This window comes from Brachybacterium squillarum M-6-3 (assembly GCF_000225825.1).
Taxonomy (GTDB): domain Bacteria; phylum Actinomycetota; class Actinomycetes; order Actinomycetales; family Dermabacteraceae; genus Brachybacterium; species Brachybacterium squillarum.
This window is the reverse complement of record NZ_AGBX01000007.1, coordinates 114,288-226,942: the sequence shown is the minus strand read 5'-3', so window position 1 is coordinate 226,942 and position 112,655 is coordinate 114,288. Positions and strand designations below refer to the sequence as shown.

106 protein-coding genes, 1 tRNA gene and 4 pseudogenes (1 of these 111 only partly in view) are annotated in these 112,655 nt (G+C 70.0%); 59 read left to right on the top strand and 52 right to left on the bottom strand.

Annotated elements, in window-relative coordinates; all coding sequences use genetic code 11:
* Nucleotides 1–16 precede the first annotated feature (16 nt).
* Entirely contained in the window at nucleotides 17–1,213 is a 1,197-nt protein-coding gene (glgA, locus tag OM98_RS10615; protein ID WP_010534603.1) for a glycogen synthase, read from the top strand.
* Between the two features lie 66 nt (nucleotides 1,214–1,279).
* Here the strand turns inward: glgA and OM98_RS10610 are convergent, their stop codons facing one another.
* Entirely contained in the window at nucleotides 1,280–2,068 is a 789-nt protein-coding gene (locus OM98_RS10610; protein ID WP_010534602.1) for a hypothetical protein, read from the bottom strand.
* Nucleotides 2,065–3,552: an RNB domain-containing ribonuclease gene (locus tag OM98_RS10605; RefSeq protein ID WP_010534601.1), complete on the bottom strand. Its 1,488-nt coding sequence runs from the start codon at nucleotides 3,550–3,552 to the stop codon at nucleotides 2,065–2,067. Before OM98_RS10605 ends, OM98_RS10610 begins: the two co-directional genes overlap by 4 nt.
* A gap of 100 nt (nucleotides 3,553–3,652) precedes the next feature.
* On the opposite strand from OM98_RS10605, the gene OM98_RS10600 reads away from it, so the two are divergent.
* Together OM98_RS10600 and OM98_RS10595 are read left to right on the top strand one after the other, a co-directional pair.
* Nucleotides 3,653–4,447, top strand: a complete 795-nt coding sequence (locus OM98_RS10600; RefSeq protein ID WP_010534600.1) for an ABC transporter ATP-binding protein — start codon at nucleotides 3,653–3,655, stop codon at nucleotides 4,445–4,447.
* Between the two features lie 10 nt (nucleotides 4,448–4,457).
* Entirely contained in the window at nucleotides 4,458–5,261 is an 804-nt protein-coding gene (locus OM98_RS10595; RefSeq protein WP_010534599.1) for a TrmH family RNA methyltransferase, read from the top strand.
* A gap of 28 nt (nucleotides 5,262–5,289) precedes the next feature.
* Here OM98_RS10595 and OM98_RS10590 read toward each other — a convergent pair whose 3' ends face one another.
* Together OM98_RS10590 and OM98_RS10585 are read right to left on the bottom strand one after the other, a co-directional pair.
* A complete protein-coding gene (locus tag OM98_RS10590; protein WP_010534598.1) occupies nucleotides 5,290–6,279 on the bottom strand; it encodes an aldo/keto reductase in 990 nt (329 codons plus the stop codon).
* A gap of 143 nt (nucleotides 6,280–6,422) precedes the next feature.
* A complete protein-coding gene (locus tag OM98_RS10585) occupies nucleotides 6,423–6,977 on the bottom strand; it encodes a flavodoxin (protein ID WP_217491419.1) in 555 nt (184 codons plus the stop codon).
* 1,034 nt (nucleotides 6,978–8,011) lie between these two features.
* Between OM98_RS10585 and OM98_RS10580 the strand changes: the two genes are divergently transcribed.
* A complete protein-coding gene (locus tag OM98_RS10580) occupies nucleotides 8,012–8,230 on the top strand; it encodes a hypothetical protein (RefSeq protein WP_010534596.1) in 219 nt (72 codons plus the stop codon).
* A gap of 76 nt (nucleotides 8,231–8,306) precedes the next feature.
* Here the strand turns inward: OM98_RS10580 and OM98_RS10575 are convergent, their stop codons facing one another.
* Genes OM98_RS10575 through OM98_RS10565 form a run of 3 tightly spaced genes read right to left on the bottom strand, consistent with a single transcriptional unit; the run spans nucleotide 8,307 to nucleotide 10,492 of the window.
* Nucleotides 8,307–8,957 (bottom strand): HAD family hydrolase, encoded by a 651-nt coding sequence (locus OM98_RS10575; protein ID WP_010534595.1) that lies wholly within the window; start codon nucleotides 8,955–8,957, stop codon nucleotides 8,307–8,309.
* Nucleotides 8,958–8,966: 9 nt separating this feature from the next.
* Entirely contained in the window at nucleotides 8,967–9,419 is a 453-nt protein-coding gene (locus OM98_RS10570) for a GNAT family N-acetyltransferase (protein ID WP_010534594.1), read from the bottom strand.
* Between the two features lie 41 nt (nucleotides 9,420–9,460).
* Nucleotides 9,461–10,492 (bottom strand): NAD(P)-dependent alcohol dehydrogenase, encoded by a 1,032-nt coding sequence (locus OM98_RS10565; protein ID WP_010534593.1) that lies wholly within the window; start codon nucleotides 10,490–10,492, stop codon nucleotides 9,461–9,463.
* A gap of 113 nt (nucleotides 10,493–10,605) precedes the next feature.
* Between OM98_RS10565 and OM98_RS10560 the strand changes: the two genes are divergently transcribed.
* The 6 genes from OM98_RS10560 to OM98_RS10535 all read left to right on the top strand — a co-directional run bounded on the left by OM98_RS10560 (nucleotide 10,606) and on the right by OM98_RS10535 (nucleotide 18,449).
* On the top strand, nucleotides 10,606–11,004 hold the full coding sequence (locus OM98_RS10560) for a nuclear transport factor 2 family protein (RefSeq protein ID WP_010534592.1): 399 nt from the start codon (nucleotides 10,606–10,608) through the stop codon (nucleotides 11,002–11,004).
* Nucleotides 11,005–11,202: 198 nt separating this feature from the next.
* A complete protein-coding gene (locus tag OM98_RS10555) occupies nucleotides 11,203–12,045 on the top strand; it encodes a hypothetical protein (RefSeq protein WP_010534591.1) in 843 nt (280 codons plus the stop codon).
* A complete protein-coding gene (locus OM98_RS10550) occupies nucleotides 12,045–13,808 on the top strand; it encodes a DNA polymerase Y family protein (RefSeq protein WP_010534590.1) in 1,764 nt (587 codons plus the stop codon). Before OM98_RS10555 ends, OM98_RS10550 begins: the two co-directional genes overlap by 1 nt.
* A gap of 106 nt (nucleotides 13,809–13,914) precedes the next feature.
* Entirely contained in the window at nucleotides 13,915–14,496 is a 582-nt protein-coding gene (locus OM98_RS10545) for an ArsR family transcriptional regulator (RefSeq protein ID WP_010534589.1), read from the top strand.
* Nucleotides 14,490–14,942: a hypothetical protein gene (locus OM98_RS10540; protein WP_010534588.1), complete on the top strand. Its 453-nt coding sequence runs from the start codon at nucleotides 14,490–14,492 to the stop codon at nucleotides 14,940–14,942. The genes OM98_RS10545 and OM98_RS10540 overlap by 7 nt, the downstream gene beginning before the upstream one ends.
* 60 nt (nucleotides 14,943–15,002) lie before the next feature.
* The gene (locus tag OM98_RS10535) at nucleotides 15,003–18,449 is read left to right on the top strand and encodes an error-prone DNA polymerase (protein ID WP_010534587.1); all 3,447 of its coding nucleotides are present in this window, start codon (nucleotides 15,003–15,005) and stop codon (nucleotides 18,447–18,449) included.
* Nucleotides 18,450–18,541: 92 nt separating this feature from the next.
* Here the strand turns inward: OM98_RS10535 and OM98_RS10530 are convergent, their stop codons facing one another.
* Complete coding sequence (locus OM98_RS10530) at nucleotides 18,542–21,367, bottom strand: YhgE/Pip domain-containing protein (RefSeq protein WP_010534586.1); 2,826 nt, start codon at nucleotides 21,365–21,367, stop codon at nucleotides 18,542–18,544.
* The gene (locus tag OM98_RS10525; protein WP_010534585.1) at nucleotides 21,364–24,135 is read right to left on the bottom strand and encodes an MMPL family transporter; all 2,772 of its coding nucleotides are present in this window, start codon (nucleotides 24,133–24,135) and stop codon (nucleotides 21,364–21,366) included. Before OM98_RS10525 ends, OM98_RS10530 begins: the two co-directional genes overlap by 4 nt.
* Nucleotides 24,136–24,321: 186 nt before the next feature.
* Here OM98_RS10525 and OM98_RS10520 point away from each other — a divergent pair, with 186 nt between their 5' ends.
* The 3 genes from OM98_RS10520 to OM98_RS10510 all read left to right on the top strand — a co-directional run bounded on the left by OM98_RS10520 (nucleotide 24,322) and on the right by OM98_RS10510 (nucleotide 26,871).
* Entirely contained in the window at nucleotides 24,322–24,990 is a 669-nt protein-coding gene (locus tag OM98_RS10520; RefSeq protein ID WP_010534584.1) for a TetR/AcrR family transcriptional regulator, read from the top strand.
* Nucleotides 24,991–25,039: 49 nt separating this feature from the next.
* Nucleotides 25,040–25,834, top strand: a complete 795-nt coding sequence (locus OM98_RS10515) for a queuosine precursor transporter (protein WP_010534583.1) — start codon at nucleotides 25,040–25,042, stop codon at nucleotides 25,832–25,834.
* A 68-nt stretch (nucleotides 25,835–25,902) separates the two neighbouring features.
* The gene (locus tag OM98_RS10510) at nucleotides 25,903–26,871 is read left to right on the top strand and encodes a CPBP family intramembrane glutamic endopeptidase (protein WP_139017693.1); all 969 of its coding nucleotides are present in this window, start codon (nucleotides 25,903–25,905) and stop codon (nucleotides 26,869–26,871) included.
* Nucleotides 26,872–27,004: 133 nt separating this feature from the next.
* Here OM98_RS10510 and OM98_RS10505 read toward each other — a convergent pair.
* From OM98_RS10505 to OM98_RS10465, 10 genes and pseudogenes are all read right to left on the bottom strand, one after another.
* Nucleotides 27,005–27,325, bottom strand: a pseudogene (locus OM98_RS10505) (transposase); the annotation flags it as partial.
* A 1-nt stretch (nucleotide 27,326) separates the two neighbouring features.
* The gene (locus OM98_RS10500) at nucleotides 27,327–28,676 is read right to left on the bottom strand and encodes an IS30 family transposase (protein ID WP_425358399.1); all 1,350 of its coding nucleotides are present in this window, start codon (nucleotides 28,674–28,676) and stop codon (nucleotides 27,327–27,329) included.
* A 134-nt stretch (nucleotides 28,677–28,810) separates the two neighbouring features.
* A pseudogene (locus OM98_RS10495) lies at nucleotides 28,811–29,506 on the bottom strand (DDE-type integrase/transposase/recombinase); the annotation flags it as partial.
* Between the two features lie 28 nt (nucleotides 29,507–29,534).
* Entirely contained in the window at nucleotides 29,535–30,635 is a 1,101-nt protein-coding gene (locus OM98_RS10490) for an IS110 family RNA-guided transposase (protein ID WP_010534158.1), read from the bottom strand.
* 217 nt (nucleotides 30,636–30,852) lie between these two features.
* Nucleotides 30,853–31,131, bottom strand: a pseudogene (locus tag OM98_RS10485) (transposase); the annotation flags it as partial.
* 377 nt (nucleotides 31,132–31,508) lie between these two features.
* Nucleotides 31,509–32,951 (bottom strand): SAVED domain-containing protein, encoded by a 1,443-nt coding sequence (locus OM98_RS10480; protein ID WP_010534579.1) that lies wholly within the window; start codon nucleotides 32,949–32,951, stop codon nucleotides 31,509–31,511.
* 16 nt (nucleotides 32,952–32,967) lie between these two features.
* Nucleotides 32,968–33,477, bottom strand: a complete 510-nt coding sequence (locus tag OM98_RS16510; protein ID WP_083837767.1) for a Mov34/MPN/PAD-1 family protein — start codon at nucleotides 33,475–33,477, stop codon at nucleotides 32,968–32,970.
* On the bottom strand, nucleotides 33,474–35,042 hold the full coding sequence (locus tag OM98_RS10475) for a HesA/MoeB/ThiF family protein (RefSeq protein ID WP_010534578.1): 1,569 nt from the start codon (nucleotides 35,040–35,042) through the stop codon (nucleotides 33,474–33,476). The genes OM98_RS16510 and OM98_RS10475 overlap by 4 nt, the downstream gene beginning before the upstream one ends.
* Before the next feature lie 7 nt (nucleotides 35,043–35,049).
* Nucleotides 35,050–36,129, bottom strand: coding sequence for a nucleotidyltransferase domain-containing protein (locus OM98_RS10470; RefSeq protein ID WP_010534577.1), 1,080 nt, complete (start codon nucleotides 36,127–36,129; stop codon nucleotides 35,050–35,052).
* Between the two features lie 1,299 nt (nucleotides 36,130–37,428).
* Entirely contained in the window at nucleotides 37,429–38,046 is a 618-nt protein-coding gene (locus OM98_RS10465; protein WP_010534576.1) for an HAD-IA family hydrolase, read from the bottom strand.
* A 128-nt stretch (nucleotides 38,047–38,174) separates the two neighbouring features.
* Between OM98_RS10465 and OM98_RS10460 the strand changes: the two genes are divergently transcribed.
* From OM98_RS10460 to OM98_RS10450, 3 genes are all read left to right on the top strand, one after another.
* Nucleotides 38,175–38,981 carry a sulfite exporter TauE/SafE family protein gene (locus OM98_RS10460; RefSeq protein WP_010534575.1) on the top strand — a complete coding sequence of 269 codons (807 nt, stop codon included), beginning with the start codon at nucleotides 38,175–38,177 and terminating at the stop codon, nucleotides 38,979–38,981.
* A gap of 264 nt (nucleotides 38,982–39,245) precedes the next feature.
* Nucleotides 39,246–39,923 (top strand): hypothetical protein, encoded by a 678-nt coding sequence (locus OM98_RS10455; RefSeq protein WP_010534574.1) that lies wholly within the window; start codon nucleotides 39,246–39,248, stop codon nucleotides 39,921–39,923.
* 200 nt (nucleotides 39,924–40,123) lie between these two features.
* Nucleotides 40,124–41,032, top strand: coding sequence for a PAC2 family protein (locus tag OM98_RS10450; RefSeq protein ID WP_010534573.1), 909 nt, complete (start codon nucleotides 40,124–40,126; stop codon nucleotides 41,030–41,032).
* Nucleotides 41,033–41,128: 96 nt separating this feature from the next.
* On the opposite strand, the gene OM98_RS10445 is transcribed toward OM98_RS10450, so the two are convergent.
* The gene (locus OM98_RS10445; protein WP_010534572.1) at nucleotides 41,129–41,902 is read right to left on the bottom strand and encodes a transglutaminase-like domain-containing protein; all 774 of its coding nucleotides are present in this window, start codon (nucleotides 41,900–41,902) and stop codon (nucleotides 41,129–41,131) included.
* Nucleotides 41,903–42,093: 191 nt separating this feature from the next.
* Between OM98_RS10445 and OM98_RS10440 the strand changes: the two genes are divergently transcribed.
* The 4 genes from OM98_RS10440 (at nucleotide 42,094) to OM98_RS10425 (ending at nucleotide 46,027) form a co-directional block, all read left to right on the top strand.
* Nucleotides 42,094–43,236, top strand: a complete 1,143-nt coding sequence (locus OM98_RS10440) for a Gfo/Idh/MocA family protein (protein ID WP_010534571.1) — start codon at nucleotides 42,094–42,096, stop codon at nucleotides 43,234–43,236.
* A gap of 37 nt (nucleotides 43,237–43,273) precedes the next feature.
* Complete coding sequence (locus OM98_RS10435) at nucleotides 43,274–44,275, top strand: sugar phosphate isomerase/epimerase family protein (protein ID WP_010534570.1); 1,002 nt, start codon at nucleotides 43,274–43,276, stop codon at nucleotides 44,273–44,275.
* 24 nt (nucleotides 44,276–44,299) lie between these two features.
* Complete coding sequence (locus OM98_RS10430; protein ID WP_139017692.1) at nucleotides 44,300–45,316, top strand: Gfo/Idh/MocA family protein; 1,017 nt, start codon at nucleotides 44,300–44,302, stop codon at nucleotides 45,314–45,316.
* A 66-nt stretch (nucleotides 45,317–45,382) separates the two neighbouring features.
* Nucleotides 45,383–46,027: a TIGR03085 family metal-binding protein gene (locus OM98_RS10425; RefSeq protein WP_010534568.1), complete on the top strand. Its 645-nt coding sequence runs from the start codon at nucleotides 45,383–45,385 to the stop codon at nucleotides 46,025–46,027.
* Between the two features lie 20 nt (nucleotides 46,028–46,047).
* Here the strand turns inward: OM98_RS10425 and OM98_RS10420 are convergent, their stop codons facing one another.
* Entirely contained in the window at nucleotides 46,048–47,067 is a 1,020-nt protein-coding gene (locus OM98_RS10420) for a methyltransferase domain-containing protein (protein ID WP_010534567.1), read from the bottom strand.
* A gap of 73 nt (nucleotides 47,068–47,140) precedes the next feature.
* Here OM98_RS10420 and OM98_RS10415 point away from each other — a divergent pair, with 73 nt between their 5' ends.
* Nucleotides 47,141–47,932: a ParA family protein gene (locus OM98_RS10415; RefSeq protein ID WP_010534566.1), complete on the top strand. Its 792-nt coding sequence runs from the start codon at nucleotides 47,141–47,143 to the stop codon at nucleotides 47,930–47,932.
* A gap of 145 nt (nucleotides 47,933–48,077) precedes the next feature.
* Here the strand turns inward: OM98_RS10415 and OM98_RS10410 are convergent, their stop codons facing one another.
* The 8 genes from OM98_RS10410 to OM98_RS10375 form a co-directional block, all read right to left on the bottom strand.
* Nucleotides 48,078–48,662 (bottom strand): MerR family transcriptional regulator, encoded by a 585-nt coding sequence (locus OM98_RS10410; protein ID WP_010534565.1) that lies wholly within the window; start codon nucleotides 48,660–48,662, stop codon nucleotides 48,078–48,080.
* A 242-nt stretch (nucleotides 48,663–48,904) separates the two neighbouring features.
* Complete coding sequence (gene ftsR / locus OM98_RS10405; protein ID WP_010534564.1) at nucleotides 48,905–49,597, bottom strand: transcriptional regulator FtsR; 693 nt, start codon at nucleotides 49,595–49,597, stop codon at nucleotides 48,905–48,907.
* A 4-nt stretch (nucleotides 49,598–49,601) separates the two neighbouring features.
* Nucleotides 49,602–50,042: an FHA domain-containing protein gene (locus OM98_RS10400; RefSeq protein WP_010534563.1), complete on the bottom strand. Its 441-nt coding sequence runs from the start codon at nucleotides 50,040–50,042 to the stop codon at nucleotides 49,602–49,604.
* Between the two features lie 128 nt (nucleotides 50,043–50,170).
* The gene (locus OM98_RS10395) at nucleotides 50,171–50,926 is read right to left on the bottom strand and encodes a DUF881 domain-containing protein (RefSeq protein WP_010534562.1); all 756 of its coding nucleotides are present in this window, start codon (nucleotides 50,924–50,926) and stop codon (nucleotides 50,171–50,173) included.
* The gene (locus OM98_RS10390) at nucleotides 50,923–51,255 is read right to left on the bottom strand and encodes a small basic family protein (protein WP_010534561.1); all 333 of its coding nucleotides are present in this window, start codon (nucleotides 51,253–51,255) and stop codon (nucleotides 50,923–50,925) included. The genes OM98_RS10395 and OM98_RS10390 overlap by 4 nt, the downstream gene beginning before the upstream one ends.
* The gene (locus OM98_RS16385) at nucleotides 51,252–52,166 is read right to left on the bottom strand and encodes a DUF881 domain-containing protein (RefSeq protein WP_033195164.1); all 915 of its coding nucleotides are present in this window, start codon (nucleotides 52,164–52,166) and stop codon (nucleotides 51,252–51,254) included. Before OM98_RS16385 ends, OM98_RS10390 begins: the two co-directional genes overlap by 4 nt.
* Nucleotides 52,167–52,280: 114 nt before the next feature.
* Nucleotides 52,281–53,126 carry a class I SAM-dependent methyltransferase gene (locus OM98_RS10380; RefSeq protein ID WP_010534559.1) on the bottom strand — a complete coding sequence of 282 codons (846 nt, stop codon included), beginning with the start codon at nucleotides 53,124–53,126 and terminating at the stop codon, nucleotides 52,281–52,283.
* 98 nt (nucleotides 53,127–53,224) lie between these two features.
* Nucleotides 53,225–54,334 (bottom strand): intradiol ring-cleavage dioxygenase, encoded by a 1,110-nt coding sequence (locus tag OM98_RS10375; RefSeq protein WP_010534558.1) that lies wholly within the window; start codon nucleotides 54,332–54,334, stop codon nucleotides 53,225–53,227.
* A 191-nt stretch (nucleotides 54,335–54,525) separates the two neighbouring features.
* Here OM98_RS10375 and OM98_RS10370 point away from each other — a divergent pair.
* Nucleotides 54,526–54,599, top strand: a tRNA-Pro gene (locus OM98_RS10370).
* Nucleotides 54,600–55,139: 540 nt separating this feature from the next.
* A protein-coding gene (locus tag OM98_RS10360; RefSeq protein ID WP_245528768.1) for an IS3 family transposase occupies nucleotides 55,140–56,305 on the top strand; the annotation gives its coding sequence in 2 pieces (ribosomal slippage) (nucleotides 55,140–55,424 and nucleotides 55,427–56,305; 1,164 coding nt in all).
* Between the two features lie 910 nt (nucleotides 56,306–57,215).
* Here OM98_RS10360 and OM98_RS15635 read toward each other — a convergent pair.
* From OM98_RS15635 to OM98_RS10350, 4 genes are all read right to left on the bottom strand, one after another.
* On the bottom strand, nucleotides 57,216–57,584 hold the full coding sequence (locus OM98_RS15635) for a hypothetical protein (RefSeq protein WP_139017691.1): 369 nt from the start codon (nucleotides 57,582–57,584) through the stop codon (nucleotides 57,216–57,218).
* A 298-nt stretch (nucleotides 57,585–57,882) separates the two neighbouring features.
* The gene (locus tag OM98_RS15910; protein WP_010534555.1) at nucleotides 57,883–58,215 is read right to left on the bottom strand and encodes a hypothetical protein; all 333 of its coding nucleotides are present in this window, start codon (nucleotides 58,213–58,215) and stop codon (nucleotides 57,883–57,885) included.
* 124 nt (nucleotides 58,216–58,339) lie between these two features.
* Nucleotides 58,340–59,536, bottom strand: a complete 1,197-nt coding sequence (locus OM98_RS15905; protein ID WP_083837763.1) for a hypothetical protein — start codon at nucleotides 59,534–59,536, stop codon at nucleotides 58,340–58,342.
* A gap of 74 nt (nucleotides 59,537–59,610) precedes the next feature.
* Nucleotides 59,611–60,330 carry a hypothetical protein gene (locus OM98_RS10350; RefSeq protein ID WP_010534554.1) on the bottom strand — a complete coding sequence of 240 codons (720 nt, stop codon included), beginning with the start codon at nucleotides 60,328–60,330 and terminating at the stop codon, nucleotides 59,611–59,613.
* Nucleotides 60,331–60,407: 77 nt separating this feature from the next.
* On the opposite strand from OM98_RS10350, the gene OM98_RS10345 reads away from it, so the two are divergent.
* The 9 genes from OM98_RS10345 to OM98_RS10305 all read left to right on the top strand — a co-directional run bounded on the left by OM98_RS10345 (nucleotide 60,408) and on the right by OM98_RS10305 (nucleotide 67,308).
* Nucleotides 60,408–62,216, top strand: coding sequence for a nucleotide-binding protein (locus OM98_RS10345; RefSeq protein WP_139017690.1), 1,809 nt, complete (start codon nucleotides 60,408–60,410; stop codon nucleotides 62,214–62,216).
* Nucleotides 62,213–62,647, top strand: a complete 435-nt coding sequence (locus tag OM98_RS10340; RefSeq protein ID WP_139017689.1) for a hypothetical protein — start codon at nucleotides 62,213–62,215, stop codon at nucleotides 62,645–62,647. The genes OM98_RS10345 and OM98_RS10340 overlap by 4 nt, the downstream gene beginning before the upstream one ends.
* A gap of 3 nt (nucleotides 62,648–62,650) precedes the next feature.
* Nucleotides 62,651–63,148: a hypothetical protein gene (locus tag OM98_RS10335; protein ID WP_010534551.1), complete on the top strand. Its 498-nt coding sequence runs from the start codon at nucleotides 62,651–62,653 to the stop codon at nucleotides 63,146–63,148.
* Nucleotides 63,141–63,593 carry a hypothetical protein gene (locus tag OM98_RS10330; protein ID WP_010534550.1) on the top strand — a complete coding sequence of 151 codons (453 nt, stop codon included), beginning with the start codon at nucleotides 63,141–63,143 and terminating at the stop codon, nucleotides 63,591–63,593. Before OM98_RS10335 ends, OM98_RS10330 begins: the two co-directional genes overlap by 8 nt.
* A complete protein-coding gene (locus OM98_RS10325) occupies nucleotides 63,590–63,997 on the top strand; it encodes a hypothetical protein (RefSeq protein WP_010534549.1) in 408 nt (135 codons plus the stop codon). The genes OM98_RS10330 and OM98_RS10325 overlap by 4 nt, the downstream gene beginning before the upstream one ends.
* A gap of 51 nt (nucleotides 63,998–64,048) precedes the next feature.
* Entirely contained in the window at nucleotides 64,049–65,083 is a 1,035-nt protein-coding gene (locus OM98_RS10320) for an IS30 family transposase (RefSeq protein WP_010534548.1), read from the top strand.
* A gap of 86 nt (nucleotides 65,084–65,169) precedes the next feature.
* On the top strand, nucleotides 65,170–65,691 hold the full coding sequence (locus tag OM98_RS10315; protein WP_010534547.1) for a hypothetical protein: 522 nt from the start codon (nucleotides 65,170–65,172) through the stop codon (nucleotides 65,689–65,691).
* Between the two features lie 76 nt (nucleotides 65,692–65,767).
* Entirely contained in the window at nucleotides 65,768–66,085 is a 318-nt protein-coding gene (locus OM98_RS10310; RefSeq protein WP_010534546.1) for a histone-like nucleoid-structuring protein Lsr2, read from the top strand.
* Nucleotides 66,086–66,477: 392 nt separating this feature from the next.
* Nucleotides 66,478–67,308, top strand: a complete 831-nt coding sequence (locus tag OM98_RS10305) for a C40 family peptidase (RefSeq protein WP_010534545.1) — start codon at nucleotides 66,478–66,480, stop codon at nucleotides 67,306–67,308.
* A gap of 76 nt (nucleotides 67,309–67,384) precedes the next feature.
* Here the strand turns inward: OM98_RS10305 and OM98_RS10300 are convergent, their stop codons facing one another.
* Nucleotides 67,385–67,795, bottom strand: coding sequence for a four-helix bundle copper-binding protein (locus OM98_RS10300; RefSeq protein WP_010534544.1), 411 nt, complete (start codon nucleotides 67,793–67,795; stop codon nucleotides 67,385–67,387).
* Nucleotides 67,796–68,016: 221 nt separating this feature from the next.
* Here OM98_RS10300 and OM98_RS10295 point away from each other — a divergent pair, with 221 nt between their 5' ends.
* From OM98_RS10295 to OM98_RS10280, 4 genes are read left to right on the top strand one after another with little or no spacing between them, the layout of a single operon-like run.
* Nucleotides 68,017–68,601, top strand: coding sequence for a YdhK family protein (locus OM98_RS10295; RefSeq protein ID WP_010534543.1), 585 nt, complete (start codon nucleotides 68,017–68,019; stop codon nucleotides 68,599–68,601).
* Entirely contained in the window at nucleotides 68,601–69,254 is a 654-nt protein-coding gene (locus OM98_RS10290) for a CueP family metal-binding protein (RefSeq protein WP_245528767.1), read from the top strand. Before OM98_RS10295 ends, OM98_RS10290 begins: the two co-directional genes overlap by 1 nt.
* A gap of 35 nt (nucleotides 69,255–69,289) precedes the next feature.
* Nucleotides 69,290–69,913, top strand: coding sequence for a TlpA family protein disulfide reductase (locus tag OM98_RS10285; RefSeq protein ID WP_010534541.1), 624 nt, complete (start codon nucleotides 69,290–69,292; stop codon nucleotides 69,911–69,913).
* Nucleotides 69,913–70,680 carry a cytochrome c biogenesis CcdA family protein gene (locus tag OM98_RS10280; RefSeq protein ID WP_010534540.1) on the top strand — a complete coding sequence of 256 codons (768 nt, stop codon included), beginning with the start codon at nucleotides 69,913–69,915 and terminating at the stop codon, nucleotides 70,678–70,680. The genes OM98_RS10285 and OM98_RS10280 overlap by 1 nt, the downstream gene beginning before the upstream one ends.
* Nucleotides 70,681–70,714: 34 nt before the next feature.
* On the opposite strand, the gene OM98_RS10275 is transcribed toward OM98_RS10280, so the two are convergent.
* Both OM98_RS10275 and OM98_RS10270 read right to left on the bottom strand, forming a co-directional pair.
* Complete coding sequence (locus OM98_RS10275; RefSeq protein ID WP_050812675.1) at nucleotides 70,715–71,785, bottom strand: sensor histidine kinase; 1,071 nt, start codon at nucleotides 71,783–71,785, stop codon at nucleotides 70,715–70,717.
* Between the two features lie 67 nt (nucleotides 71,786–71,852).
* Nucleotides 71,853–72,566: a response regulator transcription factor gene (locus OM98_RS10270; protein WP_029362809.1), complete on the bottom strand. Its 714-nt coding sequence runs from the start codon at nucleotides 72,564–72,566 to the stop codon at nucleotides 71,853–71,855.
* Between the two features lie 161 nt (nucleotides 72,567–72,727).
* Here OM98_RS10270 and OM98_RS10265 point away from each other — a divergent pair, with 161 nt between their 5' ends.
* The 18 genes from OM98_RS10265 to OM98_RS10170 all read left to right on the top strand — a co-directional run bounded on the left by OM98_RS10265 (nucleotide 72,728) and on the right by OM98_RS10170 (nucleotide 91,151).
* Nucleotides 72,728–72,964: an SHOCT domain-containing protein gene (locus tag OM98_RS10265; protein ID WP_010534537.1), complete on the top strand. Its 237-nt coding sequence runs from the start codon at nucleotides 72,728–72,730 to the stop codon at nucleotides 72,962–72,964.
* Nucleotides 72,965–72,995: 31 nt separating this feature from the next.
* Complete coding sequence (locus OM98_RS10260) at nucleotides 72,996–74,510, top strand: multicopper oxidase family protein (protein ID WP_010534536.1); 1,515 nt, start codon at nucleotides 72,996–72,998, stop codon at nucleotides 74,508–74,510.
* A 417-nt stretch (nucleotides 74,511–74,927) separates the two neighbouring features.
* The gene (locus OM98_RS10255) at nucleotides 74,928–75,272 is read left to right on the top strand and encodes an NADH-quinone oxidoreductase subunit A (RefSeq protein WP_010534535.1); all 345 of its coding nucleotides are present in this window, start codon (nucleotides 74,928–74,930) and stop codon (nucleotides 75,270–75,272) included.
* The gene (locus OM98_RS16000; RefSeq protein WP_217491418.1) at nucleotides 75,263–76,519 is read left to right on the top strand and encodes a hypothetical protein; all 1,257 of its coding nucleotides are present in this window, start codon (nucleotides 75,263–75,265) and stop codon (nucleotides 76,517–76,519) included. Before OM98_RS10255 ends, OM98_RS16000 begins: the two co-directional genes overlap by 10 nt.
* Nucleotides 76,512–77,447, top strand: a complete 936-nt coding sequence (locus OM98_RS10240; RefSeq protein WP_010534532.1) for a complex I subunit 1 family protein — start codon at nucleotides 76,512–76,514, stop codon at nucleotides 77,445–77,447. Before OM98_RS16000 ends, OM98_RS10240 begins: the two co-directional genes overlap by 8 nt.
* A 3-nt stretch (nucleotides 77,448–77,450) precedes the next feature.
* Nucleotides 77,451–78,014, top strand: a complete 564-nt coding sequence (locus tag OM98_RS10235) for an NADH-quinone oxidoreductase subunit J (RefSeq protein WP_010534531.1) — start codon at nucleotides 77,451–77,453, stop codon at nucleotides 78,012–78,014.
* Entirely contained in the window at nucleotides 78,011–78,313 is a 303-nt protein-coding gene (locus OM98_RS10230) for an NADH-quinone oxidoreductase subunit NuoK (protein ID WP_010534530.1), read from the top strand. Before OM98_RS10235 ends, OM98_RS10230 begins: the two co-directional genes overlap by 4 nt.
* Nucleotides 78,310–80,223, top strand: a complete 1,914-nt coding sequence (locus OM98_RS10225; RefSeq protein ID WP_010534529.1) for an NADH-quinone oxidoreductase subunit 5 family protein — start codon at nucleotides 78,310–78,312, stop codon at nucleotides 80,221–80,223. Before OM98_RS10230 ends, OM98_RS10225 begins: the two co-directional genes overlap by 4 nt.
* Nucleotides 80,220–81,716: a complex I subunit 4 family protein gene (locus OM98_RS10220; protein WP_245528766.1), complete on the top strand. Its 1,497-nt coding sequence runs from the start codon at nucleotides 80,220–80,222 to the stop codon at nucleotides 81,714–81,716. Before OM98_RS10225 ends, OM98_RS10220 begins: the two co-directional genes overlap by 4 nt.
* A 15-nt stretch (nucleotides 81,717–81,731) precedes the next feature.
* Nucleotides 81,732–83,153 (top strand): NADH-quinone oxidoreductase subunit N, encoded by a 1,422-nt coding sequence (locus OM98_RS10215; protein WP_175285978.1) that lies wholly within the window; start codon nucleotides 81,732–81,734, stop codon nucleotides 83,151–83,153.
* Between the two features lie 13 nt (nucleotides 83,154–83,166).
* The gene (locus OM98_RS10210; RefSeq protein ID WP_010534526.1) at nucleotides 83,167–83,412 is read left to right on the top strand and encodes a hypothetical protein; all 246 of its coding nucleotides are present in this window, start codon (nucleotides 83,167–83,169) and stop codon (nucleotides 83,410–83,412) included.
* 124 nt (nucleotides 83,413–83,536) lie between these two features.
* Nucleotides 83,537–83,752 carry a heavy-metal-associated domain-containing protein gene (locus OM98_RS10205; RefSeq protein ID WP_010534525.1) on the top strand — a complete coding sequence of 72 codons (216 nt, stop codon included), beginning with the start codon at nucleotides 83,537–83,539 and terminating at the stop codon, nucleotides 83,750–83,752.
* 200 nt (nucleotides 83,753–83,952) lie between these two features.
* Nucleotides 83,953–84,699 carry an Ig-like domain-containing protein gene (locus tag OM98_RS10200; protein WP_245528765.1) on the top strand — a complete coding sequence of 249 codons (747 nt, stop codon included), beginning with the start codon at nucleotides 83,953–83,955 and terminating at the stop codon, nucleotides 84,697–84,699.
* Between the two features lie 105 nt (nucleotides 84,700–84,804).
* Nucleotides 84,805–87,021 carry a heavy metal translocating P-type ATPase gene (locus tag OM98_RS10195; RefSeq protein WP_139017729.1) on the top strand — a complete coding sequence of 739 codons (2,217 nt, stop codon included), beginning with the start codon at nucleotides 84,805–84,807 and terminating at the stop codon, nucleotides 87,019–87,021.
* A gap of 144 nt (nucleotides 87,022–87,165) precedes the next feature.
* Entirely contained in the window at nucleotides 87,166–87,324 is a 159-nt protein-coding gene (locus OM98_RS10190; protein ID WP_342626430.1) for a hypothetical protein, read from the top strand.
* Complete coding sequence (locus OM98_RS15280) at nucleotides 87,278–88,591, top strand: FAD-dependent oxidoreductase (RefSeq protein WP_083837762.1); 1,314 nt, start codon at nucleotides 87,278–87,280, stop codon at nucleotides 88,589–88,591. Before OM98_RS10190 ends, OM98_RS15280 begins: the two co-directional genes overlap by 47 nt.
* A gap of 17 nt (nucleotides 88,592–88,608) precedes the next feature.
* The gene (locus OM98_RS10175) at nucleotides 88,609–90,795 is read left to right on the top strand and encodes a heavy metal translocating P-type ATPase (protein ID WP_029362806.1); all 2,187 of its coding nucleotides are present in this window, start codon (nucleotides 88,609–88,611) and stop codon (nucleotides 90,793–90,795) included.
* Nucleotides 90,796–90,821: 26 nt separating this feature from the next.
* Complete coding sequence (locus tag OM98_RS10170; protein WP_010534518.1) at nucleotides 90,822–91,151, top strand: metal-sensitive transcriptional regulator; 330 nt, start codon at nucleotides 90,822–90,824, stop codon at nucleotides 91,149–91,151.
* A 556-nt stretch (nucleotides 91,152–91,707) separates the two neighbouring features.
* Here OM98_RS10170 and OM98_RS14550 read toward each other — a convergent pair.
* From OM98_RS14550 to OM98_RS10155, 3 genes and pseudogenes are all read right to left on the bottom strand, one after another.
* Nucleotides 91,708–92,709 (bottom strand): annotated as a pseudogene (locus tag OM98_RS14550) (IS481 family transposase).
* A 149-nt stretch (nucleotides 92,710–92,858) separates the two neighbouring features.
* On the bottom strand, nucleotides 92,859–93,176 hold the full coding sequence (locus OM98_RS10160) for a hypothetical protein (protein ID WP_010534516.1): 318 nt from the start codon (nucleotides 93,174–93,176) through the stop codon (nucleotides 92,859–92,861).
* A 129-nt stretch (nucleotides 93,177–93,305) separates the two neighbouring features.
* Nucleotides 93,306–93,587, bottom strand: a complete 282-nt coding sequence (locus tag OM98_RS10155; RefSeq protein ID WP_010534515.1) for a DUF2277 domain-containing protein — start codon at nucleotides 93,585–93,587, stop codon at nucleotides 93,306–93,308.
* Nucleotides 93,588–93,765: 178 nt separating this feature from the next.
* Between OM98_RS10155 and OM98_RS10150 the strand changes: the two genes are divergently transcribed.
* A complete protein-coding gene (locus OM98_RS10150; protein ID WP_010534514.1) occupies nucleotides 93,766–94,812 on the top strand; it encodes a homocysteine S-methyltransferase family protein in 1,047 nt (348 codons plus the stop codon).
* A gap of 260 nt (nucleotides 94,813–95,072) precedes the next feature.
* Here the strand turns inward: OM98_RS10150 and OM98_RS10145 are convergent, their stop codons facing one another.
* Both OM98_RS10145 and OM98_RS10140 read right to left on the bottom strand, forming a co-directional pair.
* Nucleotides 95,073–96,197 (bottom strand): SDR family oxidoreductase, encoded by a 1,125-nt coding sequence (locus OM98_RS10145; protein ID WP_010534513.1) that lies wholly within the window; start codon nucleotides 96,195–96,197, stop codon nucleotides 95,073–95,075.
* Between the two features lie 32 nt (nucleotides 96,198–96,229).
* Entirely contained in the window at nucleotides 96,230–96,862 is a 633-nt protein-coding gene (locus OM98_RS10140; protein WP_245528764.1) for a MarR family winged helix-turn-helix transcriptional regulator, read from the bottom strand.
* Between the two features lie 126 nt (nucleotides 96,863–96,988).
* Between OM98_RS10140 and OM98_RS10135 the strand changes: the two genes are divergently transcribed.
* The 4 genes from OM98_RS10135 to OM98_RS10120 all read left to right on the top strand — a co-directional run bounded on the left by OM98_RS10135 (nucleotide 96,989) and on the right by OM98_RS10120 (nucleotide 101,292).
* Nucleotides 96,989–99,268 carry an MMPL family transporter gene (locus tag OM98_RS10135; protein ID WP_010534511.1) on the top strand — a complete coding sequence of 760 codons (2,280 nt, stop codon included), beginning with the start codon at nucleotides 96,989–96,991 and terminating at the stop codon, nucleotides 99,266–99,268.
* Between the two features lie 96 nt (nucleotides 99,269–99,364).
* Nucleotides 99,365–99,754, top strand: a complete 390-nt coding sequence (locus OM98_RS15625; RefSeq protein WP_010534510.1) for a DUF8051 family protein — start codon at nucleotides 99,365–99,367, stop codon at nucleotides 99,752–99,754.
* Nucleotides 99,751–100,317 (top strand): TetR/AcrR family transcriptional regulator, encoded by a 567-nt coding sequence (locus OM98_RS15620; protein WP_010534509.1) that lies wholly within the window; start codon nucleotides 99,751–99,753, stop codon nucleotides 100,315–100,317. Before OM98_RS15625 ends, OM98_RS15620 begins: the two co-directional genes overlap by 4 nt.
* A 108-nt stretch (nucleotides 100,318–100,425) precedes the next feature.
* The gene (locus tag OM98_RS10120) at nucleotides 100,426–101,292 is read left to right on the top strand and encodes a formyltetrahydrofolate deformylase (protein ID WP_010534508.1); all 867 of its coding nucleotides are present in this window, start codon (nucleotides 100,426–100,428) and stop codon (nucleotides 101,290–101,292) included.
* Between the two features lie 30 nt (nucleotides 101,293–101,322).
* Here OM98_RS10120 and OM98_RS10115 read toward each other — a convergent pair whose 3' ends face one another.
* The 11 genes from OM98_RS10115 to OM98_RS10065 form a co-directional block, all read right to left on the bottom strand.
* Nucleotides 101,323–102,264 carry an SDR family oxidoreductase gene (locus tag OM98_RS10115; RefSeq protein WP_010534507.1) on the bottom strand — a complete coding sequence of 314 codons (942 nt, stop codon included), beginning with the start codon at nucleotides 102,262–102,264 and terminating at the stop codon, nucleotides 101,323–101,325.
* Nucleotides 102,265–102,406: 142 nt separating this feature from the next.
* On the bottom strand, nucleotides 102,407–103,303 hold the full coding sequence (locus tag OM98_RS10110; protein ID WP_010534506.1) for a carbohydrate ABC transporter permease: 897 nt from the start codon (nucleotides 103,301–103,303) through the stop codon (nucleotides 102,407–102,409).
* Nucleotides 103,300–104,235 (bottom strand): carbohydrate ABC transporter permease, encoded by a 936-nt coding sequence (locus OM98_RS10105; protein ID WP_010534505.1) that lies wholly within the window; start codon nucleotides 104,233–104,235, stop codon nucleotides 103,300–103,302. Before OM98_RS10105 ends, OM98_RS10110 begins: the two co-directional genes overlap by 4 nt.
* A complete protein-coding gene (locus OM98_RS10100) occupies nucleotides 104,235–105,617 on the bottom strand; it encodes an extracellular solute-binding protein (RefSeq protein ID WP_010534504.1) in 1,383 nt (460 codons plus the stop codon). The genes OM98_RS10105 and OM98_RS10100 overlap by 1 nt, the downstream gene beginning before the upstream one ends.
* Nucleotides 105,618–105,823: 206 nt before the next feature.
* Nucleotides 105,824–106,489, bottom strand: a complete 666-nt coding sequence (locus tag OM98_RS10095; protein WP_010534503.1) for a hypothetical protein — start codon at nucleotides 106,487–106,489, stop codon at nucleotides 105,824–105,826.
* The gene (locus tag OM98_RS10090; protein WP_010534502.1) at nucleotides 106,486–106,959 is read right to left on the bottom strand and encodes an NUDIX hydrolase; all 474 of its coding nucleotides are present in this window, start codon (nucleotides 106,957–106,959) and stop codon (nucleotides 106,486–106,488) included. Before OM98_RS10090 ends, OM98_RS10095 begins: the two co-directional genes overlap by 4 nt.
* A 53-nt stretch (nucleotides 106,960–107,012) precedes the next feature.
* Nucleotides 107,013–109,268, bottom strand: a complete 2,256-nt coding sequence (gene der, locus OM98_RS10085; RefSeq protein WP_010534501.1) for a bifunctional cytidylate kinase/GTPase Der — start codon at nucleotides 109,266–109,268, stop codon at nucleotides 107,013–107,015.
* Nucleotides 109,269–109,286: 18 nt separating this feature from the next.
* A complete protein-coding gene (locus tag OM98_RS10080; RefSeq protein ID WP_010534500.1) occupies nucleotides 109,287–110,447 on the bottom strand; it encodes a prephenate dehydrogenase in 1,161 nt (386 codons plus the stop codon).
* Nucleotides 110,444–111,349: a pseudouridine synthase gene (locus tag OM98_RS10075; protein ID WP_010534499.1), complete on the bottom strand. Its 906-nt coding sequence runs from the start codon at nucleotides 111,347–111,349 to the stop codon at nucleotides 110,444–110,446. The genes OM98_RS10080 and OM98_RS10075 overlap by 4 nt, the downstream gene beginning before the upstream one ends.
* Nucleotides 111,349–112,221, bottom strand: a complete 873-nt coding sequence (locus OM98_RS10070; RefSeq protein ID WP_010534498.1) for a ParA family protein — start codon at nucleotides 112,219–112,221, stop codon at nucleotides 111,349–111,351. Before OM98_RS10070 ends, OM98_RS10075 begins: the two co-directional genes overlap by 1 nt.
* Nucleotides 112,222–112,295: 74 nt before the next feature.
* Nucleotides 112,296–112,655 carry the 3' portion of a site-specific tyrosine recombinase XerD gene (locus OM98_RS10065; protein WP_010534497.1) on the bottom strand. It continues 630 nt past the right edge of the window, so 360 of the gene's 990 nt are visible here — the last part of the coding sequence; the start codon falls outside the window, past its right edge — the gene reads right to left on this strand; the stop codon is at nucleotides 112,296–112,298.

The following is a 112,655-nucleotide window of genomic DNA, read 5'->3' as shown; positions in this document are numbered from 1 at the left end:
GGGAAGGAGGCACGCGATGCGCGTGGATCTGTTGACCAAGGAATACCCCCCGGAGGTGTACGGCGGCGCCGGCGTGCACGTCGCCGAGCTGACGCAGGTGCTGCGTCCCCATCTGGAGGTGCAGGTGCGGGCCTTCGGCGCCGACCGCGACGCCCCCGACACCACCTCCTACCGCACCCCCGTGGAGCTGGAGGGCGCCAACGCGGCGCTGGCCACCCTCGGCACCGACCTGGACATCGCCCGGGACTGCGAGGGCGCCGACCTGGTGCACTCCCACACCTGGTACGCGAACTTCGCCGGGCACGTCGCCTCCCTGCTGTACGGGATGCCGCACGTGCTCTCCGCGCACTCCCTGGAGCCGCTGCGCCCCTGGAAGGCCGAGCAGCTCGGCGGCGGCTACCGCCTCAGCTCCTACGCCGAGCGCACCGCCTACGAGGGCGCCGCCGGGATCATCGCCGTCTCCGACGGGATGCGCCGGGACATCCTGAAGTCCTACCCGCAGATCGACCCGGAGAAGGTCTACGTCGTCCACAACGGCATCGACATCGACGCCTGGTCCCCGAACCAGGACACCACGGTGCTCACCGAACGCGGCATCGATCCCGACGCCCCGACCGTGGTCTTCGTCGGCCGCATCACCCGCCAGAAGGGCCTGCCGCTGTTCCTGCGGGCCGTGCGGGACCTGCCGCCGGAGGTGCAGGTGGTGCTGTGCGCCGGCGCCCCCGACACCAAGGAGATCGCCGCCGAGGTGGACACCCTGGTCGCGGAGCTGCGCCAGGACCGTGAGAACCTCCACCTGATCACCGAGATGCTGCCGCGGGACCAGCTCACGCAGATCCTCACCCACGCGACGACCTTCGTCTGCCCGAGCATCTACGAGCCGCTGGGCATCGTGAACCTCGAGGCGATGGCCTGCGGCATCCCCGTGGTCGCCTCCGCCACCGGCGGCATCCCCGAGGTCGTGGTCGACGGGGAGACCGGCTACCTGGTGCCGATCGAGCAGGTGGACGACGGCACCGGCACCCCGGTGGACCCGGACCGCTATGTCGCCGACCTCGCCGCGGCGCTGACCCGCATGGTCTCCGACCCCGAGCGGGCGAAGGCGATGGGCGAGGCCTCCCGGCGCCGCGCCGCCGAGCACTTCTCCTGGGTCTCGATCGCCGAGCGCACCATCGAGGTCTACGAGCAGGTGCTCGCGAAGCACCGCGCCTGATCCCGCCCGTGCAGGAGCCCTCGCGACCACGCCGGTCGCGGGGGCTCCTCGCTGCGTCGGGCGGGCTCAGCCGGCCTCGTGGTGGATGACGCGCTCGACGGCCTCCACCAGCGCCTGCCGAGCCGCGTCCTGCAGCTCGGCCAGCAGCGCGCGCCGCCGCTGGGCCTCGGCGAGCTGCACGGTCTGCTGGGAGCCCTCGGCCAGCTCGCTGCGGGTCAGCAGCAGGGTGCGGGCGGCCAGCACCAGCAGGTGCGCCTCCCGTCCGGCCAGGTGGCGGGGCAGGCCGGTGACCGTCCAGTCGGCGGGCACCCGGGCCAGCTCCACCGGCTCGTCCGGCACCAGGTCCAGGTCGATGCTGGAGTCCGCGGCGCGACGCAGCGCGGTGAGCAGCTCGGTGCGGGCGGTGCCGGAGGACGCCGGCGGCGCCAGGGAGGCGCCGAGCGGGGCGGCGTAGCGCTCCCAGCGCACCCGGGCGCCGCGGCCGTGGGGGTCGTCCTCGGGGATCAGGGTGGGCACCAGGGTGTGGTCGGCGAGGCCGGCGGCGGTGACCACGACGGCCTGCTCGGCCTGCAGCGCGGCGGCGATGGCCGGGGGCGGACCGACCAGCCCGGCGATCCGGCCGGGCTGGGGCAGCACCAGACGGGGCGCGGCCAGCGGCAGGCGCCGCAGGGAAGTCATCCAGTCGAAGAGGTCCTCCCCGCCCGGTGCGGGGCGGCTGCGGTCGGCGCCGTAGGCCAGCTCGGCGGCGTCGTCGGGGCCCAGGTCGCCGCGCAGGTAGGCGGCGCTCCACAGCAGCAGCACCGCCGTGCGGGGCAGCGCGACCAGGTCCCGGTCGGCCGTGGGGGACTGGCTCATGCGTCCCCCTCGTGCAGCACGAAGGTGGCCGAGGGGGCGTCCAGGTCCACGGACTCCAGTCGGATCCGCACGGCTGTGCCGGGCACGGCGTCGCCCGGCACCCAGGCGGTCACGGGCGGCTCGGCGAGCTGCACCTCGACGCGGGTGGGGGCCTGCTCGCGGCCGTCCTCGTCGACGGAGGCCTCCCGACGCTCGATGACGGTGCCGGTGAAGGTCTCGCCGACCTGCGACTCCAGGGCGGCGACCTCCACCAGGTCCAGGGCGCGTCGCTCAAGATCTCCGGCGCGGGCGGCCGTGGCCTGCATGGCCTCCGGGATGAGCGGCAGAGCGGCGAGCAGCGCCGGATCGGGGGCCTCGCCGCGGGCATGGGCCAGGCAGACCAGCAGCACGAAGCGGTCCACCAGGCGCCGCAGCGGGGCGGTGGTGTGCGCGTAGGGCGCGGCGATCGCGGCCTGCGCCGGCTCGTCCGGCACCTCCTCGGGGGTGGTGAAGGCGGCGTAGGAGGCGCCACGGAACAGGGCCCCGGCCTGATTCAGCAGCGCCAGGTGCGCCGGGTCTTCCGCGGTGAGGCCGCGCAGCAGCTCCCCGTAGGGCATGTCGGCGGGCCAGTCGATGCCGAGGGCCTCGGCCTGGTGGCGGAATCGTTCCCGGGCGCGCGCGTCGGCCGGGGGCAAGGTGCGCAGGATGCCCGAGCCGCCGCGCAGCATCAGGTCGGCGGCGACCATACCGGTGAGCAGGGAGATCTGGGCGTTGGCGTCCTCGATGGGGTGGGGGCGGCGCCACCTCAGGCGGATCCGCTCCTCCTCGGCGATGACCTCCTGCTCGGGGATCTCCAGGCTCGCCCCGCCGCGCTCGGCCTCCCGCGCGGTGCGCAGTGCCCCGATCTCGGCCAGCAGCTCCATCATCGGGTGTCCGCGCCCGGCGTCGAGGTCCGCCTGCACGGCGTCGTAGGCGAGCTTATCGCGGGAGCGCACCACGGCCCGCTCCAGCGCGACGTCCGTGACCTCCCCGCGGGCATCGAGGTCCAGGGTCCACACGACCGCGGGGGTGTCCTGCGTGGGCAGCAACGAGGCGGCGGCCTCGCTGAGCACCGGCGGGTGCAGGGGGATGCGCCGGTCGGGCAGGTACACGGTGGCGCCGCGGCGGCGGGCCTCGGCGTCGATCGGCCCGTCGAGGTCCACCACGAAGGGCACGTCGGCGATGGCGTAGCGCACCCGGTAGCCCTCGCCCTGCCGGTCCAGGTGCATGGCCTGGTCCAGGTCGGTGGAGGAGGCCGGGTCGAGGGTGACGAAGGGGATCTCCCGCAGGTCCGTGTGCTCGTGGGGCTCGCGGGCGGCGGCCTGCTCGGCGGCGGCGAGCACCTCGGTCGGGAACTCCTGCGGCACCTCCTCGGCGTCGGCGAGCAGGGCGTCGATGCGCTCGGCGATCACCGCGGCGGCCACGGTGCCCGCGGGGGCGTGCAGGGAGACGGGACGATGCGGCACGGCGACCTCCTGGGGAGCCGGAGAGGGGGCGGCCCGTCGCACGGCGCACCGGTCGGCGGGCCCGGCCAGTGTAGGGGCCGCAGGGCGATAGGCTCGGAGCATGCCGATCGCTGCTGCCTCCCTGTCCGATGTCGTCGTGCGACGCTCCGGCCGGGACCTCCTGCATGAGGTCTCCCTCGAGATCGCGGAGGGGGAGCGCTGGGCCGTGCTCGGCCCCAACGGCGCCGGGAAGTCCACCCTGGTGCGGCTGCTGTCCACCCGCCTGCACCCCACCTCCGGCACCGTCGAGGTGCTCGGCGAGCGCCTCGGCCGGGTTGACGTCTTCGAGCTGCGGCCATTGCTGGGCCTGGCCTCCCAGGAGCTGGCCGACACCATCCCGGCCGACGAGACCGCCCTCGACGTGGTCGTCACCGCCGGGTACAGCGTCGTCGGGCGCTGGAACGAGGCCTACGACGCGATGGACCTGGACCGCGCCCGCACCCTGCTGGCCGCCTTCGGCGTCGGCGACCTCGAGCAGCGCATGTTCGGCACCCTCTCCACCGGCGAGCGCAAGCGGGTGCTGGCCGCCCGCGCCCTGATGACCGACCCGGAGCTGCTGCTGCTGGACGAGCCCGCCGCCGGCCTGGACCTCGGCGGGCGCGAGGCCCTGGTGCGCACCCTGGGGCGGCTCGCCAAGGACCCCGCCACCCCGGTGACCGTGCTGGTCACCCACCACGTGGAGGAGATCCCGCCCGGGTACACCCACGTGGCGCTGCTGCGCGAGGGCGAGCTCGTGGCCGCCGGCCCCATCGCCGAGACCCTGACCTCGCAGAACCTCACCCGCACCTTCGGGCTGCCGTTGGTGGTCGAGGCCCGCGGCGAGCGCTTCACCGCGCGCTCCCTGCAGCTGTCCTGAGCCCGCACCCGTGATCGAACGGATCACGTCCACCGAGGATCCCCGGCTGGACGACTACCTGCGCATGACCGATGTGCGCCTGCGCTCCCGGATCGAGCCCGAGCGCGGGCTGTTCATGGCCGAGAGCTACGAGGTGATCTCCCGGGCGCTGGATGCCGGGATGCGGCCGCGCTCTTTCCTGATGTCCGAGAAGTGGCTGCCGCGCTTCTCCCCGCTGTTCGAGCGATTCCCGGAGCTGCCCGTGTTCGTGGGGGAGGAGGCGCTGCTGGAGACCCTGACCGGCTTCCACCTGCACCGCGGGGCGCTCGCGGCCATGCAGAGGCCCGCACTGCCGAGCCTTCAGGGGCTGCTGGGGGAGCGGGAGCGCTCCCGGGTGGCGATCCTCGAGGACATCGTCGACCACACCAACGTCGGCGCGATCTTCCGCTCCGCGGCCGCCCTCGGGGTGGACGCCGTGCTGGTCACCCCGCGCTGCGCCGACCCGCTGTACCGCCGCGCGATCCGGGTGTCGATGGGCACCGTCTTCCAAGTGCCCTGGACCCGCATCGACCCCTGGCCGGACGGCATCGGCACGCTCCAGGAGCAGGGCTTCACCGTGGCCGGGATGACCCTCGGCGAGGGCGCCATCACCCTGGACGCGCTGGTCGCCGAGGACCACCCGCGCCTCGCCCTGGTGTTCGGCACCGAAGGCCACGGCATGACCCCCGGCGCCGACGCCCGGCTGGACCGCCGCGTCACCATCCCGATGATGCACGGGGTGGACTCGCTGAACGTGGCGGCGTCCTCGGCGGTGGCGTTCTACGCGAGTCGCTGACCCGGCTCCCTGCAGCCCGCGGATCCGGTCAACGGTCGATCCAGCTCTGCATCTTCTCCGGGTAGCGGTCCACCGCGGTGTCGATCCGGGCGGAGACCTCCGAGAGTCGGTCCAGGCTCTCCGCGTCCAGGTCGATGGCCGCCGCTCCGAGGTTCTCCTCGAGCCGGTGGACCTTGGTGGTGCCGGGGATCGGCACGATCTGCTCGCCCTGGGCCAGCAGCCAGGCCAGGGCCACCTGCGCGGGCGTGGCCTCGCGGCGTCGCGCGATCTCCCCGAGCAGCGCCACCAGCTCCTCGGCGGGCTCCAGCCCCTGCTGGGTGTAGCGCGGCAGGCTCGCCCGCACATCGCCCTCCCCGAAGCCGGCGGTGGTGTCCACGGTGCCGGTCAGCATGCCCTTGCCGAGCGGGCTGAAGGGCACCAGGGCGATGCCCAGCTCCCGCAGCGTCGGCAGGATCTCCTGCTCCGGCTCCCGCCACCACAGCGAGTACTCGCTCTGCAGGGCGGCGACCGGCTGCACCGCGTGGGCGCGCCGGATCGTGGAGACCCCGGCCTCGGACAGGCCGAAGGCGCCGACCTTGCCCTCTGCGATCAGCTCGGCGACGGTGCCGGCGACATCCTCGATGGGGACCGTCGGGTCGACCCGGTGCTGGTAGAGCAGGTCGATGCGTTCCACGCCGAGACGACCCAGGGAGCCGTCGACGTTGCGGCGGATGGTCTCCGGGCGGGAGTCCAGCCCGTTGGCGTCCCGGGCCTGCTCCAGGTCGAAGCCGAACTTGGTGGCGATGGCGACCTGCTCGCGGACCGGGGCGAGGGCCCGGCCGACCAGCTCCTCGTTCGTGTAGGGACCGTAGACCTGGGCCGTGTCGAAGAAGGTGACGCCGAGGTCGACGGCGCGACGGATCACGTCGATGCCGTGGGCGTCGTCCACGGCGGCGCCGTAGCCGTGGCTGAGGCCCATGCAGCCGAAGCCGATCTCCGAGACGGCCGGGCCGTCGGTGCCGAGGGTGCGGGTGTCCATAAGAGCTCTCCTGCTGCTCGTGCGGATGGGGTCGATATCGAGGCTAGGGAGGGGCGAACCAGCGTGGAAGGCACTGTCATTGCCTCCCAGTCCCGCAGCCTTCGGCGACGGCGGATGCGTTGCGCCGTCGCAGTGAGTCCCGGTCAGAGCAGGTTGTTGTCCCGCAGCCAGGCCTCGACCTCGGCCGCGGTGCCCTCCGCCTCGACGTCCTCCCCGCGGATGGCGAGGCCGTCGGCGACCTCGGCGTCCGGCAGCACCTCCCGGTAGTCGCGGTCGATGCCTGCCATCCCGGAGACGGCGTAGGTGACGAAGGGCAGGACCCGCATCCCGGTGAGGTCCAGGCTCTCGACGAGGGCGGACAGGATCATCGGGGCCCGCACGTTCCAGACCGGGCTGCCGATGAGCAACGTGTCGAAGTCCTGGGCATCGGGCAGCTCACCGGCGATGGCAGGCCGTGCGTCGGCGTTCTGCTCACGGACGTTGCGCTCCACGGTCGGGTCGTAGGCCTCGGGGTAAGGATCGGCGGGGACGACCTCGTACTCCTGGACCTCGATGCGCTCGGTGATCAGTCGGGCGAGGCGCTCCGTGTTGCCGACCGCGAGGTCCCTCCGTCCGCCCTCCCAGTAGTTCTCGCCATCGCGGGAGAACCAGATCAGCAGGGTTCGGGACGACGCGGCCTGCTCGGTGCTGGATTCCATGGTGGGTTCTCCGTTCTCGGGGGTGCTCGAGGCCGGCACGTCGTCGGCTCCCGGACGGGCGCACGCCGCCAGGGCGAGTAGACCGGTGGTCGCGAGCAGGCTTCGACGGGTGGGTGCGGACATGGTGCCAGCCAACACCTCCGGCGGGTGCGCGGGGAGGGAGCGGTGTTCAGTGCCCTGGCAGGGCAGGGATCTAACGGAACTGTCTTTGCCACTTCCCAGGGACCCGACTCGTCCGATTGACTCCCACCGACGACGAGTGGATTATGAAGCCGACCGTTAGCCTGGCGACCTAACCCAGCTGGCACCTCATAGGCATCAATCCCGAAAGCGCTAGCTTAATGCTATCGCACTACTTAAACGAAAGGTGGTGCCGTTGAGTAATCGTACGCGGATCTACTCTTCCGCAAATGCCACATTCCTCGTAACTGCTCCGATTTGGGCCACGGTCGCCTATGGCCGACTCCCATGGCTTTCAGGCATCATTATCCTGCTCTTGGTATACCTCACCGCATGGTCGGGTCGCTCCCAACACACGATCCATAGCCCTTCCTGGATGGCGGGAGTTGTGGCAGGAAGTAGCGCCTTCGCAGGGATTGTCTCAGTAGAAGGGTACTCGAATGTTCACCTTGAGGGCACATCCCTCCCAATATTGGGAATGTTCATCGATCTCCTTGATAATCACGCATGGGCCGCAACAACACTGATTACAGCAATCGTATTTGCTGCTTGGCTTTTGTTCTACTACTGCCTGACGCCAGAAGTTGATCGTTCGGGCCGGAATTGCTCGGAGGTGGCGCATCCGACTGGATAAATCGACTCCGTTGTCCGAGTAGCGCGAAATGACCGTGACAGGATTTTTTGTTCGGAAGGCAAGCCGCGAGGGCGAACAGCGCGGTGGCCGCGAGCAGGCCCCGGCGGGTTGGTGTGACCTGGTGCCTGCCAACACCTCCGTCTGACGTGCGGGGAGGTAGCGGTGTTCCGTGCCCTGGCAGTACCTGTCTCGATCCAGGAGCAGCTGGCTACGCTGAAGCATGTCCCGATCCCGTCGACCCCCTCGGCTCCCAGGCGATGCTGCGAGCTTCGATGACCTCGACCCCCGGGAGCAGGCACGGGTCCGCGAACAGTGGGCCTCGCGGATGGACGCCCTGGTGGCCGAGCTGAACTTCGCGGCAGAGTTCGAGGCGGCAGGAGAGTCCTACTCGGAAGCGGATGAGGACGGGAACCTCATCATCCACGAGCCGAGGGCGTGACCGACACCGGGTCTCTTCTGTGAGTGCCCGAATGGCTTGGCCCGGGTGCCTCCGTCGGCCCCGACCCAGCTCACCGCTACGATGTGAACTGGGCAGCAATCAGCTCGAGGGCCGCTGTCGTGGACTCGACCGTGGTCGGTCGCGCCCCATGGTCGGAGGGCCATCCCCGCCCGTGCGAGACCCAGATCGCGGGCAGCCCGGCGTCGCGGGCCCCCAGGACGTCGGCGCGCGGGTTGTCGCCGATCATCCAGATCTGCTCGCCGTCCTCCGTCCCCGCGCAGGCGGCGGCGAAGATCCGCGGATCGGGCTTGGCGACGCCCACCTCCTCCGAGAGCACGATGCCGTCCAGCAGCCCGGTCAGTCCGGCGCGGGCGATCTTCGCGCGCTGCTGCCGGCCCGTGCCGTTGGAGACCACGGCGATGTGCACGCCGCCCTCGCGCAGACGGCGCAGCGCCTCGACCACCCCGGGGTAGCAGCGGATCAGCTCGACGTGCTCGGTCATCACCCGGTCCCGCAGGATGGCGTCTTCGTCCGTCAGGCCGGTCGCGTCCCGGAGGGCGCGGACCACCTCGGCGCGGTCCCCGTAGCCGTGGTCATCGGCGGCCAGCAGGGCGGCGATCCCGTCGTCGTCGTCGCCTCCGGAGCCGCGCACCGTCGACCGGACCCAGGCACGGAACGCGGCGTCGCGGTCCACGAGGGTGTTGTCGAGGTCGATCAGCAGGCGCACGGTGGTCCTTCAGCTCGACAGCGCCGGACGCTCGGCCGGGTGCCGCACCAGCCACCGGTCCACCGCGTCCTCGTCCTCCAGCACGAAGCCGTGACGGCTATACAGCCGTCCGGCGGGGCTGTGCTGGAGGACGTTCAGACGGACGGGTCGGTCCTCCGGCATCTCGGAGAGCACCTGGCGCAGCACGGCGGTGCCGGTCCCGCGGCCCTGGGTGTCCGGGTCGAGATAGAAGTGCTCGATCCAGTAGGCCTCTGGCTCCGCGCGCACAGCGATGCAACCGATCTCCCGGCCGTCCTCGGTGACGATGATCCGGGTGTTGTCGGGCACGTAGCCGTTGCGAAAGCGCTGGCGCACCTCCGCCGGGTCGAAGACTCCCACCCGCTCCAGGTTGGGGCACATCACCACGGCCCGCAGCTCGACCAGCCAGTCGATGTCCTCGGCGGTCGCGGGACGCAGGTTCACGCCCCGCCCCTCTGCGTCCTGGCGGTCACCGGGTGAGGAGGTCACAGGGTGATCTGCAGCTTCACGTCGGTGGGGCGGCCCTCGAGGAAGCGCTCGAAGGCGCGCGGGGAGTCCTCGAAAGCGAACGTCTCGGAGACGAAGCGCCCCAGGTCCACGGCATCGGTCGCGGCCAGGTCGATCGCCGTCTGGTAGGAGTTCGCATAGCGGAACACCGTCTCGATCGACACGCCCCGGCTCTGAGCGGTGGCGACGTCGAAGGGCACCGGCTCGGCGGGCATGCCGACGGCGACGATGCGGCCGCCCGGCGCGGGCATCGACCAGATGGTCTTGTAGGCGGGGGCGGCGCCGGAGGCCTCGATGACCACCTGCGGGCCCCAGCCGCCGGTCTCGGCGCGCACCCGCTCGCCGAAGTCCTCCCGGGTCACGTCGACGGTCACGATGCCCTCCATGCCTTCCAGCAGGCCGAGCTTCTCGGGCAGCACGTCCCCGACGAACACCCGGCTGGCGCCGCCGGCCCGGGCCGCCAGCGCGCACATGATGCCGATGGTGCCCGCGCCGATCACGGCCACCACGTCACCGGGGGAGAGCTCGGCCTTGGTCGCGGCGAAGACGCCGACGGCGAAGGGCTCGATCAGGGCGCCCTCGGCGAAGCTCAGCGAGTCCGGCAGCACGTAGGTGTACGCGGCGGGGTGGATCACCTCGTCGACCAGGCAGCCGTCCACCGGGGGAGTGGCCCAGAACCGGACGGCCGGGTCCACGTTGTAGTGGCCCTCCTTGCTGGCGCGGGAGCTGGCGTCGGGGATACCGGGCTCCATCGCCACCCGGTCGCCGACCTGCACGTTCGTGACGCCTTCGCCGATCTCGAGCACGGTGCCGGAGCCCTCGTGGCCCAGGATCATCGGCTCCTCCAGCACGAAGGGGCCGATCTTGCCGTCGGTCCAGTAGTGCACGTCGGAGGCGCAGATCCCCACCGTGTGCATCGCGATGCGCACCTCACCGGGTCCGGGGGAGCCGATCGGCTCGACCTCCTCCACGCTCATCCGATCCTTCTCGTGCAGCACCAGTGCCCGCATCGCAGACCCTCCTCGGTCCTCGTCCTCTCGCGTGCCGCCATGATCGCAGAGGGGCCCGACGAAGCAGGAGGGCCGACCGCCCCGTGGCCGGTCCACCCCGTAGCCTCCGGGACATGGACGACCATGCGGACCACCGCACGCGCAGGGAGCGGCGCGAGCACCTTCTCGCCCTCGAGCACGAGGGCTGGGGATCGCTGTGCGACGGCACCGGCGCCGCCTTCTACGGGGCGCTGATGACCGCGGACGGCGTGATGGTGCTGGCCCACGGCCTCACCCTGGACCGGGAACAGGTGATCGCGTCCCTGGACGACGCCCCGACCTGGGACGCCTACGAGATCCGTGAGCCGCGTCTGATCGATGCCGGTCGCGAGGGCGCCGTCCTCGCCTACCGGGGCCGGGCCCGACGCGGCGAGGACCGCTTCACGGCGCTCATGAGCAGCCACTGCGTGCACCGCGACGGCCGCTGGCGGCTCGCGCTCTACCAGCAGACGGTGGTGCCGAGCCAGGACTGACCAGGACTGACCTGGTCCAAGCCCTCCGTTCCGAGCCGCCCCGCTCGTTCGTCACACCCCTCCCGCACACTTCGTACAGATGTTCGAAGCGATGACCTGCCCGCCTTGAGCGGCACCCCGTCGAGGCGTACAGTTCGAACGCACGTTCGAACGAGTGTGTGGTCTCAGCGAGGGAAGGGCAGGGGAGACGGAGTGTCCATGAGCCTGGTGGCCCGGCCCGCGCCGGAGCAGCACGAGGAGCGCCTGGCGCGCGCCCGTGCCGCCCTGGGGGCCGCCGAGCGCAGCGCCTCCCGCTGGGGCGGCCGCATCGACCGCACCGCCCTGCGCAGCGTCGGCGGTCCGACCCCGAGCGCCGAGCCGGAGCAGCCGGCCGCGGAGGAGGAGCTGGTCGGCACCCGCCTGCCCGTGCCCGGCCCGCTAGCCCCCCTGTTCCCGGGGGCCGGGCTGCGGGCGGGCAGCTCGGTGGCCGTGGAGGGCGCCGCCGGCACCTCCCTGCTGCTGGCCCTCGCGGTCGCCGCGACGGGGGAGGACGCCTGGTGTGCGATCGCCGGGATGCCCGACCTGGGGCTGCGTTCCGCTCTGGACGCCGGGCTGGACCCGCAGCGTCTTGCCCTCGCCCCGGCCGAGGGGGAGCAGCGCCCGCAGGTGCTCTCGGCCCTGGCCGACGGGGTGGGGGTGCTGGTGCTGGGTCCGGACCTCGACCTGGCCCCGGCGCTGTGGCGCAGCCTGCTGGGCCGTGCCCGTGCCGCCGACACCCTGGTGCTGGCGGCCCGTCCGCCCGGCCGCGCGGATCTCGCCCTGGACTCCGTGCCGCTGGCCTGGCAGGGCCTCGGCCGGGGCAGCGGCCGCCTGCGCCGACGGCGCCTGCGGGTGAGCTCCCGCGGTCGCGGCATCGCCGGACAGCGCACCACCGAGGTGCTGCTGCCGCAGGTGGGCGGCATGATCGCGGCCGCCCCCTCGCCGCTCGCCACTCCGACCCGGGTGGACATCGCCCCCGCGGCCCCCGGCCTCACCCTGCACACCCGGCAGAAGGCCGGCTGATGAGCACGCTCGCCGCCGCCCCGGCCGAGGCACCCTCGGGGGAGACCACCCGCACGGTCGCGGTGACCGTGCCGGACTGGCCGTTGGTCGCCGCCCTGGACCGTCACCAGCGTCGCGGGGAGGAGACCCCGCCGGTGGACGTGGCCCGGGACCCGGTGCTGCTGATCGAGCAGCACCGCGTCACCCATGCCGGGGCCGCCGCCCGTGCCGTCGGGGCGCTGCCGGGCATGAAGCGGCGCGCCGCCCGTGCCGCCTGCCCCGAGGCGCTGGTGCTGGAGGCTGACCGGGAGCAGGAGAGTGCCCTGTTCGAGCTGGTCGCCGCCGCGGTGGACACGGTCGCCGCCGGGGTGGACGTGCTGCGCCCGGGCACCCTGCTGATGGCCGCCCGCGGCCCCGCCCGCCACCAGGGCGGGGAGGAGGAGCTGGCGGTCGCGATCATCGACGCGGTGGCCGAGCTGACCGGCTGGGACTGCGCGGTGGGCATCGCCGACGGCCCCTTCGCGGCGCTGCTGGCCTCACCGGCCGGGCGGATCGTGCGGCCCGGCCGCTCCGCGGACTACCTGGCCCCGCACCCCATCGCCACCCTCGCGCAGGCCCCCGTCGGCCCCGGCTGGGGCCATCGCGGTCAGCCCTCCGCCACCCGCCCCGAGCGACGACTCGACCTGGCCGGGACGGTGGACCTGCTGCAGCGCCTGGGCATCACCACCCTGGGGGAGCTGGCGGCCCTGCCCGCGGCCTCCGTCGCCGACCGCTTCGGGCCGGACGTGGCGACCCTGCACGAGCTGTCCCGCGGCGGGGAGCCCACGCCCCCGGCCGCGCACCACCCCACCCAGCCTGTGCTCGCCGAGACCGTACTGGACCCGCCGCTGGTGCGCACCGACCAGGCGGCCTTCATCGCCCGGCCGCTGGCCGAGCAGCTCCACGAGCTGCTGGTGGAGCGGGGGCTGGTGTGCACCCGGCTGCGGATCGTGGCCCGCACCGAGGGCGGCGAGGAGATGGAGCGCACCTGGCGGCACGACGGCGCGCTGTCCGTGGCCGACGTGGTGGACCGCATCCGCTGGCAGTGCGACGGCTGGATCACCCGGGCGCGGCTGGGCGGCCCGGCCACCGGGGCGATCGTGCGGATCGGCCTGCACCCGGTGCAGCTGGCACCGGCGGGGGAGAGCGCTGCGGCGCTGTGGGGCAGCGCCGGCGAGGCCGCCCAGCGGGCCGCTCGCGCCTTCGCCCGCGCCCAGGGCCTGGCCGGGGAGGACGCCGTGCAGGTGCCGGTGCTGCTGGGCGGGAGGCTGCTCGCCGAGGAGGGGCGCCTGGTGCCCTGGCGGGCCGAGAAGCCCGCCGCCAGACCCGGTCCCTGGCCCGGCGCGGCCGCCCGTCCCCTGCCCGCCACCGTGCTGTGGCAGCCGCCGGAGGTGGCGCTGCTCGATGCGGCGGGGGAGCCGGTGCTGGTCACGGCGCGCGGCCTGCTCAGCGCCCCGCCGACCCGGCTGCGGGTCGCTGCGCCCGGCGCCCAGGCCCTGCAGCGGGTCGGCCTGGAGGCGGGCCGGGAGCATGCGGTGCTAGCCCACGGCGCCCCCACCGCGATCGACGAGCGCTGGTGGAGCCCCGGCGGCACCCGCGCCGCGCGCCTGCAGCTGGTGCTCGGCGCCGCGCCTCCCGACGCCACACCGGGCATCGCGCCCCCGGGAGAGTCTGAGGGCACCCAGACCGCCGTGCTGCTGCTGTCCCGCCGCGGCACCTGGAGCGTGGAGGGGATCTATGACTAGAGAGTCCATGCCGCGGGGAACCATGCCGGAGATACCCGGAGCCGTCGGGGTCGCCCTCACTGAACCGCCCTTGAGTATCACTATGATGGAGAATAATATCCATCATATGAGAACCGAGGCACCGCTGCTCGCACCCGTCTTCCGCTCCGAGGGACAGGCACGGCTGCTGTCCCTGCTGCTGCTCGAGGACCGGGCCCGCAGCCTCGCGGAGATCTCCGCGGAGACCGGTCTGGCCTACCCCACCGTGCACCGCGAGGTGGCCCGTCTCCTGGAGGCGGGGATCCTGCAGGAGCGCCGCGCGGGGCGCACCCGGCTGATCAGCGCCGCGGAGGACAGCCCGCTCACTCCGCCGCTGCGGGAGATCGTGCTGATCAGCACCGGCCCCGTCGCGCTGCTCGCCGAGGAGCTGCGTCCCCTGCAGGGGATCGACGCGGTCTTCCTCCACGGATCCTTCGCCGCCCGGATGCGCGGCCGGTCCGGTCCCGCCCCTCGCGACATCGATGTGATGGTCGTCGGGACCCCGGACCCGGAGGAGGTCTACGAGGCCTGCGCCCGGGTCGAGGACTCGGTGCACCGCCCCGTGAACCCGAGCATCGTCACCCGGGAGGAGCTGCTCGACGACAGCGGCTTCCACACCCAGGTGCGCGCCGATCCCATCGTGCCGGTCCTCGGGGAGCCGCCATGGTGACCGCACCGCTGGACGAAGAGCAGCTGCGTGCCGTCGACCAGCTCGTCCGCAGTCGCCGGCTGGCCCCGGTGCCGGTCGATCTCGATCGCGCCGCGGTCTTCCTGTCCAAGGCACGGCACCGCCTCGAGGAGGTGCATCGTCTGCAGTGGCCGGAAGGTCGTTTCACCTACGCCTACGACGCGGCGCACGACGTCGGCGAGGCTCTGCTGGCGGTCTACGGCTATCGCACCGCCAACGGTCCCGGCCAGCACGAGACCCTCGGTCGGTTCCTGTCCGCGGTGCTGACCACCCCGCCCGGACAGGCTGGAGCCCGGCGATTCGATCAGATGCGTCGGGCCCGGAACCAGCAGCGCTACGACTCCCGGACCGTCGGCGAGGCCGACGCGGAGGTGGCCGTCCGTGCGGCACGGCATCTGTACGAGGGGGCGGCAGCGCGAGGGCTGTGACCCGGCAGGTCCGGGATCAGGGCATGAGCGAGAGACAGGACGGAAGGACGGAGGTGAGGCATGGCCGGATGGTTCCTGGGGCCACCCGCGTGGAAGGACCTGGAGGCGATCCTCTCGGACCGGCCGGCGGCGACCGTCGCCCCGCCGATCGTCGTCGAGCACACCGGGAAGAAGCCGCCCGGCTACCGCCCGTCCCGGGCGGTGCCCTATGCCGAACTGCACGCCCACTCCCACTTCAGCTTCCTCGACGGCGCCTCCAGTCCCGAGGAGATGGTCGAGCAGGCCGCCCGGCTGGGCCTGGAGGCCATCACCCTGGTGGACCACGACGGGCTGCCGGGGGCGGTGCGCTTCGCCCGCACCGCCGCCGCCGAGGGCATCGCCACCGTCTTCGGCGCCGAGCTCACCCTGGGGCTGGAGCCGGGGGCGGTCACCGCCTCGACCACGCCGGTGATCTCCGCGCCCCGCACCGGGGTGCCCGACCCGGAGGGCGAGCACCTGCTGGTGCTGGTGCGCGATGCGGCCGGCTACCGGGAGCTGTCCTCCGTGATCGCCCGCGCCCACCTGGACTCCGGCACCAAGGGAGTGCCCCGCTACCGCCTGGCCGAGCTGCAGCGGGTGGCCCGCGCCGGGCACTGGCAGATCCTCACCGGCTGCCGCAAGGGCGCCGTCAGCCGCGCCGCCGCCGCGCGCCTGGCCGAGGGGGACCTGGACGGCGCCGCCCATGACGCGGCCGCGGCAATCGCGCGTCTGGTGGAGCTGTTCGGCACCGGGAACGTGGCCGTGGAGCTGGTGGCCGGCGGGGGAGGGGAGGCCGATGAGCTGCACGACGCCCTGGCGCAGGCGGCCCGGCTGGTGCGGGAGTCGCACGGCCTGGATGAGGTGAGCCTGCCGCTGGTGGCCTCCACCAACGCCCATTACGCGGCCCCGGCGGACAAGCGCCTGGCTGACACCCATGCAGCGCTGCGCGCCGGGGTGCCGCTGGCCGAGGCCGACCCCTACCTGCCCGGGCACCTGGCCTGCCTGCGCAGCGGCGAGGAGATGGAGGCGCTGCTGCCGCGCTACCCGCGGGCCATCGCCGCGGCGGCCCGGCTGGGACGGGACTGCGCCCTGGACCTGCGGCTGCTCGCCCCGGACCTGCCGCCCTTCCCGGTGCCACAGGGCCACGACGAGGCGAGCTGGCTGGTGGAGCTGGTGGAGCAGGAAGCCCGGGAGCGCTACGGCCCGCGCCCCACCCCACAGGTCCCGGAGCGGGTGCCGGGGGCATGGGCGCAGATCGAGCACGAGCTGCGCATCATCACCGACCTGACCTTCCCCGGCTACTTCCTCATCGTCCACGACCTGGTGGCGTTCTGCCGCCGCGAGGGGATCCTCTGCCAGGGCCGCGGCTCGGCCGCGAACTCCGCGGTCTGCTACGCGCTGGGCATCACCGCGGTGGAGCCCGTCGGCCATCAGCTGCTGTTCGAGCGCTTCCTGGCGCCGGAGCGGGACGGCCCGCCGGACATCGACATCGACATCGCCTCGGACCGCCGCGAGGAGGTGATCCAGTACGTCTACGAGCGCTACGGCCGGGAGAACGCCGCGCAGGTCGCCAACGTCATCACCTACCGGGCGAAGCTCGCCGTGCGCGACGCCGCCCGGGCGCTGGGCTACGACACCGGCTCCCAGGACGCCTTCTCCCGCCGCATCGAACGCTCCTTCTCCTCCCTGGCGGAGGCCGATCTGCCCGCCGACGTGGTGGAGCTGGCGCATCGGCTGCGGGACGCGCCCCGTCACCTGGGCATCCACTCCGGCGGGATGGTGCTGTGCGACAGGCCGGTGATCGAGGTGTGCCCCGTGCAGTGGGCGGCGATGGAGGGCCGCACCGTGCTGCAGTGGGACAAGGACGACTGCGCCGACGCGGGCCTGGTGAAGTTCGACCTGCTGGGGCTGGGGATGCTCACCGCCCTGGACCATGCCCTGCGCATCATCGCCGAGCACCACGACCAGCATTTCGAGCTGCGCACCCTGCCGCAGGAGGATCCGGCGGTGTACGACATGCTGTGCACCGGCGACTCGATCGGCGTGTTCCAGATCGAGTCCCGCGCCCAGATCTCCACCCTGCCGCGGCTGCGGCCACGCGAGTTCTACGACCTGGTGGTCGAGGTGGCGCTGATCCGTCCCGGCCCCATCCAGGGCGGCAGCGTCCACCCCTACCTGCGGCGCCGCACCGGCGAGGAGCCCGTCACCTTCATCCATCCGCTGCTGGAGAAGTCCCTGGCCCGCACCCTGGGGGTGCCGCTGTTCCAGGAGCAGCTGATGCAGATGGTCGTGGACATCGCCGACTTCACCCCGGCGCTGGCGGACCAGCTGCGCCGCGCGATGGGCTCCAAGCGATCCACCCAGAAGATGCTGGACCTGCACGACGCCCTCTACGCGGGAATGGCACGGCACGGCATCACGGGGGAGGCCGCGGAGACGGTCGAGCGGAAGCTGCTGGCCTTCGCCAACTACGGCTTCCCCGAGTCCCACGCCTACTCCTTCGCCTACCTGGTCTACGCCAGCTCGTACCTGAAGTGCCACTACCCGGCGGCGTTCACGGCGGCGCTGCTGCGCTCCCAGCCGATGGGCTTCTACTCTCCGCAGTCGCTGATCGCCGACGCCCGCCGTCACGGGGTGAGCACCCGCGGCCCCGACGTGCTGGCCAGCCGCGCCCGCACCGACCTGGAGACCGACGACGACCACCGCGGCTACCGGGTGCCGGTGGATGCGGAGCTGTCGCCGGGACAGCGCCGCGAGCAGGTGCAGGGGGAGGCCGCGGCGGCCGGCCCGGTGATCCGGCTGGGCCTGGACCAGGTGCGCTCGATCAGCACGGAGACCGCCGAGCGGATCGTCGCCGAGCGGGAGCGCGGCGGGGCCTTCGCCTCGGTGCCGGACCTGGCGCGGCGGGTGCGGCTCAGCGCCGCGCAGCTCGAGGCCCTGGCCACCGGTGGGGCGCTGGACGCCCTGGGCGGCACGCGGCGGCAGGCGCTGTGGGCGGCGGGCGCCGCCGCCCAGGAGAGCCCGGACACCCTGCCGGGTCTCGCCGTGGGGGCGCAGGCCCCGATGCTGCCGGGGATGAGCGACGCCGAGCTGACGGCAGCGGACTCCTGGGCCACCGGCATCACGGTGGCCGAGCACCCGATGGCGCTGGTGCGGGAGCGGCTGACCGCCGAGGGGGTGCTGTCGATCCAGGGCACCCGGGAGGCGGAGGACTCCACCCGCATCCGGGTGGGCGGCGTCATCACCCACAAGCAGCGACCGATGACGGCCAGCGGCATCACCTTCCTCAGCCTCGAGGACGAGACCGGGATCCTCAACGTGGTCTGCTCGAAGGGCTTCTGGGCGCGGCACCGGGCGCTGCTGCGCACCTCCCGCGCGATCGTGCTGCGCGGCATCATCGAGAACGCCTCGGGCGCCGTGAACCTGGTGGCCGACGACGTGGCCCCGCTGGAGGTCGCCGCCGCCGGTCCCTCCCGCGATTTCCGCTGACCCCGGAGCGTCCACCCGCGGACGACCGGGGCCGGCGACCCCCGCGGATGAGGTCACCGGCCCGGGGACGCGGTCGTGGAACGGGCTACGGGTCAGGCGGCGACGGGCTCCGCCCCGGACGGGGCGGCGGCGCGTCGTCCGTCCACCCGGCGCGCCCCGCGGGCCGCCACCAGGGTGATGACCAGCGAGATCGCTGCCCACACCAGGATCGTGCCGAGGGTGCCGAGGGTCGAGACCAGGGAGCCGCCGAGCGCCGCATGGGTGAGGCCCTCGGTGACGATGGTCAGCGGCATGAACCCCGCGATCGCCTCCAGCGCCGGGGGAGCGGTCTCGATCGGGAGGATCCCGACCAGGGCCACCACCTGCAGCACCACCAGGATCACCGATAGCAGGCGTCCGACCCGGTTCCCGCACAGCACCATCAACGCCTGGTGCAGCATCGCGAACATGATCGCCCCGGCGAGCGCGACCACGGCCACGGCCAGCGGGGAGACCGGCGAGATGCCGATCGCAGTGATCACGGCGAGCACGGCCACGGTCTGCGCGGCGGCGACGGCGAGGGACGGCAGCAGGGAGCGCAGCGCGACCTTCCACATCGGCATCGCCCGGTCCATCAGCTTCCGCGACAGGGCCGGCAGCAGCAGGGCCGCCGCGAAGGCCCCGAGCCACAGGGCCAGACCCACCACGAAGGGGAAGATCGCGGTGGTGGCGCCGGATGCCTCGTTCTCCCGATCCGCCTCGGTGTCCACGGGGGAGGCGGCCTGGGCGCTCATGCGGTCCCGCTCGTCCTCGCTGTAGGAGGGCACCTGGTCGGCGCCGTCCTGCAGGCCGTCCGCGAGCTGCTCGGTGCCGTCGGTCAGCTCCTCGGAGCCGTCGGCGAGCTGCTCGGTGCCGTCGGCCAACTCCCCGGAGCCGTCGGCCAGCTCGGAGCTGCCGTCAGCGAGCTGCTCGGAGCCGGTGGCGAGCTCGTCCGCGCCGTCCGCGAGCTGCTGGTTGCCCTCGGCGAGCTGGGAGGCCCCGTCCGCGCTGGCGTCCGAACCCGCGGCGAGCTGGTCCAGCCCACCGGTCAGCTCGGAGGACCCGGAGGCGCTGGCCTCGAGACCGGTGGCGAGCTGGTCGGCACCGTCGGCGAGGTCGGAGGCGCCGTCCGCACTGGACCGGGCTCCCTCGGCGAGCTGCCCGGTGCCGTCGGCCAGGGTGTCCACGCCCTCGGCGTACTCCCCGAGACCGTCGCTGAGAGCGACCACGCCGTCCTCGAGCTGCTCGGTGCCGTCCGCACTGGACCGGGCGCCCTCGGCGAGCTGATCCGCCGAGGCGATCAGACCGGGGTTCTCGGCGGAGCCGTCCCCGTTGAAGGCGGTCTCGAGCCCGTCGGCGTACTGCTGCACGCCCTCGAGGCCGTCCACGAGACCGTCTTCGCTGTCGGTGCCATTGAGGCCTGTGGCAAGACCTTGCGCGCCCTCAGCGAGTGAGCCGTTCTCATTGCCCTTGGTCACGGTCGAGACGGTCCTCGTCGAAGCAAGCAAGCGACCAGCCGTGAGGCACTCCTCTGAGTCGGCACCATAATCTCTGCAAACGAGAGCCTCCATCGCCTCAGCGTCGGAGACCATCTGCGGTTCGGCGAGAGTCTCTTCGCCGACCACGGCCGACTCGATAGCTCCTGTCGCATCCGCGATTCCCTGTGCTCCGTCGCCAGCGGTGGCCGCGCCGTCTGCGAGGTCCTCGGCGGTGGCAGACAGCCCTGGGTTCGCGTCGGTGCCGTCGCCGTTCACGGCCACGGCGGCCTGCGAGACACCATCGGCGTACTGCTCCAGGCCCGTGGCCAGCTGGTCGGCTCCGGCGGCGAGGCCGGGATTATCCGTAGTGCCGTCGCCGACCACGCCCGCCTCGAGCTGCTCGGCGCCGTCCAGCAGACCGTCGTTGTTCTCGTCGCCGCGCATACCGGTCTGCAGGGCGCCCACGCCGTCCTCGAGGTCCTCGGCGCCGGTGGCCAGGTCGTCCAGGCCGTCGGCGAGCTGCTGGTTACCCTCGGCGAGGTCGTCGGCGCCGTCGGAGAGCTGGCCGAGCCCGCTGGTCAGCTCCTGGCTGCCCTCAGCGGCGTCCCCGGCGCCGTCGGCCAGGGAGCCGAGCCCGTCGGCCAGCTCGTCGGAGCCGTCGGCGCTCTGTTGGGCGCCGTCGGCGAGGCTGACCACGCCGCCGGAGAACTCCTCGGTGCCCGTGGCGAGCTCATCGGCGCCGCCGGCGAGCTGGTCGGCGCCGTCGGCGGACTGGTCCAGGCCGTCGCTGAGCTCCCCGGAGCCGTCGGCGAGCTCGTCGGCGCCGTCGGCGGCCTCCTGGTAGCCGTCCTTGAGGTCGTCGAAGCCGAGGTAGATGCCGTCGAGGTACTGCTCGGTCATCTCCCCACCGAGGCCGGTGGCGGCGGCTTGGGTGACGGCGGTGGCGATCAGTGCGTTGAGCTGGCTGTTGGCGTCGTTGGAGGTCACCTCGATCATGGCGGGCGCCGCGTCGGTGGTGCCGATGGTCACGAGGTTCTCGGAGAAGTCCTCGGGGATGACGATCACGGCGGCGTAGCTGCCGTCGCGAAGCCCGTCGTAGGCGTCGTCCTCGCTGGTGAGCTGCCAGTCGAAGCCCGCGGTGTCCTCGTCCCCGCTGACGGAGGCGAGCGAGGAGGAGGTGTCGGCGGCGTCCCCGGCGGTGCCGGGCTGGGTGAGGGCCCCGGCGACGGAGCGGCCCAGCGGCACGGTCTGGGTCTCGCCGTCCACCTCCATCTCGGCACCCTCGTCGAGGTTCACCACGGCGGCGGGCACGTCGTCGAGGCGGTCCACGCGGCCGCTGAGGGCCCAGAGGCCGATGCCTGCCACGAGCACGGGCAGCAGCAGGACGAGGACCAGGATCCGGGAGTGCAGCAGGCGGGTCATGCGAGGGCTCCTTCCGGAGCGGCGGTGGTGGAGCGGTGCACGTCCAGCGCGATCAGGCGGGAGGGGTCGTGCATCCCGGAGGCGAGCGCGCGCTCGGTGGCGGTGGGGTCCTCGGTGTCGGAGCCGACCACGAGGGTGGCGCCCTCCTCGAGGATCGCGTCGAGGATGCCGAGCAGGGCGGGGTCGGTCTCGACGGCCTCACCGAGGTCCTTGAGGCGGTCGATGACGATCATCCGCTCGGCGACGGGGGAGGCGGCGATGTCGTGGAGGCGCTCGGCGGCGTCGGCGCCGGCGGGCACCCGGTGGGTGCGGGCCTGGATGGCGCCGAGGTCGTCGGGGGCGAGCCGGTCGTGGACGGCGAGGATCCCCGCGGTGGGCACGGCGCGACCGGCGGCGAGGGCGAGGAAGGTGGCGCGGGCGGCGTCGTCCTCGGAGCGGACCACCATGATCGAGCCGGGGGAGAGGGCGCCGGTGAGGGGGCCGAGCCGGCCGTCCTCGCCGAGCAGCGGCACCACGGTGTCCTCCAGGCGCAGCGCCGATTCGCCGTGCTGCGCGGTCCAGCGGCGGTGCTCGAGCACCTCGGCGAGGCCCTCGCCCTCCACGTCGACGGTGGGCAGGCGACGGTCCAGCCAGGCAGGCAGGGACCAGGCGCGGTCGCCGAGCAGGGCGAGCACGGCGGGCACCAGGGTCATGCGCACGACGAAGGCGTCCACGAGCACGCCAACGGCGAGGCCGATCGCGATGGGCTGCAGCATGAACCAGCCGGCGGTGACGAAGCCCGCGAAGACGGAGGTCATGATCAGTGCGGCGGCGACCACCACGGGGGCGCTGCCGACGAAGCCGCGCTCGATGGCGCCCTTCGCGTCGCCGCTGTGCACGAACTCCTCGCGCATGCGGGTCACCAGGAACATCTCGTAGTCCATGGCCAGGCCGAACAGCACGCCCATCACCATGATCGGCATGAAGGCGACGACGGGGCCGTTGACGGAGACGAACAGGGGGCCGTTGAACCAGCCGTACTCGAAGACCATCGCGGTGACGCCGAAGGCCGCGCCCACCGACAGGAGGTAGCCCAGCGACGCCTTGATCGGCACCCACAGGGAGCGGAACACGAGGGTGAGCAGGATCAGGGAGAGCCCGACGACGAAGATGCCGAAGGGCACGAGCGCGCCGGAGAGCTTGTCGGTGACGTCGATGCCGACGGCGGTGGAGCCGGTAACGGTGACGTCGGAGATGCCGAGCTCGTCCTCCCAGTCGGCGGCGTCCTCGCGGATCTCGGTGACCAGGTCCTTGGTGGACTGGGCGGTGGGGCCGCCGGTGGGGATCACGGATACCACGGCCATGTCGGCGCCCTGGTTGGGGGTGGCGATCTGGATCTCCTCGACGCCGTCGAGGGCGGTGATGCGGTCCTCGAGGTCCTCGACCACGGCCAGGGGGTCGTCGGTGTTGATGATGTCGGCGGTGACCAGCAGGGGACCGTTGTAGCCGGGGCCGAACTCCTCGGTGATGAGGTCGTAGGTGTCGCGCGCGGAGGTGCCCTCCTCCTCGGTGCCCTGGTCGGGCAGGGCCGGCTCGAGGTCGCGGGCGGGGATCGCGAGGGCCCCGATGCCGAGGACCACCACGACGATGGTCAGCACCGGCACCTTGGTGGCGATCCGCACCCAGGCGCGGCCGATGCGGTGGGAGGAGCCGTGCGCGGCGGCGACCTCCTCTGGAAGCTCGCCGTCGTGCTCGGCCATGGCGCGGCGGGTCCAGCGGGGCCGCAGCCGCTCACCGAGCAGGCCCATCAGGGCGGGTAGCAGGGTGAGGGCCACGAGCACGGCGACGGCGACGGTGCCGCCGGCGGCCACACCCATCACGGTGAGGAAGGGGATACCGGTGATGAACAGGCCCACCAGGGCGATGATCACGGTGAGCCCGGCGAAGATGACGGCGCTGCCGGAGGTGGCGATCGAGGAACCGATGGACTCGCGCACGTCCTCGCCGCGTTCGAGCTGGCCGCGGTGCCGGGAGAGGATGAACAGGGCGTAGTCGATACCGACGGCCAGGCCCAGCATCGCGCCCAGGGAGGTGGCCACCGAGGGGATCTCGACGCCGACGGTGAGCGCCATCAGCGCCATCATGGAGGCGCCGACGCCGACGATGGCGGTCACGATGGGGATGACCGCCGGGATCACGGCGCGGAAGACGATGCCGAGGATGATCAGGGCGAGGATCACGCCGATCACCTCGCCGGCGCCGAAGGGCACCTCGCCGCTCTGCAGCACCTGCCCGCCGAGGTGCACGGACAGGGCGGAGGACTCGGCGGAGGCGTCGTCGACGATGGCCTGCAGCTCGTCCACGGACTCGGCGGGGAACTCGCCGATCTGGCCGTCCATCTGCACGGTCGCGATGAGGGCGGTGTCGTCGTCGTTGCGCGTGCCGGGGGAGAGGTCGTCGAAGGGTGAAGGGGCGGTCTCGACGCCCTCGACCTCCGCGATATCCTCCATGACGTCCTCGATGGCGCCCTGGTGCTCGTCGATGTCGGATCCGTCCTCGGCGACGAACACGATGTCCCCCGAGGTGCCGCCCATCTCCGGGAAGCGGGTGGCCAGGGCGTCCAGGCCCGCCTGGGACTCGGTGCCGGGGATCTCGAACTCGGTGGAGAACGACCCGCCGAGGCCGACGGCCAGCCCGGCGACGGCGATCATCACCACCGCCCAGGCCGCGACGACCTTCCAGGCATGGGCGGCCATGGCGCGGCCGAGCCGGTACAGGGACGAGGACACGAGGCCTCCCGGGGGATGGTGCGGCGGACGAGGGCCGTGACCCCCGCGAGAACATCTCAAGACGGTTTCGCATTCGATACGAAGTCGTATCGAGGGGATACTATAGGGGACACCGGCGTCCCCTCAACGCTCAGCACGAGCGCCGCCGGACCCTCTCTCCCCGCCGCCCGACCCTCTCGAGGAGCCATGACCGACCTGTTCGAGCCGCTGCCCGCCTCGGCGGCCACCCGCCGCAAGGAGAACACCCGCGCCCGCCTGGTGCGCGCCTCCCTCGAGGTGTTCGTGGAGAAGGGCATCGACGGCGCCACCGTGGACGACCTCGTCACCGCCGCCGGCTTCACCCGCGGCGCCTTCTACTCCAACTTCTCCTCCCGCGAGGAAGTCTTCATCGAACTGTTCGCGCAGGTCACCGATGAGCTGCTGACCACCGTCGGCTCCGACGTGGCCGAGGTGGTGATGCCCAGCGGCGAGGACTGCAAGGTCGACCCGGAGGCCGACGCCGCCGCCCTGATCACCGCCTTCGAGGCGATCCGCCCCTTCGGCAGGCAGTGGTACCTGCTCTACTCCGATGCGATGGCCCGCTCCCTGCGCGACGAGGAGCTGCGCACCCAGCTGGTCCACCAGCGCTCCCGACTGCGGGACGCGATCGCGACCCTGCTGCGGCGCGGCATGGAGATGACGGGGGAGCGGTCCCGCCTGGACCTCGAGGACCTCGCCCAGCTCGTGGTCGGCGTCTACATCGACCTGATGGTCCGCGAGCAGCTCGACGGCCGTGACATCACCGAGCTCGCGGCGACCACCATCCTCGGCACCGTGCGGGCCTTCCTCGAGCCCGCCGAGAGCCCCGCCACCTGAGCCCGTTGCCGCCGCGGGCATCGTGCCAGAAGGCCGGTAGCCTGCCCGGATGAGCACCGCATCCCCGACCCCGAGCAGCCCGCCCACCGAGTCTGGAGGCCCGGCCGGCGCCGTCTACGCCGACCGGGGTTCCTCGCACCTGGACATCCTCCTGGCCCTGATGGTCACCGTCGTGATCCTCTCGGGCATCGGCGCCGCCAAGGGGGTGAGCTTCGGGACCGTGCCCGGCACCGGTTTCGAGATCATCACCGACGGCGGCTTCTTCCTGTTCCCTCTGGCCTACGTGCTCGGCGACGTGATCACCGAGCTGTACGGGCCGCGCACCGCGCGCCGCGCCATCCTCACCGCCTTCGTGGTCTCGATCCTGGCCACCCTCAGCTACCAGGTGATCATCGCGCTGCCGTCCTTCGACGACGAGTACGGCCGCGCCAAGCAGGAGGCGCTCGAACTGGCACTCGGCCCCGTGTGGATCGTCGTCCTGGCCAGCCTCGCCGGATTCCTGGCCGGACAGACCCTGAACTCGCAGGTGGTCAGCCGGATGAAGCGACGCCTGGGGGAGAAGGGCCTGGTGGCGCGGCTGTTCACCTCCAGCGGCCTCGGCGAGCTGGTGGACACCGTCATCTTCTGCACCATCGCCAGTGCCGCCATCGGCATCACCACCGTGCAGCAATGGGCCGAGTACACGCTGCTGGGCTTCCTGTACAAGGTGCTCGTGCAGTACGCGATGATCCCGGTGACCGCCGCCGTGATCCGGTGGCTGAAGCGCACCGATCCCAGCTACCAGGCGGCCCTGGCCGCGCGGGTGGCCTCCGACGAAGGTCAGGTCTCCGCCGCGGCGCGATGACCTTTGGTCGAGGCCCCGTCGCCGAGGGTCCGAGGAAGGGGGAGCAGGGGAGCGGTGACAGTGGATCCATGACCACGACGACCCGCCCCCAGCCCTTTACCTCCGCCGCCGACCCTCTCGACCCCGCCGCCCCGCCCCCTGACCCGGCAGTGACGCCCGCGTCCCCGCCGCGTCCCTTCGGGGCCCAGCTCCGGATGAGCTGGTGGAAGCCGCTGCTGATCATCACCGTGCCGCTACTGGTGATGTTCGGCGGAAGCCTCGTTTTCGTCGTCATCGCCGTGCTGCTGGACCAGCTGGTGTTCGGCGCGAGCGCCGGAGCCTTCGAGATCACCCCGGCGATGATGCTCGCCACGAACCTCTCGCTGGTGGTGATGGCCCCGGTGGCGATCGCCCTGACGGCCTGGCTCGCCAAGGTCCCGTGGCGCTCGCTGCTCTCGGCGGGCGGCGGACTGCGCTGGCGGCGCCTGGCCGGCTACCTCGGCGTCTTCTCGGCGCTCGTGCTCGCGGTGTCCGCCGTCGGCAGCCTGCTCCTGCCGGAGTCGATGGGGCTCGGCGCGGGCTTCGCGATCACCGGCACCTCGGTGGCGTTCCTGGTGATCGCCGTGCTGACCACGCCGCTCCAGGCGGCCGCCGAGGAGCTCACCTTCCGCGGCGCGATGATGCCAGCGATCGGCTCCTGGGTGCGGGCGCCGCGCCTGGCCCTGGCTCTCGGGCTGACCGGATCGAGCCTGCTGTTCGGCCTGGCGCACTTCTCGATCGACCCGTGGCTGCTGAGCTACTACACGATCGTCGGCGTCTGCACCGCGGCCATGGCGATCATCAGCCGCGGCCTGGAGGCGCCGATCGCCTTCCACGTCGGCAACAACCTGGTGCTGATGGTGCTGGGCGCGCTGTTCTCCGGCGGCGGCAACATGGCCATCGACCGCTCGGTGGGCGCCGGTGGACCGTTCATGCTGGTCTTCATCGCCATGGACGTCGTCGCCGTGCTGCTGGTCGTGTGGCACGAGCGCCGCGCACGCCGCGCCCTGGCCGCCTGATCCGGGTCAGCGCACACCGTGGACGGCGCGATTCCAGCCATCGGGTCTGCGCCGTACTCACGTGACCAACCGCTCCAACTGGCAATGCGGCGTATGATTCAGCAAAGAGTGAATCGGCCCAGGTTCTCTGCCGCTACTTTGTGGGTGCGGGCTCTCGGGTGAGGGCCTCGTTGTGCAGCGTCTCGAACTCTATCGGGGTGAGCATCCCGAGGGAGCCGTGGAGGCGGCGGTTGTTGTACCAGTCGGCCCAGCCGGCGGTCGCGAACTCGACGTCCGCGAGGGTCCGGTAGGGGCCGGCGTGGAAGACGGTGGTGCGGATGCACTCGGTCTTGTAGAGCCCGTTGATCGTCTCCATCAGCGCGTTGTCCAAGGCGTCGCCGACAGTCCCGATCGACGGGGCGATGCCCTCGAGGGCGAGGTGCTCGGTCAGGCGAATGGCGGTGTACTGCGTGGGCTCAACCAGTCGTTGCAACACCGGGTTGTTGTAGCGAGCGTAGTTGCTCTTCGAAAACTTCGGCGGGTGTCTTCCACTGGAGGACCTTTCGGGGGCGGTTGTTGAGTGCGTGAGCGACGGCCTCGAGGTCCCCGGCGGACCATCGCGAGAGGTCTGTGCCTTTGGGGAAGTACTGGCGGAGCAGGCCGTTGGTGTTCTCGTTCGTCGGTCGCTGCCACGGTGAATGGGGGTCTGCGAAGAACACCTTCGTGCCGGTCTGCATCGCGAACTGCGCGTGCCCCGAGAGCTCCTTCCCGCGATCCCAGGTTAGGGTCTTGCGCAGCTGTTCGGGCAGCGTGGTGATCGATGCACTCAGCGCCGCGTTCATCGCGACGGCCCCGTAGCCGCCCAGCGATGGCCCGTTCTTTACATGGGGTTTCTCTGCCCAGCCCTCCATGCGGGGCAAGTGGACCAGGATCGTTGAGCGGCTGCTGCGCTCAACGATCGTCCCGATCGCCGACCTGCCTGTGCCGATGATCAAGTCGCCTTCCCAGTGACCGGGCACGGCGCGGTCCTCGGCTTCCGCGGGGCGTTCGCTGAGGATCACATCGGCCGTGACATGCCCACCGGGCTTGTTCCGTGACCGGGCCCGGGGACGCCGTAACGCGCGACCGGTGCGAAGACAGGTGACCAGTTCTCGCTGGAGCGCCCCCCGGCCCTCGATGAACAGCGACTGGTAGATCGCCTCGTGGCTGATGCGCATGGACTCATCATCGGGGAAGTCGAGCTTCAGGCGCTGAGAGATCTGTTCCGGGCTCCAGGCCAGCGACCACCGCCGGTCCGCTCGGTGCGGCTTGTTCAGCCCCTTCCACGGGGCCGGGGTGGGGCCCGTGACGATCGTGCCGTCGGGCCGGCGAACATCGCCGGCGAGCCGCTCGTGGACGTATTGGCGCAAGTTCTCGTTCTTGAGAAGCTTCGCGACCTTGGGCCGCTTGGCCGCCTGCTGCGCCTTCCACTGGGCGACCGTGGCCCGGTACTCCAGCTTCCCGCCACGAGTCGCCGCGTTGCGGCGCAGCTCGCGTGAGACGGTTCCGGGGTCACGCCCGATCACGCGGGAGATCTCGCGAACGCCCTTGTCCTGGGCGTGCAGGATGGCGATCTCCTCGCGTTCCTCGAAGCTCAGGTATCGGCCGGTGGGCTCAGCAAGCGAGATGGGCGGCATGCCGCCAGCGTGGCGAAACCAGCGGGACCCGACCGGCACGGACACGCCGACCGCGAGCGCCGCTTCTGCCGACGTGATGCCCGTGGCGATCAGACGCCAGAACTGCCGTTGCACCTCCCGGGACGGGTCTGGACGTCCGGGCGAGCGCATCGGCGGTCTCAGCGCCCGGTCAGCACGCCATTGCCGACGAAGCTCCTCTGCCGCGTCGCTCGTCTTCTTGGTCCAGTCCTTTGTGGCCATGCTCGAACACCTCCGACATCAAGGTGTTGCGACGACCTGTTGAATCCGCCTTGAGATCCGGCATCGCTGTGATGGATCAAATCACCTGGTGAGACCCGGTTTCCCTCTCGTTCCCGCTGACACAGGGCGATGCGCAGCGGGGTCATCACCAGGTCGACCTTCTTGCTGGAGCTGGCGTGCCAGTCGATGATCCGCTGGGCGAAGACGTCCACGATGAACGCGACGTAGACGAACCCTGCCCAGGTGCGGACGTAGGTGAAATCTGTGACCCAGACCCGGTTCGGGGCCGCTGCGGTGAAGTCTCGGTTCAGCAGGTCACCTGCCCGTTTCCCGTCAGGGTCGGGGATGGTGGTGCGGAGCTTCTTCGCCCGTCGGATGCCCTCGAGGCCGAGGGTCCGCATCGCCCGGTCCACTGCCCCACGGGACGTGCCCGCGAGGCCGTCCTGGCGACGCAGCAGAGCGGTCCATTTCCGGCGGCCATACAGGCCCTCCGGCGTCATCTGGACCTGCCTGGTGACCGGGTTGGGCATCCAGGCGAGGTCGCGGATCTTGTTCTCGACCAGGGCGTCGGTGACGGTGCGGGCCGCGATCCGGGCCGGGCGTTTCCAGGCCCGGTAGGTGCGTGCAGCGATCACGAGGCCCTGCTGGCGCAGGACCCTCAGGATCGACTCGACTGCATAGCCTTCGGGGCGCATCTCGTCGATGAAGGCACAGATCAGCGGCCGCGGGGGTCGAGCTCCCCGATGCTCCTATGTCAAGTTGGATCGCTCAGGCGGCCATGAGCGGCATCGACGACGCAGGATGCTCGATCGGCGACTGCTCCTCCAATGGGGCACCACCCTCGGGCGTCTGGGTGACAGGGGCCAGGTCGGCCCTCTGCGCGGCGTAGATGCGATCTGAGAGTCGACGTCGTAGGAGCCGCAGCGCCTCTTTGCGAGTCTTGCCGGCGGCAATGAGCTTGTCGTAGTAGGTGGCGCCTTCCGCGCCTATTCGAATCTGAGTGAGGGCAGCCATGTGCAGGGCGGTGTTGATCGTGCGGTTCCCTCCACGCGAGAGTCGAACACGCACCTTGTTCCCTGACCAGACCGGGATCGGCGCAGTGCCGTTGAATCTTGCGTAGGCATCGCGGGAGCGAAACCTGGCGATCCCCGCTGTCTCGCCAATGATCATCGCTGCGCCCAAGGTACCCATGCCCGGGACAGCGACCAGTGAGGGATGGTCGGCCCGCACCAGCCGGCTCAAGCGGCTCTCGAGCGTGTTGATCCTGACTGTCAGCTCGCGAATATCGACCAGCAGGTCGCGAGCGATCTCGGCGACCGCTCCGTCAGCTGTCGCCAGGTACTCGACCAGCTCGTCCAGGAGGTGGTACCGGCGCAGAGCACGAGAGGGAATCTCCAGCTCAGGATCGATTTCGTGGAGGAACCAGCGTGCCTTGGACTGCATCGCTGTGCGCCGTGCAACCAGGCTCCTGCGATGGTCCGACAGAAGCTTGATGTCCCGGGAAGTGCCCGGCAGCTCAGCGGTCGGCAATCCCTCTTCGCGAAGTGCTACCCGGGCCACGGCTTCCGCATCAATAGGATCCGATTTGCCGCGTTCCCGGCTGCTGCGCCTCATGCCAGCCATCAACCTGGTGTGCACGCGAACGACTCGATGGCCGGCCTCGAGCAGGTCAGCCTCGAGCCGACGGGTCAGGTGGCGGCAGTCCTCGACCGCGACGGTGACGGTCTCGAAGCCTTCCAGCCAGGTCAAGATCTTCCGATGCCCCACGGCACGTGCTTCGACCGTGAGCTCTTTGATCCTCCGGCCCACCTCGTCCACCGCGACGAGCGTGTGCCAGTCCTTGTGAGCGTCGATCCCGATGACAGTCATGACAGTCCCTTTCCCAGTCCGGTACTGCTCGAGCTGCGGTGCCGAACGCAGACGGGCACGCCTCAGTTGGGCATTCGATCCAGCAGGCTCCTATCAGGCCACGCCCACTTCCAGCACCGCGGGCCCCGGCGGGACGGCACATCGCGGACAAGCTACGAAAGCAGCGAATAAACGAGCCAGCCCCGCCGGGACACCCTCAGTCTGGTACTGACGCGAAGAAAATCGAGGCGCGGCGAAGGATCTCGTTGTCCTCCCGCAGCCGCTTGTTCTCGGCCTTCAGACGCTTGACCTCGGCAGACTCCTCGGTCGTGATGCCGGGGCGGCTCCCGTCGTCAACCTCGGCCTGCGCGAGCCAGCGCCGCACGGACTCGCGCGAGACGCCCTCCTGCCGTGCCACCGCGGCGACAGCGGCCGTCAGGGTGGCGTACTCCTGGGCATGCTCCCTGACGAGCCGCACGCACCTCGCGCGCAGCTGGGGATCGATCTTCTTCGGCATGCTGTCCATCCTCTCGGACTCAAACAGCAGCGGCATCAAACCTGGGCCGATTCAGAGTAACGGCACGCTTCACGCGTCCAGCTTCTGAGTGGGTCCTTATCGGTGACAACCGGTCGCCCACGTTCTGCCCCCAGCAGTGCTATGGCACCCAAGGTTCGCCTCCTACTGGCGGACTAGAGATCGACACCTATATGCGGGATCGCGAACATTCGACCTGGATACTAACTGATAGTTGCACCCAAGAACTTTGTCACGATCTCGCCGTTGTGGACGTAGCATCGTCGTATTTACCGGGAGGACATCGCGTCAGTGTTCGAGTGCTCCCATCTCACCTGTCTAGTACTCAGCTCCGTTTAACGGATCGCGAGGGCCCACAGTCAGGCCTCGACCGTGAACGCGAGGGTGTAGTCGATCACCCCAAGGTGTTCGTAGACGTGCGTGGTGGTGAGTCTATTCCAGTGATGTCCAAGGAGTACCGCTAGGCCAAGGGGGCCGATAAGGAACAAGTGCAGGTCGCCGCTTCGTGTGTGGTTACGAGCGAGGTCGCGAATGGCGATGGCGAGACTGTTCGCGGCGGCCGCGTTGGGGACGGCCTTTGGCCCGACACCTCCTTTGGGCGTGACTGTGATTATCTTTGATACGGGGAGGACGGACTCTCGGATCCACTCGATGGTGCCGGCCGCCGCCTCGGCGGCGAAGTTTACGATTATCGCGGTGTCGGGCCCGTCGGTGTTGCCCTCTTGGGCGTGGGCGATTACGTTGTTGGTAATCGGTTCTTCGCTGGTCCAGAGTTGGTCGCCCTGCCTGATACCAACCTCGTAACCCTTGACGCGGCGTAGTTCGGTGCCGACCAAGAACCCGGTAGCTTGACGCATGTATCCCGTTACAAGGATGCGCTTGTTAGGGCCGAGTCGCCCAGGGATCGACCGAATGTCGGTGGCTAGGTCGTCCCAGGTTGCAGGCGGCGCAGGCTCGACACGCGCCCAGTCTGTGGCGCCGCTCATACGGTCGACCCACTCAATACTCACGGCCGCCTTCTCTGCGAGGTAATCGGCGGTAATGGTGGCGACGGAGATCGTCGTCCATGGCGATCCGGCTTGTAGGTTGAGGGTGTCGATGGCGTTCTTGATGTGGTCGACTGTCAGTCGACGGCGTCCCTCCATGACCTGCTTTGACACCCAATCAGCACCTAGCGCAACAGCGGCTGGATCCGAACGAAGGCCATTGGCGGTCATGAGTAGACTGATGTCTTTTTGGAGTCGTTCGATGTCGTAGGCAATATCGAACTGCAGATGGGCGAGCAGGTCGAGGAGATGGTCCTCATCGGTTTCAGCTTCCTTGGCCCAGGAGGCTCGTGCTTCGCCTCGGGCGGATCTGTGTCCGCCTTGTGCTGCTCTGGGTAGCAGTCTCCCGTCACGTCCGTCGCGGTCGGCAACGAGGATGTCGTTGGGGTCAGCGTTGCGGTTGGTGATAAGACGCATCTCTACCGGAGTCCCGTCTTCGGTCAGTCCGGCGTAGGTCCTATACATCTTGCGGAGGATGCCACTGGTAGTTAGGTATTCCAGGTTGACCGCTGTACGGTTGTCGACGGCGTACTTGACCTGGGTGTAAGTGTTCGGCGGTTGGGTGCGGTGGAGGACGACATCGTCGCCGTTCCCAACGTCAGGTTCTTCGACACCGACGGCCACTATGGGATTGGCGGTGCTGCCCGTGAGGTCTTCATGGAGAGCCTCCAGACAGGATCGCCATGCATTTAGCCACTGGTAGTCGTCACCGGCGATGCGGACGCCGCTCGCGCTCGGCATCTCGTTTCTGGTCATTCGGACTCCTTGTGGCCTAGTTGCCTGGTTCCTGGTCCCGCGTTGGAGGCTCTCGGGGCAGGTCGCCTGTAAGGTGGAGTTCGCAGGAGCGGGGCGTCATGGTAACGATTCGGCAAGCGTCTAGAACACGTCCATCTCGAGTATTCCGGACAACTATCAGCGTGGGGTTTGGTGTATGAGTGCGTTTGATCGAGTACACGGCGAGCGTTGCGAGGTCGGTTGGGCTGGACCCGATATCGGCGGGGTGGCTATGCCAGTCGCCGAGGTAGCCAAGTCGTGGGTCTGTTTGTCGGGCGGAGTGCACGCTGGGCTGCGTCGCACCTGACGGGATTTTGTAGTGATGGTGGCCTCGGTCATTGCTGGCAATCTCAATGGCGCGCGTGACCCACGGGTGGCCGGCGTCGGTGTGGACACCGACGAGGATGCCGCCTGTCTCGTTGGGGTGTGCTTTGGCGGCTGCGGTAATCAAAGAGAAGTGGGCGGATTCTGAGAGCAGAAGAATCGGTGTGGCGTCGCTGTGGTTCATCCGATCCCGCCCGGGCTGTGATCGTGGGTCCCGGTCGCGTCGAATGGGGCGGCCATGGGCTGGAAGACCATGATGCGTTCGTCTGCGCGGTTGCAGCGGCCGGTGAGTAGGTCGACGGCGGCTAGGGCTACGTCGGAAGCTGTCGCGAGGACCGCGGTCGGCGGGGCGTTGTTGACCGGTGCTGTGCAGCCCAGTTCAAGGAATCCTACGTTGGATTCGCGCGGGTCTTCTGGTGGCAGGTTGCTGTAGGTCGGGTCGCTGGGGCGTGACGCAATGGGCGTGTCGCCGTCTGCTTGGCGTTGGACGCGCGCGATAGCGCCCTGATGGAAGAGAGCCCCGGTAATGAGTGGGGCGCTTGTGCGTCGGCAGATCTCGGCAAGGGCTGCGGTGAACGGGAGCGTGCCAGTACAGTCGATAATCAGGTCGAAGCCCTCGATCGTTGAGGTGAGTCCGGAGGGGTTATATGGCAGGTTGTCCGTTTTGGGTTCGACATTAGTCCAGGGTGCGTGCTCGCCGATGGCGACGGCCATGGCGATTGCTTTGTTGTAGCCGACGCCGAACTTATCGCTGGCATGGCGAACGAGGTTGGTGGTCTTGAGGTGGTCGCCGTCATGGAGACGAATGAGGCCGACTCCGCTGGCGGCAAGACTTAACGCGACGTGGCCTCCGACGGATCCGGCTCCAGCGATGAGTATTCGCTTGTCGGTGAGGGCGGTGGCGTCTGGCCCTGCGCGTCGTCGTCGGGCAGCGATGTCATTGGGAGTGGCAGAAATGGCTGACGCTTTGAGCTCGTCTCCGGCGCCATTGAAGGCGACTACGACCGCGTCGTGGTCGCGGTCGTAGCGAGGCCAGGCGAGGACGGCGAAGTCGTAACCACCGCTGGGTTCGGCGAGGGCTGTGTCTGTCCTGGCGGCGAGGCCCCGGTCGAGATCTCGGGTCTGCTTGTAGGTGAGGGCAGCGCGGAAATCGGCGAAGTCACGGGGCGGCGCGTCGATGTGTCGTCGAAGGTAGAACGCTCCCCGGAGTGGCGCCGGTTCATCAGGCTCCGGGTCGGTGGTGGGGGGACGCTCGATCACGACGGTACGGTCGCCTCGGGTGGTGGCGATTAGGGGGGCGCGGTAGCCGTTGCCTCCTGCTCTGACGAGGTCTCCGAAGGGCAGTTCGGCGTCGAACCTGGTGGTCGTGTCGAAGTAGGCGTACGCGTCGAGTGCGCGGTCTTCGAGGCGGAAGCCGAGCTGAGCTGCTTGGGCCCATTCGTCGACGCGCTGCCAGAACGTCTGGAGGTCACGGCCAGCGATCTGTGCGGGGTCGTCTTCGGCCCACAGGCAAATCGTCCCTTGGTTAGCGTGCTCTGCCTTGAGCCCGGGGACCGTTATGTGCGCATAACGCAGCGGCCAGCCCGGATAAAATGAAATCTGCATTCTGCTTGCGCCGCTGAAGGGCTGCAGGCTTTCCCGGAGCGGGCCAGTCCACCTGGCTTGAGCGGTGTCACGCACCGGAGAGAATCCTGCGTTGACAAGGCCGGAGCAGAACCGGTCGAACGCACCGTCGTCGTAGGTCTCCACGGGTTACTCATTTATGGCGTCGGGTAGACCAGGGGAGGCTTGCGAAGCCGCGGGGGTCGTTGCTACCGACTGCGCCGACAGCGGTGACTGAGCCTACGGGGAACCCATTGGCGTCGCACCCATCTGGGAGCGGAAGGACCTGCCCACGGTCGTTGCTGCCTAGGATATCTCGCCACATCTTCGCTGCACGGCATCGCTCGGAGTCGAGTGCTTGGCGGGCCTGCTCCGCGAGTCGGTTAAGCCCGTCGGCGGCGCTCGCCCACTGCCAGGCGTCGAGGTCAGGCTTCATCGTCGTACCTAGCACCGGATCGGGGAGGCCGTCGTCGGTGCACTTTTCGAGTCGCTTGGCGACCTGTTCCATGGTGGAGGTCAGCAACTCGGCCCAGGTGGTACCTGAGACGAGTTGGGCCTTCCAGACGTAGTAGCCAGCCACCTCGATAAACAGGCCGCCGGGTCGCTCATTGCCGAAGTGGACGTGGCGGACTTGGCGAAGCAGTCGGATGACAGGCCGGTAGGCGTTGGTGGTACCCACGGTTGGGCTCCAGGTGGCGACCGCAGTGGCATTGGTGTCTTCCGCAAACTTCAGCGGGTTGGTCTTGATCCAGCGCTTCTCCTCACTGTTCCACAGATCGCGGTCGCGGTTTGGAATTCCCCAGTGCTCGCCCCATTGGACAGCAGGGACGGCGTCGATGGAAAAGGAGTTGTCGCTGAGGAGGTCGTCGGGATCCGGGAAGTCGATCTTTAGAGACCTGGCTTGGCGCGTGACACGCCCGTCGACGTCGCGGTCCTTAAGGCCGTACTCCGCAATGAGAACGCGCTGAACAGCATTGTAAACTTTCTCGGGGTCGTGGCGGACGGAGAGATTCATGAAGCGGAGGAATACATCAACATCCTTGCCCGGGTATCGGGCAGTCTGACGGGCGTAGGATCCGATCAGGATGGAATCGATGCCCCACGAACTCAGTTCCGGGTCAACTTCGAGTAGTGCGCGGACTTCGGTGTGGGCCGCGATCGCGCGTTCGCGCTTGAAGCCACTTACGGTGACGTTCCGGACTGCTTGGGCAAACTCATTGTCTAGCGTCTCCATTGGCTCCATCCTCTGACACTCACCTAAGACATTCACCTGACTCGGTGACGCTGACCGCACTCGGGACTGCCGATAGTCCTGACCTTACTCGACCCGCGACGCTACAACGCGCTCCGGTGTGCCCCGGCAACACCCACGAACAGACCGAAGTTTAGCGGCACAACGGACATTGTTCCCATACGACCCTGGAACTCTGACCGCATCCGGCGCGCGGGATAGTCGTCACTGCACGAGTCTTTTGTACCACGTGTACTGTACCTTCCAGATGAATCGTTCATGTGCCCAGTCCATGGATTGCGGGCGGCGCGCCTTCGTCCCCGAGGGCTCGTGCGGGTGCAAGGCGTACTGACGGCCATGGCCCGCGTGGTTCAAGCTTGACCACGGGGTCGATGGTCTAGCTGACGGTCGAGCATCGACCGTCGAGCTTGATCGTGGCGGGGGTGTAGCGGAAAAGCTTGGATAAGATAGCAATTTGGGATTCTCGAGCTCGCAGAGCGTTCTCCGTTCCCGCGCGACGGGCCGATGGTGGCGCGCAGCCGGTCGGCAATTAACTCGGTTCGAGGTGTCTAGCGGGGGTGTACCCTGGGAAGATCAAGTTGGTGTTGGGGTGCGCATCGGTCCACTGACGCAGGGGCTCAGCAGCGGGTCGATGAAAGAGTTCGTCGATTAGCAGTAATAGCTCGATATCGGCGGTTCCGCAGGGTCAAATGCTCCCCAGGCCGCCTGCGATAACGACGTCGTGCCAGATCGAGGTGTGTATTCGCTCGGGCGGTTGACCTAAATTAACGAGAAGTACCGCGGTGGACCGGTGTCGCATACTGTGGACGTGGGCGTCCATTACCTTGGTGCTCGCGGCTGCGTCGCGCTTAAGGCTGGTGCCGCAGCGATACAGCGTAAGCCGGGGATCCTGGCCGATAATCCTGGCCTTGATCGCCCGGCCCACGAACCTGCTGGCGAAGCCTCCTTCTATTAGATCGCCGATTTGTTAGTGATCGAGGTCAAGCTGCGCGAGGTCTGCGAGGTCGGCCCCGCGAGCGCGAAATTGGGCGAGGGAGTCGACCACGACTGCCAGGATCTGCTTCTTTCGGAAGGAGGTTCCGTCACCGGTGAACCTCGCGGTAGCTCCCGCGGCCGCAAGGGATCTTCTCCCACCATCAGACCCTTCCGCCGATAATGTACGTTATGTAAAGTCGAACGGAGGAAAACGGAGGAAGGAGCGACCCTCGACCACCGGGCCATCCCCCGACCGCCGTCGTCCCTGTCCCCCTCCAGACGGCCTCGCGCCGGAAGCGCCCGGGATCAGGACTCCCTCGTCGCCCTGAGCATCGGCAGCAGCTCCCGCAGGTCATCGATGCGCGGCGCTCCGGGCGCCTCGAGCGACACGCCCGGCGTGACGAGCAGGATCCCCTCGACCCCGGCGGCCTGCGCGGCCGCCACGTCCGCGGGACGGTCGCCGACGGCCAGGCATCCGGCGGGCTCCAGCGCGTGACGGTCCAGCAGGATTCGGATCATCGTCGGATCGGGCTTGCGGGGAAACCCGTCCGGCGCGCACACCAGGTCGTCCACCTCCACGCCGAGGGTCTCCAGCAGCTGGGTCGCGCTGGCACGGTCCCGGTGAGTGGCCACGAGGTTCAGCCCGCCCCCGACGCGCACAGCCTCCATCACCGCGGCGACGCCGTCCCGAAGGGGCGCCGGATGCTCCCGCCAGTGGTCCTTGACCCCCTCGTAGGCGGCGCGCAGCACGGACTCGGGCGTGCCGTGCCGAGCGGCCAGGGTCGTGATCGCGTGGGAGCTGGAGACGCGGGTCAGGGGCGCCACCTCCGCGGGCGCCGTGCCCGCCGCCGCAGCGAGGGCCCGGTCCACGTCGGGGTAGGTGTCCACCAGCGTGCCGCCCATGTCCCAGATCACCGATCGCATGCGGCCATCCTTTCAGGCCTCCACGCGCCGGGCGGTCGGGCTCGCCCGTCGCTCCCCTGCGTCCCACCCGGCCGACGGGGACGCGGACCGGATTCGCGCGGGCCCGTCGGCCGGTGTTGACTGTCCGCGTGCCCCTGCTCGACCAGATCGCCCAGCTCGGCGCCCTCACGCTCGTGCTGCTCGTGGGCGCCGCATTCCTGGCCGGCTGGGTGGACGCCGTGGTGGGCGGCGGCGGCCTGATCCAGCTCCCCGCCCTGCTCACCGGCCTGCCCGCCGAGACCTCCACGGCGACGGTGCTCGGCACCAACAAGGTCGCCAGCGCCGCCGGGACCGCCGTCTCCTCCGCCACCTACCTGCGACGCATCACCCCGGTGATGACGACCGTGGTGCCGCTGGTGGTCTGCGCGGCCCTCGGCAGCGCGGCGGGCGCCGGGGTGGCCAGCGCGATCCCCAAGGAGTGGATGTCCCCCATCGTGCTGGTGGCGCTGCTGGTCGTCGGCGGGTACACGATCGCCCGCCCCGCGATGGGGCTGACCCACTCCCCCCTTCATACCGGCCGCGGGCACGTGCTGCGGGCCGCGGCGATCGGCGGCGCCGTCGGGCTCTACGACGGGGTGCTCGGCCCGGGCACCGGCACCTTCTTCATCATCGCGATGGTCGCGGTGCTCGGCTACGGCTTCCTCGAGGCCAGCGTCCACGCCAAGCTCGCGAACCTCACCACGAACCTCGGGGCACTGCTGGTCTTCGGCCTGCAGGGCGAGGTGTGGTGGCTCCTCGGCGCGCTGATGGCGGTGGCGAACGTGGGCGGCGGATTCCTCGGCGCCCGACTCGCACTGCGCTTCGGCTCCGGCTTCGTGCGAGTGGTCTTCCTGGTGGTGACCGGGGCGCTGGCGCTGCGCCTGGCCTGGGACACCGCGGAGCTCCTCTCCGCGTGATCGCGATGAGTTCGGTCCGCTACACGGGTGGGCAAGGTCGAGGTGGTGACGGACCCGTGCTCGGGATACGCCTCGAACACACCCTCCTGACATCCGCCGCGAGTAACCTCATGCACATCGACACCCCTTTCCCGTTTCGTCCGTTTCTGACAGCATGGGCCGATGGCCCCTTCCGTTCCACTACACCCGGCCCGATCGACGGCCGCCGACACTTACCGCCACCTCTCCCGGCGGCGCACGACGGCGCCGTTCCTGATCGGATCCGTGGGCGTCACGCTGATCGCCCTGATCGCCCTGATCGTCCAGCGGTCGTCGAGCGGCGTGATCTTCGAGATCTCCGACCTCGTGTACTGGGCCTTCGATACGGGGCAGGAAGCGAACCTCGCCACCTGGTACGCCTCGAGTCTGTGGCTGACGTTCGGCGTCCTCGCGGCGCTCGCCGTCGCCTCTCGGCCTGCGCACCGGCTCTCCTGGATCCTGCTGGGTGTCGTCGCGATCGGCGCCTCGTTCGACGAGTTCATCGCGGCGCACGAGCGGCTGCACGGCCACGCCGAGAGGATCAGCGCGATGCTTGGGATCGAGGTCGGCTTCAACTGGGTGCTGCTGGGGGCCCCGTTCGCGCTGGTGATCGTCCTGCTGCTCCTGCGGCTCGTCCTCTCCCTCCCCCGTCGCGCGCGCACCGGGATCCTCGTGGGCGGTGTGGTGTTCGTGGCGGGCGCCTTGGGCGTGGAGACGATGAACGGCATGATGCTCGAGGGCAACGACTGGGTGGAGACCACCCCCTACCTCCTCACCACGATGCTCGAGGAGCTGCTCGAGATGGCCGGAATCTCACTCGCCCTCGGGGCTGTCCTCTCGCTCCTCCAGCACGATCCCGCGACGGGCACGGTGCGCTGGGACCCGGCGTTGCGGGAGCGCTCCCCCCTTCGGTCGGCCTCCTGAGCGACGTCGGCACGGACGGCGCCGCTGTCCTCGCCGGCTCGGCAGACGCCGTGGCGCGTGGCGGCGAGCTGATCCAGCTCCCTGCGCCTGGCCTGGAACACCGTGGCGCTGCTCACGTGGGAACGGCCCGCCGCGGGGAATAGCCCGCTCCCCCGCGGTCGTTGAACAGGTCATCACCCGTCTTCCCGGAGGAGGTCCCCGTGGACGCCACCACCCTGTTCAGCTACGAGCGCCATGTCGACTCGCGCGCTCTCGCCGGTCGCACCCTCCTGGTCACCCTGGGGGCCTTCAGCGATGCCGGCGCCGCCCAGGCGCTCGTCGACGACCATCTGCTCAACACCCTCTCCAGCCGCGTCATCGGACGGGTCGACATGGACCAGGTCTACGACTACGCCGGGCACCGCCCCGAGGTGACCCTCGAGCTGGACCACTTCACCGACTACGCCGCCCCGGAGATCCTGTTGCACGAGGTCACCGACACCGAGGGCGAGACCTTCTTCCTGCTCACCGGGCCCGAGCCCTCCTTCCAGTGGGAGCGCGTCGCCTCCGCGGTGCGCATCATCGTCGACCAGCTCGGCATCGAGCGCACCCTCATGCTGCAGGGCTTCCCGGCGCCGGTCCCCCACACCCGGGACCTGCCCGTCACCCGCTACGCCGGCGACCCGGACTCGATCACGGTCCGCCGCACCATGCCGGGCACCTTCCGTCTGCGCGCCCCCTTCACCGCGCTGCTCACCCTGCGCCTGGCCGAGGCCGGGCACGAAGTGGTGGGCCTGGTCGCGCACGTGCCGCAGTACCTCCATGAGATGTCCTACCCGGATGCGGCGCTCGCGCTGCTGGAGGCGGTCAGCCAGGAGCAGGGCCCGCAGCTTCCCGTCGCCGCCCTGGAGTCCCAGGCCGGACCGGTGCGCGAGGCCGTCGCCGCGCAGGTCGCCGAGGCCCCGCAGCTGCAGGAGATGGTCGCGAACCTCGAGCAGCGTTACGACAGCCTGCTGATCTCCGGCGCCGCCGAGGAGGTGCCCTCCGCGGAGGACATCGCCGCCGAGGTCGAGCAGTTCCTCGCCGACCTCGACACCCCCGAGGACCCCCAGGGCCCCTCCGCCTCCTGAGCCTCTCCCCGGCACCCCTTCCGCCGCACACGGAACGCCCGGCCCCGCCTCGCGGGTGCCGGGCGTCCTGCTGTCCCGGGGCGGTGTCCGGGTCCGTCAGCGCAGCTCGACGGTGGCCGCCCAGTCCTCGCCCGGAAGCTCCGGGTCGGCCACGGCGGTGACCTGGATGCCGGTCAGCTGCACGTCCCCGGCGAGGGTGGTCATGAAGGCGGTGTCCGCGGCGTCCTGCCCAGTGGCGACCCGCACCATCGAGGTGCGCGGTGCGAGGTGGGTGGCATCGACCAGGATCCAGCGCCCCTGCACGAAGGCCTCCACGACCAGGTGGAAGTCCATCGGGGAGAGCCCCGGTGCGTAGACGGAGGTGCAGCGGGCGGGGATGCCCGCGGCCCGCAGCAGGGTCGCGGTGAGATGCGCGTAGTCGCGGCACACACCCTGCCGCGCCAGGTAGGTGGTGCGCGCAGAGTCGGTGATCGTGCTGGAGCCGGGCACATAGTCCAGGTGGGCGTGCACCCACGCCACGACCGCCTGCACGGCGGCCTCGTCCGTCAGCTCCCCCACCACCTCGGCGGCGATCTTCCCGAACTCGTCGACCTCGCAGTAGCGGGAGGGACGCAGCAGGGTGATCTCATCGGTGGACTCGGGGGCCTCGATCGCGGCCGGGGCGACACCCTGCGCGGTGTAGGAGATCTCCAGCTCCCCCGCGGGCAGGCCGGTCAGCAGGTGCATCCGGTTGCCGTAGCGGTCCCGGTCCTCCTGCACCGGCTGCGGCGTCCCGTCCACGGTGGCCCGAAGGTCCTCCGCCCGGGTCGGGGCGTCGTCCACCGAGACCAGCAGCGCCACGTCGGTGCCCTCGACCACCTGCGCCGTCATCCATGCTTGTACCTGTCGCTCCACTCCCCCAGTCTGCGCCATCCCCGCCGGTCGCGGCGCCGCGTCCCGCCCGGCGACCTTGGTCGCGAGGTGATCCGCGGCATAGTGTGGAGGCTCCCCCGCCCGCGCCGTCCGCACCCCACCTGCGACGTTCGCGCGCGACGAGGATCCCCGAGGACGAGGAGAGCTCCGTGACCGCATCCGCCGACCGACCGCTCGGCGTGGCCCTGATCGGCTACGCCTTCATGGGCAGGGCCCATTCCCAGGCCTGGCGCACGGTGGAGGCCGTGTTCGACGACGTCCCGCCGATCGCCCGCAGCGTGTTGGTCGGCCGCGACCAGGAGGCCGTCACGGCGGCGGCCGAACAGCTCGGCTGGCAGGAGGCCGCGACCGACTGGCGTGAGGTGATCATCCGGGACGACGTGGACATCGTCGACATCTGCACCCCCGGCTTCCTGCACGCGGACATCGCGATCGCCGCGCTGGAGGCCGGAAAACACGTGCTGTGCGAGAAGCCCCTGGCCAACGACACCGCCGAGGCCGAGCGAATGGTCGCCGCCGCAGAGGCCGCCCGCTCCCGCGGCCAGGTCGCCGCCCTCGGCCACACCTACCGGCGGGTGGCGGCCCTGCGCCACGCCCGCTCCCTCATCGAGCAGGGCCGTCTGGGCAGGATCCTGCAGGTGCGCGCCTCCTACCTGCAGGACTGGCTGGTCGACCCCGAGGCGCCGATGAGCTGGCGGCTGCGGAAGGAGACCGCGGGCTCCGGGGCGCTCGGCGACATCGGCTCCCACGCCATCGACCAGGTGCAGTTCCTCACCGGCCTCGACGTCACCGCCGTGCGCGGGCGACTCGCCACCCTGGTGCCCACCCGCCCCGGGGACGACGGCCCCGAGCAGGTCACCGTCGACGACGCCGCCTGGGCCACCCTCGAGCTCGACGGCGGCGCGATCGCCTCCATCGAGGCCTCCCGGATGGCGAACGGCCGCAAGAACGAGCTGCGGATCGAGGTGTTCGGCACCGAGGGCGCACTCGCCTTCGACCTGGAGGACCTCAACGAGCTGTGGTTCCTGGACGGCACCGTGCCCGTCACCGAGCAGGGCTTCACCCGGGTGCTGGTCACCGAGCCGGAGCACGCCTACCTGCAGGCCTGGTGGCCGCAGGGCCACGTGCTGGGCTGGGAGAACTCCTTCACCCACCAGGCGCGGGACCTCCTCGTCGCGATCTCCGGCGGCCCCGCCTTCACCCCGGACTTCGCCGACGGCCTGGCCCTGCAGCGGGTGCTGGACGCGATCATCGTCTCCGACGCCGCCGACGGCGCCACCGTCACCCTCTGACTCCCCCGTCCCGACCCGTCCTGCGAAGGAGCACGACATGCCGCACCCGCACACCCTGTTCACCGGCCAGTGGGCCGACCTCACCCTGGACGAGGTGGCCGAGCTGGCCGCCGGCTGGGGCTACGACGGCCTCGAGATCGCCGTCTCCGGCGAGCACCTCGACGCCAGCCGCTGGGACGACGAGGACTACATCGCCGAGCGCCTCAGCATCCTGGAGAAGCACGGCCTGCAGTGCTGGGCCATCTCGAACCACCTCAAGGGCCAGGCGATCTGCGACGACCCCATCGACTTCCGCCACCAGGCCATCGTCGGCTCCGCCGTCTGGGGCGACGGCGCCCCCGAGGGCGTGCGGCAGCGCGCCGCCGAGGACATGAAGAACACCGCCCGGCTCGCGCAGAAGCTCGGCGTGGACACCGTCATCGGCTTCACCGGTTCGAAGATCTGGAAGTACGTGGCGATGTTCCCGCCCGTCCCCGAGTCCGTCATCGAGGAGGGATACCAGGACTTCGCGGACCGCTGGAACCCGATCCTGGACGTGTTCGACGAGTGCGGGGTGCGCTTCGCCCACGAGGTCCACCCCTCCGAGATCGCCTACGACTACTGGACCACCCAGCGCACCCTGGAGGCGATCGGACACCGCCCCGCCTTCGGCCTGAACTGGGACCCCTCCCACTTCATGTGGCAGGAGATCGACCCGGTCTCCTTCATCACCGACTTCGCCGACCGGATCTACCACGTGGACTGCAAGGACATCCGGGTGCGGGTCACCGGCCGCAACACCCGCCTCGGCTCGCACCTGCCCTGGGGCGACCCGCGCCGCGGCTGGGACTTCGTCTCCTTCGGCCGCGGCGACGTGCCCTGGGACGCCGCCTTCCGTGCCCTGCGCTCGATCGGTTACGAGGGCCCGATCTCCATCGAATGGGAGGACGCCGGGATGGACCGTCTGCACGGCGCCCCGGAGGCGCTCGACGTGCTGCGGCGCTTCGACTACCCCGCCTCCGAGGCCTCCTTCGACGCCGCCTTCTCGAATCAGGGCTGAGCCCGGCTCCGCCGCTTCCCCGACATCGAGGTGCGCTTCATCGCGGACCTCGACGCCGAGCGCGCCCGCGCCCAGGCCGAGGCCTACGGCATCGCCGCCCACGGCACCGTGGCCGAGCTGCTGGGCCGGGATGACATCGAGGTGGTGGTCAACCTGACCATCCCCGCCGTCCACGCGGAGGTGGGCCGTCAGATCCTGGCCGTCGGCAAGCACGTGTGGAGCGAGAAGCCTCTGGCCCTGGACCGCGAGGACGCGGCCTCGCTGCTCGCGGCGGCGGACGCGGCCGGGCTGCGGGTGGCCTGCGCCCCGGACACCGTGCTGGGCGTCGGCATCCAGAACGCCCTGCGCGCCATCGCCCGTGGGGACATCGGCACCCCGCTGACCGCCTCGACGATGTTCCATGTGCCCGGCCCCGAGTCCTGGCGCCCGGGCCCGGACTTCCTGGACGCGAAGGGCGCCGGTCCCCTGCTGGACATGGGCCCGTACTACCTGACCACGCTGGTGCACGTCTTCGGCGCCGCCTCCCGCGTGCACGCCGTGGGCTCCCTCGCCCGGGACACCCGGGTGATCGGCTCCGGGCCCCGCGCCGGGGAGAGCTTCCCGGTGGAGGTGCCGACGCACGTCGCGGCGCTGATCGAGTTCGCCGGCGGCGGCTCGGCGCAGTCCACCTTCTCCTTCGAGCACGCCCTCCCCCGCGCCGGCGTGGTGGAGATCAACGGCACCGAGGGCACCCTGGTGCTGCCCGACCCCAACATGTTCACCGGGGACTCGCTGCTGTACCGCTACGGCGCCGAGGAGCCCGTCACGCTGGCCGCGCCCGAGGGCGAGTACGGCCGCGGAACCGGCGTCGTGGACCTGGTGCGCTCGCTGCGGGCCGGGACGGACGAGCGGGCCTCCGGCGCGGTGGCCGCGCACGTGCTGGACGTGATGCTCGGGATCGGCGAGGCCGCCGAGCAGGGTTCGCCGGTGACGCTGGAGAGCTCCGTGGGTCCGTTGGCGCCGCTGCCCGAGGGCTGGGACCCGCGGGTCGCGACCCCCTGAGGCGCACGACGCGGGCGGTCAGCCCCCGTGGAGGTCCGGGGCGGTGGCCTCCGTAGGATGGGGCCCATGACGTCTGCCGCGCATGACCGTCCCGACGCCCCCGAGCGCGCCGAGCTCGCCGACCTCCTGGCGGAGCTGGGCCCCGAGGCCCCGACCATCCTGCCGGGCTGGAACGCCCTGGAGCTGCTGGACCACCTCCTGGAGCGGGAGCGCCCCTCGGTGCACTCCCTGGCGCAACGGCTGCCCGGCCCGCTCGGTCGCCGTTCCGCGGAGGCCGTCGAGGCCCGCCGCGACCTGCCCTGGGAGCAGAAGGTGGAGCAGCTGCGCGAGGGCCCCGGCCCGCGTTCGGCCGTCGCCCGTGCCGACGCCTTCACCGGCGGCGCCGAGCTCCTGATCCATCTGGAGGACCTGCGCCGCGCCCAGGACGGCTGGCAGCCGCGGGGCCTGTCCGTCGAGGACCAGCAGCGCGCTTGGCGCGCCACCGGACTGTTCGCCGGGATGATGCTGCGCACCCCCGCCCACATCACCCTGGTCTCCCCGCTGGGCGGGCGCCGCATCGGACGCCCCGGCTCCGAGGGCTCCGTGCGGGTGCACGGCGAGCCGCTGGAGCTGCTGCTGTGGGTCAGCGGTCGCGACGAGGTCGCCAGCGTCGAGGTGCTGGGCAACCCCGAGGGCCTGTCCGCCCTCGCCGGAGCCCACCGCGGCATCTGATCCCCGGCGGCGAGGGAGCCTCAGCGCAGCGCGAGGCGGAACAGCCGCGGATGGTGGCCCTTCTGGAAGAACCGGTGCTCGTCCTCGAGGCGCCAGGGGCCGGCGGGGTCTTCGAGGACCGTGTGCATGCGGCGGATCTCGTGTGTGAGCACGCCAATCCGTGCCGCGGGCGCTGCCAGCTCGGCGCCGCGGCGCAGCAGGTCCCGCAGCAGGTCCTCGTTGCTCGCGTGCTCGCCGTGGAGGGTGCCCCAGGGCGGGTTGCTGAGGATCCGGGTGAAGCCGCCCTCCAGGGGCAGCGAGCGGGCGTCGCCCACCTCCCAGTCGATGCGGCCGCGGCGGCGGGCGGCGCGCTGATGGGTGCGGGCCGCGTCGATCGCGGCCGGGTCGAGGTCGATGCCGACGGCGCGCGCCGGGGTGGCGCGGTGCAGCTGCTCGATGAGGAAGGTGCCCGAGCCGCAGGTCATGTCCAGCACCGCGTCCTCGGCGCCCACGTCCATCAGGGCCAGCACGGTGGCGGCGATCGTGGCGTTCACGGCGCCGGGATAGTTCACGGTGCGCCAGGCGCGGGTGGAGAGCGGCCGCGGGGTGGTGCGCAGCAGCAGCTCCCAGGCACCGTGCTCGCGGTCGCGGCGGACACGGACCACCAGGTCGCCGTCCACGTCCACAGGCACGCCGGCGCGCTCGGCGAGGGCCGCGGCGAGCTCCCGCATCTCCTCGGTGCCGGAACCGGCGGCCTCCAGCCGCAGCCCGGTGAAGTGCTGTCGGGGTCGCTGCCGGGCGATCGCCTCAAGCATCTCCCCCACCCGCTGCTGCACGGAGGTCTCCCTTAGCTCACGGGGGCGCCGCGCCGGCACCGTGAGGCGCAGCGAGGCGGCCACCACGCTCCGCAGGGAGCGCACCGCGTCGAGGTCGCCGGTGCGCAGTCGCAGCTCGGTCGGTCCGATCTCGGTGACAACACCGAGGGCCTCCGCCTCGCGACGCGCCGAGGGGCAGCAGCCGTCGAGCACCTCGAGGACGAGGTCATGCGTGATCTGCCCCATCGTGCCCCTTCTCCTCCGGCCGGTCGCACGCAGGGTACCGCTTTCGTGCAGGTCGGATCGGTAGAGTGGAGGCGTGTTCATCGTGAGTGTGTGTTCGCTGAAGGGCGGCGTCGGCAAGACGTCCGTCACCCTGGGGCTGGCCTCTGCCGCCCTCCATCAGGGGGTCAACACCCTGGTGATCGACCTCGACCCGCAGGGCGACTCGACCCTGGGTCTGCTGGGCGAGCCCGGCACCTCCCCGGACGTGGCCGAGGTCGTCTCCTCGCCGCGCACGGAGACCGTGGACCGGGCGATCATCCCGGTGCCGTGGTCGGAAGGCGCCGCCTCCCACCTGGACCTCATCCCGGGCTCGAACCGCTCCACGATGATGGACTCCCCCAGCCCCTCCGAGCGGGAGGTGAAGCGCCTGCGCGAGGCGCTGGACAAGCGCAGCCACCAGTACGACCTGGTGCTGATCGACTGCCCGCCCTCGCTGAACGGCCTCACCCAGATGGCGCTCGCCGCCTCGGACCGTTCTCTTGTGGTCTCCGAGCCCGGCTTCTTCGCGGTGACCGCCGCGGACCGCGCCCTCAAGCTCGCCTCCGAGATGCGCGAAGAAGGCATCGCCCCGCGGCTCATGCCGCTCGGCCTGGTCGTCAATCGCTACCGCCCCCGCTCCGTGGAGCACCAGTACCGCCTCGCGGAGCTGCGCGACCTCTTCGGCGAGCTGGTGCTGGAACCGGTGATCGAGGAGCGCGTGGGCCTGCAGCAGGCCCAGGGCGGCGCGGTGCCGCTGCACACCTACCAGGGCGCCTCGGGCGAGCGGCTCACCGCCGACTTCGATGCGCTGCTGAAGACCGTGCTGGACTCGCGCCAGCACTCCTGAGCTTCCGAGGGAGCGGGTCCCGGTCTCGGGTCCCGCCCTTCCTCTGCGCACTGGTCCTGCGGAACTACCGCAGACAGCAGAGGACGACGGCGGGCCCCCTTCCCGGGGCCGGCCGTCGTGCTGTGTGCGGTGGAATGGGTGCGGCTCAGCCCGCGGCGCGAGCGCGGCGGCGGGCGGCGAGCTCGTCGTGCAGGGCCAGCTCGGCGTCGTCGGCCGGGTCCACGCCGGGCAGGTCGATGAGGTCGTTCTCGACCTCGCGCCAGACGCGGCCGACGGCGATGCCGAACACGCCCTGGCCGCCCTGGACCAGATCGAAGACGTCCTCGGCGTTGGTGCACTCGTAGACGGAGGCACCGTCGGACATGAGGGTGATCTGGGCCAGGTCATCGATCCCGCGCTCCCGCAGGGCGCCGGCGGCCACGCGGATCTGCTGCAGGGAGACGCCGGTGTCCAGCAGGCGCTTGACGACCTTCAGGACCAGGATGTCGCGGAAGCCGTAGAGACGCTGGCTGCCGGAGCCGGAGGCGGCGCGCACGCCGGGCTCGACGAGGCCGGTGCGGGCCCAGTAGTCCAGCTGGCGGTAGGTGATGCCCGCGGCCTTACAGGCGGCGGGGCCGCGGTACCCGAGCTCACCGGGGGTGTCGACGACCTCGTCGAACAGCACCCCCTGTTGGGGCTCGGCGGGCACGGTGGACTGTGCAGTCCTCTCGTCGCCGTTCGTGGCGTTCACAGCTACCTCCGGGTTCCGGCTCTCCGTGGGGAAGGGTGAGAGCACGCGGTCAGCCTAGCGCGAACCGGGCGTCCGCCGGTAGCAACGCGCCGCCCCCGGGTCACGGACCGGTCACGTCCCGGCACCCCGGAGGCGCGGCATCGAGAGGATCCGTACCGGTCAGCACCGCTTTCCCGGCCCGTGGTCGACGATCCGGAATCGGGCGGATCGGGGCGAAGCGCCGGTGTGTCGCGCCCCTCGGCTCAGGATCCCCGCAGCCGGGAGCGCAGCAGGGCGCTGTGCAGGGAGATCATCGACTCCCCCAGGTCCCGGGCGAAATCCTCGGCGCCGCCGCGGGCCGCGGGGTCGCCGCGCCGGGAGCGCGGGGTGGCGACCGAGCCGATCATGTGGGCCTCGCGCTCGGCGGCGGTGCGCAGCATGACCAGGTGCCGGGGGTGCAGGCCCTCGGCGGCGAGGTCGCGGGCGGCGGTGGTGATCTCCAGCTCCGCGGCCCCGTAGAACAGCACGCCCTCGGGCAGCATCCCGTACTGCTCGAGCTCCACCAGGAAGGCGTCCTCGACGTCGGCCTTCGCGGCCAGTCCCCGTCGGTCCAGCCGCACGGCGGGCTTCGCAGCGGACGGTCCGGGGCGGCTGGCGATCGAGGTGACCTCGGAGTCGACCCCGTGTTCGAGCAGGTGCTCCTTGATGACCTTGAGCGGCCAGAAGCGGTCCCGCTGGGCGCGCAGCACGAACTGCAGGCGCTCCACGTCGGCGCGCGAGTACTTGCGGTAGCCCGAGGGGGTGCGCTCGGGGCTGATCAGCCCCTCGGCCTCGAGGTAGTGCAGCTTCGAGTGCGCGAGGTCGGGGAACTCCTCGCGCAGCACCTCGAGGACCTGCCCGATGCTGAGGCGGGCGATCGAGGAGGGTGCGGACGGCCGGGCGGGCTGGGCCGGCACGGGCTCAGTCCGGCCCCGTGTAGGGGTGGTAGGTGAGCCGGTACTTGCCGATCTGCACGTCCTGGCCGGGCTGCAGGTGGACCTCGTCCACACGCTCCTTGCCGATGTAGGTGCCGTTGAGCGAGCCCAGGTCGCGCAGCAGGAAACCCTCGCCGTCACGGACGAATGCGGCGTGCTTCCGGGAGACGGTGACGTCGTCCAGGAAGATCTCGCACTTGGGGTGGCGACCGGCGACGGTGCTGTCGGCGTCCAGCAGGAAGCGGGCACCGAGGTTCGGGCCCTTGCGGACGATCAGCAGCGCGCTGCGCGGCGGCAGGTTCTCGATCGCCTTGCGGTCCTGGGCGGTGAGGCCGGGCTCGGCCTCCTCCACCGGATCGTTCGGCGAGATCGCGCTGAGCTTCGACGTGTGGTCGAGCTCATCCTTCCAATCGGCGTTCTGCGACACCGTGTACCCCTTCCCTGACCAGCGACGGACCCTGTCGTCGAGGAAGGACAGGGTGCGACTGGTTCATCCTTGCATGCCCGCCGTCCGAAATGCACCGTCGGGATGCCTCGAACAGCAGGATTTGACGATCACTTGACCACCTCGGAGCTGCTGCGCTCCGGGATCTCGGCGATCGCGTCGATCTCGATGCGCTGACGGGTGGTGACGGTGAGGGTGCCGCCGTCGTCGGCGACGGAGTCCACGGCACCGCCGGGGATGCGCAGGGCGGGCTCCATCACGGCGGGGTCCCCGATGGCCAGGACGCTGAGCGGGGTGTCCACGGCGACGCCGTCGACGACGATCCCGCCCTCGGGTCCGGCGGTCACGGAGGTGGAGGCGACCACCCGCACGTCGCCGACCTGGATCACCTCGGCGCCCGCGTTGCGCAGCTCCTGGACGACGCCGAGCAGAGTGGGGGCACGCAGCCCGCCGTCGGGATCGGAGATGACGATCTCGACGCCGCGGCCGGTGGCGGGGGCGGTACCGGCGAGGATCTCCAGGTCGGCGAGGCGCTCGGCGGCGGCCTCCTGGGCGGCGACCTCGTCCTCGCGGCCGGCGCGCAGGTCCTCCAGGGTGTCGTCGAGCTCGCGGTTCTCCTCCTCGAGCTCCTCGACGTGCCGGTCGGACTCGTCCAGCAGCCGCACCAGCTCCTCCTCGGAGGCCCCCTCGAGGCCTGACTCGTCGGTGGCCTGCACCTGCACCACCACGGACAGGCCGACCAGGAAGAACAGCAGGCCGACGATGAGCTGTTCGATCTTGCGGCGCGGTCGCAGCGCCCCGCGCAGACGCCGCCAGATCAGGCGCTGCTCCGCTCGGGTCTCGGGGACGCGGGAGTGCTCGCTCATGAGCGGAACAGCAGCCGGCGGATCGCGGCAGCGTTGGAGAAGATGCGGATGCCCAGCACGACGATCACGGCGGTGGAGAGCTGCGCCCCGACCCCGAGCTGGTCGCCGAGGAAGACGAGGAAGGCCGCGATCAGCACATTGAACAGGAACGACGTGATGAACACATGGGCGTTGAAGACCCCGTCGAGGGTGGCTCGGAGGCCACCGGCGAGGGTGTCCAGGGCGGCGACCACGGCGATGGGCAGGTAGGGCTGCAGCACGGCGGGCACGTCGGGCTGCAGGACGATGCCGACGACGATGCCGAGGGCGAGCCCGATGAGGGCGATCATGAGGGGTCCTCCGTGGGAGACGGGGTGGGGTCGGTGGGATCGGAGGTCTCGGTCTCGTCGGTGAGCGGCGAGGCCTCGCGCAGGGCGGTGGTGGTGCGGGCGGGGACGGTGTACTCCTCGCCGCTCTCCCAGCCGACGACGATGCCGTAGCGCTGGGAGATCTCCTCGAGGTAGGCGCCGCCGGTGCCGTCCTCGACCCCGCTGCGCAGGGCCTCGGGGTCGCCGAGGGCGGTGATCCGGTAGGGCGGGGAGATCGGGTGCAGGTCCACCAGCACGGCGGAACCGGCGGTGCGGATGGCGCTGGTCATGGACAGGCGCTGGCCGTTCACGGAGATCCCCTCGGCGCCGGCGGCCCAGAGGGCGTTGACGGCGAGCTGCACGTCGTCGTCCGTCACCCGGTTCACGGTGCCCTCGGCGACGCCGGGGGTGGCGGGCAGCGGCGCGGAGTCGTCCAGGGAGAGCACCACCCCGGGCCCGCTGAGGGCGACGGTGGCGGCTGCGCGCTGTGCGGCGGTGAGGTCCTCCCCCGCGGCCTCGTCCTCGCTGGAGAGCACGGCCTCCTGCAGCACGCCCACCTCGGCCTGCAGCTCCTCGCGCTGGGCCTCGAGGGCCTCGGCCTCGGCGCGGGAGTCGGCGACCTCGGCGCGCAGCTGCTCCCGGGGGCCCTGCTCGGCGACCTCCTCGGCGCGCAGATTGGTGACGGCGACGGCGACGGCGAAGCCGAGCACGAGGGCCAGCACGACGGTGAGCACCCGCATCCGGGCGGTGTCCGGCGGGGCCTCCTCCTCGTGTCCGCCCTCGGTGCCGCGCAGCTCCTCGACGTCCAGCGGGTTGGACGTCAGGGCGCGCAGCAGCGACATGGGCGAGTAGGGGGTCTCGCCGTGGGGAGTCCGGCGGGACGACTCAGGCATGCCGCCACGGTATCCGCGCGGCGGCAACGGGGCCGGGAGGCGGGGCGGCCGCGTCCGCCGCGCGTCCGAACCCGACCCTGTCGTCCGGGGCGGAGAGGCCCGGGGCGGAAAGGCTCAGACCTGCGGCACCTCGAGGTCGTCGGTGGGCAGGGAGGAGAAGTCGGTCCGACCCTCGTCGACCTCTCCGGGCTTGCGGGCGAGGATCACGAAACGGGTGGCGGTGGCCGTGAAGGGGCCGTCCTCGAACTCCGCGGCGAGGCGTTCCAGGCCTTCACGGTGCCGGTCGGCGTCCAGTCCCTCCGGCGCCATCCAGGGCACACGCCGCAGGAAGCGCAGCAGGGTGGTCATGTCCGCGAACTCGTAGCGGTCGTGCACGACGTCGGCGCGCTCCACCGTGAGCCCGGCGCGCACCAGCGCGTTCTGGGCGTCCATCAGGGTGTTCTCGGGATACCGAGGCTCGATGCCGAAGGCGGCGGGGATCTCCTGCAGGTCGTCCCCGCCGACCTGCTGGGTGAGGAACGCGCCGCGCGGGGCGAGCACGCGGGCCACGTCGGCGGCGTCGAAGGACTCGTGGCGGCACAGGATCAGGTCGACGGAGTCGTCCTCGAAAGGCAGGCGGGCGCCCTCCTCGCAGTGGTGCTGGACCACCTCGATGCCGAGGCGGGCCAGGCGGTCGCGGGCAAGGGGCACGTTGGGGGCCCAGCCCTCGGTGGCGACGGTCCCCTCGGGCAGCACGTCGGCGAGCGTCGCCAGCAGCTCCCCTCCCCCGGTGCCGAGGTCCAGCACGCGGTGGGCGGTGACCACGAGGTTCCGCACGATGGTCTCGTAGCTCCAGGGCGTCTCCGGGTGCCGGATGCCCTCCAGGTCGGAGAAGTCCCAGCCGGTGGGCTGCTCCGCAAGGATCTCGCGCCAGCTCGCCAGCTCGTCCTCGGTGGCGGATCGGTGCGGCTGCTCGGCCATGCGGGCCCCTCTCGTGCGCGGGTGCGGCGTGCCCTCGAGTGTGGCACGCCGCATCCGGCCCGGGCGGGACGCTCCGGCCCCGCCCGGGTGGCCTCCCGTCAGCGGGAGCTGACCAGGGTGTTGCCCACCAGGCTGCTCTCGGTGCCGGTGGAGGACTCGGAGCCGGGGCCGCCCGCCGGGGGCTCGCCGCCGCCGTCGGAGGGCATTCCGCCCTCGGGCGGGGTGCCGCCACCGGGCATCTCGCCGCCGGCGTCGGAGGGCATCTCCCCGCCGCCGCCCATCGCGTCGGTGGACTGGCCCGGCTCGGTGGTCGGGTCGATCGCCACCGGCAGCTCGACGGTGTAGCCGGCGTCGACGTCGCCCTCCGCGGTGGCGAGCTGCAGCTCGCCACCGTCCTCCCCGAACACGTTGTCACTGTCCAGGGTGATGTTGGCGAGGTTCTCGGCGGAACCGTCGTAACCGTCGACCGCGTACACGGTCTCGCAGACGTCCTGTGGTAGGGCCACCTGGGAGGTGGCCAGCAGGTTGTCGGTGCTCGTGATCAAGGCCTCGTCGGGGTACACCTCGAAGTGGATGTGCGGCCAGCGGCCGGCGTAGCAGCCCGGGAAGATGCTGGTGAACGTCACCTGGCCGTTCGCATCCGCGATCTGCACCCCGCGCAGGAAGTTCTCCTCCTCCAGACCCTCGGAGTACAGCGAGTACAGCCCGTCGCCGGTGCAGTGCCAGACGTACACGGCGACGCCCTCGTAGGGAGCGTTGTCCTCGTTCATGTTGGTGATCGTGAGGGTGAGTGTCATCGCCACGCCCTCGGCGGTGCCGGAAGCGTCGCCGAAGCTGCTGGTGATGTCCTGGCGGACGATGCCGGACTCGGTCAGCACGTTCACGCCGTTGGTGCCGTCGGCCGGGTAGGGGCCGTTGGTCTCCTCGGGGATCTCCCCGTCGCTGGTGGTGGTCGACTCGCTGCCCGAGTCGCTCGCCGCCGAGCTGCTGGTCTCCTCGCTGCTGGAGGAGCTGCCGCAGGCGGCCAGGCCCGCGGCGGCCGCACCGGCGCCGAGCACCGCGAGGGTGTTGCGGCGGGAGACGAGCGTGCCCAGGTCGAAGCGCAGTCCCTGGTCGACCACGGGCTCGTCCTGGTGGTCGAGCACGCGGCCCTGGTAGCGGAGGTTGCCCTCGGCATCGCGCTGGAGGCGGGGGTCGTTCTCTCTCATGGCGTCACTTCCTTCATCGTTCTGGTGGACGAGAAGAAACGCTAGGAACCGGTTCTATGCGCCCGGCCAGCCGGTCCTGTGCGCCGGCTGTGCGAGCTCCGGGATCGAGGTGCCGCAGGTCACGTGGGTCTCGATTCGCCGCCACGGCCGCTCCGGATGTAGTGTGGTCGTCGGCCCCGCGGGGCCGGACTCGGGCTGTGGCGCAGCTTGGTAGCGCACTTGACTGGGGGTCAAGGGGTCGCAGGTTCAAATCCTGTCAGCCCGACAAAGGCCCTGGTGAGAACAAGTTTCTCACCAGGGCGTTGTCTTTTTTAGCGGCGATGTGACCGCTAGAGTGACCGCTAGAGTCGCGCCGGCTGGAGACCGCACGAGCCTCGGGGTCACCATCACGACGGCGATCGACCTTCGAGTGCCGCTCCTGGACCAGGGGCACGCGGGGCGAGCACAGAACGGGGCCGGCTGGTGGCCAGGGCCAGAGTCTCCCCCAGGTTCTCTCGTCGCCGCGACTCAAGACCAGGCAGGCCGTCTCGCCCGTCGCAAGGCTGCCCATCCCGTCGGAGCTCCCACGTAGGGAAGAACTACGGCAGTGTCGGCGCGGCCACTCTCGGCTGCCGGGGCATCGATAGCGCTGCGCCCTAACGGGTCATCCACTGGGTCACCTCCCACGTACACCTCGAAGTGCCCCTGCACCGCGGCTACCCGTCAGGGCGAGCTGGACCCACGTCGCGGTGGGAAGGGGACTGCCGCACCGATAGGTGACATCTGATCTGGCTTGCCCGTAGGGCGGCCTGGAAGGATGTGCACCATGCCCGCTCCCTACCCCCAGGAGTTTCGCGAGGACGTCGTGCGAGTCGCCCGGTCCCGCGAGGACGGCGTCACCATCGCGCAGATCGCGAAGGACTTCGGCGTCCACGAGATGACGCTCCACAAATGGATCCGCCAAGCAGACATCGACGACGGCAATCGCCCCGGGAAGACCCGTGAGGACTCAACGGAACTACGCGAGCTACGCCGCCGGAACCGGCTGCTGGAGCAGGAGAACGAGGTCCTGCGTCGTGCTGCCGCCTACCTGTCCCAGGCGAACCTGCCGGGAGAAGGTGGTACCCGCTCGTGAGCGAGCTCGCCGCTGACAACATTCCCGTCGCGGTGTCCCTGCGGGTCTTGAAGCTCTCCCGTCAGCCCTACTATCGCTGGCGGCGCCAGCAGGTCACCACAGCCGAGCTGACCGAGGCCTATCGAGCCAACGCACTGTTGGACGCCCACCTCGACGACCCCGAGTACGGCTACCGGTTCCTCGTCAGTGAAGCCGCAGAGTCCGGCGAGGTGATGTGTGAGCGGACGGCGCGGAGGATCTGCCGGGACAACCAGTGGTGGTCCGTGTTCGGAAAGAAGCGCGGCAAGAACGGGAAGCGCCCTGGACCGCCCGTCCATGACGACCTTGTGAAGCGGGACTTCTCCGCCGATGACGTCAACGAACTGTGGCTGACCGACATCACCGAGCACTGGACCGACGAGGGCAAGCTCTATCTCTGCGCGATCAAGGACGTGTTCTCCGGCCGGATCGTGGGCTACTCGATGAGCGACCGAATGAAGGCTTGTCTCGCGGTGAATGCCCTGGACAACGCGGTACTTCGGCGCCGTGACGCCGCCGGTTGCATCGTGCACTCGGATAGAGGCTCTCAGTTCCGGTCACAGAAATTCGTGCACGCTCTGAACCGTCACCACCTCATCGGATCCATGGGCCAGGTCGGTGCTGCCGGCGATAACGCCGCCATGGAGTCCTTCTTCGCGCTGCTACAGAAGAACGTCCTGGACCGTAAGCGTTGGCGGACCCGAGAAGAGCTCCGAATCGCAATCATCACCTGGATCAAAAGGACGTATCACCGACGCCGCCGACAGGCCCGTCTGGGCCGATTGACCCCCATCGAATACGAGACCATCATGAACCCGGCCGTGAGCCTCGCGGCCTGACACCCCCAACTGTCACCTAAATGTGCGGCAGTCCCGTAGTAGTAAGGGGAGATATGAAACCAGATCCCCTATACGTATGCAGTGTCCGGGGGATATGTGGGATATGTTGTCAAACAGGGTCTGACCTGCACGAACACCGCCCCTCGGGCGTTGGCGCTCCCTTGGTAGCGTTGGCAAACCAGGGTTGACCTGCAGTTTTGCAGGGGTACTCGTTGGTACTGCGCCACCGCACACGCCTGGCCAGGCAGGATCCGCGTCCATCCGCCGGGCTGCAGCACTTCATAGGCGTAGATCGTTTGCGCAGGTCATCCCGGGTTTGCTAACGGTGCGCCGACATCCACCGTCCACGCCAGATTCCTCTGTTCGTGCAGGTCGGGAACAAGTTCCGGCACTCGTCCGGCGAGAGCAGTGCCACCGTGGTGCCAACACATAACGTGCAGGTCAGCCCAGGTTCGCGTACATATCCCACGTTCCCCGGCATGACCTTATAAGGGACTCTTCAGAGTTGAGTGTGGAGTGAGGTGTCGAGTCCGCCGGAGATGAGAAGCACTCGGAGGCCGCAGTGCTCCCCCGAAGGGCGCGGGGTCCCTGTCGGCTACTTCGAGCGTCTTGTGGATGGTCGGCTGCGATACCTCGCCCAGGGTTGCGATTTTCCGCGCGGCGAGCCCGTCCCTGCGATGCTGCTTCACCTCGCGCCGGATCTCAAGCATCTCTACTCCGTGATCTACCAGAAGCCGATAGGGAACGCTATTGTCTGAACCTAAGACACCTCGTTATGGTTCTGGGAGTCGTCAGTTCTGGGACGGCTTTCAAAACTGCGCGACCTGCGATTACACGGTGGGCGCCCGGCGTACCAAAAACCCTCGCTTTAGGGACGCCGACGAATACATACGCCCGCCCTTCCCCTAGGTCATCGCCCTGGATGAATCGAGGACACCCTGGCGAGTCGATGATCAAGAACGGCTCGCGCTGCCGCGCGACGCATGCTGCGCGCGCCAACCGTCAAGCCCAAAGAAAAATAAGTCAAGGCAGATGCTAATATGACAAAACGAAGATTAGCAAAGGCGCCGACAATGGCGAAAGTAGCAGCGTAGATGGCCAAGAATGCGAAACCTGACTGCAGCATCATTTGCAGGCGATGGGCGCTACCCTCCCTCAGGGCGAGCAGTGCTATCCGGCTTTCCGTGTCCGAGCAAATGGGCCGCATATTTAGTATTGATAGCTCTACATTCACCTTTTCCATGTGACGCTTAAACACGTAACGATCCACATAGCTCATGGCCAGCTCCTCTCGGAAGAAACGGTCAACGTGGCGGTCTCTTCGTAGGCGCGCTGGATATCCCACGTTCCCCGGTATGACCATTTGAGGGACATGTCTATCGGTTCAGCCGTTGAGCTCTCACTGATCGGCATGCCCAACGGTACGCGAGCGCTCGATCCCGTTCGCATCGCTCCCGCGATGCGCGGCGCCGGACGGTCCGTTCCGGGTCCGTCGAGAGGTTCACCTGGCACCAAGAAGAGGTGAAATCACCGTCCGTGGATCCCGCTCTCGCCCCCGAACTGCTCGTCGGCAACACTCAGACGAGCATCGCGTTTTGGTGCGGTCTCTGCGGGTTCCACATCAAGTATCGCGTCCCGAAGAGGGCTTCGCCTACATCACGCGTGGGAGCGCGCACCTCATGCTCGAGCAGCGCGGCGTAGGCCGGAACTGGATCACGGCGCCGCTGGAGCCTCCACTTGGGCGTGGGGTCAACTTCCAGATCAGCGTGGAGAGCCTCGATCCGATCCTCGCTGCCCTGGACGACGCCGGCCACTCGCTGTTCATGGCGCCCGAGGAGAAGTGGTATCGCATCGGCGACCGCGAAGAAGTCGGCGTGCAGATTTTCCTGGTCATGGATCCCGACGGCCACCTCATCCGGTTCCAAGCCTCACTCGGCCACCGTCAGATCCCCGCGTCGGCGGAGGCACGCTATCGAGTGACGGTCACCCGACGTCGTGGTATTTCTGGTCATCGATCGCCAGCGCCGCACGGGCCTACCGACCGTAAAGAGAGCGCGCGGGCCTCTCGGTGTTGCAGGAACCCGGATCGACGCCGTGGGTCCACGCTCCGTCCGCGCCCTCTTGCAGTGCATGGTGCCGGATCACCACAGAGGCACCGATCGGGAACGCCTCCTCTTCGTCCTGGGTTCGGTACTCCTCCACGTTCCCTTCGTTGCTCAGACGCTCCAATCGTCGGGCCCACGGCGCAGCGTCAGAGCGGATCAGAGGGCCCTCATCCGCGAAAAGTTCGGGGCCGAATGCTCGCGCCCCGGGAAGCTCCGGGTCGGTCTCGCCCGAACCGTCCTGCCCGTTCGGCCCGTTCGGCCCGTTCGGCCCGTTCGGCCCGTTCGGCCCTTCATGATCTGGGCCACCGCCGGTCGGACCGGTCCCTCTCGGGCCACCGCCCCGGGGACCCGGTCGTGTGCCAGCCGAGCTGCACCCTCGGTGAGCGAGATGTTCCAACGGGAAGTGAAAGCTATGCAGCGAATGTGCAGACGGCTTCGAAGCGTTCGTCAGCATGATCGCGTCGAGCACCAGGCTCACGCCCCCGGGGGTGCCATCGAACAGGCTCCATCCCCTCGCCGTCACCTTCGCATGACTATGCAGCTCTAGGTGGTTGGCTCCACTGCATGCACCGAAGGCGCTGCAGTGAAAGTCTGCGTATGTCACCGGACTTTTATTCTGCGTGAACGGCTGGCTGAGCCCGTTGTAGAGAAGCATTCCGGGAACGCGACTCCCATGGGTGCGCGCCCACGCGACCAAGGCTGCTGATTGCTGTTGGTCCCAGCCGTTGTATCGCGCGGGCACGCTGCGCCGCGGGTACAGCCGTTTGGCTTGCAGGAGTAGGTCCAGCCATCGTCCAGGGGCGATCTCCACGTTCAGCTCGAGGTCTGCGCCACTCGGTGCAGTGCGTTGCCCCGGGACGGCTTGGGTGTATTTGCCCTCGAGGCTCCGGGAGTGAAGCACTGCGGTGACGCCGAGGCGCCTCCCCAGCAGCGCCAAACGGCGGACGAGATTGATCGTGGAAATCTCCTCGTCCATCGGGGTGGGCGTCACTGCGAGGTTCGTACCGCGCGTCTTCACGAGCTCGTCCATCGTGACGATGTCCTTCATGGCATGGAAGGACACGTCCCAGAGGAGTTCGTGCAGGGACCGGGCCGGAGGCACTCCGAAGTGATCCGTGTAGGTCATGCGTGCATCTTTGCAGAGGAACCGGCATCCATGGGCGGTATTCGTACCTGACCCACGGCTGTCGGCTGGCAAGGTCAGATGTCGCGCTGGTCCTCGGTGCCCGCGGTCGTGCGGTAGTCCTCATCGGTGAGCGCAGCGGTGAAGATGTCGGGGTCGATGATCTCGTGGGGCACGGGGCGTCCGTCTTCGACAGCGGAGGCATAGGAGAGCCAGCCGTACATCATCGACAGAGGGAACTCGTCGTCGTTGCCGCAGTAGCTGCGCCGGCGCCATAGCGCCCACAGGACGATTGATTGGGCGATGTCGGCGGTGACTGCGTCGCGGCGGTTCTCGGCGTTCTTGCGGAGCTCGGTGAGGGTGAACTGTCCGTCTTCGCTGCTGGCGGCGCAGGCCGCCATGACGCGCGCGGCGCCGGGTGGCATGGGGTCGGCGATCGCGATGAGGTTGATGTCCAGCAGCAGCCGTTCGCGGTCCCATTCGTCTTCGTCGTCGGGAACGAAGGTCACGTCGCTGGCGGCGCGGAAGGTGCCGAAGCCTGGGTGCGGGGTCCGCCAGGGGTCCGAGGGCGGCAGGGTGTCCAGGATCGTGGCGGTCACGCCGGTGGCCCACGCGATGGTGAAGGCGGGCGTGCGCCGGGTCCATTCGCGGAAGCGGCGGTCGATGTCGACGCGGGTCGTCATGGGCACGAGGGAGTCGTGTGCGGCGGCGGCCCACTGGGCGATTGTGCGCCGGCGCGAGGTTGCTTCCTCGCGTGTGATCTCCATGATTCCGCCCGTCGTCCGCTCGAACTGCATCAGGTCATCGTTCCATGTCTGTCTGCAGGAACGAAGTCTCGTGCACTTGATTCGGTGCACCTTGGCATATAACTAGTATGAGCAACTCACTCGCAGTCATCGGACTGCCCCATGTGCGAGACGCGCTGGCGAGCTTCGGGTTCGAGGTCGTCTCCGGCGACGGGTTCCCCGAGGTCTCTCGGCGGATCCGTGAAGCGGCGGCTATTTCGGCGCTGCCGGTCCTGGTCGAGGACCAGAAGCAGATCGGGCTCGAGCAGCTGATCTCCCGCTTGCCCGATACGGCGCCCGTGGTGATCGCGCGCGGGGCGGAGCCAATCCTTGGCGAACCACGCAACTCGATCCCGGTGGCCTCGAGCCTCGGCGACTATCTGGGGGCGCTCGGGTTCCAAGATCTCGACCCGGTGCTGCAGGGCATTCGCGTCGAGGCAGACGGCACGATCCCCCAGCCCCTGCCCGACCTCCCCTCGGCCCGGGAGCACGATGTCGACTCCACCAAGACCGAGCTCGGCTCGTCTGAACCGGCGCCTGTCGAGCCGATCGAGGACTGGCTGAGCGATGACGACGGCCATGCGGTGCGCTCGGCACCTGCCCCCGCCGAGCCTGCGCTTTCCACCGAATCTCCCGCATCGCAGTCGACACTGTCGGACTGGCTCGAGGACTCGGGAGACCACCCCGAGGCAACGGGAGAACAACCGGATGCCTCCGAGGCAGAGGATGGGGAGGAGTTCGACGGGTTCCACTCCCCCACCATTCCGCGCGGCCACCAAGTCGAGACGAGACCGGATGACAGCTCACCGGTTGTTCAGGGCAGGCGTCGGATCGCCCTACCGACTTTCGCCACCAGCACGGACTCAGCGCCGGTCGCCGTTCCGGATCCGCAGCTCGATCCCCTTGACGAGGAGCTCTTCGAGAGCCTCACCGAAGACCTCGACGGGTTGGGTGTCGAGGACGAGGTCGATACAGATACCGCACTGGATGACGTCACCCAGTCCAGCGCCACGAGGCGCAGCCGGCGCAGCACCGCCCCCGCCGATGTGATCGCCTGCTTCTCCGGCAAGGGCGGCGAAGGTAAGTCCACCCTCGCGCTCGCTTTCGCGCAGGCGGCTACCGAGGTCGGGGGCAAGTCGGTGTGTCTGATCGACGCGAACCGCGCCCAGGGCGATCTCGGCCTGTACCTGCGGGTACGAACGACCGACCTCCCGTCGATCTATGACGCCGTCATGATCGGTGACCCTGCCTCGGCGATCCTCTCCCCCGAGCAGCTGAATCAGGCTCGAGGCGACCGGGGCGACCATCTCGCGTTCTCGTTCGTCCAGGCGCCGCGTCCAGTCAAGGGCAGCGGGGACGTCAGCAAAGAGATCGCCGCGGTCACGGCCGCGCACTACACCGAGGTCCTCCAGATCGCACGCGAGCGCTTCGACCTGGTCATCATCGACACCCAGATCACCGAAGGCCTGGACTCGACCGGAGTGATCGACCGGGTCATTGCGCCGCTACTGGCCCGCCGTGGCTACGGGGTCGGGATCTGCGAGCTGACCACACCGGGCGTGGAGAACCTGCTCGTGGCGATGGAGTCGCTTCGTCAGCACGGCGCCGAAGCGACGCGGATGATGTCGATCGCGAACAAGGTCCGACCGTCGATCACCGACTACGGCAAGCTGCCGCAGCTGCTGGGCAAGGACTCGTCGTGGAAGGGCTCGATCCACTACGACGACCGCATCTACGACGACCTCGTCGCCCGGCGCATCCCCTACGCGGTCCCCACCCTGTACGGCGTCGTCATGGACGTCCTCCTCGCCGTCACGGGCGATCCGGAGTTCGACCTGCGCGACCCGGGAACGGTGCGCTCTGGGCTCCCGTGGTGGAAGCGGTGGCTGCGCCGATGAACTACGCCACCTCCGCGCAGCTGTGCACACTGCTGGATCAGATGATCTGGGCACGCTGCGCGAAAGAGCAGGCGCGGCCCCGCCACCGAGTGCGGCTGCACGCCTTGCCGCCGACCATGTGGATCCGTCCAGCCCGGGGCGTCGGCGGCCACAAGGCCACCCGGACCGGCACCCTGCCGGCAACCATCGCCTGGCGGGACGAGGCCCTGCGCGCCGCCGACCCAGCCCGAGTGGACTCGGTCGCGGCGGGCTGGAGCGTGGACGCCGCCGGTATCCACCTGGACGGTGCCATCGACCTCGCAGAGGGCCACGGTGAGCTCGGTCGGCCCACGGGCGCGATGTGGCCGACGCACCGGGCACCCTTGCTGTCCGCGTACGAGGCGACGCGACTGCTCGATGAGTTCATCGAGCACGGTGAGCTCGCGCGGTAAACGATGCTCACCCACCTGGAGCGGTTTGCCCACGAGTGCGTCCACCACGTCGCAGACTCGATCTGCCGGGAGATCACCGGCGTCGAGGATCACGAGGCCGCGGGTCGGTTGTTGGATGATCAGCAGCTCGACCTCGTCGTCACCCACGTCGTCTACGGCTCGTCGGGCCCGGACAGTCGCATCCTGCGCTCTCTGGACCGCTGCCTGGACCCGGCGACCACTCGGAACGTCGATCCGATCCGCTACCTCAGCACCCAGATCCGCCGCGATCTCGCCGACCAGGTGCGCGTCGCCGTCGGCGATCCCCAGGTCGGTCCCCGGGTCCGGCGCGTCGCCCGGTCGCTCGGCATCGGCGCCGGCCTCGAGCAGATCATCTCCCGCTACAACGACCTCCACCCCTCCGACCGGGTATCCACGACGCGCGCGATCCGTGCCCTGACCGTCGCCCCATCACTCGAATCCACCGCCGTCCGCACCGTCTTCGAGGCCCGAGATGTCTGAGCACCCCACCGACGAGATCGACGGAACCCGGCTCCTTACCGAGAGGCGTGTCGCCAACGCGGCCCGCGGAGAACTCCTGCAACTGATCACCGATGGCACCGTCACCCCGTGGGAAGCCATCGTCGCCGCCGCGGCATCGGGCGAGAAGCCGCTGCTGCGTCTGCGCCTGGACCAGATCATCACCGCCGGCCCGGGGATCGGCGCCGCACGCGCCCGCGCAGTCATCGCCCAGATGCTGCACATCCTCGAGGCCACCGAGTCCCGCACTGCGACCGGACACGTCACCCTCGCCTACGTCCTCGACGAGCAGGCCCGCGGACGGCGCCTGCTGGCGGTGCTGGATGCGTTCATCTCCCACGGCCTGATCCAGGAGGCCCAGGACCTGACCGTGTGGCCAGGTTTCCCTTTCGCCGCCGCCCCGCTTCCCAGGGAGGACGCACGATGACCGCGCTGCTGCTGAACACGACTGCGAGGCTCCGCCGGCGGGCTGATCATCATCGTCGCTGCGATTGCGATCGGGACACGCTCGAGACGCCGTGGAAGGCCGAGATGTGCCAGATACTCCACGCCCGGAACCGGGTCGAGAAGCGCGTCCTTCTCGATGAATTTTTTAACACACATGAAAGCGAAATTGCGCGGGTCCTGAAGAGGGCGCAGCATATCTCGCGTCTGGACTACCACGACAAGGATCTGGTCCTCTCCTATTTCGGAGATGCGCTGATGAGAATGCTCGAAACTCGGTGGAGGGCGAAGTCCGGGCCCGGGACCAGCAGTGTGTTCAACTACTCACGAAACCTGCCGACGATCCTGGAAGCGGAGACGCGGTACTGGATCCGGGTGGTGTCATAGCGTCGAAGCAACACTCCCGGTCGGCGGGGGTCTGATCGGTGGAGTGTGCGGATGGCGCGGGTGGGGTTGTCGTTCAGTGACAGGTCGGAGATCTCGACGGCCTCGAAAGCGGGCTGGTCGGTGCGGAGGATCGCCCGTCACCTGGGGCGTTGCCCGTCGGTGATCTTGCGGGAGCTTCACCGGAACTCGACGAAGACCCGCGGCTACCAGGCCGTGACCGCAGACGTCAGAGCGCAGCGTCGGCGGGCTCGCCCGCAGCAGCGGAAGGTCGCGGGGGATCCGGTGCTGCAGGCGAGGGTGGAGGCGGATCTGGCCGCGTCGTGGACGCCGAACGAGATAGCGGGCCGGTTGCGTCTGGAGGCGACAGACCCGACCGTTGAACGCATGGCGAACTCTCCTGACGCACGCGGCCGAACCGTCTCCGGTGAGGCTATCTACCAGTACATCTACGCAATCCCGAAGGGTGAGCTCGCCCGCAAGGGCATCTTCCTGCAGTCCAAGCGGACCAAGCGCCGACCACGTACGACCGGGCGGACGCGCGGTGGCCCAATCGTAGGTATGGTCCCGATCGCGGAGCGAGGTGAGGACGCCGCCCAGCGTCGGGTGCCGGGGCACTGGGAGGGTGATCTGATCATCGGGAAGAACGGCACCTCGTGCGCGGCGACGCTGGTGGAGCGGATGAGCGGGTTCACCGGGCTGCTGGCCCTGCCCTCGAAACACGCCGAGCCAACCGCTGACGCGGTCATCGAGTTTTTCAACGACCTGCCCGAGATGATGAAGGCATCGTTGGCGTGGGACCAGGGCAGCGAGATGGCCCAGCACGCGAAGGTCTCCCTGGCCACGGCGATGCCGGTCTACTTCGCCGATCCCCACTCGCCCTGGCAGAGGCCCAGCAACGAGAACACGAACCGGCTCTACCGGGAGTATCTGCCCAAGGGCACGGTGATCCCCGAGCACCAGCCCTACCTCACCACCATCGCCGAGGAGATCAACAATCGACCCCGCCGCCGACTGGGCTATCTCACGCCCACCGAGGCATTCGCTCGACTGCTCGCCGGCGAGCCCCATGTTGCTTCGACGCCTTGACATCGCCCCGTGAAGACCGACGAAAAGGTCTACTGAACGGAACTGCCGAGGTCCCGGGCGACAGCTCTCACGATCGTCGGGCGAAGATGGTGAAACGTTCCCGTGAACTCTTCGAGGCCGAGCATGCACGCACCCCCTCCGATGCCGAACTCGTCGACTTCCACAACACCCGCATGTACGCGACTCGAAAGGACGCCGCGCGGCAGTCCGTCCTGATCACGATCCGGGGTCTCGGCAGCCTTAGGTCGATCCCGTTGGAGGATCCGTCTCTGTTCGGTGAGGATCGTCTGGCCTGGACGGATGTACCGGATGAGGGGGCGTCTGAGCGCACTGCACGGATTCGGTCGATCGTGGCCGAATGCGCGCGGAGAGACGCCGAACGAGAGGCTACGCGTCTTCGCGCGCCGAAGCGTCAGCCGGTCCCTATGGCGAGCGTGGCGCGGGTGTTCTTCGCGCATCACTGCGAGGGAGAGTTCCCTACGCGAAAGGAGCTGGTCGCAGAGCTCGGCGTGACTGAGCCGGCCAGCCGCCGCGAGATCGGATCACATCTCAATGAAATCCTCGCGATCTCTCGCCGACAGTTCGCGGACTACCGAAACGCCGACTGAACGCCAATATGCACGACTCCTCAAGGGAAGTGTGCCTACACTGTCCGCGCAATCACTCTAATCACTGGAGGTCACAATGGCTCGCAAGACCCAGGTTCTGCTCGTTGACGATATCGATGGTTCGGATGCAACGAACACGGTGACGTTTGGGCTGGACGGCGTCTCGTACGAGATCGACCTGAACGAGGACAACACTCGTCAGCTACGCTCCGAGATGGAGAAGTGGACCGTTATGGCGCGGCGCACTGGTGGTCGTGCGCAGCGCGGCACCGGTGCCAGCACCGGCGGCGACGCCGCGAAGATCCGCCAGTGGGCGGTCGCGAACGGTTACGAGGTCTCGGAGCGGGGTCGCATTCGCGCCGATGTCCGTGAGGCCTACGCCAAGGCGAACTGACTCCGCACGGTCCTCACTCGGCCCGGCACACCTGGATGGTGCCGGGCCGTGGTGCGTCCGCGCACGTCTTGCAGCACGGGTCCGCTGATGAGTGCAGCGCTGCCTTAAGACAATCTTGAGAATGCGTTCGATCTCTCGCGTCATCCTTTCGACCGTACAGGTAAAGGCCCGGCCTACCCTCCGGGGGTATCAGGAGGGCGTGCGCAAAGCCGCGGTTAAATCTTCAAGCAGGGCACCCCATGCCTCCGTAGAACCGCCGAACCAGCCCGTACGTTGGTTTCACTGCCCACGAAATGAGCTGGCGCTTCACTGGTCGCTCTGCCGTCGCTGCGGCACTGACGAAGTCATCGACTCCCTCCCGTCTCGAGGAGGGAAACCTACGGAGTAGAAACATGGCCCATAACAACACCCACCGCGCCTTCGGCCGAGCAGTCACGCCTGTCGGGACCGCTGGCCGCGCGTTGCGGGGCACCGGCGGTGCCGCTGTCCTCGGCACGGTCCTCCTCGGATCCGCTTTCGCCGCGGGCCCGGCTCAGGCCGCCCCCGCCGCGTCGCCCGCCGCACCTGCCATTTCTGCACAGGCTGCTGCGCCGGCGGCGCCGGCCCCGGCACATGCGGCATCCGCGCTTGCGGCCGAGAAGCTGCGGTGGGGATCGCAGGGCTCGTCGGTCGAGCAGCTCCAGACGGCACTGAACGAACACGGTGCCTCGCTGGCGGTCGATGGCAAGTTCGGCCCGCTCACCCATGGGGCCGTGAAGGACTTCCAGCGCTCGCATGGCCTGAAGATCGACGGCATCGTGGGCCCCGAGACGCGCGGCGCACTGAACGGCGGCGCATCGACCTCGGGCGGCGGGACGTCTGCTCCTGCCCCCGCTTCCTCCACGAGCAGCTCGGGGCAGGCGATCGTCGACGCCGCGCGCAGCCAGATCGGGGCCTCCTACTCGTGGGGCACCTCCAAGCCGGGCGTCAGCTTCGACTGCTCGGGCCTGAGCTCGTACGCGTACAAGCAGGCCGGTATCGACCTGCCCCGCACCTCGTCGCAGCAGGTTGCGGCTGGAACCACGATCTCGAAGTCCGAGGCCCAGCCCGGCGACCTCGTGGTGTGGCCCGGCCACCTCGGGATCTACGCCGGTGGCGACACGGTCATCGACGCGGGGCGCACCCCGGGCGCCGTCACCGAGCGGACCATCTGGGGTTCGCCGACCTTCGTCACCTTCCGCTGACCGCAGGTCGCAACGCCCGCGCAGAGGGAGCCCCGACCAACGGTCGGGGCTCCCTTTGCGTGCAGAGGCAGCGGTATCAGCTGATCGAGGCCAACAGCTCTGCACAGGCCTGCTCGCAGCGGCGACAGGCGTCCGCGCAGACCTTGCAGTGCTTGTGCATTTCAGCGTGCTTCTCGCACTCCTCGGCGCAGGACCGGCACGCCGCCTGACACGCCTCGAGTAGAGCACGGTTGAGGGCGATGTTCTCGCCCGTCTGACGGGACAGGACGCGTCCGGTGGCTTCGCAGACGTCGGCGCAGTCCTGGTTCCGGCGGATGCACTGGGTCAACTCCGCCACCATGTCCTCGGCCAAGCAGGCGTCCGCGCAGGCTGTGCAGGTCTGGGCGCACTCGAAGCAGGCCTCGATGCATGCGGCGAGCTTCTGCTGGTCGATGGTGCCGAGGTCCTTCGGGTAGGTCTGAAGCATTGATGCGACGTGATGGGTCATGATCCTGCTCCTTCTCGTTCCGAACGGCCCGGCGGATACCAGCCCGCCTCGACGACGATAGCCAGGGCGCCCCGTAGGACGGAAGCGAGTAGACCGTACGTTCGGAGGCAATGCGGGCCGACTGGTCAGCGCGGTGCTCAAGAAGTCAAGATCTGACCTTGAGGAGACCTTGACCTGGGGCGCATAGGCTGGTGCAAAGTGTCCTCTGACTAGGAGAGATTATGCGTTCTCGTCGTTCTTTCGGTCGCCTCGCGGCCGTCGTCGTCACCGGTGCGATTGTGTTTGCCGGCTGCACCGACAACGGGTCTGACGACGGTCAGACATCGGGTGGGTCCGAGGCATCGGAGGCGTCCGATGGTGGTGGCAACGGGGGCATGGAGCACCCGATGGATGGCGGCCCAGCGCCCGAAGGTATGGCGTCTGCGGAGGATCCCGAGTTCCCGGTCGGCACGGAAGTGACACTCACGGCGGACCACATGGAGGGCATGGAGGGGGCGACGGCGACGATCTCCGGTGCCTTCGACACCACGACCTACTCGGTCAGCTTCACGCCGACCGATGGCGGTGAGCCGGTCACTGACCACAAGTGGGTCGTTCACGAGGAGCTCGAGAACCCGGGCGAGGCACCGCTGGCAGAGGGCACCGAGGTGGTCATCACCGCCGATCACATGACCGGGATGGAGGGTGCTGAGGCCACCATCGACAGTGCCACCGAGGAGACCGTGTACATGGTCGATTACGAGGCCGACGGGATGATGATGACGAACCACAAGTGGGTCGTCGAGAGCGAGATCGAGCCTGCGTGATGACCACCCCGTCGTACCTTCGAGGCCCGCGCGCCTCCTCCGGGGGTGGGCCCCGTCGTCGTACCGTGCGGCTGCCCCGGCGATCGCTCGTGATCGGTGCCGTCCTGTTCCCGCTCGTGGTCGCCGGTTGCGGGACCGGCGGGTCCGAGCCCGCATCCGTCACGGGTGATCAGGAGCTGCTCCGGGAACATGGCTTCGCCGACGCGGACGCGCACGAGATCATCGACCGTCTCGAGGCGCTCCCGGTGGCTGAGCGACCGCAGGATCTGATCGCCAGCGTCACTGCGACGTCTCTGCAGCTCCGAGACGATGCAGGGCGCGAGGCCGAGCTGCCCCTTCCGCAGGATCAGTTCTACCTGTCGGTGGCCCCGTTCGTGGAGACCACGCACGAGTGCGCGTTCCACAGTCTGACGACGTGCCGCGGGGAGCTGCGCAGCCGCGAGATCTCCGTGAGCGTGGTCGACAGCAGCTCGGGCGAGATCCTCGAGGAGGGCACTCGCACCACACATGACAACGGGTTCATCGGTTTCTGGCTGCCGCGCGGGATCACCGCGGACCTCACGTGCACCCTCGAGGACTACACGGGGACCGCGTCCATCTCGACCCAGGCGGAGGATGATCTGACCTGTCTGACCAGTCTCCAGCTGACATGAGCAGACGAAGCATACGCCCCGTCTTCGGGCACTCGATGGTCAGCCCTGCTGCGCGGAGCGGGGCCCGGCCCGGTCCGAACCGGCGGACCACGTTGCGGCTGGGCGGGAGCCTGCTCGTCCTCGCGCCCCTTCTTGCGGCGTGCAGCGGTTCCTCGGATGCCGCGAGCGAGGCGAACGCCGGGTACGTCTCCGGTGATGGGGTTGTCGTCGAGATCCCCCCGGAGGGTCGCGCCGATCCTCTGGAGATTCGGGGAACCACCTACGACGGCGACGACTTCGACTCCACGGCGCTGCGCGGTGCACCCTTGCTGATCAACGTCTGGTATGCGTCGTGTCCGCCGTGCCGGGTCGAAGCACCGGCGCTGAAGGCCGTGCACTCCGAGTACAGCGCCCTGGGAGTGGAGTTCGTGGGCGTGAACACGCGCGACAAGGCCGGGCCGGCCGCCGCGTTCGAGGAGACCTTCGGCATCACCTACCCCTCGATCCCCGACACCGACGGCGCGGTGATCGCGTCCATGGACGGCAGCGTCTCGCCCAACGCCGTCCCCACGACTTTGATCCTCGATGCTGAAGGACGAGTAGCCGCCCGGATCGCGGGCGCAGCCGATCAGAGCACCCTAGAGAGCCTCTTGGATGCCGTGCTAGCGGAGGCCGCCTGATGGGTGAACTGTTCGCCACCACCGTGCTGAGCGGACCCCTGGCCGCAGCCCTGCTGCTGTCGATGGTGGCCGGTCTGGTCGCGTTCCTCTCGCCGTGCGTGCTTCCGGTGGTCCCCGGCTACCTCGGATACATCACTGGGCTCACCGGAGGAAGCGCCGGGCCGCCCCGCACCGGCGATCCCGGGGAACGGCCATGGCGCCTGGTCACCGGCGCTGTGCTGTTCGTCGCGGGCTTCACGGCGGTGTTCCTGGTCATCGGCGGATTCGTCGGTGCACTCGGGTCATTGGTGATCCAGTACACGAGCGCGATCAATCGGATCTCCGGGGTGCTGGTCATCCTCATGGGCCTGGTGTTCGTGGGAATCTTCCCCCGCCTCTCCGGTGTGAAAAGGATCCGGAAGCGCCCCGATGCCGGACTCGCCGGCGCCCCGCTGCTCGGGATCACGTTCGGCTTCTCCTGGACCCCGTGCATCGGGCCGACGTTCGCCGCGGTCGCCGCACTCAGCCTCGGGGAGGCATCCGCGAGCCGCGGCGCTCTCCTGGCTTTCGGCTATGCGATCGGGCTCGGGATCCCGTTCATCCTCTTCGCTCTCGTGTTCCGGCGCGCCCTCGGAATCTCCAGAGTGCTGTCCCGGCATCGCCGCACGCTCCAGATCGTTGGCGGCTCCGTGCTCATCGCCATCGGACTCCTGCTGGTCTCCGGAGTGTGGGAGCAGTGGATGGCACTGCTCCAGGTGCGGATCGGCAACTTCACCACGATCGTCTGATCGCTGAGCCCGCCGTACGCGGCCGGCTCAGCGGTCAGACGATTGCTCGGGGCAACCGGATGGTGAAGGTGGCTCCCCGCCCTGAGCCCTCACTGGCCGCGGCCATGGTCCCGCCGTGCGCATCGACCAGGGCTCGACTGATCGTCAGGCCGATGCCTGAGCCGGAGTTCTCACGGGTGCGGGAGCTGTCGGCGCGGAAGAAGCGTTCGAACAGGCGAGACCGGTCCTCAGCGGTGAACCCTTCGCCGTCATCCGCTACCGCGATCTCCACCGTGCTGCCGTGGGTGGCTGCCGAGACCGTGACTGTGCCTCTGGGTGACGTGTGCCGCAGAGCATTGCTCAGTAGGTTCCCGAGCACTTGAGCGAGGCGGTCGGGATCTGCGTGGATCGTCACGGAGTGGGGCAGGGCGACTTCTCGTCGTAATGCCACACCCGCTGTCTCAAACCGTTCCTCCCATTCCTGGAGTGCTGATGCCAGCAAGTCATCGACGGCGAGGGGGTGCAGCTGTACCGGGAGCTGGCCCTCCTCGGCCCGGGACACCTCACTGATGTCGTCGGCCAACCGCGACAGTCGCACGGTCTGGCCGGCGAGGATGGGCATGGCCGCATCGGCTTCGATGACGCCGTCGGCCATGGCCTCGTGATGCGCGGAGAGGGTGGCGATCGGGGTGCGCAGCTCATGCGCGAGGTCGGCGAGCAGTTGACGTCGGGTCTCTTCGACAGCATCCAGGCGTGCAGCCATGTCGTTGAGCGTGGCGGCCAGAGAATCCAGCTCGGTCCCGGCTCCGACGGAGGGCACGCGTGTGGAGTAGTGGCCTCGGGACAGTTCATCGACAGCCGAGGTGAGGCCGTGAAGCGTCTGGCGGAGTCGTCGTGCCAAGTTCCAGGTGACCAGTCCCGCGGCCAGGAGGGAGACCACCAGTCCGACTCCGAGGGCAAGTGCGAGCGCGTCGCGGTAGGCGCGTTCGATGTGGACGAGTTCGGCACTGCCCACGGGGAGGTCGGTCTGGAGCAGGTGGTAGTGGAAGACGGCGGGCCCGATGATCACCGTCAGCGTCGTGATGGTGAGTGCGCCGGCGAGCAGCACGATGAGCTGGCCGATCATCAGGCGCGAGGCCAAGCTGGTGCTAGGCCGGACCGTTCGAACAGAGGTACTGGGGGCGGTCACGAGCTCATCCCTTCCCCATCCGGTATCCGATACCGCGCACCGTGGTGATGAACCGTGCGGACTCAGCCGACTCGTCGAGCTTCCGGCGGAGGTTGGCGATGTGCACATCGACGAGATGGTCATCCCCGATCCAGCTGTCGCCCCAGACGGCCTCCATCAGCTGTCTGCGGCTGAAGGCCTGGCCAGGACTGAGCGCCAGGGTCATCAGGAGCCCCCTCTCGGTGGGGGTCAGCGGCAGTGGCCGGCCAGCGAGTCGTACTTCCTGCGCAGCCGTGTCGATCTCGAGCTCTCCGTACGTGCGCACTGTGTCCGAAGACGCCGTCCCGGATTCGGCGCGAGGCCGCCGCAGCACGGCCTGGACCCGGGCGACGAGCTCACGCACGCTGAACGGCTTGGTGAGGTAGTCATCCGCCCCCACCGACAGCCCCACCAGGCGGTCCACCTCCTCGGATCGCGCCGTCGTGATCAGCACGTAGCAGTCCGAGAAAGTGCGGATCCTGCGCATCACCTCCAAGCCATCTAAACCAGGCAGGCCGAGATCGAGGACGATCACGTCCGGCGCCAGGGCACGGGCCATCTCCACCGCCTCTGGACCGCTCCGCGCGCTCGCAGTCGCGTAGCCGGCCTTCACGAGATACGCCTGGACGACGTCCGACAGCGCCGCTTCGTCCTCGACGACGAGAACCATCGCTGCCGTTCGATCCGCTTCGCTCCTCATGGCTCCAGTCTGGTCTCCGTTCCTGGACCCCGCGCGTCTACGGAAGTGCAGGCGGACTATCTGGACCAGATCTTGAGGAACTCTCGACGAGATCTTCCCCCGCCCCGGGGGAACCTGGTGGGGACCGTGTCGCGTACGTACTCGACCAAGGGAGCTGCTCGATGATGCCGACCGATGCGATGTCGTGGCTGATGTGGGCGATGGTCGCCGGTCTCCTCGTTCTCCTCTGGGCCTCGGCGCTGCTGCTGGCACGCACCGTGTTGCCCGGGCGCCCCCGACGCGCTCGGGACGAGAACGAGGCGATCGGGGAACTCTCGCTGCGCCTGGCTCGAGGAGAGATCACGGCCGATGAGTTCGAGCAACGACGACGACTGGTCTTGGACGCCTGTCGGCCATGACACCGCCCCTCGCTCTAGAAGGACTGCACCTGTGAAGAGTATTTCCCGCCGCACTGTGTTCACCGGAGGTCTCGGTGCGGCAGCGCTGACGCTCGCGGCCTGCGGCAACCGCACCACCCCGACTGAGGCGGGGACCTTCGCGCCGCCTCCTGCCCTGACGCCGAAGGCCGGTCAGAACGTCGTCACCCAGACCCTCACCGCGGCGCCGACGACGGTGGACCTCGGAGGGAAGACGGTCTCGACCTGGGCATACGGCGAGTCCCTCCCCGGGCCGCTGATCCGCGCCACAGCCGGCGACCTCCTGCGCATCACGCTCGAGAACCGGCTGCCGGAGGCCTCCACGATCCACTGGCACGGCATCCGACTGCACAACGCAGCCGACGGGGTGCCCGGAATGACTCAGGACCCGGTCGAGCCGGACACCTCTTTCAGCTACGAGTTCGTCGCCCCCGACCCCGGCACTTACTTCCTCCACTCCCACGTCGGATTGCAACTCGACCGCGGGCTCTACGCCCCACTGATCATCGACGACCCCGACGAACCCGGGGACTACGACGCGGAATGGATCGTGACCCTCGATGACTGGATCGATGGGACCGGGCAGACCCCCGATGAGGTCCTGGCCGCGCTGACCAGCGCCGGGCCCTCAGATACCGGCGGCATGGAACACGGCAACATGCCCATGGGCGACGACACCGCCGACGGTGGATCCGGAGGCATGGATCACGGCGGCATGCCGATGGGGAACGCACCCTGGGGAGACGCCGGTGACGTGGCCTACCCCCACTTCCTCATCAACGGCCGGATCCCCGAAGCACCGCAGATCTTCGACGCGAAGCCCGGCCAGCGCGTGCGCATCCGCATGATCAACGCCTCCGCCGACACCATCTTCGCTCTCGCGCTCGGCGACCACGACCTCTCCGTCACCCACTCGGATGGATTCCCCGTCGAACCGGTCACCGCCAAGGCGCTCTACCTCGGCATGGGCGAACGGTACGACGTGGTGGTCACCGTGAAGGACGGCATGTTCCCTCTGGTGGCCCGTCCCGTCGGGAAACCCAGCGGCGGCCAAGGGCTCGCCGTGCTGAAGACCGGTGCCGGGGAAGCGCCCGCTCCGGACGTCCAGGTCAGAGAGCTCGACGGGGAGGTCCTCATCGGATCCACTCTGGAACCGGCCGAAGCCTCGCGACTCGAGGACCGCGCCGTCGACACCGAACTCGAGCTCGCATTCCAAGGCTCGATGCGGCCGTACCAATGGGCCATCAACGGCGCCCCCTACGGGCAGAACACGCCACTCAGCATCCGCGAGGGACAGCGTGCGCGCATCCTCGCGACCAACCAGACGATGATGAGCCACCCCCTCCACATCCACGGGCATACCTTCGCCCTGCCGTCGGGGCTCCGGAAGGACACGGTGATGATGGCGCCCATGGAATCGTTCGCCCTCGACTTCGATGCGGACAATCCGGGCCGGTGGGCAGCGCACTGCCACAACGCGTACCACCAGGAAGTCGGCATGATGACAGGGATCGACTACGCGCCCTGACGCCGTACGGCCACGCCCCCGAGGGCGCCACGGTGAGACCGGCTGCGTCACTGCGATCGATTCGACCGACCGTCACCTCATCGTCCGCGGCGTTCACGAACAGACGTGTGCCAGCGACCAACCTGCTCGCCGGAAGGCCCGCATGGAGCGTGCCTTCCCGTTGTTCCCCGCCAGGGGAGACCCTCCGACGTTGTCGGGGGCTCACCGAGGTGACCGACCTCCAGGTGAGCGCCCAGACGGTTCGCCTCGTCGTCACCTCCGAGAACGAAATCGACGACACCACGGTCCTCGGCGCAGTCGAGGAGGCCGGTTCAGTCAGATGATTCAGAGTGAGAGGGAAGATCTCGCTACGGTGGGTTCCTCCCTATCATGGAGCCCAGAGCTCTATGCCCCGCCCTGCCGAAAGGTCTGATCGTGATGTATTTCGGGATTGTGGCCATGGCCTTGGTGGCGATGCTGACCCTCGTGGCGCTGTTCGCGGCGCATCGTGTCTTGACGGTTCACGTCGATCCGTTGACCTCGTTGCCTGCCCAATCTGGATGGGTGCCCCAGGAGCACGCCCTATCGCGCTTCCACGTGCGTTGGTATCTTGCGTCCATCATCTTCCTGGCCTTCGACGTCGAGATGCTGTTCATGTACCCCTGGGCCGTGGTCGTGATTGAGAAGGGGCTCTCCGCAGTCGTCGAGATGTTCCTCTTTCTCGGCGCTCTGCTTGTCGCTGTGGCCTGGGCTTGGCGGGAAGGGGCGTTTCGATGGGTCTGAACGAACTCCTCGCCGGACTCGCCGTCCGTGCTGCCCACGTCCTCGTTGTCGAGCCGCCGGGCCAGTGGTCGACACGTGTGGAGCTCGAACATCAGATGCTGCGCCGTGGATGGCGACGGGCGTGGACCCCAGCCGATGCGGACGTCCTTGCGGTGTGCGGCGTGCCCGGCCCTGAACTGGCGGAACTGGTGGACCTCATCTGGGAGCAGATGCCCGGTCCGCGGGTACGCACCAGCATCAGCTCGCCCGACGCTGTGGCATCGGCTCTACGCACCGCCGCAGACCTCCTTCTCGACACTCCCCGTCATAGAGCAGATGCGCAGGGCCGACTGCAGGAACCTCAGCTTTCTGACGACTCCAACGACATGGACGACGGGGACCTCGACCATGGTGAGCACGACGGGACGCCCCACGAAGAACACCCCGGTATGAGGAACCCAGACCATGGCGAGATGGAACATGACCAGGCGGGCCACGAGAACCACGACGGCCATGGCGGCCACGAGGGTCATGGCGGCCACGAGAGCCACGAGGGTCATGGCGGCCACGGCGGAATGGACATGGCTCCGGGGGGCATTCCGTTGGCCCAGGGCGGGGAAGACCGTGACGGTCTGGAGATGGATGTCCTGCAACTGCCGTTGGGACCTGTCTTGCCGTTCTGGCCGGCAGGGCTGGTCCTTCGCTGCTCGTTGCAGGGCGATGTCGTGGTCGACGCCGAGGCAGCTGTGATCGATAACGGGGGCTACGGGACTCCGGAGCAGGCGAAGCGTCCCGGCCCCATGCCCGTGTCCGCGGCGGTGCGGTGCGACAATGCCCTGGCGTTGCTGGCACTTGCGGGGGCGGACGACGCGGCAGCCCGTGCCCGCCATGCCCGGGACACTCTGTTGCAGGGCGAACAAGATGCTGCCCAGGACGCCGTTGAGCGGTTGTACCGCACAGTGCGGAAATCGCGGCTGCTGCGCTGGTCTCTGCGGAGCGTTCTGCCTCTCACCTCCGCTGATCTAGAGCGTCATGGCTTGCCGAGCCGTTGTCTCGGGGACGCCCACGACCGGTTGCTGTGGAGCCTCGACGTGATCCGGGCCGAGACACGCAACGAGGAGCCCGTGGAGCCGATCGACGGGGGCGTGGTGCCTTGGGCGATAGTGCCGCACCTGGTGACAGGGTTGGAAGTGGCCTCTGTGCGGCTGGCGGTGGCGAGCTTGGATCTTGTTCCGTTCCCAGCCGTCCAGGAGACGAGGCATGTCTGAGTCCCTGGTGACGACCGTTTCTGCCGGATGGGCCGTACTGGCAGCCATCATTCTGGGTGGCCTCGCGTTCTTCGCTGTTGCTCTGGAGGCGGCATTGTCCGCTCGCGCCCACGGCGCCTCCGGTGGCTGGGTGGCGCCCGTGGCCCGCACCGCACGGCTGCTGCGGCAGCGGCGCCGGACCACCGTGGCCGCGGACACGCTGCTGTGGCGGATCGGTGGCGCAGGTCTGCTGGTCGGGGCGTTCGCAATGGTCGCGGTGATTCCGTTGGGGCGCTGGACGCTGGCGGACCTGGACGTGGGGGTGGTGTGGTTCAACGCCGTGGACGTCATGGTCTGGGCCCTGGTGTGGTTGGCCGGGTGGGGCGCAAATTCGACGCACAGCCTGGTGGGTGGCTACCGGTTCCTTGCCCATGGGCTGGCTTACGAGCTCCCCTTGATGTTTGCACTGGTGGCCCCGGCGATCGCGGCTGGCAGTCTTCGCGTCGGAGAGGTGGCTGCCGCGCAGGAGGGCCTGTGGTTCGTGGTGTGGATGCCGGTGGCGTTCCTGGTCTATCTGATCGGTGTCACCGGGTTCTCGGTGTGGGGCCCGTTCGCCCCGGCCCTTTCCGCGGACATTGCCGGTGGTGTGCTGAGCGAACTCTCCGGGGTGGACCGCCTCGTTTTCCTGGCCGGGCGCTATGCGTTGTTGGCTGCCGGGGCGGCCTTCGCGGTACCGCTGTTCCTGGGCGGGGGCGCCGGGCCCGTGCTGCCGGGCTGGGCATGGTCGCTGGTGAAGACCGTGGCGGTGCTGACCGTGCTGGTGTGGCTGCGGCGGAAGCTGCCGATGCTCCGACCGGACCGGTTCATGGAGATCGGGTGGATGATCCTGCTTCCAGCGGCCGTGCTCCAGGACCTGGTCGTGTCTCTCATCGTCGTCGGGAAGGGCTGAACCGTGCTGGTCACAATCGTGTTCTGGGTACTCGCCGTGGTGGCCGTGGCCGCGGGCGTAGCCGTGTTCGTGGTGGACTCCATGGCCCGGGCCACCTACGCCCTAGCGCTGTCGTTCATCGCCGTGGGAGTGCAGATCCTCCTCTTACAGCAGAGCTATCTCGGGGTCATCACGATCTTGATGATGGTGATGGAGATGGCGGTGATGGCCGTCTACATGGTGATGTTCATGGGCATGAACCCGGCGCTGATGCCGATGGACATGACCCACGGGAAGAAGACGGCGATCGGCGCCTCGTCCGGCGTTTTCGGGATGCTGGCTGCCGGCGCCCTGCTCATCCCCTGGCCGGAGCGACGCGGCGCCCCGCCCGAGGACCTCACGCACGCGATCGGCTTGGAGATCATGGGCGAGAAGATGCTGGTCATGGTCGTGGTGGGCGCGGTCCTGGTGGCAACCATCGTGTCCGGGGTGGTGCTGGCCGCTCATCGCACCCGCTACGACCGATTCGGTGACGACCTACGCCGCCGCCCGGCCGACGATCCCCAGCCGGGGGGTGTGGGCCGATGACCCTGGAAGCCGTGCTGGTGGTGGCCGCCGCGCTGTTCGCGGTAGGCCTCTACGGAGCGCTGTCCCAGCAGGTGGTGGTGATGGTGATGATGGGCCTGGAGCTGATGATCAACGGGGTTCTGCTGGCCGCCGCCGGATTCTGGTGGTTCCTGGCCCCGGACCCCTCCGGGCAGGTGCTGCTGCTGGTGGTGCTGGCGGCGATGACCGTGGAGATGGCCATGGGCTTCGCCGTGGCCACGCTGCTGCACCGCCGGCGCCAGACCGACATGACGGACATGGCCGAGGAGCTGTCCCGATGACCGGGGCCGAGGGCGCGTTGCTCGCCATGGTGCTGCTCCCGGGGAGCATGGGCGCCGCGCTGGCCCTGACCCGCCGGTGGGAACGCGTTGCGACACCGATCGCGGTGGCCACCGCTGGACTCACCACAGCACTGGCGGCAGTCGTCGCCCTGGCCCGGCCGGCGCTGTCGGCCCCGTTCCTGGCCGGCGCCGACTTCGCACTGGAGGTGGATGCCCTTGCGGCGCTGACCGCACCGATGATCGCCGCGGTGGCCTTCCTGGTGCTGGTCTTCGCGGCCGGGAGCATCCGGGAGTCCCGGGCCCGCTTCCACGGGCTGATGCTGATCTTCTCCGCCGCAGCCTTGGTCACGGCCTCCGCCGCCAGCATCCCGGCGCTGCTGTTCGCCTGGGAGGTGATGGGCGCGACCTCCTACGCCCTGATCGGGTTCTGGTGGCGGGAACCGCGCCGGGTCTCGGCGGGGCTCACCGCCTTCCTCACCACCCGCACCGCCGACCTGGGCCTCTACGTCGCCGCCGGCGCCGCCCTGGCCGGCGGAGCAGGCATGGCGCTGTCCGACCTCCCGGCCGCGACGGACCCGTGGCGCCACGTCGTCGCGGCCGGGATCATGGTCGCTGCACTGGGGAAGGCCGCACAGCTGCCCTTCTCGTTCTGGCTCTCCGGGGCGATGCAGGGTCCCAGCCCGGTGAGCGCGCTGCTGCACTCAGCGGCGATGGTGGCCATGGGCGGCTTCCTGCTGCTGCGCGTGGAGCCGTTGTTGGCTGCGACCGGGTGGGCCGGGCCAGTGGCCGCCTGGCTCGGGATGCTCACCGCGGTGCTGATGGGCATCGTGGCGCTGGCCCAGCGGGAGCTCAAACAGCTCCTGGCGGCCTCCACGGTCGCCCAGCTGGGGTTCGTCGTTCTCGCTGCCGGTGTCGGCGCGGTCAGTGGCGGCGCGGCCCATCTGGTGGCGCACGCCTCCACCAAGGCCCTGCTCTTCCTGGCTGCCGGGGCGTGGCTGACAGCGTGGGGCACCGAAGATCTCGCGAGACTACGCGGAGTGGGGCGTCGGTGGCGGGTTGTCGGGGTCTGCGCGAGCGTGGGGGCGCTGGCCCTGGCGGGGATCGCCCCGCTGTCCCTGTGGGCGACCAAGGACGCCGTGCTGGCTGCTGCGCTCGAGGCCTCCCCGTGGCTCTACGCCGCCGGGTTGCTGGCGTCCGCCCTGTCGGCCGCCTATGCCGGCAAGGCCCTGTGGGCGATCTGGCGCCGCGGGGACGGCGCGGGAGTCCGTGCGGGCGGCACCGGCCAGGTGGGGGCCCTGGAGCAGGCGCCGCTGGTCGTGCTGGCCGCCGGCGCGGCCGGGCTCGTCGTGCTGGCTCTGCCCCCGCTCAGCCGGGCCCTCGCCCAGACACTGGGCGGGCACGGCGAGGTCTCGGCCGTCGAGCTGGCTCTCTCGGCCGTGATCGCGGCCGCCGTGCTGCTGCTTTTGCTGCGGCTACGCGCCCCCGAGCCGAGATGGGCCCGTGAGTGGCTGGGGCTGGAGAGGATCGCGCATGCCGTCGTCGTCCGCCCGTCCCTGTCCCTGGCGCACGCCCTGGCTCGGTTCGATGACCACGTCCTGGACCGCACCGTGATGGCCGCCGCCGGGGCGGTGCCTGTGCTAGCGCGGATCGCCGCCCGTGCCGACGACCGGATTCTCGACGGCGGGGTCGACGCCACCGCGCACGCCGCCGACGTGACCGGTCAGCTGGCGGCGAGGGTCGATGACGACGGGGTGGACCGTGGGGTGGAGATCCTCGCCGGTAGGGTCCGCCGGCTCGGGCATCTGGCCCGGATCCCGCAGACCGGAGCCATCCACCAGTACTTCCTCCAGGCCGTCGCGGTCCTCACGATCGGCGTCGTGGCCTGGTTCGTCTATGCCGTGATGGGATGAGCATGCTGAGCCTGATCGTTTTCCTGCCCCTGGCCGGCGCCATCGTCCTGGCGGCGATGCCGACGATCGGCCCCGCGGTCGCCCGCTGGGCCTGGGTCGCCGTGAGCGCGGTCGAGCTGGTGCTCGTCGGAGTGCTGTGGGTCGGTTATGAGGACCCGGGGCAGAACGCACTGGCGTACGAGCAGCAGGTGCCGTGGATCCCGGGGGTGAACAGCAGCTATCACGTGGGCGTGGATGGTCTCTCGTTACCGCTGGTGGCCATGACGACGATCGTGTTCCTGGCCTGTGCCGTCTACGCCCTGCGCCAGCCCGACCGGCCCCGGATTCAGGCGGCCCTGTTCCTGTTCCTGCAGGGCGTGAGTCTGGGGGTGTTCGTGGCAGCCGACCTCATCCTGTTCTTCGTGTTCTTCGACCTCTCGATCGTGGGCATGTACTTCGTGATCGCCGGATGGGGCCATGGCAACGCTGCCCGCTCGGCCCTGAAGTTCTTCCTCTACACGTTTCTGGGATCACTGGCCCTGCTGCTGGGCTTTATCGGGCTCTACGTGGCCGCCGCACCGCACACCTTCGACATCCCTGAGCTTGTCGCGGCCACCCCGCTCGATGACAGCCCGCTGACCGGGGGGCTGGTGCTGGCGGCGATCGTAGTCGGTCTCGCGGTGAAGACCCCCACCGTTCCCTTCCATACCTGGTTGCCGCCAGCCCACACCGACGCCCCGGCGACCGGTTCGGCCGTGCTGGCTGCGGTGTTGCTGAAGATGGGGACCTACGGGTTCGTGCGCATCGCCATGCCGATGCTCCCGGAGGCGTGGCGGTCCTGGGCCTGGGCGATCGTGGCGATCGGTATCGTCTCGGTGCTGTACGGAGCGTTCGTGGCGCTGGCCCAGACGGACCTCAAGCGGATGGTCGCCTACACCTCCGTCAACCATATGGGCTACATCGTCCTGGCCCTGGGTGCGGCGGGTCTGGTCGCCGAGGGTGCCGAGCAGGCCCGCTCGGTGGCGGTCACCGGTGCGGTGGTGCAGATGGTCAGCCACGGGTTGATCACCGCCGCGCTGTTCCTGCTGGCGGGGGTGATGCAGGATCGGGCCGGCACCTATGACATGGGTTCCTACGGAGGCCTGGCCGGTCCCGCGCCGCGGTATGCGGCGCTGTTCGCGGTCGGGGCCTTCGCCTCCCTGGGCCTGCCCGGGTTCTCCGGCTTCATCGCCGAGTTCCAAATCTTCGCCGGCAGCATCGCGGTCGCCCCGGTCACCGCCATCGCCCTGCCGGGCATCCTGGTCACGGCCGCCCTGTTCCTGCGGGCGCTGCAGCAAGTGTTCACCGGCCCCACGGAGGGCCGATCGCCCGGGTTCGCGGATCTGCGCGTCCGGGAGCTGTGGTCGGTCGGTCCGCTGCTGGCCCTCTCCGTGCTCATCGGGGTGCTGCCTCGAGTTCTGCTCGAGGTGATCGAGCCGGCCTCCGCGGCCCTGGTCTCCTTGGTCGGGAGGTAGCCGGTGGAGGCCTCGATGCAGATGCGGCCCGCCCTGCTGCTGCCGGAGATCCTCGTCTTCGTCGGCGGTCTGGTGGTGCTGCTGGGCGGCTCGTTCCTGCCCCGTCAGCGGCAGTGGATCGCCCGCGCCGTGGCCGCGGTCGCCCTGCTCGGTGCCACGGTCGCCGCAGCCGTGGCGATGGCCGGCCCCGAACAGAGCGCGTTCTCGGGCACCTTCGCTGTGGACGTCGCCACCGGAGCCGCCCGGATAATCGCGGCCCTGACGACCCTGTTGGTCCTCGGGGTGGCCTCCGGGGAACTCGCCGGCTCGCCGCGAGAGTCCGACACCTACGCGCTGCTGCTCTTCGCCACCACCGGGGTGATGGTGCTGGCCGGAACCACCGACCTGCTCGTGCTCGTGGCCGGATTCCTGCTGGTCAGCATCCCCTTGTATGGGATTGTCGGCCTGACCGGCGGCCGGTCCGGGGCCGAAGCGGCGATGAAGACCTACCTCATGGGCGCGTTGTCCGGAATCCTGCTCATGCTCGGGGTCACCGTGCTCTACGCCGTGGCCGGGGGCACCGACTACGCCCTGCTGCGGGACGCGCTGCCCGGGGCCCCGGCCGCAGCCGTGGGGGTCGGCGTGCTGGGCGTGCTCGCCGGGTTGCTGTTCAAGGCCGGCGGCGTGCCCCTGCACTTCTGGATACCCGACGCCGCACAGGGCACCGGCGGCACCGCCGCGACGTTCCTGACCACGGTCCCCAAGATCGGAGCGCTGGTAGCCGTCTACCGATTCGTGGCCACGATCTCCGAAGGCGACGGCTCCTGGCTGGTCGTCGCAGGCGTGCTGGCCACGACCTCCATGGTCGTGGGCAACCTTGCCGCATACTGGCAGACCGATCCCCGCCGGCTGCTGGGCTGGTCGACCGTGGCCCAGGTCGGGTTCCTGCTCGTCCCGGTGGCCGCGGCGGGGCGCAGTGGGCTGGCACTGCCCTCATTCTTGTTCTACCTCGCCGCCTATGCCCTTGCCAATGTCGCCGCCTTCGCCGTCACCGCAGCGCTGCCCCACCACCGCGAGCTGAGTGACTACCGAGGTCTGGCCCGGTCCCGCCCCGGGCTGGCCCTGGCTCTGCTCGTGGCGCTGCTGGGCCTGGTGGGCACCCCACCGCTGGCCGTGTTCGTCGGCAAGCTCACCACCGCCACCGCCGCCTGGGACGGCGGGCACGGCTGGTTGGCGCTGGTCGTGATGCTCAACAGCGTGCTCAGCCTGTTCTACTACCTGCGCTGGTTCGCGCCCGCGTTCGCCCGTCCTACCGATAACGGCGCTAACTTCCCCGGCCCGGGCGGAACGGCCACCTGGCCGGCAGCCACCGCCGGGGTGGCTGCCACCGCGAGCCTGGGGCTCGGCATCCTGGCCGGTTTCCTGTGGGCGGCTCTGGAAGGACCCCTGCTGTTCTAACGACGGCGTCGGCATGGACGTCGCCATCGCTTCCATCGGCGTGATCCTCGCGTCTGACCCGCAGCTGCCGGATGCGGTGGGCTCGTCTCTGACTACAGCAGCGCAGCCGGCGTTCACCAGCGGGCTGAACACCGCCGGCATGGTCTCCGCCGTCATCGCCGCTCTCGCCGCACTCGTTGCCGCTACGCGGTTGCGCCATATCCGACCCACCGGTGAGTCCGCGTCCGAATCGAGGTCCTCCGAGGAATCCGTGCGGTGAGTGGAGCCGGCGAGCCGATGCCCGGCACTCGCAGCCACAGAGCTTGCGTGATACCGGGAGGGGGTATAGCCTCAATCCCGGAAAGATACCCCATAGGGGTATACAAATTGAGAGGAGCACGACCATGACGACGACGAACGAGTACCAGGTGACCGGAATGACCTGTGGGCACTGCGAGATGTCCGTCCGCGAGGAGGTCGGTGAGCTCTCCGGGGTGACTGACATTCAGGTCAGCGCCCAGACGGGCCGCCTCGTCGTCACCTCCGAGGAGCCCCTCGATGACGCACAGGTCCTCACCGCGGTCGAGGATGCCGGCTACTCGGCGGTCAAGACCCGATGAATGCCGCGGGACGACTGATCGCCTACGGCGCCGCGGTCGCAGTGACCTTCGGCGGCGCATTCGTCGCAGCCGGCGCCGTCGTCCCGGACCGGGTCGTCGAGCGATGGTCAGCGCAAGCAGCCGACACATCGCACGACGATCCCGACCACGGTGGAGGCGCGGATACGCAGCCCGAGCCCGCACCGCAGAAGGGAGTATCGATGTCATCGCAGGGATACGTGCTGTCCAAGGTCTCCGCTCCGCAGTCCGCTGAGCAGGCCGGAGAGCTCGCCTACACGATCACCGGGCCCGACGGGAGCCCCGTCACGGAGTATCAGGAGGCTCATGAGAAGGAGATGCACCTGATCGTGGTCCGCACCGACGGCACCCAGTACCGCCATGTGCACCCGGAGCTGGACCCATCCACCGGCAGCTGGTCCCTGCCCTGGCAGTGGGAGGAAGCCGGTACGTACAAGATCTACGCCGACTTCGCCCCCACCGGCGACGGCGAGGACACCCTGACGCTGTCGCGAACCGTTGACGTTGCCGGCGAACTCACGCCGGTCACCGACCGTCCCCTCTCCGCGAAGGACGAGGTCGACGGGTTCGAGGTGACTCTGGACGGAGAGCTGACTGCCGGGACATCCAGCGACCTCACGCTGAGCGTCACCCAGGACGGCGCTCCGGTGACCACCTTGGAGCCCTACCTCGGCGCCTTCGGCCATCTCGTCGCCCTGCGCGAGGGCGATATGGAGTACCTCCACGTCCACGCCGAGGGCGAGGACCCGGCTGCCGGGGAGACCTCCGGCCCGGAGATCTCCTTCATGGCGGAGGCCCCTACGGCCGGCCGCTACTACCTCTATCTGGACTTCCAGATCGATGGCGAGGTGCACACCGCGCAGTTCATCGTCGAGGCGGAGCAGGGCACCGAGAACGAGAGCGCCGATGCGCACCCGGACGGTCACTGACCCCTCCGGGCCGGATCGACCGTCGCAACAGATCGGAAAGGACCTGGAGTGAACACCGAAGCACCGCTCATCGCGGAGGCCGGCATCGAGCTGGAAATCGGCGGCATGACATGCGCATCCTGCGCGAACCGGATCGAGCGGAAACTCAACAAGCTCGACGGCATCACCGCGACCGTCAACTACGCCACCGAGAAAGCCAAGGTGACGGCCCCAGAGGGCTACGATCCGCAGCTGCTCGTCAGTGAAGTCGAAAAGACCGGCTACACCGCCGCGCTACCCAAGCCCACCACCGGCAAGGACTCAGCGAACACGCCTGGGGACGATCAGGAGGACTCCGACCCGGAGCTGACCTCGCTACGCCACCGGCTGATCGGTGCGGTCGCGCTGACCGTCCCGGTCATCGCGATGGCGATGATCCCCGCCATTCAGTTCCCCTACTGGCAGTGGCTCTCCCTCGCGCTCGCGGCCCCGGTCATCGTGTGGGGCGCCTGGCCGTTCCACAAGGCGGCCTGGACGAACCTCAAGCACGGCGCAGCCACGATGGACACGCTCATCTCGATGGGCACCTCCGCCGCCCTGCTGTGGTCCCTGTACGCACTGTTCTTCGGAACCGCCGGCACCCCAGGCATGACTCACCCCTTCGAGCTGACGATCGCGCCCTCCGACGGGGCGGCGAACATCTACCTCGAGGTCGGCGCGGGCGTCACGATGTTCATCCTGGCCGGCCGCTACTTCGAGAAGCGCTCCAAGCGCCAGGCCGGCGCCGCACTGCGCGCCCTGCTCGAGCTCGGCGCGAAAGAAGTCTCCGTGCTGCGCGGAGGCCAGGAGCAGAAGATCGCCATCGACGATCTCGTAGAGGGTGACGATTTCATCGTCCGCCCCGGCGAGAAGATCGCCACCGACGGCACCGTCGTCTCCGGCACCTCCGCGGTCGACGCCTCCATGCTCACCGGGGAGTCGGTTCCCGTCGAGGTGAGTGAGGGGGACGCCGTCACCGGCGCCACCGTCAACGCCGGCGGACGCCTCGTGGTCCGCGCCACGCGCATCGGCTCCGACACCCAGCTGGCTCAGATGGCGAAGCTCGTCGAGGACGCCCAGACCGGCAAGGCCGAGGTCCAACGCCTGGCCGACCGCATCTCCGGGATCTTCGTGCCGATCGTCATCCTGGTCGCCGCGCTGACCCTCGGGGCGTGGCTCGGCGCCGGGTTCCCCGTCACCGCGGCCTTCACTGCAGCCGTCGCCGTGCTCGTGATCGCCTGCCCCTGCGCGCTGGGTCTGGCGACCCCGACCGCGCTGCTGGTGGGCACCGGCCGCGGAGCCCAGATGGGTGTGCTCATCAAGGGACCCGAGGTGCTCGAATCCACCCGCAAGGTCGACACCGTGGTGCTGGACAAGACCGGCACCGTCACCACCGGCAAGATGACCCTCACCGATGTCGTCACCGATGAAGGCACCGATCGCGCCGAGCTGCTGCGACTGGCCGGCGCCGTTGAGGACTCCTCCGAGCACCCGATCGCCCAGGCGATCGCCAAGGGCGCCACCCAGGAGGTCGGCGAACTCCCGACACTCTCGGACTTCACCAACGTCGAGGGCAAGGGTGTACGCGGCACCGTCGAAGGACGGGCTGTCGTCGTCGGCCGAGAGAGCCTCCTCGCCGAGACGCAGATGGCCCTGAGCCCCGCGGTCGCCGCCGCCAAGGCGGAGGCCGAGGAACAGGGCAAGACCGTCGTCGCCATCGGCTGGGACGGAATCGCCCGGGGAATCCTGGTGGTCGCCGACACGGTCAAGCCCACCAGCGCTGAGGCCGTCACCGCGATGAAGGCGCTGGGTCTGACCCCGGTCCTGCTGACCGGCGATAACGAGGCCGTGGCCCGCCAGATCGCCGCTGAGGTCGGCATCGACGAGGTCATCGCCGAAGTCCTACCGTCGGAGAAGGTCGATGTGGTCTCCCGCCTCCAGCGCGAGGGCCGCACCGTCGCAATGGTCGGCGACGGCGTCAATGACGCACCTGCCCTCGCCCAGGCCGACCTGGGACTGGCGATGGGCACCGGCACCGACGTCGCGATCGAGGCCAGCGACATCACCCTGGTACGAGGCGACCTCCGCAGCGCCGTCGATGCCATCCGCCTGTCCCGCAAGACCCTCTCGACCATCAAAACCAACCTGTTCTGGGCCTTCGCCTACAACACGGCCGCGATCCCCATCGCCGCGCTCGGCATGCTCAACCCCATGCTCGCCGGCGCCGCGATGGCCTTCTCCAGCGTCTTCGTCGTGGGCAACAGCCTGCGCCTGCGCGGCTTCACCTCCATCGCGAAGAACTGACCCCTCCCCGCACGAAACCACTATGGAAGGAAAACTATGCACGACACCACCGACCAGAACTCCAACTGCTGCGGCGGTCATTCGTCCCACGCTCCCGTGGAGTCCGAAGGACGCCCGAACCTTATGGGCCCCACGGCGGATGACATGGCCATCTGCCCGGTGATGGAGGGCCGGACCGTGATCAAGAGCGTCGCCGAGGCCGCGGGCCTGTTCCGCGACTACGAAGGCACTCGCTACTGGCTGTGCTGCGCCGGCTGTGGCCCCCTGTTCGACGCCGACCCGCAGAAGTACGTCGCCGCCTGAACAACCACCCACGAGCGGGAGGGGTGCACCGCCTGGCAGTGCACCCCTCCCCCGTCCAGATCGGAGCTCCACCCTGTCCGCCACGACGCACGTTCTCGTCATCGGTGCCGGTGCCGCGGGATCCGCCGCCGTCCGGGAACTCGCCCCGCAGGAAAAGATCACCACGACGGCGATCATCGATGCGGAAATCGCCCCGTACAACCGCACGCTGGTCAACAAGGCCGTCGCCACCGGACTCATCGACACCCACCAGGCACAGCTCCCGCCGCTGCCCGGCAGCGTGGTCCGCGACAGCGTCCGCGCGGTCGATCCTCGTGAGCAGACCGTCCACCTGCGCTCCGGAGCCCGCCTGGACTATGACGCCCTCATCGTGGCCACAGGAAGCGCGCCACGCCCCCTCCCTTCGGGCGTCGCCGCCCCCGCAGCCGTGGACAGCGCTCGGATGACGCACCTGCACTCGCTGGACGATGCGCTTCGTGTGCGCGCCGCCCTCGCGGCTACGACCTCCCCAAGGGTCCTTATTTACGGGGCCGGAATGATCGGAGCCGAAACCTCGGGGATACTGCGCGATGCCGGGTGCCAAGTCACTCTCGCCGCCTCATCCCCCGTCCCCGGGATCACCGCGTTCGGCGCAGCGGTCGCGGAACAGCTCGCCCGCGCCCATCGCCGCGCCGTCACCACCCGCTTCGGTCACACGTTGACCCACCTGGATCTCGAGAAGAACGAGGTGCGCGCGGAGTTTTCCGATGGCCACGTGGCCACGGTGGACCTGGTCATCACCGCTCTGGGCACGATCGCGGTCAGCCCCTCCCCCTGGAACGGTCCGATCGCCGTGGATCACCGCCTGCGCAGTCGCACCCACGATCACATCTACGCCGCAGGAGGTGTCGCAGTCCACGAGTCCGACGGACTGACCTGGCGCATCGATCACTGGAGCGATGCCGAGGCCCAGGGCGTTCACGCCGCCCGCAGCCTCCTGGCCTCGATCGGCCTCGCAGACTCCCCGGGCATCTACCGGCCGCGCGCCCTCTACAGCGCACAGATCCACCAGCATCTCTACCTCGCCGCGGGACACACCAGCCACTCCGAGAACGTGCAGACCACGTCCATTGTTCCCCTGGTCCTCACTCATGAGCGAGCGGGACAGCTCATCGGCGTCAGCGGCCTGGACGCCGGCGCCGCGGTGATGGCTCTCGTGCCGGAACTCCATAGCTCGATCGAGTCGATGCCGAGAGCGGAATCCACCCCCTCGACAGATACCCCCTAGGGGTATATGGTGTCGGCATGAACGCTGGCAACCACACCCACCGCCACGACCACGGGGAACTCGGCACGCAGCACGACCACCATTCCCCAGCACCCCATGACAGCCGCACCGCCATCGCTGAGCAGGACGCTCCCGGCGCACACCACGACCATGGATCGCACCGAGGCCATGAGGGCCACTCCGGACACGAGAGCCACTCCGGGCACGGTGGTCACTCCGGTCACGGGGACCACGTCGCACAGTTCCGACAGCTGTTCTGGCTCAACCTGGTCATCGCGGTGCCCGTCGTCGTCTTCTCCCCGATGTTCGCGATGCTCCTCGGATACAGCGTTCCCGACTTCCCCGGCGCACTGTGGATCGCCCCGATCCTCGGCAGCGTCATGTATGTCTGGGGCGGCCGCCCGTTCCTCACAGGTGCTGTCTCCGAGATCCGTTCCCGCCAGCCGGGGATGATGCTCCTCATCGGGCTCGCGATCACCGTCGCGTTGATCGCCTCCTGGGGTGCCACTCTCGGGCTCCTGGATCACCAGTTGGAGTTCTGGTGGGAGCTGGCTCTGCTGATCGTGATCATGCTGCTCGGACACTGGGTCGAGATGCGCTCCCTCGCGCAGACGACCTCCGCGCTCGACTCCCTGGCCGCGCTGCTCCCCGATGAGGCGGAGCGCATCGAAGGCGATGATCTCGTGAGCGTCTCGCCGAGCGAGCTGCGGCACGGTGACCTGGTCCTGGTGCGCCCGGGAGCGAGCGTTCCCGCGGACGGCACGATCCGTGAGGGGCGCGCCGATGTGGACGAGTCCATGGTCACCGGCGAATCCCGTCCGGTCACACGCTCCACCGGAGACTCCGTCGTGGCCGGCACCGTCGCCACCGACTCCAGCCTCCGCATCGAGGTCACCGCCACCGGCGACGACACCGCCCTGGCCGGCATCCAGCGCCTGGTGACCGAAGCGCAGAACTCCTCCTCCCGAGCTCAGCGCATCGCCGATACGGCGGCCGCGTGGCTGTTCTGGTTCGCGCTCGGCGCCGCCGTGATCACCGCGATCACCTGGTCACTCCTCGGCATGCCCGATGATGCCGTCGTCCGCACGGTGACCGTGCTGGTGATCGCCTGCCCCCACGCGCTCGGTCTCGCGATCCCGCTGGTCGTCTCGATCGCCACCGAGCGGGCCGCCCGCGGCGGCGTCCTGGTGAAGGATCGCCTGGCATTGGAAGCGATGCGCACCGTCGACGCCGTTCTGTTCGACAAGACCGGCACCCTCACCAAGGGCGAGCCCGCCCTCGCCGAGATCATTCCTCGCCATGCGCAGGAGTCCGAGGTGCTGGCCCTGGCAGCCGCCGCCGAGGCGGAGAGCGAGCATCCGCTCGCCCGCGCCATCGTCGCCAAGGCACAGGCCGACGGAATCCAGGTCCCTGCGGGCTCCGACATCAGCTCCACTCCCGCTCTCGGCGTGAGCGCACAGGTCGACGGTCACGAGATCCGCGTCGGCGGACCCCGCCTGCTCGAGGAGACCGGAGCAGGCGAGATCGAGGAGGCGGAAGGCTGGCGTCAGGAAGGCGCGATCATCCTCCACGTCCTGCGCGACGGTGAGGTGATCGGCGGCCTCAAGCTCACCGACGAGGTACGGTCCGAGTCCCGCGAGGCGATCGACGCTCTGCACGGCCTCGGGGTCGAGGTCGTCATGATCACCGGCGACGCCGAGGCGGTCGCGAACAGTGTCGGTCGCGAGCTCGGCATCGACCGCGTCTTCGCTGGCGTGCGCCCCGAGGACAAGTCTTCCAAGGTCGCCCAGCTCCAGAAGGAGGGCAAGAAGGTCGCGATGGTCGGCGACGGCGTCAACGACGCCCCCGCTCTCGCCCAGGCTGACGTCGGCATCGCGATCGGGGCCGGCACCGACGTCGCGATCGCCTCGGCAGGGGTTGTACTCGCCAGCTCCGATCCGCGCTCGGTACTCTCGGTCATCGAGCTCTCCCGCGCCGCATACCGGAAGATGAAGCAGAACCTCTGGTGGGCCGCTGGCTACAACCTGCTGTCCGTGCCGCTGGCAGCCGGAATCCTCGCCCCCATCGGGTTCGTACTGCCAATGTCCGTCGGAGCGATCCTGATGTCCCTGTCCACCGTCGTCGTCGCCCTGAACGCCCAGCTCCTGCGACGCCTCGATCTGCGTCCCGAGGCGACCGTCGCTGCCGTACGCAATCGCCGCTAATGCCTCTACATCGAACGGAATCAATCATGTCCACTGTCCCGGAAAGCACAGAAGACCGGGCCTGCCACAGCGGGCCTCACGGGTACATTCAAGACAAGCCTCGCTACCTCAACCGACTCAAGCGCATCGAAGGTCAAGCTCGTGCAATCTCCCGCATGGTCGACGAGGACATCTACTGCATCGACATTCTCACTCAGATCTCGGCCCTGAACAGTGCACTCGAGAACGTTGCGCTGGGCCTGCTCGATGACCACCTCCGTCACTGCGTCGTCGATGCGGCCCGCGAGGGCGGAGACGAAGCCGAGATCAAGCTCAAGGAGGCCTCCGACGCAGTTCGACGTCTCGTCAAGTCCTGAATCAACTGACCGCGAGCGGCGACCCCGTCGATCATCTGGACAGCTGCGGAGCTAGCAGGGTCCCCTGCGGTTCCGACTCGCTACCTCGAGGAATCTGACAACCTAACGAGATTTCTCTAGGCGTGTGCCTTGTCGTACTGCAGGTCGTAGCGCCACACATCTGTCTGATCTCATGAGAACTCACAGGCGCATATCCAGATTCGACGGGTCACGGGTCGCGGGCCCTATTTCGAGAGGTTCTGCTGCTGTTCGGGATGGGCTGGATGGAGGGGTAGACGGACAACTCTCGATCCGTCTGTGTCGGGATTCGGCGCGCCCCGGTGCTTCGGGCCCTCGTGGGAAAGTGGACCGGGTGGGCGATCGAAATCTGCCCGATCTGATGGTGACCAACTGGCTCCCCTCGGTGGGCACGCCGGGGCCCGCCCCATGGGCAACATCCCGGTTCTGGTGCGGCCCGTGCTCAACGACGGCACCGAACTAGAAGTTGTAGTGCTATGGCTCTGCCTTCGCCTCGGCAAAGGGTACGGTGACTGAGTCGCGGATTCCGCGGAACGCTCTAGATGTAGTTGGCCATGACGTTACCGACGCCGGTGTGGAGGCGTGAGGCTGGGGGCTGATCGCTGCAGGCGGTGTGGGGGCGATGGTAGTCGTAGTGGTGGATTCAGATCCTGATCGCGTCTCGCCGCTCATTCTCGGAGGCATAGGCGCGGGCGTAGAGGCATTCGTCGGTCATGATCCGCTGGTAGCGCTCGACCTTCCCGTTGTGCCGAGGCGTGTAGATCCTGGTGCGCTGGTGCCGGCCGATGAACGCCCTGGTTGAACGTCGGAACGCTTTGGCGGTGTAGTTGCTGCCGTTGTCGGTGATCAGGCGGGAGATTCGCGTGATCCCGTGGGCGGTGAAGAATGCCCGGGCGCGGTGGAAGAACGCGATGGTCGTTGCGGCAGTTTCGTCCTCGAGTGCTTCGGTGTAGGCCAGGCGGGAGAACCCGTCGATGATCGAGTGGAGGTAGGTGTAGCCAATCCGCTGCGAGTGCTTCTTCTTGTCCTGCACGGAACCGCGGCCATGCGCCCACCAGCCCCCGCCGTCGCGGAGCTTGCCGATCTTCTTCACGTCCATGTGGACCATGTGCCCGGGATACCGGGCGTGGATCTTCCCTGGTCGACGCAGGTTCTCTCCGTCCGGGGTGATGTCTCGGATCCGGTTCAATCCCAGGCGGTCCAGCCAGCGAGTCACCGTCCGCACGCAGCATGCGAAGCCGTGGCCGTCGGTGAGTTCGCGGGCGATCCGGCGGGCGGACCACTTCTTCTCTCGCCGCCAGGACTCGATCAGCTCGAGCACCCAGACCGGGAGCCGGGTGGGTCGGTTCGCTGGCGCGCTGGAGCGGTCCTGCAGACCGAGCTCGCCGTGCTCGCGGAAGCGGCCGACCCATTTCGAGAGCGTCGTTCGGGCGATGTGGAACTCCGCGGCGACGTGCGCGATCGGACGGCCTCTCTCGATCACCTGGTCGATGGCTCGCTGTCTCCCAAGCGTCGTCAGCGGGGCATTACGGTGGGTCATGGAACGGGCCTCCTGCCGCGAGATGGCTGTCTAGACACCACCCATCGTGCCGGTCACGGGGCCCGTTCCTTCATCCCCGGCCAGCGTCTACAACGTCATGCCCCGCAACACCTAGGACGGGACCGGGCCGACCGGCGCAGAGGTGCGGGTCAGCGGGCGGGGCCGCCGCGCTGGGCGAGCCGGTCCCGGAAGCCCTGCACGGCCCGCCCGAGGCCGGAGGTCGCTTCTTCCTCCTCGACAGGGGTCTCCACGTACAGGACGACGGAGCGCATGGTGGCGACGTCGATGCTGGGCATCCCGCCGTCGATGAGCGAGCCGAGCCGTACCCCGATCAGCTCCTCGAAGGCCGCGGCCTCCTCCGGCCCGCGCTTCTGGACGGCCTCGTCCAGCCGTTCCCGCAGCATCCGCGCCGCGACGGCGGACACCGGGATGGACTCACCATGACCGGCGATCGAGATCTCTTCCACGGGACGGGCCCACCTTTCGAGAAGCGGCGTTCGCAGGCTGAACGCGAGGTCGGACCACGACGGCCGACTCACCGGCACAGTACCGCCGCTGCACCCGAACAGGCAGGAAGTGTCGACCCACGAGCAGGCTCAGGACGCTGCGGGCTCCCCGAACCGCTTGGCGTTGCGGGCGCGGGCCTTCTCGCGCTCGACCACGCGGTCCTTGGGCGGGGCGGAGGTGACGAGGTCAGCCAGCAGGTGCTCGGTGGCGTGGGCGATCTCGGCGACGGCGCGGTCGAAGACCTCCTGGTTGGCCTGGGAGGGCTTGGTCATGCCGCTGATCTTGCGCACGTACTGCAGCGCGGCGTCGTGGACCTCCTGGGAGGTCGCCTCGGGCTCGAAGTTGTGCAGGAGGCGGATGTTGCGGCACATGCGGTCAGGGTCGCACACCCTGCTCGGCGCCGGGGCGGCAGCCTTCGGGGCGCCGGCGGCATCCGCGTTCACGGACCGCCACATCCGGCGACTCGCGCCACGGCACCCGCTAGCGTCCGGTGTGGACCACCTCGGACCCCACGCGGGCCCCGCCCCGACTCAGCGAGCGAGAGCAGACATGACCAGCAACATCCTCACCGACCGTCTCGATGCCGGCCCCGTGATCTGCGCGGAGGGCTTCCTGTTCGAGCTGGAGCGCCGCGGCTACCTCACCGCGGGCGAGTTCGTCCCGGAGGTCGCCCTGGAGTACCCGGAGGCCCTGCGCGGCCTGCACGTGGATTTCCAGCGTGCCGGCTCCGACGTGGTCGAGGCCTTCACCTACAACGGGCACCGCGAGAAGATGCGCGTGATCGGCAAGGAGGACCTGCTGGAGCCTCTGAACCGCTCGGCGCTGCGGATCGCCCGCGAGGTCGCCGATCAGGTGCCGGGCAACCTGATGGCCGGCAACATCTCCAACTCGAACATCTGGGACCCTGCGGACACCGCCAAGCAGGCCGAGGTGCGCGGCATGTTCGAGGAGATGGTCGGCTGGGCCGTCGAGGAGGGCGCAGACATCATCATCGGCGAGACCTTCTACTACGCCGGGGAAGCCCTCGCGGCGCTCGAGATCGCGCAGGCCACCGGCCTGCCCTCCGTGATCACCCTGGCTCCGATGGCCTTCCAGGAGATGGCCGACGGCGTCGGCATCGTGGAGACCACCCAGCAGCTCGAGCAGGCCGGCGCCGACGTGGTGGGGCTGAACTGCTTCCGCGGTCCGGCGACGATGCTGCCGTGGCTGCGCAAGATCCGCGAGGCCGTCTCCTGCCACGTGGGCGCGCTGCCGATCCCCTACCGCACGACCGAGGCGGAGCCGACGTTCTTCAACCTCTCGGACGTCGCCGCGAGCGTGCCCGCCCCGCACGGGCGCACCTTCCCCACCGCCCTGGACCCGCTGTTCACCAACCGCTACGAGATCCGCGACTTCACCCGTGAGGCCTTTGAGCTGGGCGTGAACTACCTGGGCGTGTGCTGCGGCGCCGCGCCGATCCACATCCGCGAGGTGGCCGAGGCCGTGGGGCGCACGCCGGAGGCGAGCCGCTTCTCCGAGAACATGCGCAACCACTTCATGTACGGCGACAACGAGCGCCTGCCCGAGCACATCGTGGGGCTCGGCGCCCGCGCCTGATCCGACCGGCTCGGGGCCTGTCCACCGGATGGAGCCTGAGCGACATCGAACCCCGATCCGCGGGGGCGCTGTCGCTCAGGCTCCTTTCCGTGGACAGGAGGACGGGACACGGACGGCGGGAGATCGGGATGACGGAGCAGCGCCGCGGTGACGGTCCGCCCGGCCTGGTGATCGGCTACGACCCGCATCCGCCCGTCGTGATGGACCGCGCGATCGAGACCCTCGACCGGCTGCTGCGGCCCTGAGCGACGGGGGCGTGCTCAGCCCAGGCGGGTGAGGGCGAGCGTCCCGGCCAGCACCCGGTGCGGGGCGAAGCCCAGGGTGCAGCCGGCCGCGGCGATCAGCCCGCGCGGCAGTCCCCCGCTGAGGGAGGCGCGGAGGGTGAACAGCACGCCCGTGCCCGGGGTCAGGGCGGCGATCGGCATGGTCAGCCAGAGTTCGGGTCCCATGCCTCCACGTTCGGGGCGCGGAGGCGCTGGCAGAAGGGCCAAGCCCTCCCCGTCCAAGGGTGCCAAAGGCACCGCCCCGGGATCACACGGGATCAGCGCGGGGCGATCTCCCGACCCAGCAGCTCCTCCGTGAGCTCCCACGCACGCTCCGCGTCGGAGGGCCGGCGCAGAAAGGCGAAGCGCCGGGGCGGCGGCGGTGCGGGGCGTGCCCGCCAGGCCCACCCGGGAGGCGAGGCGGATGGCGCGCACGGCGAGCGAGTCCCCGCCGCGGTCGATCTCGGGGCGGGCGGCGAGCAGTCTGGTGGGGGCGACGCCCGGGTGGGCGACCGCGCTGGTGATTCCCCATCCCTCGGCGCGGCTGCGGCGGTCCAGCTCGTAGCCGAACAGGGCGACGGCGATCTTCGACTGGGCGTAGGAGCGGCCGCCGTCGTAGGAGAGCTCGGCGTTCGGGTCCTCCCAGAGCATGCGCCCGCTGCGGGCGGCGATGCTGGTCTGGGAGACGAGGCGGGCGCGGCCGGCGCGCAGCATCGGCAGCAGCTCGGCCACCAGGTCCGCATGTCCCAGGTGGTTGGTGCCCAGCTGCAGCTCGAAGCCGTCGGCGGTCTCCTGCCGCATGGGCGGGGTCATCACCCCGGCGTTGGCGATGAGCAGGTGCAGGGGCCGGCCCTCCGCCCGCAACACCGCGCCGAGGGCGCGCACGGAGGCCAGGGAGGAGAGGTCGAGGTCGGCGAGCTCGATCCGAGCCTCGGGGTGCGCGGCGGTGATCGCCGCGCGGGCCGCCTCTCCCTTCGTGCGGTTGCGGACCGGGAGGACCACCTCCGCGCCGGCTGCGGCCAGGGCCTCCGCGATCTCGCGGCCGATGCCGTGGCTGCCCCCGGTGACCAGCGCGCGTCGGCCGCGCAGGGAGGTGAGGTCGGGGGTGGACACGGCGGGCATGGGAGCTCCCCGTGGGTCGACGGTCGGTGAGGTCAGTCGGAGGGCTCGCCGAGGCGGCCGCCCACCCAGTCCACCCCGTCGAGCGACAGCTCCGCGGTCATGTCCGCGAGGAAGGCGGTGACGGTGTCGCGCTCGGCGGGATCGAGGCGCTGCACGGCGCGGACCCGGCGGGCCTGCAGGGCGCCCATCGTGTGCATGGCCGCGGTGCGGGTGGCGGGCTCGACCCGCACCACCAGGGCGCGGCGGTCGCTGGGGTGGGGCTCGCGGCGGACGTGACCGGCCTTCTCCAGCCGGTCCAGCAGCTTGGTGGTGGAGGCGCTGGAGATGCCCAGGTGCGCGGCGAGCCGGCCGGCGGTGGACAGCTCCCCCTGGTGCGCGGCGGCGATGAGGTGCTGGAGGGCCCGCATGTCGGTCTCGCCGAGGTCCATGTAGCGCATGGAGGCGTCGGCGAGGTCCTTCTCGGCCTGGCGCAGGTCGCCGAGGGCACGCATCAGGGCGTCGATCTGGGTGATGTCGTCGCCGGTGAGGGCGCTGCGGTCCACCAGTTCACCGTCGGGGTCGGCGGCGGCGAGGCGGTACACCCAGGAGCGGGCGGCGTCGGCGCGGTCGGCCCCGGCCGGGGCGTACTCCTCCCCCGGGGCGGGCTGCGCGTCGGGCTCGGTCACGCGGCACAGCATACGCCGGGACGCATCACGCCACGCTGATATCTTGCCAAGCTAGCGACTGTGGCACACTGGCGCCACCACCCGCTCTCCCCGCGGGCCCCGTCCCCACGCCGCCAGGAGCACCCCATGCCCCCCACGCACCGCCGCGACACCTCGACCCCGTCCGCATCGGACGACGCGCCGGATGAGGTCGGCCGGGACCACACGCATCGGGCGGTGGACGGAAGCACCTCCGCGGCGTCCCGCCCCCGGGTCCCCCGCGCGCTGCGCCTCCTGCTGCCGGCGGTGCTCATCGTGGTGTGGATCGCCGTGGCGGGTGTCGGGGGCCCCTACTTCGGGCGCATCGACGAGGTCTCCTCCAATGACCGCACCGCCTACCTCCCGGACTCCGCCGAGGCCACCCGTGTGGCCGAGCTGAGCGGCGAGTTCTCCGACTCCGAGGCGATCCCCGCGATCCTCGTCATCACCTCCGAGTCCGAACTCACCGAGGACCAGCTCGCCCAGATCACCGAGGCGGCCACCGCCCTCGACGAGGTCGACGGTGTGAGCGGCGACGTCTCCCCGCCCATCCCCTCCGAGGACGGCCTGGCCGTGCAGGTCTTCGTGCCGCTCGACGCCGAAGCCGACATCGCCGGAGTGGTCGAGGCCCTGGATGCGCAGCTCACCGAGGACCTGCCCGAGGGGCTGACCGCCTACGTCACCGGGCCGGCGGGCTTCTCGGCGGACCTCTCCGAGGCCTTCGCGGGCATCGACGGGATCCTGCTGCTGGTCGCGCTCGCCGCCGTGCTGGTGATCCTCATCGTCGTCTACCGCTCGCTGCTGCTGCCGCTGATCGTCCTGTCCACCTCGATGGTGGCGCTGACCGCGGCGCTGCTGGTGATCTGGCAACTCGCCAACGCCGGGGTGCTGCTGCTGAACGGTCAGACCCAGGGCATCCTGTTCATCCTCGTGATCGGCGCGGCCACCGACTACTCGCTGCTGCTGGTGGCCCGCTACCGCGACGAGCTGCTGCACGAGCCCTCCCGCTGGATCGCCGGGATGCGGGCGCTGCGCGGCACCGTCGAACCGGTCGCCGCCTCCGGCGGCACCGTCATCGCGGGCCTGCTGTGCCTGGCGCTGTCCGATCTGAAGTCGACCTCGACCCTGGGTCCCGTCACCGCGATCGGCATCGTCTTCGCGATGCTCGCGGCCCTCACCTTCCTTCCGGCCGTGCTGATGCTGCTGGGCCGGGTCGCCTTCTGGCCGCGGATGCCGAAGGTCGCCCCCGGCGCCGAGGCCTCGTCCGCCTCGGTGGAGGACCACGGCCTGTGGGGCCGGATCGCCCGCTGGGTGGCCGCCCGCCCGCGCCCGCTGTGGATCATCACCGCCCTGGCCCTGGCCATCGGCTGCCTCGGCCTCACCCAGCTCGACGCCGACGGCGTCCCGCAGTCTGAGCTGGTGCTCGGCGCCTCCGCCGCCCGCGACGGCCAGGAGGCCCTGGGCGAGCACTTCCCCGCCGGACAAGGCACCCCCGCCCAGGTCCTCACTTCCGAGGACGAGCTGCAGGACACGGCCGAGGTGCTGCTGGACAGCGACGGCGTGGACTCCGTGAGCGTGGTCGCCGCGGACTCCGCGAGCGGCTCGGCGGCGGTCACCGCCGAGGGCATCCAGGCCGTCGGCGCCCCCGACACCCCGACGCCGGAGCCCACCGTGGTCGACGGGCAGGTGCTGCTCGAGGCGACCCTCACCGACGCCCCGGACTCCGCGGCCGCCGAGGCCACGGTGCAGGAGCTGCGCTCCGCCCTGGATGCCGCCGGTCTGACGAACGCCCTGGTGGGCGGCGAGACCGCGACCGATCTGGACACCAACACCGCCTCGGTGCACGACCGCACCCTGATCATCCCGATCGTGCTGGTCGTGATCCTGGCGATCCTCATGCTGCTGCTGCGGGCCGTGATCGCCCCGCTGCTGCTGATCGCCGCCACGGTGCTGAGCTTCGGCACCGCCCTGGGCGTCTCCGCCGTCATCTTCGAGGTCGTCCTGGACTTCCCGGGGGCGGACCCCTCGGTGCCGCTGTTCGGCTTCGTGTTCCTGGTGGCGCTCGGCATCGACTACACGATCTTCCTCATGACCCGGGTGCGGGAGGAGGCCCGCACCCACGGCACCGCCGAGGGCGTGCAGCGCGGCCTCGCGGTCACCGGCGGTGTGATCACCTCCGCGGGCATCGTACTGGCGGCGACCTTCGCGGCCCTCGGGGTGATCCCGATCCTGTTCCTCGCGCAGCTCGCGGTGATCGTCGCCCTCGGCGTCCTGCTGGACACCCTGGTGGTGCGGACCATGCTGGTGCCGGCACTGTCCCTGGACATCGGCCGGGCCATCTGGTGGCCCTCGAAGCTCGCCCGTCGGGAGGGCACTCCCGGGGACTGACGGTCCGGCGCCGACGGGGCGGGTCTATGATTTGGGCACACGCCCAAATCGGGGCCCGCCCCGTGCCGTGCCCCGACCTCCCGGAAGGACTCCCCCGTGTCCACCACTCCCCTGCTCGCCGTCCTCGCCTGCGGACTGGTCACCCAGTGCCTGCTGCTGATCCCGATGGTGCCGGGCGGAAAGATCGACACCCGCGACTTCTCGGCGCTGCCCCGCTGGCAGTACCGCGGCTTCAATGTCCTGCTCACGACGCTCGGCCTCGCCACCCTGGTGACGGCGGGCATGGCCGTCGCGGGTCTCGCGGTCGCCGCCTGGCCCGCCCTCCTCGTCGCCCTGGTGTACGTCGCGGTGTTCGCGTCGGACCTGGGTGGGATCTTCCCCGTCGTCGAGGACGCCCTCCCGGTGCAGCTGCTGGTCCTGGAGGCGCTGTCGCTCGCGCTCGCCGGGTCCCTGGCCACGCTCGCCCTGATCGCGGTGCTCGGATGAGCGGCGACACCCGGGACCGGCTGCTCGCCGCGACGCGCACGGTGATCGCCGCCGAGGGCTGGGGCGCGGTCACCACCCGCCGGGTCGCGGAGGTCGCCGGGGTCGGCGCCGGCCTCGTGCACTACCACGCGGGCTCGGTGGCGGCGCTGCGCCGGGACGCCGTGCTGGACGTGCTCTCGGAGACCTTCGGCGGCGCCATGGCCGAGGGTCCCGCTTCGGCGGAGGACGTGGACCCCTGGCTGCGGCGGCTGCTGCTGCTCCCGGCCGCGGGTTCTCCCGCAGTGACGCCAGAGACCTTGCGCCTGCTGCACGAGTCCCTGCCCGCCGCGGCCCACGACGAGGCGCTGCGCGAAGCGATCGCCGAGCTGCTGCGCCGCTACCGCGCGGGGCTCACCGAGCACCTGCGGACGGTGGGCCTCGCCGAACCCGAGGCCACCGGGGCCCTGCTGGCGGCCCTGGTCGACGGCGCCCTGCTGCAGCGCTCCCTGGACCCACGGCTCGACTTGGAGCCGATCGTCGGATTGCTCTCGGCCCAGCTCAGGGCTGTCCGTCGCGACCTGTGAGGACCGAGCGCCACGATGCCGTCCGCAATTCGTGAGGTGCGTCCCTCCCGCGGACCACGCGGCGGTCCCGCCGCCGCGGCGACGGCACGGATCCGTACACTCCCCGGCATGGAGAACGCCGCGCCCGCCGCCCACCGCTACGTGCTCACCTTCGCCTGCGACGACCGCCCCGGCATCGTCCACGCGATCTCCGGGACCGTCGTGGACCTGGGCGGCAGCATCGCCGAGAGCCAGCAGTTCGACTCCGAGCTCACCGGGCGCTTCCACATGCGCCTGGAGTTCGTGACCGAGGCCGAGGAGCAGGCGGTCCGTGAGGCCTTCGCGCCGGTCGCCGAGCGCTTCGGCGCCGAGTCCTCGCTGGACGTCGTCGGCCGCCCGGTGCGCACCCTGATCCTGGCCTCGAAGGCCACGCACTGCGTGAACGACCTGCTGTACCACGTGGGCACGGGGGCGCTGCCGATCGAGGTGCCGCTGATCCTCGCCAACCACGAGACGCCGGGGGCACTGGCCGCCTTCCACGACGTGCCCTTCGAGCACCACGCCATCACCGATGCCGACCAGAAGGCCGCCTTCGAGGACCGGGTGCGCGCGGCCATCACCGAGCACGACATCGAGCTGGTGGTGCTGGCGCGCTACATGCAGATCCTCTCCCCCGAGCTGTGCGAGGAGTTGGCCGGGAAGGCCATCAACATCCACCACTCGTTCCTGCCGGGCTTCAAGGGCGCGGACCCCTATCGGCAGGCCCACGCCCGTGGCGTGAAGCAGATCGGCGCGACCGCTCACTACGTCACCAGCGACCTCGACGAGGGCCCGATCATCGAGCAGGAGGTGATCCGCGTGGACCACACCCGCTCCCCGCGGGAGCTGATGGCCATCGGTCAGGACACCGAGGTGCGCACCCTGCGCCAGGCCGTCGCCTGGTACGCCCAGCACCGGGTGCTGCTGGACGGCCAGCGCACCATCATCTTCCGCTGACCGCCCCCGCCCCGCGGGTGCCCCTCCGCCTCAGAAGACGGGGCGTCCGCCGGTGACACCGAGAACGGTGCCCGAGACGTAGCTGGCCTCGGCAGGGCTGGCCAGGAACACGAAGGCCCCGGCGACCTCGGCGGGCTGTCCCGCCCGTCCCAGGGGCGTGTCGCCCCCGAAGGCCGTGTAGTCCTCGCTGGGACGGGTCGCCACGTTCAGCGGGGTCCAGATCGGGCCGGGGGCGACGGCGTTCACCCGGATGCCGCGCGGGCCGAGGTCCCCGGCGAGGTTCGCCGTGAGGTTCGTGATCGCCGCCTTGGTGGCGGCGTAGTCCATCAGCGGCACCGAGGGGTCGTAGGACTGGATCGAGGTGCAGTTGACGATCGAGGCACCGGGACGCAGGTGCGCCAGAGCCTCCTGGGTGATCCAGAACATCGCCTCGAGATTCGTGGTGAGCGTGCGGTGCAGACGGTCGGACGTGATCCCGGCGAGGCCGGACGGCTCGGCCCGGCCCCACTGGAAGGCGGCGTTGTTGACCAGTACGTCCAGCCGTCCGAGCTCGTCGACGGTGCGGCCCGGCAGGGAGCGTGCCGTCTCCTCGTCCTGGATGTCGCCCGGCAGCAGCAGGGCGCGGCGCCCTGCCTCCCGGATCCAGCGGGCCGTCTCCTCGGCGTCCTCCTGCTCCTCGGGGAGGTAGGACAGGGCGACGTCCGCACCCTCCCGGGCGTAGGCGATGGCGACGGCGCGGCCGATGCCGGAGTCGCCGCCGGTGATGAGCGCGGTCAGGCCCTCGAGGCGGCCGTGGCCGACGTAGCTGTGCTCGCCGTGGTCGGGCTGCGGGGTCATCGCCCGGGTGCTGCCCGGGGGCTGCTGGTCCTGCGGCGCGAAGTGCGCCTCGCCGTCAGCGGTGCCGAGCTCATGGGCGCGGCGGGCCACCTCGGGGTCGAGGGTGCGGTCGGCGGGGGTGTGCTGCGACGCCACGGGGGCCTCCTTCGTCGGGCGGAGCGACCGGCGGGTTTGCGCGGTCGCTCCACCTTAGGCACGCGCTGAACTGCAACATCACCCCCGCCGACCGTTCGGAAGGGGGAGGAAGCGGACCCTTCGTGACCAAGCGGGACGGATCTCAGCCCTTCACGCCGCCCGCGGCGGCGAAGCCCTGGCCGAGGCTGCGGCCGAGGAACAGGTACAGCACCACCACCGGCAGCGAGTAGAAGATCGAGAACGCAGCCAGCTGCCCGTAGGCCACCTGCCCGTATTGCGAGGAGAAGGTGTACAGGGTGACGGCGGCCGGCAGGTGCTCGGGGCTGAGCAGGAGCATGAAGGGCACGAAGAAGTTGCCCCACATGCTGACGAAGGTGAAGATCGTGGCGACCGCGAGGCCGGAGCGCATCAGCGGCATCACCACCGACCACAAGGTGCGCAGCACGCCCGCGCCCTCCGTCCAGGCGGACTCCTCGATCTCCATCGGCACCCCGTCCATGAACCCCTTGGTGAGGAAGATGGCGTAGGGCAGGGCGCTGGCGCCCAGGAACAGGATCGCCCCGACCATCGAGTCGATGAGGTTCACCTGCACGAACAGGGAGTACACCGGGATCATGATCGCGGTGATGGGCAGACCGGTGGAGAAGATGATCGTCAGCAGCAGCGGCCGCTTCGCGCGGAAGCGGAAGCGGGACATCGGGTAGGCGCACAGCACCGCAGCGGTCATCGTCAGCAGGGTGGCCCCGCCGCAGAGGATCAGGGAGTTCCCGAGCGGCCGGAACGTGGTCTCGGTGGTCCAGATGGCCTGGAAGTTGCCCAGGCTCCAGGTCTCCGGCCAGGCCACGGCGAGGGAGGCCTCGGTGTCGAAGGAGGCCAGCACCACCCAGACCAGGGGCACCAGGAAGGCAAGGCCGATCACGATCATCACGAGCGTGCTGGCCAGCTGGCTGCCGCTCTCGCGGGAGCGGCCGCGGCGCGGCGCCGCGGGAGACGGGGTGGAGGGGCTGGCGGCGGTGGGGGCGTCGGTCGTGGTGGTCATCGCTTGTCGTCCTCCGGCAGCAGACGCAGGTAGATCAGGGAGGCGACCGCCCCGATCAGGAGCAGCAGCAGGGCCACGGCGGTGCCGTAGCCGAGCTGCCCGTAGGAGAAGGCCTGCTCGTACATGTACAGCGGCAGGGTCTGGCTCTGCCTGGCGGGCCCGCCGCCGGTCATGATGAAGATCAGGCCGAAGACGGAGAGCGTCTGCAGGGTGGTCAGCATCAGGTTGGTGGCGATCGCGGGCCGCAGCAGCGGCACCGTCACCGAGAAGAAGCGGCGGACGGGTCCGGCGCCGTCGATCGAGGCCGATTCGTACACGTCGGCGGGCACGGAGCTGAGCGCCGCCGAGTAGACCAGCATCGAGAAGGCGGCGCCGCGCCAGATGTTCGCGAAGCTCACCGCGATGATCGGGGCCGAGAACAGCAGCTCCTGGCCGGGCAGTCCGATCGAGGTGAGGATCAGGTTCAGGCTGCCCTCCCCCGCGAAGAAGGTGTACAGCAGGTACCCGGCGACGACCTCCGGCAGGATCCAGGCGGCGATCACGATGGAGGTGACCAGGAAGGTGATCACCCGGTTGGCGCGCTCCATCAGCATCGCCAGCACGACGCCGAGCACGTTCTGCCCGATCACGGCGGAGACGACGGTGAAAACGAGGGTCAGGGCCACCGAGTTCCAGAAGTCGCCGTCGGTGAGGGCGGAGGTGAAGTTGGACAGCCCCACGAAGCTGGTGTCGGCGGCGCCCTCGCCGCGGATGGCGCTGTCGGTGAAGGCCAGGTAGAGGGAGTAGATGATCGGCCCGGCCATGAAGCCGATCAGCAGCACCGCGGCGGGCAGCATCGGCAGGGCGCGGGCGGCGGTCAGCCGGTTCCCCAGCGAGGTGCGGCGCCGGCGCTGGGGCTCGGGGGCGGTCCGGGTGTCGGCGGCGGTGCTCATCACTCGGCCTCCTTGACGTTCTCGGGGCCGACGATGTCGGTGACGGTGGCGTCGTAGGCCGCGGCCGCGGCCTCGGGGCTGGTCCCGGTGAGCACGGCCTCCATCGCCTCCTGGATCGCGGAGGAGACCTCCGGGTAGGCCGGCAGCGCCGGACGGTAGTAGGCGGTCTCCAGCAGGTCGGTGAAGTAGCCGATCGCCGGGGAGTACCCGAGGTACTCCTCGTTCTCGGCGACGTCGGCGCGCACGGAGACGTGGTTGTCCTGGATCGCGTAGTCCACCAGGGTCGAGGTGGAGGTCAGCTCGGTGAGGAAGCGGAAGGCGAGGTCCCGGTCGGTGACGTGGACGGGGATGGACAGGCCCCAGCCGCCGGCCAGGGTGACGGTGCCGGTGCCGCCTCCGTCCATGGTGGGCATGTCGGCCAGGCCCATCACCTCGGGCCACTCGGGCCAGGGGCGTCCGGCGGTCTCGGTCCAGTTCTGGGAGATCCAGGAACCGTCCATGAGGATGCCGAGCTTCGCGTCGGGCAGCAGGCTGGTGTAGATCTGCTCGGAGATGTTGGGGTCCAGCAGGCTGCCCAACCCCATCGTCAGCTCCTCCTCGACGACGGTCTGCAGGAAGGTGAGGGCCTCGACGAAGCCCGGGGAGCCGAGGATCCACTGGGCGGCGTCGGGGTCGTAGAGGCCGCGGCCGCCGTCGGTGCCGTACAGCAGCATCTCGAAGCCCTGCATGGAGGCCTTCTCACCCTGCGGGGTGCCGGCGAACATGAAGAAGGGCGTGGCCTCCGAGTCGGAGTCCTTGATGGCGCGGGCGGCCTCGAGGATCTCCTCCCAGCTGCCGGGCTGCCAGTCCTCGGGCAGCCCCGCCTCGGCGAACACGTCCCGCTGGAACCAGAGGGCACGGGTGTCGGTGGTGATCGGCACCCCGTAGACCTCGCCGTCGGTGCTGGTGACGGCCACCTGGGAGGCCTCGGCGACATCGGCCCAGTGCTCCCAGCCCTCGACCAGGTCGGTGATGGGCTGCAGGTAGCCGGCGCCGACGTCGGAGAGCAGGATGAAGGAGTCCTCGTAGACCAGGTCGGGGCTGGTGCGCGGGGAGCTCATCAGCAGCTCGTTCTTGGTGAAGTAGTCGTTCTCGGCGGCGACGATGGGGATCAGCTCGACGGTGAGCTCCGGGTTGTCGGCGGAGAACCGCTCGGCGGCGGCGCTGATCCACTGCTGCTTGATGGTGCCGGAGCCGAACTGCTGGAAGGCGATGCGGATGGTGTCGGCGGAGCGGGAGCCGGCGCAGCCGGCAAGGGCCGTCAGCGGCAGCACCACGGCGGTGCCGGCGGTGAAGCGCAGGAAGCTCCGGCGATCGGGGAGCGGATGGGGATGGCGGGGCACGACGACCTCCTCGTCGACGTCGACGACCCTCCGCGGTGAGGGCCGTGCGGCGAGAGTAGCCTCCGTCACATCAACCGGCCGGGAGGCAGCCTGCGGGCGGCGTGGCGGGTCGGACGCATGTCCGACGTCCCGGATTCGGGGGCCTCATCGCTCCCGCGAGGATCCTCCTGGTTCCGCGCAGCAGAAGCGCTCGGCGGCCGCGGGGATCAGCGGCGGCGGGCGCGGCCGACACCCTGGTGGGCCTCCGCCTCGGCGTAGCGCATCCCGCGCGGCACCTGGGCGATCTCGAACCACCAGGCGGCCTGGCGCAGCAGCCGCACGTCCTGCCAGGGGACCTCGAAGTCGGGCTGTCGCCAGAGGGTGACGCCCACCCGCTCGCGGCGGCCGGTGGCGACCAGCAGCAGTCGGCGCAGCCGGGAGAGAGGGTGCGGGTCGGGCCGGGCGGAGGCGGGGATCGCGACGGTGGGGCCGTTGCCATCCAGGCCGAGCGGCCAGACGGTCTCGCCCCAGGCCAGCACGGCCTGGGAACCGTCACCGAGCACGACCGCCGGGGGCCGCAGGTCCTCGGCGCGGACGGTGCGGGGCGACAGCGGGGTGCCGCGCTCGATCACCTCGGGCTGCACCCAGGCGCCGGGCAGCACCAGCTTCCCGGCCACGCGGACGTCCACCAGCAGGGCGTCGGCCACGGGCTGCAGGGCGGGGGCGAGCACGCGGTCGTGGGCGAGGTCGCGGCGAGGGACGGCGATCACCCGCACCTCGCCGTGGTCGGCGGAGGCGCGGAGGTCATCGTCCCCGGGGCCGACCGGAGCGGCATCAGCGGTGAGCGGGAGCGCCACCCGGGTGCCGGGCAGCGGCGGCGCGGCGGGTCTCATCGGCGGAAGCGGGCGGCGGGTTCGTCGGACAGGGCGATCGCGATCTGCTCGCGGAAGCGCGCGTTCATCTCCGGGAGGGCATACAGCGGGAACCAGGCCGCCTCGGTGTTCTCCCCGTCCGCCGGGTGCGGTTCCCCCGCCTCGTGTGTGCACAGGAAGCACAGATCGAGGTACCGGGCGCGGTCGCCGTTGGGGTGGGTGATGGGCGCGATCGTCCGCACGTCGACCAGGCGCAGGGCGCGGCAGCGGATCCCGGCCTCCTCGAGCACCTCCCGCTCGGCGGCGACCGCGGGCTCCTCCCCCGGGTCCAGGATGCCGGTGACGGGCGTCCAGGCGCCGGAGTCGGCGCGCCGCACGCACAGCATCCGCTCCCGCGCGGCATCCAGCACCACGGCGCTGATGCCGGTGAGCCAGAGCTCCTGGTGGCCGATGTGCTCGCGCAGTTCGAGGATGAAATCGGGGGTGGGCATGATGCTCCTCGGTCGGGGTGCCGGCGCGGGGTGGGCGGGTGGCTGCCGCCCGGTCAGCGGCGGCGCTTCTCCCGGATTCGCACCCCGATCACCACCGGCGAGCCGGTGAACTCGAACTCCTCGCGCAGGCGGCGCTCGATGAAGCGGCGGTAGCCGTGCTCGAGGAAACCCGTGGCGAAGATGACGAAGCGGGGCGGGCGCGTCCGCGCCTGGGTGGCGAAGAGGATGCGCGCCTGCTTGCCGCCGCGCAGCGGATGCGGGTGGGCAGCCACCAGGGTGCCGAGGAAGGCGTTCAGGCGGCCGGTGGGGATGCGCTGGTCCCAGGACTCCAGCGCCGTCTCCAGCGCCGGGATCAGCCGGTCGGTGTGGCGGCCGGTGCTCGCGGAGATGTTGATCCGCGGCGCCCAGGAGACGTGCGCGAGGTCCTTCTCGATCTCGCGCTCGAGCTGCAGGCGGCGCTCCTCGTCCAGCAGGTCCCACTTGTTGAAGGCCAGCACCAGAGCGCGGCCGGATTCCAGGACCATGTCGATGATCTTGAGGTCCTGGGTGGAGATGGTCTCGCTGGCCTCGAGCAGCACGACGGCCACCTCGGCGCGGTCCAGGGCGGAACGGGTGCGCAGGGAGGCGTAGTAGTCGGCGCCCTGGGACTGCAGCACGCGGCGGCGGATGCCGGCGGTGTCCACGAAGGTCCACTCGCGGCCGTCGATCTCGATCTTCTCGTCGACCGGGTCGCGGGTGGTGCCGGCCAGCTCGTCGACCACCACGCGGTTCTCCCCCGCCAGGCGGTTCAGCAGGGAGGACTTGCCGACGTTGGGGCGGCCGACCAGGGCGATGCGGCGCGGCCCGTGGTCCACGGCGGCGCCGCGGCCCTCGCGGGGCAGCACCGCCATCACCGCGTCGAGCAGGTCGCCGGAGCCGCGGCCGTGCAGGGCGGAGACCGGGTGCGGCTCGCCCAGGCCCAGGTTCCACAGGGCGGCGGCCTCGAGCTCGCCGCGCGGGTCGTCGACCTTGTTGGCGACCAGCACGATGGGGCGCTCGCTGCGGCGCAGCACTTTCAGCAGCTGCTCGTCGGTGGTGGTGATGCCGACGTTCGCGTCGACCACGAACATCACCACGTCAGCGAGGTCCACCGCCAGCTCGGCCTGCTCGGCGACGCGGTAGGCGATGCCCTCGGCCTTCTCCTCCCAGCCGCCGGTGTCGACCAGCCAGAAGTCGCGGCCCGTCCACTCGGCCTCGTAGAACACCCGGTCGCGGGTGACGCCGGGGACGTCCTCGACGACGGCCTCGCGACGGCCGAGGATGCGGTTGACCAGGGTGGACTTGCCGACGTTGGGGCGGCCGACAACGGCGACCACGGGCAGCGGCACGTCGCGGCGGGCGCGCACGGCCTCGTCCTCGTCGTCCTCGTCCAGCAGGGCGAGGTCGTCCTCGTCCAGCTCGAACTCGGCCAGGCCCGCCCGCAGGGCGCCCGCGAACTCCTCGTCGTCCTCGACGGCGGGGGCGGCGCGGACCACCTCGACCTCAGCGGCGTCCTCGTCCCCGTCCTCGTCGGTCCCGACGGGCCGCGCGGCGGCGAGCTCGGCGCGGGCCTCCTCGACCAGCACCAGCACCCGCTCGACCACCTGGTCGATGGCCAGGCCGGTGGTGTCCACCGGGGTGACGCCCTCGGCGGCGGTGGTGAAGTCGGAGACCGCGGAGTCGTCGCGGTCGCGGCGCAGCACCTGGTCGGCCATGCGGGCGCGCACCTCCTCGTTGTCCTCGAGGGCGAGCTCGCCGGCGCGGCGGCGCATCCGCTCCTCGGGGCTCGCGGTCAGCAGCACCCGCACGGCGGCGTCCGGGGCGACCACGGTGGTGATGTCGCGGCCCTCGGCGACGCAGGCGCCCTTCTGGGCGGCGGCGGCGAAGAGCATGTCGCGCTGGCGGGCCTGCAGGATGGGCCGCACCAGGGTGTTGGTGGCGACGGCGCTGACCTGCTGGGAGATGCGCTCGGTGCGGATCGCGGCGGTGACGTCCTCGCCGCCGGCGATCACGACCGCCCCGGCGGGGTCGGTGCCGATCTCCAGCTCGAGGCCGGCGGCGATGTCGGCGATCGCCTCACGGTCCTCGAAGGGCACCTCGTGCTCGAGGGCCCACCAGGTCACGGCGCGGTACATGGCGCCGGTGTCGAGCATGCCGCCGCCGAGGGCCTCGGCCACGCGGCGGGAGACGGTGGACTTGCCGGATCCGGCGGGGCCGTCGATCGCGATGGTGACGCCGGGGGTGGGGGCGTTCCCCTCGACGGTGCGGGGCGGGAGCGCGTCGGAGTGCATCCCGCAAGGATACGGTGCTCAGCCCTCGGCGACGGTCCAGCCGCGCGCGGTGAGGGAGCGGGTGAGCAGCTCCTCACGGGTGGCCTCCACGGCGATGTGGGCGATGCCGACGGGTTGGCCCAGGGAGTGCTCCAGCCGGAGGTCCTCCAGGTTCACCCCGATCTCACCCATCTCGGTGAGCAGCCGGCCCAGCGCCCCGGGGCTGTCGGGCACCAGGACCCGCACGGCGGCGAAGGAGTCGGTGCCGCCGCCGTGCTTGCCGGGGATGCGGCGCACCCCGCGGTTGCCCTCGGTGACCAGGTCCGCGAGCGCGCGGCGGGAGCCGGTGCCGGGGTCGGGGTCCCCGGCCAGGGTGTCCAGGGCGGCGAGCACCTCGTCGGTGCGTCCGCGCACCTCGCGCAGCACCTCGCCGACGGCGGCGGCGTTCGCGCCGAGGATCTCGACCCACAGCCGGGGGTCGGAGTCGGCGATGCGGGTGGTGTCGCGCAGGCCCTGCCCGGCCAGCCCCAGACCCTGCTCGGTGGAGCCCAGCAGACTGGCGGCCAGCAGGCTCGCCATCACCTGCGGCACGTGGGAGACCCGGGCGACGGCGGTGTCGTGCGCGTCGGCAGCCATGGTGACGGGCACGGCGCCGATCTCGGTCGCCAGGCCGCGCAGCATGCTGGACGCCTCGGGGGCGGAGGTCTCGTGGGGCACCACCACGTAGGGCCGGCCCTGGAACAGGTCGCTGCGGGCGGAGATCACCCCGGAGACCTCGCGGCCGGCCATCGGGTGGGAGCCGACGTAGCGGCGCAGCTCGGCGGGCTCGGCGAGCCCGCGCAGGCCCTCCAGCACGGTGCCCTTGACGCTGGCGACGTCGGTGACCAGCGCGCCGGGCCAGCGGCGCAGGGCGTCCGCGACCAGCCGGGCGGCGACGTCGGGCGGGGCGGCGACGACCACCAGCGCCGGGTCCGGGTCGGTGTCCGTGGGGAGGCTGCCCACGCCGAGCTCGACGGCGAGGGCGGCGGTGCCCGGGGAGACGTCCTCGACCTGCACCTCGGCGCCGGCGCGGCGCAGGGCGAGGCCCAGGGAGCCGCCGATCAGGCCGGTGCCGATGATCCGGACCGGCGAGGGCACCAGGCTGCTGCGGCCGGCGCCGTGGGGGCCGGTCGCCGCTCCCCCACTGCTCACGGGGGTCACAGCCCGACCTCCGCCATCAGGGTGCCGAGCTCGCGGTCGGTCAGGGGGCGGCTCTGCCCGGGGACGAGGTCGCCGAGCAGCACGGGGCCGATGCGGGTGCGCACCAGCTGGGTGAGCTCGAAGCCCTGGGAGGCGAACATGCGGCGCACGATGCGGTTGCGACCCTCGTGGAGGGTCACCTCGACGACGGCCTCGCGGCCGTCCTGGGCGAGCACCCGGGCGCGGTCGGCGCGGGCCGGGCCGTCCTCCAGCTCGACCCCGTCGCGCAGGGTCTTCACCAGGCCGCGCGGCGGTCCTCCGGGGGCCTCGAAGCGGCACACGTAGGTCTTCCCCACCTCGAAGCTGGGGTGGGTGAGGCGGTGGGTGAGCTCGCCGTCGTTGCTGAGCAGCAGCAGCCCCTCGGTCTCGTAGTCGAGCCGGCCCACGTGGTAGAGCCGGTTGCCGTAGCCGGCGGTGAACTCCGTGAGGTCGCGGCGACCCTCGGGGTCGCTCATCGCGCTGACGACGTGGCGCGGTTTGTTGAGCACGACGGTGAGGGTGCCCTCGTCGAGCTGCAGGCGGCGGCCGTCCACGTGCACCACCTGGGTGGCGGGGTCGATGCGCACGCCCTGGGCGGTGACGATCTCGCCGTCCACGCTGACGCGGCCCTGGGCGATGATCGCCTCGCAGGCGCGGCGGGAGCCGAAGCCGGCGCGGGCCAGCACCTTCTGCAGGCGCTCGCCGCCCTCGGCGGGCGGGGCCGGGGCGCCCGGCTCCTCGGTCTCCGCGGCGGGCCGGGCGCTGCCGTCGGCCTCGCGCAGTCGCACCTCCCGCGGCGGGGTGAAGGCGCTGCGGCGGCGCTGGCCGCCGCTGCTCTTACCGGCCCCGCCCGGGGTGCCGGGGCGGGATCCGCGGCGCGCCATCAGGCCGCGGCGCCACGGGAGATGAGCTCCCGGGCGAGCTGCCGGTAGGCGTCGGCCCCCTTGGTGGATCCGGCGTAGGAGATGATCGGCTCGGCCGCGACGGAGGCGTCGGGGAACTTCACGGTGCGGTTGATGGTGGTGTGGAATACCTTGTCCGGGAAGGCCTCGACCACGCGCTGGCAGACCTCGCGGGCGTGCAGGGTGCGCGGGTCGAACATGGTGATGACGATGCCGTCGATCTCCAGCCGCGGGTTGATGCGGTCCTGGACCTTCTCGATGGTCTCCACCAGCAGGGCCACGCCGCGCAGCGCGAAGTACTCGGCCTCCAGCGGGATGATCACGCCGTGGCTCGCGGCCAGCGCGTTCACGGTGAGCAGGCCCAGGGAGGGCTGGCAGTCGATGATGATCACGTCGTAGTCGTCGGAGACCTGGCGCAGCACCCGGGCCAGCGCCATCTCGCGGGCGACCTCGTTGACCAGCTGCACCTCGGCGGCGGAGAGGTCGATGTTGGCGGGCAGCACGTCCAGGTTCTCGGTGCTGGTCTCCTGGATCACGTCGCGCACCTCGTGGGAGCGGTCCATCAGCAGGTTGTAGACGGTCACGTCGAGCTCGTAGGGGTTCACGCCGGTGCCGGCGGAGAGGGCGCCCTGCGGGTCCAGGTCCACCAGCAGCACCTTCCGGCCGAGCTCCGCGAGGGCCGCGCCGAGGTTGATGACGCTGGTGGTCTTCCCCACCCCGCCCTTCTGGTTCACCATCGAGATGATCCGGGCGGGCCCGTGGCCGTCCAGGGGGGCGGGCTCCGGCAGCTCGGGCATCGGACGACCGGTGGGTCCGAGGTCGATGTCGAGCTGCTGGTGCGAGGAGGGGCTCACGAGGATGTCCTGTCGTCGTCGTGGTCGGGGCGGGCCGCGGCGCCGCCCTGGGGCCGCCCAAGTCTAAGCCCCACTCAGGGGGCACGCCGGGCGCGGGGATGCGCCTGGGCGTGCACCTCCCGCAGGGAGTCGACGGTGACCTGGGTGTAGAGCTGGGTGGTGGTCACGGAGGCGTGGCCCAGCAGCTCCTGCACGGCGCGCACGTCCGCGCCGCCCTGCAGCAGGTGGGTCGCGTAGGAGTGCCGCAGGGTGTGCGGGCTCACCTCGGCGGTGATGCCGGCGGCCTGGGCGGCGCGCTGGACGATCTGCCAGGCGGCCTGCCGGGTGAGGCGGGTGCCGCGGGAGCCGAGGAGGATCGCGGGGGTGCCCCGGCCACGGCGGGCCAGGGTGGGGCGGCCCCGGGTGAGGTAGGCGTCCAGGGCGTCCAGGGCGTA

Coding starts and splice junctions, on each gene's coding strand:
- OM98_RS10215 (WP_175285978.1), top strand. CDS start 81,732: ATGCAGATGCGGCCCGCCCTGCTGCTGCCGGAGATCCTCGTCTTCGTC.
- OM98_RS10545 (WP_010534589.1), top strand. CDS start 13,915: ATGAGAACCGAGGCACCGCTGCTCGCACCCGTCTTCCGCTCCGAGGGA.
- OM98_RS10300 (WP_010534544.1), bottom strand. CDS start 67,795: ATGACCCATCACGTCGCATCAATGCTTCAGACCTACCCGAAGGACCTC.
- OM98_RS10420 (WP_010534567.1), bottom strand. CDS start 47,067: ATGGGGCAGATCACGCATGACCTCGTCCTCGAGGTGCTCGACGGCTGC.
- OM98_RS10150 (WP_010534514.1), top strand. CDS start 93,766: ATGACCAGCAACATCCTCACCGACCGTCTCGATGCCGGCCCCGTGATC.
- OM98_RS10325 (WP_010534549.1), top strand. CDS start 63,590: ATGACCGCGCTGCTGCTGAACACGACTGCGAGGCTCCGCCGGCGGGCT.
- OM98_RS10435 (WP_010534570.1), top strand. CDS start 43,274: ATGCCGCACCCGCACACCCTGTTCACCGGCCAGTGGGCCGACCTCACC.
- OM98_RS10380 (WP_010534559.1), bottom strand. CDS start 53,126: ATGGCCGAGCAGCCGCACCGATCCGCCACCGAGGACGAGCTGGCGAGC.
- OM98_RS10445 (WP_010534572.1), bottom strand. CDS start 41,902: ATGACGGCGCAGGTGGTCGAGGGCACCGACGTGGCGCTGCTGGTCTCG.
- OM98_RS10295 (WP_010534543.1), top strand. CDS start 68,017: ATGCGTTCTCGTCGTTCTTTCGGTCGCCTCGCGGCCGTCGTCGTCACC.
- OM98_RS16385 (WP_033195164.1), bottom strand. CDS start 52,166: ATGCCTGAGTCGTCCCGCCGGACTCCCCACGGCGAGACCCCCTACTCG.
- OM98_RS10345 (WP_139017690.1), top strand. CDS start 60,408: ATGAGCAACTCACTCGCAGTCATCGGACTGCCCCATGTGCGAGACGCG.
- OM98_RS10340 (WP_139017689.1), top strand. CDS start 62,213: ATGAACTACGCCACCTCCGCGCAGCTGTGCACACTGCTGGATCAGATG.
- OM98_RS10310 (WP_010534546.1), top strand. CDS start 65,768: ATGGCTCGCAAGACCCAGGTTCTGCTCGTTGACGATATCGATGGTTCG.
- OM98_RS15635 (WP_139017691.1), bottom strand. CDS start 57,584: ATGAGCTATGTGGATCGTTACGTGTTTAAGCGTCACATGGAAAAGGTG.
- OM98_RS10200 (WP_245528765.1), top strand. CDS start 83,953: ATGTCATCGCAGGGATACGTGCTGTCCAAGGTCTCCGCTCCGCAGTCC.
- OM98_RS10280 (WP_010534540.1), top strand. CDS start 69,913: ATGGGTGAACTGTTCGCCACCACCGTGCTGAGCGGACCCCTGGCCGCA.
- OM98_RS10465 (WP_010534576.1), bottom strand. CDS start 38,046: ATGCGATCGGTGATCTGGGACATGGGCGGCACGCTGGTGGACACCTAC.
- OM98_RS10210 (WP_010534526.1), top strand. CDS start 83,167: ATGGACGTCGCCATCGCTTCCATCGGCGTGATCCTCGCGTCTGACCCG.
- OM98_RS10330 (WP_010534550.1), top strand. CDS start 63,141: ATGTCTGAGCACCCCACCGACGAGATCGACGGAACCCGGCTCCTTACC.
- OM98_RS10190 (WP_342626430.1), top strand. CDS start 87,166: ATGGCCATCTGCCCGGTGATGGAGGGCCGGACCGTGATCAAGAGCGTC.
- OM98_RS10225 (WP_010534529.1), top strand. CDS start 78,310: ATGACCGGGGCCGAGGGCGCGTTGCTCGCCATGGTGCTGCTCCCGGGG.
- OM98_RS10145 (WP_010534513.1), bottom strand. CDS start 96,197: ATGCCCGCCGTGTCCACCCCCGACCTCACCTCCCTGCGCGGCCGACGC.
- OM98_RS10110 (WP_010534506.1), bottom strand. CDS start 103,303: ATGACCACCACGACCGACGCCCCCACCGCCGCCAGCCCCTCCACCCCG.
- OM98_RS10170 (WP_010534518.1), top strand. CDS start 90,822: ATGTCCACTGTCCCGGAAAGCACAGAAGACCGGGCCTGCCACAGCGGG.
- OM98_RS10120 (WP_010534508.1), top strand. CDS start 100,426: ATGGAGAACGCCGCGCCCGCCGCCCACCGCTACGTGCTCACCTTCGCC.
- OM98_RS16000 (WP_217491418.1), top strand. CDS start 75,263: ATGGGTCTGAACGAACTCCTCGCCGGACTCGCCGTCCGTGCTGCCCAC.
- OM98_RS10610 (WP_010534602.1), bottom strand. CDS start 2,068: ATGAGCCAGTCCCCCACGGCCGACCGGGACCTGGTCGCGCTGCCCCGC.
- OM98_RS10510 (WP_139017693.1), top strand. CDS start 25,903: ATGACCACGACGACCCGCCCCCAGCCCTTTACCTCCGCCGCCGACCCT.
- OM98_RS10335 (WP_010534551.1), top strand. CDS start 62,651: ATGCTCACCCACCTGGAGCGGTTTGCCCACGAGTGCGTCCACCACGTC.
- der (WP_010534501.1), bottom strand. CDS start 109,268: ATGCACTCCGACGCGCTCCCGCCCCGCACCGTCGAGGGGAACGCCCCC.
- OM98_RS16510 (WP_083837767.1), bottom strand. CDS start 33,477: ATGAACCACAGCGACGCCACACCGATTCTTCTGCTCTCAGAATCCGCC.
- OM98_RS10490 (WP_010534158.1), bottom strand. CDS start 30,635: ATGACTGTCATCGGGATCGACGCTCACAAGGACTGGCACACGCTCGTC.
- OM98_RS10550 (WP_010534590.1), top strand. CDS start 12,045: ATGAGCACGCTCGCCGCCGCCCCGGCCGAGGCACCCTCGGGGGAGACC.
- OM98_RS10230 (WP_010534530.1), top strand. CDS start 78,011: ATGACCCTGGAAGCCGTGCTGGTGGTGGCCGCCGCGCTGTTCGCGGTA.
- OM98_RS10515 (WP_010534583.1), top strand. CDS start 25,040: ATGAGCACCGCATCCCCGACCCCGAGCAGCCCGCCCACCGAGTCTGGA.
- OM98_RS10305 (WP_010534545.1), top strand. CDS start 66,478: ATGGCCCATAACAACACCCACCGCGCCTTCGGCCGAGCAGTCACGCCT.
- OM98_RS10395 (WP_010534562.1), bottom strand. CDS start 50,926: ATGAGCGAGCACTCCCGCGTCCCCGAGACCCGAGCGGAGCAGCGCCTG.
- OM98_RS10535 (WP_010534587.1), top strand. CDS start 15,003: ATGGCCGGATGGTTCCTGGGGCCACCCGCGTGGAAGGACCTGGAGGCG.
- OM98_RS10290 (WP_245528767.1), top strand. CDS start 68,601: ATGACCACCCCGTCGTACCTTCGAGGCCCGCGCGCCTCCTCCGGGGGT.
- OM98_RS10195 (WP_139017729.1), top strand. CDS start 84,805: ATGACATGCGCATCCTGCGCGAACCGGATCGAGCGGAAACTCAACAAG.
- OM98_RS10590 (WP_010534598.1), bottom strand. CDS start 6,279: ATGGACACCCGCACCCTCGGCACCGACGGCCCGGCCGTCTCGGAGATC.
- OM98_RS15620 (WP_010534509.1), top strand. CDS start 99,751: ATGAGCGGCGACACCCGGGACCGGCTGCTCGCCGCGACGCGCACGGTG.
- OM98_RS10175 (WP_029362806.1), top strand. CDS start 88,609: ATGAACGCTGGCAACCACACCCACCGCCACGACCACGGGGAACTCGGC.
- OM98_RS10090 (WP_010534502.1), bottom strand. CDS start 106,959: ATGCCCACCCCCGATTTCATCCTCGAACTGCGCGAGCACATCGGCCAC.
- OM98_RS10580 (WP_010534596.1), top strand. CDS start 8,012: ATGTCCCGATCCCGTCGACCCCCTCGGCTCCCAGGCGATGCTGCGAGC.
- OM98_RS10585 (WP_217491419.1), bottom strand. CDS start 6,977: ATGGAATCCAGCACCGAGCAGGCCGCGTCGTCCCGAACCCTGCTGATC.
- OM98_RS10500 (WP_425358399.1), bottom strand. CDS start 28,676: ATGCGCTCGCCCGGACGTCCAGACCCGTCCCGGGAGGTGCAACGGCAG.
- OM98_RS10270 (WP_029362809.1), bottom strand. CDS start 72,566: ATGAGGAGCGAAGCGGATCGAACGGCAGCGATGGTTCTCGTCGTCGAG.
- OM98_RS15905 (WP_083837763.1), bottom strand. CDS start 59,536: ATGACCTACACGGATCACTTCGGAGTGCCTCCGGCCCGGTCCCTGCAC.
- OM98_RS10315 (WP_010534547.1), top strand. CDS start 65,170: ATGGTGAAACGTTCCCGTGAACTCTTCGAGGCCGAGCATGCACGCACC.
- OM98_RS10205 (WP_010534525.1), top strand. CDS start 83,537: ATGACGACGACGAACGAGTACCAGGTGACCGGAATGACCTGTGGGCAC.
- OM98_RS10565 (WP_010534593.1), bottom strand. CDS start 10,492: ATGCGGGCACTGGTGCTGCACGAGAAGGATCGGATGAGCGTGGAGGAG.
- OM98_RS10155 (WP_010534515.1), bottom strand. CDS start 93,587: ATGTGCCGCAACATCCGCCTCCTGCACAACTTCGAGCCCGAGGCGACC.
- OM98_RS10480 (WP_010534579.1), bottom strand. CDS start 32,951: ATGACCAGAAACGAGATGCCGAGCGCGAGCGGCGTCCGCATCGCCGGT.
- OM98_RS10375 (WP_010534558.1), bottom strand. CDS start 54,334: ATGAGAGAGAACGACCCCCGCCTCCAGCGCGATGCCGAGGGCAACCTC.
- OM98_RS10265 (WP_010534537.1), top strand. CDS start 72,728: ATGATGCCGACCGATGCGATGTCGTGGCTGATGTGGGCGATGGTCGCC.
- OM98_RS10105 (WP_010534505.1), bottom strand. CDS start 104,235: ATGAGCACCGCCGCCGACACCCGGACCGCCCCCGAGCCCCAGCGCCGG.
- OM98_RS10555 (WP_010534591.1), top strand. CDS start 11,203: ATGAGCCTGGTGGCCCGGCCCGCGCCGGAGCAGCACGAGGAGCGCCTG.
- OM98_RS10285 (WP_010534541.1), top strand. CDS start 69,290: ATGGTCAGCCCTGCTGCGCGGAGCGGGGCCCGGCCCGGTCCGAACCGG.
- OM98_RS10520 (WP_010534584.1), top strand. CDS start 24,322: ATGACCGACCTGTTCGAGCCGCTGCCCGCCTCGGCGGCCACCCGCCGC.
- OM98_RS10220 (WP_245528766.1), top strand. CDS start 80,220: ATGAGCATGCTGAGCCTGATCGTTTTCCTGCCCCTGGCCGGCGCCATC.
- OM98_RS10540 (WP_010534588.1), top strand. CDS start 14,490: ATGGTGACCGCACCGCTGGACGAAGAGCAGCTGCGTGCCGTCGACCAG.
- OM98_RS10255 (WP_010534535.1), top strand. CDS start 74,928: ATGTATTTCGGGATTGTGGCCATGGCCTTGGTGGCGATGCTGACCCTC.
- glgA (WP_010534603.1), top strand. CDS start 17: ATGCGCGTGGATCTGTTGACCAAGGAATACCCCCCGGAGGTGTACGGC.
- OM98_RS10240 (WP_010534532.1), top strand. CDS start 76,512: ATGTCTGAGTCCCTGGTGACGACCGTTTCTGCCGGATGGGCCGTACTG.
- OM98_RS10095 (WP_010534503.1), bottom strand. CDS start 106,489: ATGAGACCCGCCGCGCCGCCGCTGCCCGGCACCCGGGTGGCGCTCCCG.
- OM98_RS10600 (WP_010534600.1), top strand. CDS start 3,653: ATGCCGATCGCTGCTGCCTCCCTGTCCGATGTCGTCGTGCGACGCTCC.
- OM98_RS10075 (WP_010534499.1), bottom strand. CDS start 111,349: ATGGCGCGCCGCGGATCCCGCCCCGGCACCCCGGGCGGGGCCGGTAAG.
- OM98_RS10135 (WP_010534511.1), top strand. CDS start 96,989: ATGCCCCCCACGCACCGCCGCGACACCTCGACCCCGTCCGCATCGGAC.
- OM98_RS10320 (WP_010534548.1), top strand. CDS start 64,049: ATGGCGCGGGTGGGGTTGTCGTTCAGTGACAGGTCGGAGATCTCGACG.
- OM98_RS10530 (WP_010534586.1), bottom strand. CDS start 21,367: ATGACCCGCCTGCTGCACTCCCGGATCCTGGTCCTCGTCCTGCTGCTG.
- OM98_RS10425 (WP_010534568.1), top strand. CDS start 45,383: ATGACGTCTGCCGCGCATGACCGTCCCGACGCCCCCGAGCGCGCCGAG.
- OM98_RS10470 (WP_010534577.1), bottom strand. CDS start 36,129: ATGGAGACGCTAGACAATGAGTTTGCCCAAGCAGTCCGGAACGTCACC.
- OM98_RS10390 (WP_010534561.1), bottom strand. CDS start 51,255: ATGATCGCCCTCATCGGGCTCGCCCTCGGCATCGTCGTCGGCATCGTC.
- OM98_RS10275 (WP_050812675.1), bottom strand. CDS start 71,785: ATGATCGGCCAGCTCATCGTGCTGCTCGCCGGCGCACTCACCATCACG.
- OM98_RS10350 (WP_010534554.1), bottom strand. CDS start 60,330: ATGCAGTTCGAGCGGACGACGGGCGGAATCATGGAGATCACACGCGAG.
- OM98_RS10560 (WP_010534592.1), top strand. CDS start 10,606: ATGGACGACCATGCGGACCACCGCACGCGCAGGGAGCGGCGCGAGCAC.